The 113,284-nt window shown below is 71.2% G+C and carries 105 protein-coding genes and 6 pseudogenes (1 of these 111 cut by a window edge); 56 read left to right on the top strand and 55 right to left on the bottom strand.

Annotated features, from left to right (window positions below; translation table 11 throughout):
* Positions 1-1,914: the 3' portion of a multifunctional oxoglutarate decarboxylase/oxoglutarate dehydrogenase thiamine pyrophosphate-binding subunit/dihydrolipoyllysine-residue succinyltransferase subunit gene (locus GJQ66_RS03865; RefSeq protein ID WP_368732683.1), read on the top strand. 1,752 nt of this gene lie to the left of the window's left edge; 1,914 of the gene's 3,666 nt are visible here — the last part of the coding sequence; its start codon lies beyond the left edge, outside the window; its stop codon occupies positions 1,912-1,914.
* 23 nt (positions 1,915-1,937) lie between these two features.
* On the opposite strand, the gene GJQ66_RS03860 is transcribed toward GJQ66_RS03865, so the two are convergent.
* A complete protein-coding gene (locus tag GJQ66_RS03860) occupies positions 1,938-3,029 on the bottom strand; it encodes an NADH:flavin oxidoreductase/NADH oxidase (protein WP_155048017.1) in 1,092 nt (363 codons plus the stop codon).
* Positions 3,030-3,083: 54 nt separating this feature from the next.
* Between GJQ66_RS03860 and GJQ66_RS03855 the strand changes: the two genes are divergently transcribed.
* Genes GJQ66_RS03855 through GJQ66_RS03845 form a run of 3 tightly spaced genes read left to right on the top strand, consistent with a single transcriptional unit; the run spans position 3,084 to position 5,472 of the window.
* Positions 3,084-3,974 (top strand): ADP/ATP-dependent (S)-NAD(P)H-hydrate dehydratase, encoded by an 891-nt coding sequence (locus GJQ66_RS03855; RefSeq protein WP_155048016.1) that lies wholly within the window; start codon positions 3,084-3,086, stop codon positions 3,972-3,974.
* A complete protein-coding gene (locus GJQ66_RS03850; RefSeq protein ID WP_368732642.1) occupies positions 3,971-5,245 on the top strand; it encodes a glycosyltransferase 87 family protein in 1,275 nt (424 codons plus the stop codon). Before GJQ66_RS03855 ends, GJQ66_RS03850 begins: the two co-directional genes overlap by 4 nt.
* A complete protein-coding gene (locus tag GJQ66_RS03845; protein WP_155048015.1) occupies positions 5,164-5,472 on the top strand; it encodes a thiamine-binding protein in 309 nt (102 codons plus the stop codon). Before GJQ66_RS03850 ends, GJQ66_RS03845 begins: the two co-directional genes overlap by 82 nt.
* A 13-nt stretch (positions 5,473-5,485) precedes the next feature.
* Here GJQ66_RS03845 and GJQ66_RS03840 read toward each other — a convergent pair whose 3' ends face one another.
* The 3 genes from GJQ66_RS03840 to GJQ66_RS03830 form a co-directional block, all read right to left on the bottom strand.
* Complete coding sequence (locus GJQ66_RS03840) at positions 5,486-6,709, bottom strand: MFS transporter (protein WP_368732641.1); 1,224 nt, start codon at positions 6,707-6,709, stop codon at positions 5,486-5,488.
* A gap of 53 nt (positions 6,710-6,762) precedes the next feature.
* Positions 6,763-7,965: a homoserine O-acetyltransferase gene (locus GJQ66_RS03835; RefSeq protein ID WP_155048014.1), complete on the bottom strand. Its 1,203-nt coding sequence runs from the start codon at positions 7,963-7,965 to the stop codon at positions 6,763-6,765.
* Positions 7,966-8,043: 78 nt separating this feature from the next.
* Entirely contained in the window at positions 8,044-9,360 is a 1,317-nt protein-coding gene (locus GJQ66_RS03830; RefSeq protein WP_155048013.1) for a bifunctional o-acetylhomoserine/o-acetylserine sulfhydrylase, read from the bottom strand.
* 125 nt (positions 9,361-9,485) lie between these two features.
* Between GJQ66_RS03830 and GJQ66_RS03825 the strand changes: the two genes are divergently transcribed.
* From GJQ66_RS03825 to GJQ66_RS03810, 4 genes are read left to right on the top strand one after another with little or no spacing between them, the layout of a single operon-like run.
* Positions 9,486-10,256, top strand: coding sequence for an SDR family oxidoreductase (locus GJQ66_RS03825; RefSeq protein WP_155048012.1), 771 nt, complete (start codon positions 9,486-9,488; stop codon positions 10,254-10,256).
* Between the two features lie 34 nt (positions 10,257-10,290).
* On the top strand, positions 10,291-10,806 hold the full coding sequence (locus GJQ66_RS03820) for a phosphoribosyltransferase (protein ID WP_155048011.1): 516 nt from the start codon (positions 10,291-10,293) through the stop codon (positions 10,804-10,806).
* A 4-nt stretch (positions 10,807-10,810) separates the two neighbouring features.
* Complete coding sequence (locus GJQ66_RS03815) at positions 10,811-11,494, top strand: uracil-DNA glycosylase (RefSeq protein WP_155048010.1); 684 nt, start codon at positions 10,811-10,813, stop codon at positions 11,492-11,494.
* 5 nt (positions 11,495-11,499) lie between these two features.
* Positions 11,500-12,111, top strand: coding sequence for a GNAT family N-acetyltransferase (locus GJQ66_RS03810; protein WP_155048009.1), 612 nt, complete (start codon positions 11,500-11,502; stop codon positions 12,109-12,111).
* A 170-nt stretch (positions 12,112-12,281) separates the two neighbouring features.
* Here the strand turns inward: GJQ66_RS03810 and aspS are convergent, their stop codons facing one another.
* Positions 12,282-14,048, bottom strand: coding sequence for an aspartate--tRNA ligase (aspS, locus tag GJQ66_RS03805; RefSeq protein ID WP_368732640.1), 1,767 nt, complete (start codon positions 14,046-14,048; stop codon positions 12,282-12,284).
* 98 nt (positions 14,049-14,146) lie between these two features.
* Positions 14,147-15,799 (bottom strand): FUSC family protein, encoded by a 1,653-nt coding sequence (locus GJQ66_RS15350; RefSeq protein WP_155048007.1) that lies wholly within the window; start codon positions 15,797-15,799, stop codon positions 14,147-14,149.
* 125 nt (positions 15,800-15,924) lie between these two features.
* Between GJQ66_RS15350 and GJQ66_RS03795 the strand changes: the two genes are divergently transcribed.
* The gene (locus tag GJQ66_RS03795) at positions 15,925-16,872 is read left to right on the top strand and encodes a DUF368 domain-containing protein (protein WP_155048006.1); all 948 of its coding nucleotides are present in this window, start codon (positions 15,925-15,927) and stop codon (positions 16,870-16,872) included.
* Between the two features lie 21 nt (positions 16,873-16,893).
* Here the strand turns inward: GJQ66_RS03795 and GJQ66_RS03790 are convergent, their stop codons facing one another.
* The gene (locus GJQ66_RS03790; protein WP_155048005.1) at positions 16,894-17,526 is read right to left on the bottom strand and encodes a histidine phosphatase family protein; all 633 of its coding nucleotides are present in this window, start codon (positions 17,524-17,526) and stop codon (positions 16,894-16,896) included.
* A gap of 18 nt (positions 17,527-17,544) precedes the next feature.
* On the opposite strand from GJQ66_RS03790, the gene GJQ66_RS03785 reads away from it, so the two are divergent.
* From GJQ66_RS03785 to GJQ66_RS03750, 8 genes are all read left to right on the top strand, one after another.
* On the top strand, positions 17,545-17,919 hold the full coding sequence (locus GJQ66_RS03785; RefSeq protein WP_368732639.1) for a DUF3054 domain-containing protein: 375 nt from the start codon (positions 17,545-17,547) through the stop codon (positions 17,917-17,919).
* Positions 17,920-17,963: 44 nt separating this feature from the next.
* Positions 17,964-18,572 carry a TlpA family protein disulfide reductase gene (locus GJQ66_RS03780; protein WP_368732638.1) on the top strand — a complete coding sequence of 203 codons (609 nt, stop codon included), beginning with the start codon at positions 17,964-17,966 and terminating at the stop codon, positions 18,570-18,572.
* A complete protein-coding gene (locus tag GJQ66_RS03775; protein WP_368732637.1) occupies positions 18,569-19,315 on the top strand; it encodes a cytochrome c biogenesis CcdA family protein in 747 nt (248 codons plus the stop codon). Before GJQ66_RS03780 ends, GJQ66_RS03775 begins: the two co-directional genes overlap by 4 nt.
* Positions 19,296-20,975 carry a cytochrome c biogenesis protein ResB gene (locus GJQ66_RS03770; protein ID WP_368732636.1) on the top strand — a complete coding sequence of 560 codons (1,680 nt, stop codon included), beginning with the start codon at positions 19,296-19,298 and terminating at the stop codon, positions 20,973-20,975. Before GJQ66_RS03775 ends, GJQ66_RS03770 begins: the two co-directional genes overlap by 20 nt.
* A gap of 48 nt (positions 20,976-21,023) precedes the next feature.
* Positions 21,024-22,010, top strand: coding sequence for a c-type cytochrome biogenesis protein CcsB (ccsB, locus tag GJQ66_RS03765; protein ID WP_155048004.1), 987 nt, complete (start codon positions 21,024-21,026; stop codon positions 22,008-22,010).
* Positions 22,011-22,140: 130 nt separating this feature from the next.
* Positions 22,141-22,947, top strand: coding sequence for a DeoR/GlpR family DNA-binding transcription regulator (locus GJQ66_RS03760; RefSeq protein WP_155048003.1), 807 nt, complete (start codon positions 22,141-22,143; stop codon positions 22,945-22,947).
* On the top strand, positions 22,944-23,891 hold the full coding sequence (locus tag GJQ66_RS03755; RefSeq protein WP_155048002.1) for a 1-phosphofructokinase family hexose kinase: 948 nt from the start codon (positions 22,944-22,946) through the stop codon (positions 23,889-23,891). The genes GJQ66_RS03760 and GJQ66_RS03755 overlap by 4 nt, the downstream gene beginning before the upstream one ends.
* A gap of 20 nt (positions 23,892-23,911) precedes the next feature.
* Positions 23,912-25,936 carry a fructose-specific PTS transporter subunit EIIC gene (locus tag GJQ66_RS03750; protein ID WP_155048001.1) on the top strand — a complete coding sequence of 675 codons (2,025 nt, stop codon included), beginning with the start codon at positions 23,912-23,914 and terminating at the stop codon, positions 25,934-25,936.
* Positions 25,937-26,079: 143 nt separating this feature from the next.
* On the opposite strand, the gene GJQ66_RS03745 is transcribed toward GJQ66_RS03750, so the two are convergent.
* A complete protein-coding gene (locus GJQ66_RS03745; protein WP_155048000.1) occupies positions 26,080-28,623 on the bottom strand; it encodes a YhgE/Pip domain-containing protein in 2,544 nt (847 codons plus the stop codon).
* Positions 28,623-31,370, bottom strand: coding sequence for an MMPL family transporter (locus tag GJQ66_RS03740; RefSeq protein WP_368732635.1), 2,748 nt, complete (start codon positions 31,368-31,370; stop codon positions 28,623-28,625). The genes GJQ66_RS03745 and GJQ66_RS03740 overlap by 1 nt, the downstream gene beginning before the upstream one ends.
* Positions 31,371-31,453: 83 nt before the next feature.
* Here GJQ66_RS03740 and GJQ66_RS14595 point away from each other — a divergent pair, with 83 nt between their 5' ends.
* On the top strand, positions 31,454-32,092 hold the full coding sequence (locus GJQ66_RS14595) for a TetR/AcrR family transcriptional regulator (RefSeq protein ID WP_368732634.1): 639 nt from the start codon (positions 31,454-31,456) through the stop codon (positions 32,090-32,092).
* 43 nt (positions 32,093-32,135) lie between these two features.
* On the top strand, positions 32,136-32,942 hold the full coding sequence (locus GJQ66_RS03730) for an LLM class F420-dependent oxidoreductase (protein ID WP_155047999.1): 807 nt from the start codon (positions 32,136-32,138) through the stop codon (positions 32,940-32,942).
* Here GJQ66_RS03730 and GJQ66_RS03725 read toward each other — a convergent pair.
* From GJQ66_RS03725 to GJQ66_RS03690, 8 genes are read right to left on the bottom strand one after another with little or no spacing between them, the layout of a single operon-like run.
* On the bottom strand, positions 32,939-33,925 hold the full coding sequence (locus GJQ66_RS03725) for an o-succinylbenzoate synthase (protein WP_155047998.1): 987 nt from the start codon (positions 33,923-33,925) through the stop codon (positions 32,939-32,941). The two genes, GJQ66_RS03730 and GJQ66_RS03725, sit on opposite strands and share 4 nt — an antisense overlap.
* 49 nt (positions 33,926-33,974) lie before the next feature.
* Complete coding sequence (locus GJQ66_RS03720) at positions 33,975-35,024, bottom strand: D-2-hydroxyacid dehydrogenase (protein WP_155047997.1); 1,050 nt, start codon at positions 35,022-35,024, stop codon at positions 33,975-33,977.
* Positions 35,021-36,244, bottom strand: a complete 1,224-nt coding sequence (locus tag GJQ66_RS03715) for an aspartate transaminase (protein ID WP_155047996.1) — start codon at positions 36,242-36,244, stop codon at positions 35,021-35,023. Before GJQ66_RS03715 ends, GJQ66_RS03720 begins: the two co-directional genes overlap by 4 nt.
* The gene (locus GJQ66_RS03710) at positions 36,241-36,927 is read right to left on the bottom strand and encodes a 4-carboxy-4-hydroxy-2-oxoadipate aldolase/oxaloacetate decarboxylase (RefSeq protein ID WP_155047995.1); all 687 of its coding nucleotides are present in this window, start codon (positions 36,925-36,927) and stop codon (positions 36,241-36,243) included. Before GJQ66_RS03710 ends, GJQ66_RS03715 begins: the two co-directional genes overlap by 4 nt.
* Positions 36,928-36,938: 11 nt before the next feature.
* Positions 36,939-37,700, bottom strand: a complete 762-nt coding sequence (locus GJQ66_RS03705; RefSeq protein WP_155047994.1) for an SDR family oxidoreductase — start codon at positions 37,698-37,700, stop codon at positions 36,939-36,941.
* Positions 37,697-38,695, bottom strand: a complete 999-nt coding sequence (locus GJQ66_RS03700; RefSeq protein WP_155047993.1) for a biotin-dependent carboxyltransferase family protein — start codon at positions 38,693-38,695, stop codon at positions 37,697-37,699. The genes GJQ66_RS03705 and GJQ66_RS03700 overlap by 4 nt, the downstream gene beginning before the upstream one ends.
* Positions 38,692-39,405: a carboxyltransferase domain-containing protein gene (locus GJQ66_RS03695; RefSeq protein WP_196215803.1), complete on the bottom strand. Its 714-nt coding sequence runs from the start codon at positions 39,403-39,405 to the stop codon at positions 38,692-38,694. Before GJQ66_RS03695 ends, GJQ66_RS03700 begins: the two co-directional genes overlap by 4 nt.
* Positions 39,406-39,413: 8 nt before the next feature.
* Positions 39,414-40,184 carry a LamB/YcsF family protein gene (locus tag GJQ66_RS03690; RefSeq protein WP_155047991.1) on the bottom strand — a complete coding sequence of 257 codons (771 nt, stop codon included), beginning with the start codon at positions 40,182-40,184 and terminating at the stop codon, positions 39,414-39,416.
* A 192-nt stretch (positions 40,185-40,376) separates the two neighbouring features.
* Between GJQ66_RS03690 and GJQ66_RS03685 the strand changes: the two genes are divergently transcribed.
* Positions 40,377-41,387: a LacI family DNA-binding transcriptional regulator gene (locus GJQ66_RS03685; RefSeq protein WP_155047990.1), complete on the top strand. Its 1,011-nt coding sequence runs from the start codon at positions 40,377-40,379 to the stop codon at positions 41,385-41,387.
* 42 nt (positions 41,388-41,429) lie between these two features.
* Here GJQ66_RS03685 and GJQ66_RS03680 read toward each other — a convergent pair whose 3' ends face one another.
* Positions 41,430-42,794 carry an MFS transporter gene (locus tag GJQ66_RS03680; RefSeq protein WP_155047989.1) on the bottom strand — a complete coding sequence of 455 codons (1,365 nt, stop codon included), beginning with the start codon at positions 42,792-42,794 and terminating at the stop codon, positions 41,430-41,432.
* 297 nt (positions 42,795-43,091) lie between these two features.
* Here GJQ66_RS03680 and GJQ66_RS03675 point away from each other — a divergent pair, with 297 nt between their 5' ends.
* From GJQ66_RS03675 to GJQ66_RS03660, 4 genes are all read left to right on the top strand, one after another.
* Positions 43,092-43,604 (top strand): hypothetical protein, encoded by a 513-nt coding sequence (locus tag GJQ66_RS03675; RefSeq protein ID WP_155047988.1) that lies wholly within the window; start codon positions 43,092-43,094, stop codon positions 43,602-43,604.
* Entirely contained in the window at positions 43,601-44,512 is a 912-nt protein-coding gene (locus tag GJQ66_RS03670; RefSeq protein ID WP_368732633.1) for a 1,4-dihydroxy-2-naphthoyl-CoA synthase, read from the top strand. The genes GJQ66_RS03675 and GJQ66_RS03670 overlap by 4 nt, the downstream gene beginning before the upstream one ends.
* Positions 44,512-45,645 (top strand): AMP-binding protein, encoded by a 1,134-nt coding sequence (locus GJQ66_RS03665; RefSeq protein ID WP_155047987.1) that lies wholly within the window; start codon positions 44,512-44,514, stop codon positions 45,643-45,645. Before GJQ66_RS03670 ends, GJQ66_RS03665 begins: the two co-directional genes overlap by 1 nt.
* 92 nt (positions 45,646-45,737) lie before the next feature.
* Complete coding sequence (locus GJQ66_RS03660) at positions 45,738-46,613, top strand: 1,4-dihydroxy-2-naphthoate polyprenyltransferase (protein ID WP_368732682.1); 876 nt, start codon at positions 45,738-45,740, stop codon at positions 46,611-46,613.
* Positions 46,614-46,619: 6 nt separating this feature from the next.
* Here the strand turns inward: GJQ66_RS03660 and GJQ66_RS03655 are convergent, their stop codons facing one another.
* Genes GJQ66_RS03655 through GJQ66_RS03635 form a run of 5 tightly spaced genes read right to left on the bottom strand, consistent with a single transcriptional unit; the run spans position 46,620 to position 50,044 of the window.
* A complete protein-coding gene (locus tag GJQ66_RS03655) occupies positions 46,620-46,928 on the bottom strand; it encodes a DUF4229 domain-containing protein (RefSeq protein ID WP_368732632.1) in 309 nt (102 codons plus the stop codon).
* A 22-nt stretch (positions 46,929-46,950) separates the two neighbouring features.
* Positions 46,951-47,733 (bottom strand): ectoine/hydroxyectoine ABC transporter ATP-binding protein EhuA, encoded by a 783-nt coding sequence (gene ehuA, locus GJQ66_RS03650; RefSeq protein WP_368732681.1) that lies wholly within the window; start codon positions 47,731-47,733, stop codon positions 46,951-46,953.
* A gap of 22 nt (positions 47,734-47,755) precedes the next feature.
* On the bottom strand, positions 47,756-48,412 hold the full coding sequence (gene ehuD / locus GJQ66_RS03645) for an ectoine/hydroxyectoine ABC transporter permease subunit EhuD (RefSeq protein ID WP_155047985.1): 657 nt from the start codon (positions 48,410-48,412) through the stop codon (positions 47,756-47,758).
* Positions 48,412-49,134 carry an ectoine/hydroxyectoine ABC transporter permease subunit EhuC gene (gene ehuC, locus GJQ66_RS03640; RefSeq protein ID WP_368732631.1) on the bottom strand — a complete coding sequence of 241 codons (723 nt, stop codon included), beginning with the start codon at positions 49,132-49,134 and terminating at the stop codon, positions 48,412-48,414. The genes ehuD and ehuC overlap by 1 nt, the downstream gene beginning before the upstream one ends.
* 19 nt (positions 49,135-49,153) lie before the next feature.
* Positions 49,154-50,044 carry a transporter substrate-binding domain-containing protein gene (locus GJQ66_RS03635; RefSeq protein ID WP_155047984.1) on the bottom strand — a complete coding sequence of 297 codons (891 nt, stop codon included), beginning with the start codon at positions 50,042-50,044 and terminating at the stop codon, positions 49,154-49,156.
* Between the two features lie 178 nt (positions 50,045-50,222).
* Between GJQ66_RS03635 and GJQ66_RS03630 the strand changes: the two genes are divergently transcribed.
* Genes GJQ66_RS03630 through GJQ66_RS03610 form a run of 5 tightly spaced genes read left to right on the top strand, consistent with a single transcriptional unit; the run spans position 50,223 to position 55,246 of the window.
* Positions 50,223-50,984: a GntR family transcriptional regulator gene (locus tag GJQ66_RS03630; RefSeq protein ID WP_155047983.1), complete on the top strand. Its 762-nt coding sequence runs from the start codon at positions 50,223-50,225 to the stop codon at positions 50,982-50,984.
* Positions 50,985-51,026: 42 nt separating this feature from the next.
* Positions 51,027-51,518, top strand: a complete 492-nt coding sequence (locus GJQ66_RS03625) for a PLDc N-terminal domain-containing protein (protein WP_368732630.1) — start codon at positions 51,027-51,029, stop codon at positions 51,516-51,518.
* The gene (gene menD / locus GJQ66_RS03620) at positions 51,505-53,202 is read left to right on the top strand and encodes a 2-succinyl-5-enolpyruvyl-6-hydroxy-3-cyclohexene-1-carboxylic-acid synthase (protein WP_155047982.1); all 1,698 of its coding nucleotides are present in this window, start codon (positions 51,505-51,507) and stop codon (positions 53,200-53,202) included. The genes GJQ66_RS03625 and menD overlap by 14 nt, the downstream gene beginning before the upstream one ends.
* A gap of 55 nt (positions 53,203-53,257) precedes the next feature.
* Positions 53,258-54,124, top strand: a complete 867-nt coding sequence (locus tag GJQ66_RS03615) for a PPK2 family polyphosphate kinase (RefSeq protein WP_155047981.1) — start codon at positions 53,258-53,260, stop codon at positions 54,122-54,124.
* A gap of 9 nt (positions 54,125-54,133) precedes the next feature.
* Complete coding sequence (locus GJQ66_RS03610) at positions 54,134-55,246, top strand: glycerate kinase (protein WP_155047980.1); 1,113 nt, start codon at positions 54,134-54,136, stop codon at positions 55,244-55,246.
* Positions 55,247-55,403: 157 nt separating this feature from the next.
* Here the strand turns inward: GJQ66_RS03610 and GJQ66_RS03605 are convergent, their stop codons facing one another.
* Positions 55,404-56,666: an isochorismate synthase MenF gene (locus GJQ66_RS03605; RefSeq protein ID WP_368732629.1), complete on the bottom strand. Its 1,263-nt coding sequence runs from the start codon at positions 56,664-56,666 to the stop codon at positions 55,404-55,406.
* Between the two features lie 68 nt (positions 56,667-56,734).
* Here GJQ66_RS03605 and GJQ66_RS03600 point away from each other — a divergent pair, with 68 nt between their 5' ends.
* Genes GJQ66_RS03600 through GJQ66_RS03585 form a run of 4 tightly spaced genes read left to right on the top strand, consistent with a single transcriptional unit; the run spans position 56,735 to position 60,558 of the window.
* On the top strand, positions 56,735-57,289 hold the full coding sequence (locus GJQ66_RS03600; protein WP_155047978.1) for a DUF402 domain-containing protein: 555 nt from the start codon (positions 56,735-56,737) through the stop codon (positions 57,287-57,289).
* A 28-nt stretch (positions 57,290-57,317) separates the two neighbouring features.
* Complete coding sequence (locus GJQ66_RS03595) at positions 57,318-58,040, top strand: demethylmenaquinone methyltransferase (RefSeq protein ID WP_368732628.1); 723 nt, start codon at positions 57,318-57,320, stop codon at positions 58,038-58,040.
* Between the two features lie 43 nt (positions 58,041-58,083).
* Positions 58,084-59,145, top strand: a complete 1,062-nt coding sequence (locus tag GJQ66_RS03590) for a polyprenyl synthetase family protein (RefSeq protein ID WP_368732627.1) — start codon at positions 58,084-58,086, stop codon at positions 59,143-59,145.
* A 39-nt stretch (positions 59,146-59,184) separates the two neighbouring features.
* Positions 59,185-60,558: a pyridine nucleotide-disulfide oxidoreductase gene (locus GJQ66_RS03585; protein WP_155047977.1), complete on the top strand. Its 1,374-nt coding sequence runs from the start codon at positions 59,185-59,187 to the stop codon at positions 60,556-60,558.
* Between the two features lie 114 nt (positions 60,559-60,672).
* Here the strand turns inward: GJQ66_RS03585 and GJQ66_RS03580 are convergent, their stop codons facing one another.
* From GJQ66_RS03580 to GJQ66_RS03550, 7 genes are all read right to left on the bottom strand, one after another.
* Entirely contained in the window at positions 60,673-62,223 is a 1,551-nt protein-coding gene (locus tag GJQ66_RS03580) for a DEAD/DEAH box helicase (protein WP_155047976.1), read from the bottom strand.
* Between the two features lie 210 nt (positions 62,224-62,433).
* Positions 62,434-63,252 (bottom strand): MurR/RpiR family transcriptional regulator, encoded by an 819-nt coding sequence (locus tag GJQ66_RS03575; protein ID WP_155047975.1) that lies wholly within the window; start codon positions 63,250-63,252, stop codon positions 62,434-62,436.
* 19 nt (positions 63,253-63,271) lie between these two features.
* Entirely contained in the window at positions 63,272-64,096 is an 825-nt protein-coding gene (phnE, locus tag GJQ66_RS03570; protein WP_155047974.1) for a phosphonate ABC transporter, permease protein PhnE, read from the bottom strand.
* Positions 64,093-64,890: a phosphonate ABC transporter, permease protein PhnE gene (gene phnE / locus GJQ66_RS03565; protein ID WP_368732626.1), complete on the bottom strand. Its 798-nt coding sequence runs from the start codon at positions 64,888-64,890 to the stop codon at positions 64,093-64,095. Before phnE (GJQ66_RS03565) ends, phnE (GJQ66_RS03570) begins: the two co-directional genes overlap by 4 nt.
* On the bottom strand, positions 64,887-65,717 hold the full coding sequence (phnC, locus tag GJQ66_RS03560) for a phosphonate ABC transporter ATP-binding protein (protein WP_368732625.1): 831 nt from the start codon (positions 65,715-65,717) through the stop codon (positions 64,887-64,889). The genes phnE (GJQ66_RS03565) and phnC overlap by 4 nt, the downstream gene beginning before the upstream one ends.
* Before the next feature lie 17 nt (positions 65,718-65,734).
* Positions 65,735-66,739 (bottom strand): phosphate/phosphite/phosphonate ABC transporter substrate-binding protein, encoded by a 1,005-nt coding sequence (gene phnD / locus GJQ66_RS03555; RefSeq protein ID WP_155047973.1) that lies wholly within the window; start codon positions 66,737-66,739, stop codon positions 65,735-65,737.
* A 5-nt stretch (positions 66,740-66,744) separates the two neighbouring features.
* Positions 66,745-67,443, bottom strand: coding sequence for an HAD family hydrolase (locus tag GJQ66_RS03550; protein WP_368732624.1), 699 nt, complete (start codon positions 67,441-67,443; stop codon positions 66,745-66,747).
* Between the two features lie 455 nt (positions 67,444-67,898).
* On the opposite strand from GJQ66_RS03550, the gene GJQ66_RS14055 reads away from it, so the two are divergent.
* Entirely contained in the window at positions 67,899-68,060 is a 162-nt protein-coding gene (locus GJQ66_RS14055; protein ID WP_196215802.1) for a hypothetical protein, read from the top strand.
* Positions 68,061-68,082: 22 nt separating this feature from the next.
* Here GJQ66_RS14055 and GJQ66_RS03545 read toward each other — a convergent pair whose 3' ends face one another.
* Positions 68,083-68,745, bottom strand: coding sequence for a GntR family transcriptional regulator (locus GJQ66_RS03545; RefSeq protein WP_155047972.1), 663 nt, complete (start codon positions 68,743-68,745; stop codon positions 68,083-68,085).
* A gap of 120 nt (positions 68,746-68,865) precedes the next feature.
* Positions 68,866-69,354, bottom strand: a complete 489-nt coding sequence (locus GJQ66_RS03540) for a YajQ family cyclic di-GMP-binding protein (protein ID WP_155047971.1) — start codon at positions 69,352-69,354, stop codon at positions 68,866-68,868.
* Positions 69,355-69,385: 31 nt separating this feature from the next.
* On the opposite strand from GJQ66_RS03540, the gene GJQ66_RS03535 reads away from it, so the two are divergent.
* Genes GJQ66_RS03535 through GJQ66_RS03515 form a run of 5 tightly spaced genes read left to right on the top strand, consistent with a single transcriptional unit; the run spans position 69,386 to position 72,690 of the window.
* Positions 69,386-69,874 (top strand): FBP domain-containing protein, encoded by a 489-nt coding sequence (locus tag GJQ66_RS03535; protein WP_155047970.1) that lies wholly within the window; start codon positions 69,386-69,388, stop codon positions 69,872-69,874.
* A gap of 23 nt (positions 69,875-69,897) precedes the next feature.
* Complete coding sequence (locus tag GJQ66_RS03530; protein WP_368732623.1) at positions 69,898-70,383, top strand: S-ribosylhomocysteine lyase; 486 nt, start codon at positions 69,898-69,900, stop codon at positions 70,381-70,383.
* Complete coding sequence (mtnN, locus tag GJQ66_RS03525) at positions 70,380-71,078, top strand: 5'-methylthioadenosine/S-adenosylhomocysteine nucleosidase (RefSeq protein ID WP_368732622.1); 699 nt, start codon at positions 70,380-70,382, stop codon at positions 71,076-71,078. Before GJQ66_RS03530 ends, mtnN begins: the two co-directional genes overlap by 4 nt.
* Positions 71,075-71,962, top strand: a complete 888-nt coding sequence (gene truA / locus GJQ66_RS03520; protein WP_368732621.1) for a tRNA pseudouridine(38-40) synthase TruA — start codon at positions 71,075-71,077, stop codon at positions 71,960-71,962. The genes mtnN and truA overlap by 4 nt, the downstream gene beginning before the upstream one ends.
* Positions 71,963-72,009: 47 nt before the next feature.
* The gene (locus GJQ66_RS03515) at positions 72,010-72,690 is read left to right on the top strand and encodes an endonuclease/exonuclease/phosphatase family protein (protein ID WP_155047969.1); all 681 of its coding nucleotides are present in this window, start codon (positions 72,010-72,012) and stop codon (positions 72,688-72,690) included.
* Between the two features lie 39 nt (positions 72,691-72,729).
* Here the strand turns inward: GJQ66_RS03515 and GJQ66_RS03510 are convergent, their stop codons facing one another.
* The 4 genes from GJQ66_RS03510 to GJQ66_RS15340 all read right to left on the bottom strand — a co-directional run bounded on the left by GJQ66_RS03510 (position 72,730) and on the right by GJQ66_RS15340 (position 76,870).
* The gene (locus GJQ66_RS03510) at positions 72,730-73,497 is read right to left on the bottom strand and encodes an HAD-IIB family hydrolase (RefSeq protein WP_155047968.1); all 768 of its coding nucleotides are present in this window, start codon (positions 73,495-73,497) and stop codon (positions 72,730-72,732) included.
* 79 nt (positions 73,498-73,576) lie between these two features.
* Positions 73,577-74,128, bottom strand: coding sequence for a hypothetical protein (locus tag GJQ66_RS03505; protein ID WP_155047967.1), 552 nt, complete (start codon positions 74,126-74,128; stop codon positions 73,577-73,579).
* 76 nt (positions 74,129-74,204) lie between these two features.
* A complete protein-coding gene (locus GJQ66_RS15345; RefSeq protein ID WP_155047966.1) occupies positions 74,205-75,998 on the bottom strand; it encodes a DUF4012 domain-containing protein in 1,794 nt (597 codons plus the stop codon).
* Positions 75,999-76,027: 29 nt separating this feature from the next.
* On the bottom strand, positions 76,028-76,870 hold the full coding sequence (locus GJQ66_RS15340; RefSeq protein WP_196215801.1) for a CPBP family intramembrane glutamic endopeptidase: 843 nt from the start codon (positions 76,868-76,870) through the stop codon (positions 76,028-76,030).
* 64 nt (positions 76,871-76,934) lie between these two features.
* Between GJQ66_RS15340 and GJQ66_RS03490 the strand changes: the two genes are divergently transcribed.
* The 4 genes from GJQ66_RS03490 (at position 76,935) to GJQ66_RS03475 (ending at position 81,646) form a co-directional block, all read left to right on the top strand.
* Positions 76,935-77,525 (top strand): low molecular weight phosphatase family protein, encoded by a 591-nt coding sequence (locus GJQ66_RS03490; protein ID WP_155047964.1) that lies wholly within the window; start codon positions 76,935-76,937, stop codon positions 77,523-77,525.
* Between the two features lie 129 nt (positions 77,526-77,654).
* The gene (locus tag GJQ66_RS03485) at positions 77,655-79,145 is read left to right on the top strand and encodes a sugar transferase (protein WP_368732620.1); all 1,491 of its coding nucleotides are present in this window, start codon (positions 77,655-77,657) and stop codon (positions 79,143-79,145) included.
* A 91-nt stretch (positions 79,146-79,236) separates the two neighbouring features.
* On the top strand, positions 79,237-80,655 hold the full coding sequence (locus GJQ66_RS03480) for a polysaccharide biosynthesis tyrosine autokinase (protein ID WP_368732619.1): 1,419 nt from the start codon (positions 79,237-79,239) through the stop codon (positions 80,653-80,655).
* 25 nt (positions 80,656-80,680) lie between these two features.
* Positions 80,681-81,646: a hypothetical protein gene (locus GJQ66_RS03475; RefSeq protein WP_155047962.1), complete on the top strand. Its 966-nt coding sequence runs from the start codon at positions 80,681-80,683 to the stop codon at positions 81,644-81,646.
* Positions 81,647-81,669: 23 nt separating this feature from the next.
* Here the strand turns inward: GJQ66_RS03475 and GJQ66_RS03470 are convergent, their stop codons facing one another.
* From GJQ66_RS03470 to GJQ66_RS03450, 5 genes are all read right to left on the bottom strand, one after another.
* Positions 81,670-82,296 carry a DUF305 domain-containing protein gene (locus GJQ66_RS03470; RefSeq protein ID WP_155047961.1) on the bottom strand — a complete coding sequence of 209 codons (627 nt, stop codon included), beginning with the start codon at positions 82,294-82,296 and terminating at the stop codon, positions 81,670-81,672.
* Positions 82,297-82,421: 125 nt separating this feature from the next.
* A complete protein-coding gene (locus GJQ66_RS03465) occupies positions 82,422-83,057 on the bottom strand; it encodes a hypothetical protein (RefSeq protein WP_155047960.1) in 636 nt (211 codons plus the stop codon).
* Between the two features lie 516 nt (positions 83,058-83,573).
* Positions 83,574-85,037, bottom strand: coding sequence for an HNH endonuclease signature motif containing protein (locus tag GJQ66_RS03460; protein ID WP_196215800.1), 1,464 nt, complete (start codon positions 85,035-85,037; stop codon positions 83,574-83,576).
* Positions 85,038-85,419: 382 nt separating this feature from the next.
* Positions 85,420-85,929 (bottom strand): hypothetical protein, encoded by a 510-nt coding sequence (locus GJQ66_RS03455; protein WP_155047958.1) that lies wholly within the window; start codon positions 85,927-85,929, stop codon positions 85,420-85,422.
* A gap of 236 nt (positions 85,930-86,165) precedes the next feature.
* Positions 86,166-87,026 (bottom strand): DUF308 domain-containing protein, encoded by an 861-nt coding sequence (locus tag GJQ66_RS03450; protein WP_368732618.1) that lies wholly within the window; start codon positions 87,024-87,026, stop codon positions 86,166-86,168.
* Between the two features lie 271 nt (positions 87,027-87,297).
* Here GJQ66_RS03450 and GJQ66_RS03445 point away from each other — a divergent pair, with 271 nt between their 5' ends.
* Both GJQ66_RS03445 and GJQ66_RS03440 read left to right on the top strand, forming a co-directional pair.
* Positions 87,298-90,156, top strand: coding sequence for a putative Ig domain-containing protein (locus tag GJQ66_RS03445; RefSeq protein ID WP_155047957.1), 2,859 nt, complete (start codon positions 87,298-87,300; stop codon positions 90,154-90,156).
* Between the two features lie 107 nt (positions 90,157-90,263).
* Complete coding sequence (locus tag GJQ66_RS03440) at positions 90,264-90,503, top strand: hypothetical protein (protein ID WP_196215799.1); 240 nt, start codon at positions 90,264-90,266, stop codon at positions 90,501-90,503.
* Between the two features lie 20 nt (positions 90,504-90,523).
* Here the strand turns inward: GJQ66_RS03440 and GJQ66_RS03435 are convergent.
* The 3 genes and pseudogenes from GJQ66_RS03435 to GJQ66_RS03425 form a co-directional block, all read right to left on the bottom strand.
* Positions 90,524-90,625 (bottom strand): annotated as a pseudogene (locus tag GJQ66_RS03435) (excalibur calcium-binding domain-containing protein); the annotation flags it as partial.
* Positions 90,626-90,823: 198 nt separating this feature from the next.
* Positions 90,824-93,031, bottom strand: a complete 2,208-nt coding sequence (locus tag GJQ66_RS03430; RefSeq protein ID WP_155047956.1) for an acyltransferase family protein — start codon at positions 93,029-93,031, stop codon at positions 90,824-90,826.
* A 300-nt stretch (positions 93,032-93,331) separates the two neighbouring features.
* Complete coding sequence (locus tag GJQ66_RS03425; protein ID WP_155047955.1) at positions 93,332-94,600, bottom strand: DUF1524 domain-containing protein; 1,269 nt, start codon at positions 94,598-94,600, stop codon at positions 93,332-93,334.
* Positions 94,601-94,691: 91 nt separating this feature from the next.
* Here GJQ66_RS03425 and GJQ66_RS03420 point away from each other — a divergent pair, with 91 nt between their 5' ends.
* Positions 94,692-95,186, top strand: a complete 495-nt coding sequence (locus tag GJQ66_RS03420) for a DUF4916 domain-containing protein (RefSeq protein WP_196215798.1) — start codon at positions 94,692-94,694, stop codon at positions 95,184-95,186.
* Here GJQ66_RS03420 and GJQ66_RS03415 read toward each other — a convergent pair.
* Genes GJQ66_RS03415 through GJQ66_RS03400 form a run of 4 tightly spaced genes read right to left on the bottom strand, consistent with a single transcriptional unit; the run spans position 95,174 to position 98,791 of the window.
* Entirely contained in the window at positions 95,174-95,455 is a 282-nt protein-coding gene (locus GJQ66_RS03415; protein WP_368732617.1) for a Dabb family protein, read from the bottom strand. The two genes, GJQ66_RS03420 and GJQ66_RS03415, sit on opposite strands and share 13 nt — an antisense overlap.
* A gap of 4 nt (positions 95,456-95,459) precedes the next feature.
* Positions 95,460-96,443, bottom strand: a complete 984-nt coding sequence (locus GJQ66_RS03410; RefSeq protein WP_155047953.1) for a GDP-L-fucose synthase — start codon at positions 96,441-96,443, stop codon at positions 95,460-95,462.
* Positions 96,440-97,489, bottom strand: coding sequence for a GDP-mannose 4,6-dehydratase (gene gmd, locus GJQ66_RS03405; protein ID WP_155047952.1), 1,050 nt, complete (start codon positions 97,487-97,489; stop codon positions 96,440-96,442). Before gmd ends, GJQ66_RS03410 begins: the two co-directional genes overlap by 4 nt.
* A gap of 45 nt (positions 97,490-97,534) precedes the next feature.
* Positions 97,535-98,791 (bottom strand): glycosyltransferase, encoded by a 1,257-nt coding sequence (locus tag GJQ66_RS03400; RefSeq protein ID WP_230379258.1) that lies wholly within the window; start codon positions 98,789-98,791, stop codon positions 97,535-97,537.
* Between the two features lie 57 nt (positions 98,792-98,848).
* On the opposite strand from GJQ66_RS03400, the gene GJQ66_RS03395 reads away from it, so the two are divergent.
* The 4 genes from GJQ66_RS03395 (at position 98,849) to GJQ66_RS03380 (ending at position 103,241) form a co-directional block, all read left to right on the top strand.
* Entirely contained in the window at positions 98,849-99,382 is a 534-nt protein-coding gene (locus GJQ66_RS03395) for an acetyltransferase (RefSeq protein ID WP_368732616.1), read from the top strand.
* Positions 99,379-100,500: a glycosyltransferase gene (locus tag GJQ66_RS03390; protein WP_155047950.1), complete on the top strand. Its 1,122-nt coding sequence runs from the start codon at positions 99,379-99,381 to the stop codon at positions 100,498-100,500. The genes GJQ66_RS03395 and GJQ66_RS03390 overlap by 4 nt, the downstream gene beginning before the upstream one ends.
* 441 nt (positions 100,501-100,941) lie before the next feature.
* Positions 100,942-102,183 carry a lipopolysaccharide biosynthesis protein gene (locus GJQ66_RS03385; RefSeq protein ID WP_155047949.1) on the top strand — a complete coding sequence of 414 codons (1,242 nt, stop codon included), beginning with the start codon at positions 100,942-100,944 and terminating at the stop codon, positions 102,181-102,183.
* Complete coding sequence (locus GJQ66_RS03380) at positions 102,180-103,241, top strand: polysaccharide pyruvyl transferase family protein (RefSeq protein WP_155047948.1); 1,062 nt, start codon at positions 102,180-102,182, stop codon at positions 103,239-103,241. Before GJQ66_RS03385 ends, GJQ66_RS03380 begins: the two co-directional genes overlap by 4 nt.
* A gap of 43 nt (positions 103,242-103,284) precedes the next feature.
* On the opposite strand, the pseudogene GJQ66_RS03375 reads toward GJQ66_RS03380, so the two are convergent.
* From GJQ66_RS03375 to GJQ66_RS03365, 3 genes and pseudogenes are all read right to left on the bottom strand, one after another.
* Positions 103,285-103,446: pseudogene (locus tag GJQ66_RS03375) on the bottom strand (ISL3 family transposase); the annotation flags it as partial.
* 15 nt (positions 103,447-103,461) lie between these two features.
* A pseudogene (locus tag GJQ66_RS03370) lies at positions 103,462-103,602 on the bottom strand (IS481 family transposase); the annotation flags it as partial.
* A gap of 42 nt (positions 103,603-103,644) precedes the next feature.
* On the bottom strand, positions 103,645-104,421 hold the full coding sequence (locus tag GJQ66_RS03365) for an IS3 family transposase (protein ID WP_196215797.1): 777 nt from the start codon (positions 104,419-104,421) through the stop codon (positions 103,645-103,647).
* Between the two features lie 173 nt (positions 104,422-104,594).
* On the opposite strand from GJQ66_RS03365, the gene GJQ66_RS03360 reads away from it, so the two are divergent.
* Positions 104,595-105,743 (top strand): acyltransferase, encoded by a 1,149-nt coding sequence (locus GJQ66_RS03360; RefSeq protein ID WP_155047946.1) that lies wholly within the window; start codon positions 104,595-104,597, stop codon positions 105,741-105,743.
* 284 nt (positions 105,744-106,027) lie between these two features.
* Here the strand turns inward: GJQ66_RS03360 and GJQ66_RS03355 are convergent, their stop codons facing one another.
* Positions 106,028-106,924 carry a S9 family peptidase gene (locus tag GJQ66_RS03355; protein ID WP_155047945.1) on the bottom strand — a complete coding sequence of 299 codons (897 nt, stop codon included), beginning with the start codon at positions 106,922-106,924 and terminating at the stop codon, positions 106,028-106,030.
* A 9-nt stretch (positions 106,925-106,933) separates the two neighbouring features.
* Entirely contained in the window at positions 106,934-107,167 is a 234-nt protein-coding gene (locus tag GJQ66_RS03350; RefSeq protein WP_155047944.1) for a hypothetical protein, read from the bottom strand.
* 1,247 nt (positions 107,168-108,414) lie between these two features.
* Between GJQ66_RS03350 and GJQ66_RS03345 the strand changes: the two genes are divergently transcribed.
* The 4 genes and pseudogenes from GJQ66_RS03345 to GJQ66_RS03335 all read left to right on the top strand — a co-directional run bounded on the left by GJQ66_RS03345 (position 108,415) and on the right by GJQ66_RS03335 (position 112,528).
* Complete coding sequence (locus tag GJQ66_RS03345) at positions 108,415-109,452, top strand: acyltransferase family protein (RefSeq protein WP_196215795.1); 1,038 nt, start codon at positions 108,415-108,417, stop codon at positions 109,450-109,452.
* On the top strand, positions 109,416-110,870 hold the full coding sequence (locus GJQ66_RS03340) for an oligosaccharide repeat unit polymerase (RefSeq protein ID WP_196215794.1): 1,455 nt from the start codon (positions 109,416-109,418) through the stop codon (positions 110,868-110,870). The genes GJQ66_RS03345 and GJQ66_RS03340 overlap by 37 nt, the downstream gene beginning before the upstream one ends.
* A 165-nt stretch (positions 110,871-111,035) precedes the next feature.
* Positions 111,036-111,302: pseudogene (locus GJQ66_RS14580) on the top strand (transposase); the annotation flags it as partial.
* 68 nt (positions 111,303-111,370) lie between these two features.
* A complete protein-coding gene (locus tag GJQ66_RS03335; RefSeq protein ID WP_155047941.1) occupies positions 111,371-112,528 on the top strand; it encodes an IS30 family transposase in 1,158 nt (385 codons plus the stop codon).
* Positions 112,529-112,535: 7 nt separating this feature from the next.
* On the opposite strand, the pseudogene GJQ66_RS03330 reads toward GJQ66_RS03335, so the two are convergent.
* Positions 112,536-112,900: pseudogene (locus GJQ66_RS03330) on the bottom strand (transposase); the annotation flags it as partial.
* Between the two features lie 61 nt (positions 112,901-112,961).
* On the opposite strand from GJQ66_RS03330, the pseudogene GJQ66_RS03325 reads away from it, so the two are divergent.
* Positions 112,962-113,189 (top strand): annotated as a pseudogene (locus tag GJQ66_RS03325) (transposase); the annotation flags it as partial.
* Positions 113,190-113,284: the final 95 nt, after the last annotated feature.

The raw sequence follows: 113,284 nt of genomic DNA, 5'->3' as shown, positions 1-113,284 counted from the left end.
GGATCCGGCGACGTGAAGTACCACATCGGCACGGAGGGCACCTTCACGGGCACCGACGGCAACGAGATCGACGTGTATCTCGCGGCCAACCCGTCGCACCTCGAGACGGTCGACGGCGTGCTCGAGGGCATCGTCCGCGCCAAGCAGGACCGGTACGAGAAGGGCACCTTCCCGTGGCTGCCGATCCTCGTGCACGGCGACGCGGCGTTCGCGGGCCAGGGCGTCGTCGTCGAGACGCTGCAGATGTCGAACCTCCGTGCCTACCGCACGGGCGGCACGGTCCACATCGTGGTGAACAACCAGGTGGGCTTCACGACGCTCCCGCAGGACGCCCGCACCTCGCGCTACGCGACCGACGTCGCCAAGACGATCGCGGCCCCCGTGCTGCACGTCAACGGCGACGACCCCGAGGCCGTCGTGCGCGCGGCGGAGCTCGCGTTCGAGTATCGCCAGACCTTCCAGCGCGACATCGTCATCGACCTCGTCTGCTACCGCCGCCGCGGTCACAACGAGGGCGACGACCCGTCGATGACGCAGCCGCTGATGTACGGCCTGATCGAGGCCAAGCGCTCCGTGCGCCGGCTCTACACCGAGGCGCTCGTCGGGCGCGGCGACATCACCGAGGAGGAGTACGAGGCGGCCAAGGCCGACTTCCAGAACCGCCTCGAGGTCGCCTTCGCCGAGACGCACGCGGCCGAGACCGGCGCGATCCCCGTGGTCACGCCCGAGCAGCTGCCCCCCGAGGTCGAGACCGAGCCCGAGGAGACGGGCGTCGGCGCCGGCGTCGTCGCGCAGATCGGCGACGCGCACAGCAACAAGCCCGAGGGCTTCACGGTGCACGCGAAGCTCCAGCAGCTGCTGGACAAGCGCACGCAGATGAGCCGCGAGGGCAAGATCGACTGGGGCTTCGGCGAGCTGCTGGCCTTCGGATCCCTCCTCCTCGAGGGGACGCCCGTGCGCCTCGTCGGGCAGGACTCGCGCCGCGGCACGTTCGTGCAGCGCCACGCCGTCTTCCACGACCGCGTCAACGGCCAGGAGTGGCTGCCGCTCGCGAACCTCGCGGAGGGCCAGGCCCGCTTCAGCGTGTACGACTCGCTCCTCAGCGAATACGCCGCGCTCGGCTTCGAGTACGGCTACTCGGTCGAGGACACCGAGGCGCTCGTCCTGTGGGAGGCGCAGTTCGGCGACTTCGTCAACGGCGCGCAGTCGATCATCGACGAGTTCATCTCCTCGGCCGACCAGAAGTGGGGTCAGGAATCGGGCGTCGTCCTCCTCCTGCCGCACGGCTACGAGGGCCAGGGCCCCGACCACTCGTCCGCGCGCATCGAGCGCTTCCTGCAGCTGTGCGGGCAGAACAACATGACGGTGGCCCGCCCCTCGACGCCCGCGTCGTACTTCCACCTGCTGCGCCGTCACGCGTACTCACGCCCGCGCCGCCCGCTCGTGGTCTTCACGCCCAAGGCGATGCTGCGCCTGCGCGGAGCGACGAGCGAGGTGGCCGACTTCGCCGAGGGCGCGTTCCGCCCCGTGATCGGCGACGACCGGCCGATCGACAAGGCCGCCGTGACCCGCGTCCTCGTGCACGCGGGCAAGATCCACTGGGACCTCGCGGCCGAGGTGCAGAAGAAGGACGACCCGCAGGTCGCCCTCGTGCGCCTCGAGCAGTTCTACCCGGCGCCCATCGAGGAGCTCACGCGCGTGCTCGGGGAGTACCCGAACGCCGAGGTCGTGTGGGTCCAGGACGAGCCGGAGAACCAGGGCGCCTGGCCGTTCATCCAGCAGTGGGTGCAGCAGGCGGTCGGCCGGAGCTTCTCGGTCGTCTCGCGCCCGGCGGCGGCGGCCCCCTCGACCGGATCCTCCAAGGTCCACGCCGTCGAGCACACGGAGCTCATGCGCCGGGCCTTCGCCCGCTAACCCGGTCAGGCCCTTACCGGGGCCTACGCGCGGGCGAGCGCGGGCGCGCGGTGCGCGCGGAGGTACTGCGCGGGCCACAGCGCAGCGGGGTCCTCGCCGAGCTCCGCCGCCGCGCGGAGACCGAAGTGCGGATCGCGCAGCCATTCGCGGCCCGCGAGGATGACGTCGGCGGATCCCTCCGCGAGGATCCGCTCGGCCTGCTCGCCCGAGGTGATGATGCCGACCGCGCCGACGGGAGCGCCCGCGACCTCGCGGATCCGGGCCGCGTGCGGGACCTGGTAACCGGGGAACACGTCGATCTGCTGGTGCGCGACGAGGCCGCTCGTGGAGACGTCGATGAAGTCGGCGCCGGCCTCACGCGCCCACGCGGACACCTGCGCGACGTCGTCGGTCACGAGCCCGCCGTCGGCGGCGTCCGTCGCCGAGAAGCGTACGAGGAGCGGCACGCCCTCGCCGACCTCCTCGCGCACCGCGCGCACGACGTCGAGCGTCAGGCGCGCGCGGTTCTCCAGCGTCCCGCCGTAGATGTCGGTGCGGTCGTTCGTGAGCGGCGAGAGGAACTCGTGGAGGAGGTAGCCGTGCGCGGCGTGGATCTCGATCGCCCGGAACCCCGCCTCGATCGCGCGCCCCGCGGCCTGGCGGAACGCCTCGATGACCTCGCCCACGCGGCCCGCGGACATCGCCTCGGGCGCCGCGAACCCGTCGTACGCGACGGCCGACGGGGCTTCCGTCGTCCACCCGCCCTCGGCCGCGGGCACGGATCCGGATCCCTCCGCGAACGGCGAGAACGTCGAGGCCTTGCGCCCCGCGTGCGCGAGCTGGACGCCCGCGACGGATCCGCGCTCCGCGATCGCGCGCGTGACGGGGCGCCACGCGTCGATCTGCGCGGCGTTCCAGAGCCCCGCGTCCTCGGGGGAGATGCGCCCCTCGGGCACGACCGCCGTGGCCTCGGCGATCACGAGCCCGGCGCCGCCGGAGGCGAACTGCGCGAGGTGCACGTGGTGCCAGTCGTTCACGATCCCGTCGACCGCGCTGTACTGGCACATCGGCGCGACCCAGAGCCGGTTGCGGAAGGTGACGTCGCGGATCTCGAGGGGCGTGAAGAGCTGGCTCATGGGGGCCTTTCGACGTGGAGGATCCGCCCCGCGAGACGCCGATAGTCTGGCGGCATGCCGGGCGGATTCGAGTGGGGCGACAACGAGTGGGTGGCATCCGATGCCGCGAGCGTTCTCCGCGTGCCAACGCACGGCGACCACAAGTATTCCCGCGGCGTCGTCTCGCTGCTGACCGGATCCGAGGAATTCCCGGGCGCCGCGGTCCTCTCGGTCGAGGGCGCTACCCGGGCGGGCGTCGGAATGGTGCGCTGGTTCGGGCCGGACCCTGTCGGCCAGCTCGTGCTCCAGCGCCGCCCCGAGACCGTCACAGAGGCGGGGCGCACGGACGCGATCGTCGTCGGATCCGGGATCGACGGCCGCACGCGCGACGAGGCCTCGACCCGCACGATCCTGGGCATGTTCGCGCTGGGCGCGCCCGTCGTCATCGACGCCGGCGCGCTCGACCTCGCCCCGCGCGCCGTGGGCCCGTTCGTCGTGACCCCGCACGACCGGGAGCTGCGCGAGGTGCGGATCCCGCTCGGCCTCGGCGTCGACGACATCGACGTGGATCCTCTGCAGGACCGGCTCGACGGCGGCTTCCGCGAACGCGTGCTCGTGGCGCGCGAGACGGCCGTCGGCGTCGGAGGGGTCGTGCTGCTCAAGGGCGCCGAGACGATCGTCGCGACGCCGGGCGGCTGGTGGACCGTCGTGCGCAGCGGCACGCCGTGGCTGGCGACGGCGGGCACGGGCGACGTGCTCGCGGGCGCGATTGGCGCGATCCTCGCGGGCGCCGCCGCGCGCGACCGCGCCCGCGAGGTGGACGTGGAGGAGCTTGGCCCGATCGCCGCGACGGCCGCCTGGCTGCACGGCACGGCGGGCCGCATCGCGGCGGGACCCGGCCGGCCGATCGCGGCGCTTGACGTGGCCGAGGCGCTCCCGGCCGCCTTCGCGGAGGCGTTCGCGTGACCCACGGGCGCCGGGTGCGCCTTCTCGCTTGCTGGGCCGCGTTCGTCGCGGCGCACGCCCTCGCGATCGCGGCCGGCTGGCTGTGGCCGAACCAGCCCATGGGCGACACCTACCTCGTCTACGAGCCGTGGAGCCGGGCCGCTCTCGAGGGCGCGTACGTCCCCGGCCTCACCGAGGACTGGGTCTACCCGCCGCTGGCGCTGGCCCCCATGCTCCTCGCCCATACGCTCGTGTGGTTCTCGTCATACGCGGCCGCGTGGGCCGCGCTCGTGACGGCGCTCGATGTCGTCGCGTTCGCGCTGCTCGTCGGCCGCGGGCGCTCGCGGGCCCGCCTCTCCGCGGGCGCGTTCTGGGCCGGGTTCGTCGTGCTCCTGGGCCCCGTCGGCCTCTTCCGCATCGACGCGGTGACGGTGCCGCTCGCGGTCCTCGCGGTGGTGTGGCTCGGATCCCGCCCCGCCGTCGCCGGCGCGCTCGTCGCCGCGGGCGCCTGGATCAAGGTGTGGCCCGCGGCCCTCGGCCTGGCCGCCGTCGTCGCCCTGCGCACGCGGGGCCCGGTCGCGCTCGGCGCCGTCGCGGTCTCGGCCGCGGTGGCCGGGGTCGTGCTGCTGGCGGGCGGCGGGACGCACCTCGCGGGCTTCGTCACGACTCAGGGGGAGCGCGGCCTGCAGGTCGAGGCGATCGCGGCGACGCCCTTCGCGCTGGGGGTGGGGGGAGCCGTTGTCGCGTACGACACGGAGATCCTGACCTACCAGGTCTATGGACCCGGCGTCGCCGCGGTCGCCGCCGCCCTCACGCCGCTCATGGTGATCGCGGTCGCCGCGATCGCGGCGCTCGGGGCGTGGCGGGTCCGCGCGGGCGCGGATGCGCGCGCCGTGCTCCCGCCGCTCGCGCTCGCGCTCGTCGTCGCGCTCATCGCGACGAACAAGGTCGGATCCCCGCAGTTCCAGACCTGGCTCGTCGCGCCGGTCGTGCTCTGGATCCTGTGGGACCGGCGCGCCGCCCGCGGTCCCGCGGCGCTGGCGCTCGCGATCGCCGGCCTCACGCAACTCGTCTACCCGATCGCGTATCACCTCGTGCTCGGGGGCGATAGCGTGGGGCTCGCGGTCCTCGTCCTGCGCAACGCCCTCGTCGTCGCGCTTGGGGTGTGGGCCGTGGTCCGCCTCGTCCGCACCCCAGCCCCGGGAGTCCCATGCTCGTCGCCTTCTCCGTCGCCCCGTCCGGAACCGGCCGCGCCGACGCCTCCGTCCACGACGCCGTCGCCGCGGCCGTGAAGGTCGTGCGCGAGTCGGGCCTGCCGAACCGCACCTCGAGCATGTTCACGGAGATCGAGGGGCCCGACTGGGACACGGTGATGGGCGTCGTAGGGCGGGCGACGGAGGCCGTGGCGCCCTTCGGATCCCGCGTCTCGCTCGTGCTGAAGGCCGACATCCGGCCCGGCTATGCGGGCGAGATCGACGGCAAGCTCGAGCGCCTCGAGCAGGCGATCGACGAGGCGTAGCGCCCGCCTTCGGTCAGGCCGCGGCGGGGATCCGCACGCGCCGCTCGGCCGCGAACGCGACGGCGGCGATGACGAGGCCCGCGAGCGCGAGGCCGATGCCGAGCCACGCCGGCGCAACGTAGCCGAAGCCCGCCGCGATGACGGCGCCGCCGAGCGCCGCGCCGAGGCTGTTGCCGATGTTGAGCGCGGAGTGGTTCAGCGCCGCCCCGATCGCCTGGTGCTCCGCAGCGACGTCGAGCAGCCGCAGCTGGATCGCGGGGGTGACGACCTGCCCCGCCACGCCGAACACGAACAGCGCCGCGACGAGCGCGATCGTGAAGGGCGCGAGCACGGCGACGAGGGCGGAGGTCGCGGCGAGGGATCCGAGGCTCACGAGAAGCGTGCGGCGCACGCTGATGTCCGCGAGCCGGCCGCCGAGAAAGTTGCCGACGAACATGCCGCTGCCGAGCGCGACGAGCGCGATCGGTACGACCCACTCGGGGGCGCTCGCCGCCTCGGTCACGAGCGTCGAGACGTAGCTGTAGACGGCGAAGAACGCGCCGAAGCCGATGGCGCCGATCGCGATCGTGAGCCACACCTGGGGGATCCGGAACACCCCGAGCTCCTGGCGGAACGTGCGCCCCACGTCGCCGGGGTGCGGCGGGACGAAGCGCCAGCACATGACGAGCGCGACGGCGAACACCACCGCGACGACGACGTACGCGGCGCGCCACCCGAAGACCTGGCCGAGGAAGGTGCCGGCGGGAACACCCACGACGTTCGCGACCGTGAGGCCGGACATGACCATCGCCACGCCCCACCCGCGCTTGGTCGGGCCGAGCAGTTCGCTCGCCACGACCGCGGCCATGCCGAAGTACGCCCCGTGCGGCAGGCCCGCGAGGAAGCGGCACAGCGCGACCAGCCCGAACGTCGGCGCGAGCACCGTGAGGGCGTTGAAGACGAGGAGCGCGGCGGCGAGCGCGATCATGACCCGGTTGCGGGGGAACCGCGAGACCACAGCCGCGATCGTCGGCGCGCCGAGGACGACGCCCAGCGCGTACAGGCTAATGAGGATCCCCGCCTGGCCGATGGCCTCTTCCGGGCTCGCCTGATAGGCGGCGGGGAGGAGGTCGCTCGCGATGTCGGGCAGGAGCCCCATCGAGACGAACTCCGTCATGCCGATGCCGAATGCGCCGATGGCCATGGAGAGGAGCGCCATCGTCGCCGCACCCCTCGACGCGAGGGTCGAGGAAGTCACGGGACAAAACTACCGGGCTCCCGCGGCTCCGCCGGCCAGCGGGTGTCCAGTTCTCAGGCGAGCAGGGCGCGGAGGTGGTGGCCGAGGACGTCGGTCTCGATGAGGAACCCGTCGTGCCCGAAGTCGCTCGCGATCACGATCGCGTCGTCGCCGTGGATCGTGGATCCGATCCCGCGCGCGATCCGGTGCTGACCCTCGAGGGGGAAGAGGCGGTCGGTGTCGATGCCGACCACGAGGGTGCGGGCGGTGACGCGGCCCAGCGCGTCCTCGATGCCGCCGCGGTCCCGGCCGACGTCGTGCGAGTCCATCGCCTCGACGAGCCGGATGTAGGTGTTCGCGTCGAACCGGCGCGTGAACTTGTTGCCGTGGAAGTCGAGGTAGGACTCGACGGCGAACCGGCCGCCGTGCCCCAGGGGGCTCACGTCGGACTGCCACGAGCGCTGGAAGCGCTGGTTGAGCTCGACGATGCCGCGGTAGTTCAGCATCGCCATGCGCCGCGCGAGCGCGAGCCCGCGGTGCGGGCCGTCGCCCGCGGCCGCCTCGTAGTACTCGCCGCCCGCGAAGCCGGGGTCGATTTCGATGGCCTCGAGCTGCGTGGAGTTCAGCGCGATCTGGTCGGCCGTGTTCGCCGGCGGCGCGGCGATGACGGCGAGCCGCTCGACGCGGTCCGGGTGCGTCGCGGCCCACTCGAGGGCGTGCATGCCGCCCATGGATCCGCCGACGACCGCGGCCCAGGACCCGATGCCCAGCCGGTCGGCGAGCGCCGCCTGCGCCGCCACCTGATCGCGGATCGTGACGTAGGGGAAGCGGGACGCCCAGTGGTCGCCGTCCGGGTGGATGCTTGCGGGGCCCGTGGATCCCTGGCAGCCCCCGAGCATGTTGGGGGCGACGACGAAGTAGCGGTCGGTGTCGAGCGGCGCGCCCGGCCCGACGATGTCCTCCCACCAGCCGGCGGTCGGGTGGCCGGGGCCGGCGGATCCGCGCACGTGGCTGTCGCCCGTGAACGCGTGTAGCACGAGGATCGCGTTCGACGCGTCGGTGTTCAACTCGCCCCACGTCTCGTAGGCGAGGCGCATGTGGGGGAGCACGCCGCCCGTCTCCGTCGTGAAGGACCCGAGCCAGGCGAACTGGCGGGCCCCGGCGGGGTCGCCGTCCTGCCAGGCGCCGGTCGCGGGCGGCCGCCCGGCCATGAGTCGGGTGTCGGCCTCCGTCACGGGGGCCGACGGCACCGTGTCCTCGGAGATCTGCCAGTCCATCGGATCCATTCTGCCGTGTCCGCCGTGGTGGCCGGACACGCCCGCCCGCACGCGCCCGCCCGCCGCGGCGGGCGAGCGTCAGCGCGCGTCGGAGATGGCGCGCGCGGCGGCGAAGGCCTGCTCGAGGTCGGCCGTGAGGTCGGCGACGTTCTCGAGGCCGATCGAGAGCCGAACGAGCCCCGGCGTGACGCCGGCCGTGAGCTGCTGCTCGGGCGTGAGCTGCGAGTGCGTGGTCGAGGCGGGGTGGATGACGAGCGAGCGGACGTCGCCGATGTTCGCGAGGTGGCTGAACAGCTCAAGGGCGTTGACGAACGCGCGGCCCGCGTCGACGCCGCCCTTGAGCTCGAAGGACAGCACGGCGCCGACGCCCGCGGGCGCGTAGCGCTGGGCGGCGCCGAACCAGGGCGACGAGGCGAGCCCCGAGTAGTTCACGGTCGCCACGTCGGGGTGCGCCTCGAGCCACTCCGCGATCTTCTGCGCGTTCTCGACGTGCCGCTCGATGCGCAGCGACAGCGTCTCGATGCCCTGGATCAGCTGCCAGGCGTTGTTTGGGGCGATCGCGGCGCCGAGGTCGCGCAGCAGCTGCACGCGCGCCTTCGTGATGTATGCGACGCCGTTGCCGAGCGCGCCGGTGTAGCTGACGCCGTGGTACGAGGGATCCGGATCCGTGAGCTCGGGGAAGCGCTCCGCGTGCTCCGACCACGCGAACCTCCCACCGTCGACGACGACGCCCGCGACGACCGTGCCGTGACCCGCGAGGAACTTCGTCGCGGAGTGCACGACGATGTCGGCGCCGTGCTCGAACGGGCGGATGAGGTAGGGCGTCGCGATCGTGTTGTCGACGATGAGGGGGAGCCCGCTCTCGTGCGCGACGTCCGAGACAAGGCGGATGTCGAGGACGTTGACCTGCGGGTTTCCGACCGTCTCGGCGAAGAACAGCTTCGTGTTCGGGCGGACGGCGCGCCGCCATTCCTTGGCGTCGTCCTGGTTCTCGACGAACGTGACCTCGATGCCGAGCTTCGCGAGCGTGTACTTGAAGAGGTTGTAGGTGCCGCCGTAGATCGAGCTCGACGAGACGATGTGGTCGCCCGCGCTCGCGATGTTCAGCACAGCGAACGTCTCGGCCGCCTGGCCGCTCGCGACGAGCAGGGCGCCCGTGCCACCCTCGAGCGCCGCGATGCGCTGCTCCGCGACCTCCTGCGTGGGGTTCATGATGCGGGTGTAGATGTTGCCCGGCTCGGTCAGCGCGAACAGGTTCGCGGCGTGGTCGGAGTCGCGGAACACGTACGCCGTCGTCTGGTACAGGGGCGTCGCGCGGGCGCCCGTGGTCGGATCCGGGCGCGCGCCCGCGTGGATCTGCTGGGTCTCGAAGTGCCACGAGGCGGCGTCGGTCATGGGATCCCTCTCGCTACGGGTCGGTCAGGCGGCGGCGATGCCGGCGGGTTCGAGCGTACGTCTCCGGCCGAGGGCCGCCAAGGTTCCGGAAACCCGGCGTCACACGCCCCCATTACGCTGGATCCATGACGCGACGCGCAGTGGTGACGGGAGCAAGCTCGGGGATCGGCAGGGCGACGGTCCTCGCCCTGCGGGAGCGCGGCTGGGAGGTCACGGGCGTCGCGCGCCGCGCGGACCGCCTCGCCGCGTTGGCCGAGGAGACGGGCGCCGACGTGTTTGCCGCCGACCTCACCCAGCAGGCCGACATCGACGCGCTCGCCGCGTACCTCGGCGGCCGGCCGCTCCACAGCCTCGTGCACATCGCGGGCGGCGCGCTCGGCGCCGACCGGGTCGAGGACGGCGACCCCGACGGCTGGTTGCGGATGTACGAGATGAACGCGCTGTCGGCCCAGCGCCTCGTGCGCGCCCTCCTGCCGCAGCTGCGCGCGACGGCCGCGGCGGGCCCCACGCACGCCGACACCCTGTTCCTCACCTCGACCGCGGCGCAGACCGCCTACCCCGGCGGCGCGGGCTACAACGCCGCGAAGGCGGCCGAGTCGATGCTCGTGGCGGCGCTGCGCCAGGAGCTCGCGGGCGAGCCGATCCGCGTCATCGAGATCGCGCCCGGCATGGTCCACACGGAGGAGTTCTCGCTCGTGCGCCTCGGGTCGGCCGACGCGGCCGACCGCGTCTACGAGGGCGTCGAGAACCCCCTCACGGCGGACGACGTCGCCGACGTCGTCGCGTACGCGCTGACCGCGCCCGGGCACGTCAACCTCGACCTCGTGACGCTGCGCCCCGTCGCGCAGGCCGCCCAGCACCTCGTGCACCGCGGCCCGCTCGCTCCGCGCGCGTAGCGGATCCGCCCCCTTTCTCCGACACACAAAGGACATGACCGTGGCAGACGACTTCCTCGAGCGCGAGATCCTCACGTGGGACGGCTTCGGCCGCGCCACGCGCGACCTCGCCCGGACGATCCTCGCGGCCGGGTTCGAGCCCGAGGTCGTCGTCGCGATCGCGCGCGGCGGCCTCGTGCCGGCCGGCGCCATCGCGTACGGCCTCGGCGCAAAGAACTGCGGCGCGATCAACATGGAGTTCTACACGGGCATCGGCACCGTGCTCGATGCGCCCGAGGTGCTCCCGCCCGAGCTCGACATGAACTATCTCGACGGGCGGCGCGTGCTGCTCGTCGATGACGTCGCCGACTCGGGGCGCACGCTGAAGATGGCCGTCGACCTCCTGCGCGAGAAGGGCGCCGACGTGCGCTCCGTGACGATCTACACGAAGCCCGCGACGATCATCCAGCCGGACTTCGCGTGGAAGGACACGGACCTGTGGATCAACTTCCCGTGGTCCGCCGACGGCACGGTCGCCGAGGAGGACGCGGGCCTGCCCGCGAGCGCCTGAGCCGATGACCGAGGAGACCCTCGCCGGGCTCGCGGACGGCGGGCGCATGGACCCGGGGTGGGCGCGCGCGCTGGCCCCGGCCGCGCCGCGGATCGCGGCGCTCGGGGAGCGGCTCGCCGCCGGCGCGGAGCCCGCCCTCCCCGAGCCCAAGCTGGTGCTGCGCGCGTTTCGTGAGCCGTTCGACGACGTACGGGTGCTGATCGTGGGGCAGGATCCGTACCCCACCCCGGGCCACGCGATCGGGCTCGCCTTCGCGACCGCGCGCGACGTGCGGCCCGTGCCGCGGAGCCTCGCGAACATCTATCGCGAGCTGGAGGACGACCTGGGGATCCCCCGGCCCGCCCACGGCGACCTCTCGAGCTGGGCGACCCAGGGCGTCCTGCTCCTCAACCGTGTGCTCACGGTCGCGCCCGGGGTGCCCGGATCCCACCGCGGCCAGGGCTGGGAACACGTCACCGAGCGCGCGATCGAGGCGCTCGTGGCGCGCGATCGCCCCCTCGTCGCGATCCTCTGGGGCGCGGACGCGCGCCGGCTCGCGCCGCGTCTCGGATGCACGCCGCGCATCGAGTCGGCGCACCCCTCGCCGCTGTCGGCCCGGCGCGGCTTCTTCGGATCCCGACCCTTCTCCCGGGCCAACGCGCACCTCGTCGAGCAGGGCGCGGATCCGGTCGACTGGCGGGTAATCTGACACCCATGCTCCCGGAGGAATACCAGAAGCGCCGCCGCCTGCCGCGGCACCTGCGGAAGCGCCCCGAGGTGGAGCGCCCCTTCGCCTACGCCATCCGCCCCGCGGAGAAGCGGGACATCCCCGACATCCGGGAGATCTACAACTACTACGTGACGAACTCGGTCGTCACGTTCGACGAGAAGCGCTGGACGCACCGGCAGTGGGTGGAGAAGTTCGACCACATCCGCAAGCTCGGCCTCCCGTTCCTCGTCGCCGAGTCGCCCTCGGGCCAGATCCTCGGCTACGCGCTCGTGTCGCCGTGGTCGGGAAAGTCGTCGTACCGCTACACCGCCGAGAACTCGATCTACCTCGGCCCGACCGCCGTGGGCAAGGGCCTCGGCGGGGCGCTGTTGGAGGCGCTCATCGCGGCCAGCGAGGACTTCGGCCTGCGCCAGATCGTCGCGGTCATCAGCGACAAGGGCGCGGAGGGATCCATCGCGCTGCACCGCAAGTACGGCTTCGAGGAGGTCGGGCGGATGGGGCGCGTCGGGTTCAAGTTCGGCCGCTGGCTCGGCGTCGTGCACATGCAGAAGCAGCTCCCGAAGAAGAAAAAGAAGCGCCGCGGCCTGTTCGGCTGACGGTCGAGGGGTCACCCCCGTCCCGCGGATCCGGGTGCATTTGTGCGATTCGCAGCGGGGGCGGGGGATTCGCGTCGCGCAAGAGCGCCTGCGCGCGCGACCCGGGGCCGGCGCCCCATACACACATCGCCCCTCTCGCGGCGCGCGGGAGGGGCGATTCGTGTTGCGGCTCAGTCCTCGTCGGGCTCGTAGTCGACGCCGGCCTCGGCGCGCTGCTCGGGCGTGATCGGGGCCGGGGCGGCCGTCAGCGGGTCGAAGCCGTTGCCGGTCTTGGGGAACGCGATGACCTCGCGGATCGAGTCGGCGCCCGCGAGGAGCGACACGACGCGGTCCCACCCGAAGGCGATGCCGCCGTGGGGCGGGGCGCCGAAGGCGAACGCGTCGAGGAGGAAGCCGAACTTCTCCTGCGCCTCCGCCTCGCCGATTCCCATGACGTCGAACACGCGCTCCTGCACGTCGCGGCGGTGAATACGGATGGATCCGCCGCCGATCTCGTTGCCGTTGCAGACGATGTCGTAGGCGTACGCGAGCGCGTCGCCCGGGTGCTCCTCGAAGGAGTCGAGCCACTCGGGCTTCGGCGACGTGAACGCGTGGTGCACGGCGGTCCAGGCAGAGTTGCCGAGGTCGACGTCGTCGTCCTCGCCCGTCGGCTTGAACAGCGGCGCGTCCACGACCCACACGAAGGCCCAGTCGCCCTCGCGGATCTGGCCGGTGCGCTTGGCGACCTCCACGCGGGCCGCGCCGAGCAGAGCGCGCGCGTCGTTCGTCAATCCCGCCGCGAAGAACACGGCGTCGCCCGGCTGGGCGCCCGTGATCTCGGCGAGGCCCGCGCGCTCGGCGTCGGAGAGGTTCTTCGCGACGGGGCCGCCGAGGGTGCCGTCCTCCGCGAACGTGACGTACGCGAGGCCCTTCGCGCCGCGGGACTTGGCCCAGTCCTGCCACGCGTCGAACTGGCGGCGGGGGAGCGAGGCGCCGCCGGGCATGACGACGGATCCGACGTACTCCTGCTGGAAGACGCGGAACGAGGTCTCGGAGAAGTACTCGGCGAGCTCGACGATCGCGTTGCCGAAGCGCAGGTCGGGCTTGTCGGATCCGTACAGGCGCATCGCGTCGGCGAACGTCATGCGGCGAATCGGGGTCTCGATCTCGACGTCGATCAGCTTCCACAGCGCGCGGACGATCTCCTCGCCGAGCGCGATGACGTCCTCCTGGTCCACGAAGCTCATCTCGATGTCGAGCTGGGTGAACTCGGGCTGGCGGTCGGCGCGGAAGTCCTCGTCGCGATAGCTGCGGGCGAGCTGGTAGTAGCGCTCCATGCCGCCGACCATGAGGAGCTGCTTGAACAGCTGCGGCGACTGGGGGAGGGCGTACCAGGAGCCCGGGTTGAGGCGCGCCGGCACGAGGAAGTCGCGGGCGCCCTCGGGGGTCGAGCGCGTGAGCGTCGGCGTCTCGATCTCGACGAACTCGTGCCCGTCGAGCACGGCGCGGGCGGCCTGGTTGGCCTTCGAGCGCAGGCGCATCGCGGCGGCGGGCGCCGGGCGGCGCAGGTCGAGGTAGCGGTGCTTGAGGCGCGCCTCCTCGCCGACCGTCTCCTGCCCGTCGAGCGCGGTGGAGACCTGGAAGGGCAGCGGTGCGGACTCGTTCAGCACCTCGACCGTGGTCGCGATGACCTCGATCTCGCCCGTGGGGAGGTTGTCGTTGGCGTTGCCGTCCGGCCGCGCCGAGACCTCGCCGGTCACGAGCAGCACGAACTCGCTGCGCAGCGGGTGCGCGATCTCCTCGTCGCGGATGACGACCTGCGCGATGCCCGAGGCGTCGCGGAGGTCGATGAACGCGACGCCCCCGTGATCGCGGCGCCGATCGACCCATCCCGCGAGGGTGACGGTCTGGCCGATGTGCGCGGCTCGCAGGGAGCCGGCCGGGTGAGTGCGCAGCACGGAGGATCCTCCTCGAAAAAACGGTGTTTCGCCCATCCTAGGCGGCCGGGCCCGCGCCGCCTGCGCGGAGACTGAAGCCGCGGATCCGGCGCCGCCTCCTACCGCGGACCGCCGGGGGCCTCGAGCGCCGCGAGCGCGCGATGGGCCTGGCGCTCGACGTCGATCACGCGCGCCTCGTCGACCGCGTGGGCCCACCACTCGCCGTCGGACTGCTGGAACGAGCGCCGGAGGCGGGCGAGGCCCGAGATCAGCCCGCGGCGCGCCGCCTCGCGCGCGGCGGGGTCCGCGCCGTCGGCGGCGGAGCGCGCCCCCGCGGACGCGCGCTCGAGGTCGTCGGCGAGCTCCTTCGTGCGGCGGCGCACGTGGCCGTTGCGGATCGCGAGCGCGGCGGCGAGGCCGAGCGCGGATCCGATCACGGTGTCCAGCAGCCGGTCGACGACGAGCTCCGGGACGGGGGCCGCGCGCCCGAACTCGCTGATGATGAGCGCCATGGGCGTGACGACGATCTGGCCGACGAGGTAGCTGCGCGGGATGAGGAACTCCGCGGTCGCGTTGAAGACGAGCACGAGGACGGCGGCGACGAGCGGATCGGTCAGCGCGACGGGGGCGACGAGCGCGAACAGGCCCACGCCGAGCACCGCGCCGATCGTCCGCTGCGGCGCGCGGCGCCACGTCAGCAGCAGGTTGGGCTGGATGAGCGAGGCCGCCGTGACGACCGCCCAGAACGGGCGGCCGACGCCCACGAGGTGGGCCACGATGGCCGCGGCGGCGCATCCGAGGAGCACCCGCCAGAAGAACGGCGCGTGCGGCGATCCCGGGCGGAACGCGGCGAGGATCGGGTGCCGGTCCGCGAACGCGCGGGGCGCGGCCCGCTCGGCGTGGGCGCCGGCGATCTCGGCGCTCTCGTCGGCCGTCAGCGGCGCGGGCGGGAAGGGGCCGCGCCCGCGGCGAATCGCGCGCGCGTCGGCGCGGGCGCTCCCGGCGGACCCGCGGACGGTGGGGTCGGTCAGGACGCGCTCGGCGGCGACGATGTGCGCCTCGAGGGTCCGCCGCTCGGCGCCCGTCGCGCCCGACATCGTCGCGGCGCCCCACGCGTCGTGGATTGCGGCGGCGAGGGTCCGCCGCGCCTGCGCGTCGTGCGGGGCCTCGTGCAGCGCGCCCGCCGCGAGGAGCATGCGCGCGAGGGTGCGCCGCTCGGGGCCGCGCCGGTTCCACAGCGCGGGCGCCATGACGACGAGCCAGGCCACGGCCCCCGCGCCCGCGATGAGCGCGACGTGCACGGGGATCTCGGCCCAGGATTCGCCCACGAAGAGGAAACCGGAGAAGAGGAAGGTCGGGATGATCGCGCCGGGCGGGCCGACCCGCGAGGCCTCGACCGCGACCTTCGTCGCGGCGGCGAACACGCTCGCGGCGGCGATGAGCGCGAGCGTCGAGGTGAGCGCCGCCGACAGCGCGAGCGCGCAGGCGCTGGCGAGGACGATCGCCGCCACGAGACCCGCGTGTGTGCGGGCGCGCTGGGCGTAGGGCAGGCCGTGCCCGAACAGCGCCGTCATCGACCCTACGAGGGCGTAGACGACGAGCTCGATGTGGCTCGTCGCGCCGAGCGCCGCGACCGGGATGAGCCCCGCGACGAGGATGCTCGCCGATCGCAGGATCCACGCGTCGTGCGGCAGGCGCTGCATGCGGAGCGTCACGGCGCCCCGCAGATCGGGGCGGATCCGGATGGCATCGGTGAGGGGCTGGCGCGGCACGCTGCCAGCGTATTCTCGCCACATGGGCGGGGGCTGGCCCCCGCATTCGCGCGGCGAGGGGGATCCTCCCACGCGCGCGCACTAGGGTGCAGGGGCACACGTTCCCCGCGAGAGGCCCCGTTTCGATGACTGCTGTCGTGTCCCGCTCCCGCCGCCTGGCCCGAAGCCCGCTCGACGCCCTGCGGGGCTTTCTCATCGGGCTCGCGGAGCTCGTCCCCGGCGTCTCCGGCGGCACGGTCGCGCTCGTCACGGGCGTCTACGAGCGCGCCCTGGCTTCCGCGCACGCGATCGGCCGGGCCGGGAAGGCCCTCGTGTTCGGCCCCGACCGGATCCGCTCCGCGAAGCGCGCCGCGGCCGGGATCGACGGGTGGCTCCTCGTGCCCCTCCTGGTCGGCATGGCGATCGCCGTCCTGTTCGCGGCGGGCGTCGTCGAGGAGCTCGTCTCCGCGCACCCCGAGAACGCCCGCGGGCTGTTCTTCGGGCTCGTCGCCGCGAGCCTTGTCGTGCCCTTCCAGCTCCTGCCGCGCGCCCGCGGCGGCGCCGCCCGGCGCGCGGGCGACGTCGCGCTCGTGGCCGTCCCCGCCGTCGTCGCGTTCTTCCTCGTCGGCTTCGCCTCGAACGGCGCGATCGACGACCCGCCAATGTGGTTCGTGTTTGTCGCGGCCGCGATCGCCGTGTGCGCGCTCGTCGTGCCCGGCGTCTCGGGCTCCTTCTTCCTCCTCGCCGTCGGGCTGTACTCGCCCACGCTGCAGGCCGTCGACGAGCGCGCGCTGGGCTACATCGCGGTGTTCGCCGCGGGCGCCCTCGTCGGGCTCGCGACGGTCGTGCAGGTGATCACCGTGCTCCTGAACCGCTTCCGCCGCGGCACGCTGCTCGTGATGGCGGGCCTCATGCTCGGATCCCTCCGAGCGCTCTGGCCGTGGCAGGGCGGCGCGGGCGGCTCCGACGGGCACGGCACGCTCCTGGCCCCGACGGATCCGCTCGGCCCCGTCCTGTTCGCGATTCTCGGCGCCGCGGTCGTCCTCGCGCTCATCGCCGTCGAGCACGTCGCGCTGCGCCGCGCCGCGCGGTAGCGCCCGCCCCGCGCGGGAGTCTCAGACCGCGCCGAGGTCCACGCCCGCGCTCGCGGGCTCGGCGTAGGCGACCTCCGCGAAGCCCGTGGGGCCGGATCCGTCCCGCACGAAGCTCGTCACGCTCGAGAGCGCGCAGCGGCGGGTCGTGGGGGAGTGCGCGAGCTTTTCGCCCGCGACCGCGAGGTGCGCGACCCAGATCGGCGCCTGGTGGGAGACGATCACGACGTCGCCGCCGTCCGCCGCGTCCCACGCCGCGTGCATCCCCGCCACCATGCGCTCGGCGATGTCGGCGAACGGCTCGCCCCAGCTCGGCCGGGAGGGGCGGAGGAGGTAGCGCCAGTACCGCGGCCGGAGCACGGCGCGCTTCATGCGCGTGCCCGCGAACGCGTTCCAGGGCTCGATGACGCGCTCGTCGAGGGTGGGGGTGAGGTCGAAGCGCTCGGCGAACGGCCGGCCCGATTCCCGCGCGCGCTGCAGCGGCGACGTGACGAGGGCCGACACCTCGCGCCCGAGCCCCGCGACGTAGTCGGCGGCGGCCTGCGCCATGGCCGCGCCCGCCTCGCTCAGGCCGTACCCGGGGATCCGCTCGTACAGGATCCGGTCGGGGTTGTGGACCTCGCCGTGTCGGACGAGGTGCAGGCGGGGCGCGGGCATGGGGCCTACGCTACCCGGGTGACCTCCCCCCGCCCGGCCCTGTGGCCCGCCTCCCTCGCGGCCGACCTCGTCCTCGTCGTGATCTTCGCCGCCGTCGGCATGCGTAGTCACCACGGATCCTTCTCGCTCGCCGCGCTCGCCGAGACGGCGTGGCCGTTCCTCGCGGGGGCGGTCCTCGGCTGGCTCGTCGCGCGGGGCTGGCGCCGGCCGGCGGCGCTCGCGACGGGGGTCGTGGTGTGGATCCTCGCGGCGGGCGGCGGGATGATCCTCCGCGTCGCCACGGGCGGCGGATTCGCGTGGTCCTTCCTCGTCGTCACGCTCGTCGTGCTGGGCGCTTTCCTCGTCGGGTGGCGGGCGGTGTGGGCGCTCGTCCGGCGCGCGCGCCGGGCGTAAGCGGGCACACAGCCAACTCTTACTACGGCACGTAGAATTGCCGCGTGCCCCCCGCAGCCCCCCTTCGCCGTGTCGCCGCGGCGGTCGTCGCCGTCGTGCTCGGCGCCTCCCTCGCGGCCTGCAGCAACGATCCCGTCGCTGAGCAGTACCTCTCGGGCGACAACAAGGGCTACATCGCGGGCGACTTCCGCGTCGACGAGATCGCGCCCGACGAGCGCGGCGAGCCCGTCGAGTGGGCGGGCGAGACCGAGCACGGCGAGGAGCTCACGAGCGCGGACACCGCGGGCGGGGTCACGGTCGTGAACTTCTGGTACGCCGCGTGCGGGCCCTGCATCGTCGAGGCGCCCGACCTCGAGGCCGTGTGGCAGGAGTACCAGGGTGACGAGGTCTCCTTCGTGGGCGTCAACACCTACGACCAGGCCGACACGGCCCGCGCCTTCGCGGCCGACAACGGCGTGACCTACCCGAGCATCATCGACGTGAACACGGGATCCGTGAAGCTCGCCTTCGCCGCCGCGACGCCGATCCAGGCGACGCCGACGACGCTCGTGCTCGACCGCGAGGGCCGCGTCGCGGCGCGCATCATCGGCAAGCTCGAGGGGGCGTCGATCCTCTCGACGCTCGTGCGCGAGACGCTTGAAGAGACCGCGTGAGCGTCGAGCAGATCATCGGGGCGGGGACCCTCTGGGCGGCCCTCCCGATCGCCCTCGCCGCGGGCCTGCTGTCGTTCCTCTCGCCGTGCGTGCTGCCGCTCGTCCCCGGCTACCTCGGCTTCATCTCGGGGGCCGTGGCGCCGAACAGGCAGCCCGGATCCGCCTCGCGGGGACGCCTCGTCGGCGGCGTGCTGCTGTTCATCGCGGGCTTCACGGTCGTGTTCATGGCCGTCAACATCTTCAGCGGCGGCGCGGCGGCCTTCTTCCTGCGCTATCAGGACCTCATCACGCGGATCCTCGGGGCGGTCGTCATCGTCATGGGCCTCGTCTTCCTCGGGCTCTTCCGCGTCATGCAGCGACAGGTGAAGCCGAACCTCTCGGGCGACCTCGGCCTCGTCGGGGCGCCGCTGCTCGGCCTCGCGCTCGGCATCGGCTGGGCGCCCTGCATCGGTCCGACCCTCGCGGTGATCATGAGCCTGTCCTGGAACACGGGCGACCCGTGGCGCGCCGGCATCCTCGGGCTCGTGTACTCGCTGGGCCTCGGGATTCCCTTCCTCCTCGTGGCGCTCGGCTTCGGCTGGGCGACCCGCACCGTTACGTTCTTCCGCCGCCACGTGCGCGCCATCAACGTCATCGGCGGATCCCTCCTGATCCTCCTCGGCGTGCTGATGGTGTCCGGCGTGTGGACCATGCTCATGTCTCGACTCCAGGTGGTGATCGGCGGTGTCGAACTCCCGCTCTGACCTCACGCAGAATTCGAGCGCGGATCCGCGCCGCCCCGACGACCACGTCGACGCGTCCCCGCAGCCTGTCACGCAGCCGAAGCTGTCGTTCGTCGGTTGGCTGCGCTGGGCGTGGCGCCAGCTGACGAGCATGCGCACGGCCCTCGTCCTGCTCCTGCTGCTCGCGGTCGCCGCCATCCCGGGGTCGATCTTTCCCCAGCGCATGGCGAACCCCAACGGCGTCACGCAGTGGGAGTCGGACAACCCCGACCTGTTCCCCGTGCTCGACGCGCTGCAGCTGTTCGACGTCTATTCCTCGGCGTGGTTCTCTGCGATCTACCTGCTGCTGTTCGTGTCGCTGATCGGCTGCATCCTGCCCCGCACGAAGCACCACCTCGGCGCCCTCCGCTCCCGCCCGCCGCGCACCCCCGCGCGCCTGGGCCGCCTCGCGGACCACCGCGTCGAGGAGGCGGAGCACGCGGATCCGGCCCGCGCGATCGCGCTCGCCGAGAAGCGGCTGAAGCGCCAGGGGTACCGCACCGAGCGCTACGACCAGGGCGGATCCCTCTCCGTCTCCGCCGAGCGCGGCTACCTGCGCGAGACGGGAAACCTCGTCTTCCACGCCTCGCTCGTGGGGATCCTCGTCGCGGTCGGCGTGGGCGGCCAGTTCGCCTACACGGGTCAGAGCGTGATCACGGAGGGCACGACCTTCGTGAACTCGCTGCTGAACTACTCGTCCATGAACAAGGGCCGCCTGGTCGCCGACGACGCCCTCGCGCCCTACGCGATGACGCTCGACTCGTTCGACGTGACCTACGTGCCCGCGGGGGAAAACGGCGCCGGCCAGGCCGGGGACTTCTCCGCCAACGTCACGGTGCGCGACGCCTCGGGCGAGGAGAGCGAGGACGCCGTGCGGGTAAACCACCCGCTGCACGTCTACGGCGACGCGATCTACCTGCTCGGCAACGGCTACGCCCCGACCATCGTCGTGCGCGACGCCGACGGCGAGATCATCTACAACGAGTCGGTGCCCTTCCTGCCCCAGGACAGCAACATGACCTCGCTCGGCGTCGTGAAGATCCCCGACGGGCTCGACGAGCAGATGGGCCTCGTCGGCTTCTTCTATCCGACGCAGTACGAGCTCGCCTCGGGCGCGTTCTCCTCGGCCTACGGCGACCTCGTCAACCCCGTCCTCACCCTCAACGTCTACGTCGGGGACCTCGGCATCGACGACGGCACGCCGCGCTCCGTGTACACCCTCGACCCGACGGGCATGGAGCAACTCACGGGCGGCGAGACGGGAACCGACTCCATCGAACTGTCGCCCGGCGAGACGATGGACCTGCCGAACGGGCAGGGAACGGTCGAGTTCGTCGACGAGACGCCGGACGGCGCCGACCCCGCCGAGGTCGGCTACACCGAGTCGGTCAAGCGCTACGTCTCGCTCCAGGTGCATCACGACGCCTCGACGATCTGGGTGCTCACCTTCGCGATCCTCGCGGTGCTGGGGCTCCTCACCGCCCTGTTCGTCCCGCGCCGCCGCATCTGGGTCAAGGTCACGCCCCACGGATCCGGCGCGACGATCGAGTACGCCGGCCTCGCGCGCGGCGAGGACCCCGCCATCGCCCGCGCCGTCGACGCCCTCGCCGACCAGCACGGCCGGGACCTCCGCGCCGGATAGCCCACGGATCCCGCCCCCACGCCCGCCCTCGTTTCCTAGGATCGTTGCATGCTCCCCGATCACGCCGTCGCCCTCGACACCTGGTCCGTCATCTCGCTCTGGACCGCGATCGCCGTCTACGCGCTCGCGTTCATCGCGTACGCCGTCGACCTCGCCCGGCGTTCCGAGGCGTCGGTGCGCATGAAGGACCGCCGCGCGGAACTCGTCGCGGCTGGGGGCGGATCCGCGCTCGCGGAGGAGCCCACGGGCGGCGATCCGGCCGCGCCGCACAACCCCGTGATGGCGCGCATCGGCACGACCCTCACCTGGATCGCCTTCCTCCTGCACCTCGCGGCCGCGGTCATGCGCGGCATCGGCGCGGGCCGGGTGCCGTGGTCGAACATGTACGAGTTCGCGATGATGGGCACCCTCCTCGTGACGGGCGTCTACCTCGGGGTGCTGTTCTGGAAGGACCTGCGCTACCTCGGGGCGTTCATGACGGGCCTCGTGACGGTGCTGCTCGGCGCCAGCTCGATGTTCTACGTCGAGATCACGCCGCTGATGGATCCGCTGAAGTCGGTGTGGCTCATCATCCACGTTTTCGTCGCCTCGCTCGCGACCGCCTTCCTCGCGCTCGGCTTCGCGCTGAGCGTCCTCCAGCTCCTCCAGGCCCGGCGCGAGCGCCGGGCGGTCGAGGACGAGAGCCTCGCGACGAAGAAGAGCCTCTTGCGCACCCTGCCCTCGGGCGAGGCGCTTGAGGGCCTGGCGTACCGGTTCGCGATCATCGGGTTCATCTTCTGGACGTTCACGCTGATCGCCGGATCCATCTGGGCGCAGGACGCGTGGGGCCGCTACTGGGGCTTCGACACGAAGGAAGTGTGGACCTTCATCATCTGGGTCCTGTACGCCGGGTACATCCACGCCCGCGCGACCCGCGGGTGGCAGGGCACGCGGTCGGCATGGCTGTCAATCGTCGGCTTCGTCGCCGTGCTGTTCAACTTCACGATCGTGAACATGTTCTTCGAGGGCCTGCACGCCTACAGCGGCCTCGAATAGGACGCCCTCTCGCCCGCGGCGGGGACCCAAGCGGTCCGCCCGCCGCGGGCTTTTTCCTGCCCGCGTTTCTGTGAGTGTGTTGTTTTGCGTGGGAGTGCGTTGTAATCTGGGGGTGTCCAAAGGAGGACGCATGTACCCAGAGGAGCGACAGGGCCTCATCGCGCGCGCCGTGACCGACGCCGGCCGCATCTCCGTGCGGGAGATCGCCGCGCGATTCGACATCACGACCGAGACGGTGCGCCGCGACCTGCAGGCGCTCGAGGAGGCCGGCGCGCTGCGGCGCGTGCACGGCGGCGCGATCGCGCCCGAGCGCGCAAGCCTCGTCGAGCCGGCCGTGGGGGAGCGCCGCCAGGTCGCGGGCGACGCCAAGCGCCGCCTCGCGGAGGTCGTGGCGAGCCGGATCCCCGAGGGGTTCGGCGGATCCGTGTTCCTCGACGCCGGCACGACGACCGGCGCGCTCCTGGATCCGCTCGCCCGCCGGCTGTCCGGCGGCCGCGCCGAGATCGTCACGCACGCCGTGCAGCACGCGGCCGCGCTCGCGGAGACCGGCGCGGTCGCGCTGACGCTCCTCGGCGGCCGGATCCGCGCGCTGACGGGCGCCGCCGTGGGGGCGCAGACCGTCCGCGAGATCGCGGGGATCCGGCCCGACGTCGCGCTCGTGGGCGTGAACGGGATCTCGGCCGACTTCGGGCTGTCGACCCCCGACGGCGACGAGGCCGCGGTGAAGCGGGCGATCGTGCGCGCCGCGCGCCGCGTCATCGTCGTGGCCGACCGGTCGAAGTTCGGCGCCGAGTCGCTGCACCGCTTCGCGGGCCTCGACGAGGTCGACGCGATCGCGACCGACGAGGCGCCCGAGGGCGCGCTCGCCGCGGCGCTCGCGGAGCACGACGTCGAGGTGTGGGCCGCCCAGGCCCGCGAGAAGGAGGCGACGACATGATCGTCACGCTGACCGCCAACCCCTCGCTCGACCGCACGGTCGAGCTGCCCGGCCCGCTCGCGGTCGGGGAGGTGCAGCCCGCCTCCGGCGCGCGGGAGGACGCCGCCGGCAAGGGCATCAACGTCGCGCGCGTGCTCCACGCCGCCGGCGACGCCGTGCGCGGCGTGCTCCCGCTCTCGCCCGCGGATCCGTACGCGACGGCCCTCGGCCAAGGCCTGCCGACCGTGGCCGTCCCCGTCTCGGGGAACGCCCGCGCGAACATCACGCTGACGGATCCCGCGGGCACCACGACGAAGATCAACCTGCCGGGCGCGGCCCTCGACGAGCCGACCCGCCGGGCGCTCATCGACGCCGTCGTCGCCGTGTGCGCGCGGGACGACGCCGGCTGGCTCGCGCTGTGCGGATCCCTCCCGCCCGGCGCCGGGGACGACTTCTACGTCGACGTGATCCGCGCCGTGCGCGAGCGCGTCGCGCGTCCGCCGCTGATCGCGGTCGACACCTCCGGTGCCGCGCTCGCGCGGGTCGTCGCAGGCGGGCGCCCCGACCTCATCAAGCCCAACGAGGACGAGCTCGCCGAGCTCGCCGGGCGGGCGCTGCCGGACGCGGCGCTCCCCGAGGCGGTCGCCCTCCTCGCGCGCGAGATCGTGCCGGGCCGCGTGGGCGCGGCCCTCGTGACGCTCGGCGGCGCGGGCGCCGTGCTCGTGACGGCCGACGAGGCGCTCCACGCCCCGATCCCGCGCGGCGTCGCGGTGCGCTCGACCGTGGGCGCGGGCGACAGCGCGCTCGCGGGCTACCTGCACGCGGACGCGGCCGGCCTCCCCGCCGCCGCACGCCTCGTCTCGGCGGTGCGGTACGGATCCGCCACCGCCTCCCTCCCGGGCACGCAGCTCGCGACGCCCGCCGACCTCCCGAGCGGCGACGTCGCCGTCGCCGCCGTTCCCTAGCCCCCGAAAGGACACCCGAGATGTCAACCATCACCCCGGCGCTCGTCAGCCTCGATGACGAGATCGGCGCCGACAAGGAGCAGGTGCTGCGCGCACTGGCCGCCCGATTCGTCCGAGAGGGCCGCGCGGGCGACGCCGACGCGCTGTTCGCCGCGGCCTGGGCGCGCGAGGAGAAGGACGCCACGGGCCTGCCCGGTGGCATCGCCATCCCGCACGCCAAGGCCGCGACCGTCACCGCGGCGTCCCTCGCCTTCGCGCGGCTGGACCCGCCCGTCGACTTCGGCTCGTTCGACGGGCCGAGCGACATCGTCTTCATGATCGCCGCGCCGGACACCGCGGCGGAGGAACACCTCGCCGTGCTGTCGCAGCTCGCGCGCCACCTCATGGACGACGACTTCACGGCGGCCCTCCGCGCCGCCACCACGCCGGAGGAGGCCGTGCGCATCGTGCGCGCCGCGATCGGCGAGGGTGAGGCCGCCGACGCGTCCGCTGAGACCCCCGCCGCGGCCCCCGCGGCGGAGCCTGCGTCCCCCGTCGAGCCGGCGTCCGACCCGGGCGCGGCGGGCACCTCGGCCCCGCGGATCCTCGCCGTCACGGCCTGCACGACCGGCATCGCGCACACGTACATGGCCGCCGACGCGCTGGCGAAGGCCGCGGCCGACCAGGGCGTGGACTTCGCCGTCGAGCCGCAGGGGTCCAGCGGGTTCACGCGCTTCACCCCCGAGCAGATCGCGGAGGCGGACGCCGTGATCTTCGCGGTCGACGTCGACGTGCGCGAGCCCGAGCGCTTCGCCGGGAAGCCCGTCGTGCGCCGGCCCGTCAAGGCGGGTATCGAGCACGCCGCTGACCTCATTCGTCTCGCGGCCGAGGCGGCCGCGGATCCGTCCGCCGAGCGCGTCTCGGGCGAGGCCGCCGCCTCCGCCGCGGCGCCCGGCGAGCCGGAGAGCTGGGGCAAGCGGATCCAGCGGATCCTCATGACCGGCGTGAGCTACATGATCCCCTTCGTCGCGGGCGGCGGGCTCCTCATGGCGCTCGGATTCCTGCTCGGCGGCTTCCAGATCAACGAGTCGGCGAACGAGATCGCCGTGGGCAACGCCCTGTGGAACCTGCCGGACGGCGGGCTGGCGGAGTACCTCGGCGCGCTCGCGTTCGCGATCGGCAACGCGTCGATGGCGTTCCTCGTGCCGGCGCTGGCCGGCTACATCGCGTTCGCGATCGCCGACCGCCCCGGCATCGCCCCCGGGTTCGTCGCGGGATCCGTCGCCGTCCTCATGGGCGCGGGCTTCCTCGGCGGCATCGCGGGCGGCCTCCTCGCGGGGCTCGCGGCCTGGTGGCTCGGCACCCTCACGGTGCCCCGGTGGCTGCGCGGGCTGATGCCCGTCGCGATCATCCCGCTCCTCGGATCCGCCTTCGCCTCCGGCCTGCTGCTGCTCGTGCTCGGCATGCCCATCGCCGCGCTCATGGACCTCCTGACCGAGGGCCTGAACACGCTCGCCGCGTCGGGTCTGTTGCCGCTCGTCGGCGTCATCCTCGGCCTCATGATGTGCTTCGACCTCGGCGGCCCCGTGAACAAGGTCGCGTACGCGTTCGCGGTCGCCTCCCTGGGCGAGGCGTCGGCCGACAATCCCGTGCCGTACTACATCATGGCGGCCGTCATGACCGCGGGCATGGTGCCGCCGCTCGCGATGGCGCTCGCCTCGACCGTGCTCGCTCGCGGCCGGTTCTCGCCCGCCGAGCGCGAGAACGGCGTCGCCGCGTGGCTCATGGGCCTGTCGTTTATCTCGGAGGGCGCGATCCCCTTCGCCGCCGCCGACCCGCTGCGCGTGATCCCCGCGTCGATGCTCGGCGGGGCCGTGACCGGCTTCCTGTCGATGCTGTTCCTCGTCCAGTCGCAGGCGCCGCACGGCGGCGTGTTCGTGTTCTTCGCGATTACGCCGATCTGGGGCTTCCTCATCGCGCTCGCCGCGGGCACGATCGTGGGCGGCGTGGCCGTCTCGGCGTTCAAGGCCATCGGATCCCGCCGCACCGCCCCCGTCGCGGCGTAGCCGGCAGGCGCGACGCCCCCCTCCCGCTGGCCGCGGGAGGGGGCGTTCCCGCTTCGGGTCGCGCGTATGCACGGGGATCCGCCCGGCGACAACGCCCCACCCAGCCCGGCCACGTCCCGACCCCGGCCCCGGGGCTCGGGGCGTTACGCGCCCGCGAGCACCGCCCGGGCCGAGGTGGTGCGGCGCACCTGCACGGCCACGATCGTGGCCACGAGGGCGAGCACCGCCCAGGTCACGAGCGCGGCGACGGATCCGCCGACGGATCCGGACGTGACGGCGCCGAGGAGGGCGTCGATCGCGGGGGCCGTGGGGAGAGCGCCGGCGAGGCTCGCGAGGGCCCCCGGCACGGTCGACACGATCGCGACGGCGACCGCGACGGCGCCCACGAGCGCGCCGACCCAGCGCCCGGCGCCGCCGAGGACGGCCACGAGCGCCTGGTGGATCGCCGCGAAGCAGACGCCGATGAGCGCGGACAGGCCGGTCACGGCCCAGGCGACGCCGGGGCTGTAGTCGCTCACGAGCACGATGATGCCCGCGACGAGGACGCCCTGCACGGCGCCGATTGCGGCGCCCGGGAGGAGCGCCCGCGCGGCGAGCGCGAACGAGCTGCGGCGCGACGCGAGGGCCCCCGCCGTCACGGGACGCAGCGCGACGAAGGTGGCGAGGGATCCGAACCACAGCACGACCGCGGCGAGCAGCGGGATGGCGGAGGCGCCGAACAGCGCCAGCCCGGAGCTGCCCGCGCTCACGGGGCTCGCGACGACGCCGGCGAGGTCGGCGGCCTCGTCGTCCGTGAAGCTCGGCAGCTGCTCGGTCGCCTGCGTCAGGCCGTCGCCGAGCTCGGACGCGCCGTCGCCCAGCTGGCCGACGCCGTCGCCCAGCTCGCTCGTGCCGTCGGCGAGCTCGTCCGCGCCGCTCTGGAGCTCGCCGGTGCCGCTCGCGGCCTCGCCGGTCGCGGTGCCGAGCTGCGCGATCCCGTCGGCGAGCGAGTACGTGCCGGCCGCGGCCTGCGCCGCGCCCGTCGCGAGGCCCGAGGCGCCCTCCGACAGCGCGCTCGTCCCGGTCGCGATCCCCGAGGCGCCCTCGACGAGCGCTGGCATGTTCGCGGCGAGCTGCGCGAGCCCGCCCGACACCTGCGCCGCCCCGGGGGCGAGCTCAGCGGCGCCGTCCGCGAGCGCGCTCACGCCGTCGGCGAGCTCGGAGGCGCCGGGCTCGGCTTCGGCGACGCCCGCGCGCAGCTGGGCCGTGCCGTCCGCGACGCCCGTCGCGCCCGTGCGGAGCTGGCCGGTCAGATCCGCGATCCCGGCCACGCCGGTCGCGACCTCCTGCGCGCCTGCGTCGGTGTCGCTCGCGGTGCCCGCGAGCGCGGTGGTGGATGCGGCGACGGATCCGGCCGCGGCCTGCGCATCGGCGAGCTGCGCGCAGAAGTCGGCGCTGCCGCCCTCGGCCGCGCAGGACGCGGCGAGGTCCGCGAGGGATCCCGACAGCGCCGCGGCCTCCTCGTCGAGCCCCGACAGCCCGTCGGCGAGGCCGGCGGTGCCCGCTGCGACGCCGGCCGCGCCGTCGGAGAGCCCGCCCGCGTTCAGCGCGTCGTCGATCCCTGCGACGCCCGCGGAGACCCCCTCCGACGCGGCGACGAGGCCGGGGTTCGCGGCCGTGCCGTCGCCGTCGAGGCCGGCCAGGAGCGCGGCCAGCGCGTCCGCGATCCCCGCCACGCCGTCGGCGACGCCGGGGGTCTCGCCTGTGCCGTTCAGGCCCGCGGAGAGGGCGGCGACGCCGTCCGAGACCTGCTCGGCGCCCGAGACGAGCCCGGGCTGGTCCGCGGTGCCGCTCAGGCCGTCGTCCACCTGCTGCAGCCCGCCCGCGAGCGCCCCGGCGCCGTCGGTGAGCTGATCGGCGCCGGAGGCGAGCTGCGCGGCGCCGTCGGAGATCTCGACGGTGCCGTCGCCGAGCGTCGTCGCGCCGGATGCCGCCTCGGCGGCGGCGTCGGCGAGCTGGGTCATCCCGGCCGCGAGCTCGCCGATCCCGCCGGAGAGCTGGGTCATGCCGTCGGCCAGCTGATCGGCGCCGTCCTCGGCCTCGCCCGCGCCGTCGGCGAGCTGCGTCGCGCCGTCGGCGGCGTCGCCGAGCTGGTCGCCGAGCGTCGTGAAGCTCACGAACACGTTCTCGAGCGTGGCGGAGGACAGCTGGGATCCCATCGCGTCGGCGGCGATCGTCGACACCTGCTGCATGATCGCGCCGTCGACGATCCGCGCGTCGTCGGCGGTGGTGACCTCGATGGTCGCCTCCGTGGGATCCGCGGATCCGGACAGCGCGTTCGCCGACGACATCGCCGCCTCGCTGAAGTCCTCGGGGATCGTGACAACGGCCTGATAGGTGCCGTCCGCGATGCCGTCCGCGGCGTCCTCCTCGTTGGAGATGACCCAGTCGATGTTGCTGTCGATCTCGTCGGAGCCCTCGACGAGGCCGCCCGCGAGCTGACGCCCGAGCGGGACCTGCTGCCCGTCGATCTCGGTGCCCTCGTCGAGGTTGACGATCGCGGCGGACATGTTGTCCAGCCGGTCGGTCGGGTTGTAGAGCGCCGCGATCAGGATCCCGCCGATGAGAGCGGGGAGGAGGAGGACGCCGAGGAGCGTCGCCCACGTGACGGGGCGCTTCGTGCCGGCGCGTTCGATGTGCGTGGTCATCAGATCACCTCGGAGGCCGCGGTGCGCGGCGTAACGTCGAGAACGGGGGCGCCGCGCCAGCCGGCGTCGGCGAGGAGGGCGAGGCCGCGGGCGGGATCGGCGGCGGAGGCGACGACCGTGAGCGGAGCCGCGGATCCGGTGCGCGCGCCGGATAGGGCCGCCGCCACGCCTCGGGCGTCGTCGGCGGAGAGGCGGTCGAGGCCCTCGAGCACGACGAGGCGAGCGTCGCCCGCGAGGGCGCCGCGGACGGCGTCGCGCGCGTCGCCCGAGCCGAAGCGGGCGACGCCGACGTGGGCGCGGACCCAGGCGCCGCGGCCGGGGAGCAGGTGCCCGGCGACGCGCAGGCGCGTGCCCTCGTCGGGCGCGAGCCGGCCCGCGATCGCGAGGAGCACCGCGCGGCCCGCGCGCGGATCCTCGGAGCGGACCAGGAGCGCCTCGCCGGGCGCCACGCGCATGGATACGCCCTCGACGAGGGGGCCGTCGTCGCCCGAGACGGCGAGGTCGTCGGCCGCCACCTCGACGCCGGCGCGGTTCTCGGGCCACTCGGCGAGCTGTTCCTCGCGCTCGACCGCCTCGCCCTCGATGTCGAGCGCCGGCAGCCGCGTGCCGAGCCAGCGAGGCATCCACCAGGCCTTCGTCCCGAGCAGCGCCATGACGGCGGGAACGAGGGTCATGCGCACGACGAAGGCGTCGACGGCGATGCCGACGGCGAGCGCCAGCGCGATCGGCTTGAGGTTGCTGTCGCCCTCGGGCACGAACGCGGCGAACACCGCGAACATGATGACGGCGGCCGCGGTGACCACGCGCGCCGAGGCGGTGTACCCCGAGCGCACGGCCTCGACCGCGACCTCGCGCGTGGCGCCGAGGCGGCGGGATGCGTGCACGTAGTCCTCGCGCATGCGGGAGACGAGGAAGACCTCGTAGTCCATGGCGAGGCCGAACAACACACCCATGACGACGATCGGCATGAAGGCGATGACGGGGCCGGTCTTCGCGACGTGGAGGAGATCCGCGCCCCAGCCCCACTCGAAGACCGCGGCGACGACGCCGAACGCGGCGAGGACGGACAGGAGGTAGCCGAGGGTCGCCTTCAGCGGGACCCAGATCGAGCGGAAGACGATCGTGAGGAGGATGAAGGAGAGCCCCACGACGAAGACGCCGAACGGCACGAGCGCGCCCGCGAGCTGGTCGGAGATGTCGATCGCCACCGCCGTGAAGCCCGTGACGGCGAGGTCGATGCCGTACTCGTCCAGCCACTCGTCGTGGTGGGAGCGCAGCTCGCGCACGAGGTCGCTCGTGGCGGGATCCGAGGGCCCCGTCTCGGGGATGATCTGCACGATCCCCGTGTCGGCGGTCTCGTTGGGGGTCGCGAGCGCGACCTCCGCGACGCCGTCGATCTCCTCGACCTCGGCGCCCAGGTCCTCCATGAGGGTGAGCGGGTCGTCGGAGGTGATGATCGTGCCCGTGAGGATGAGCGGGCCGTTGACGCCGTCGCCGAAGTACTCGCCCGTGAGGTCGAAGGCCTGGCGTGCCTCGCTGTCCTCGGCGAGCACGCCCGCGTTCGGGAGCGCCAGCTGGAGCTGCGCCGCGGGGATCGCCACGACGCCGAGGCCGAGGACGATCGCGATCGTCGTCACGACGGGGTGCTTCGTGACCGCCTCGACCCAGCGGCGGGCGAAGCCTGGGGCGACGGATCCGTCGGCGAGGAGCCGCTTCTTCCGCGGCCGCCCGACGGCGCGGCCCTTCGCGAACCCGAGGAGGGCGGGGGTGAGCGTGAGGGCGATGGCGACCGCGACGGCGACCGAGACGGCGGCCGCGATGCCCATGGTCGTGAGGAAGGGGATCCCGGCGAACCCGAGGCCGATGAGCGCGATGAGCACAGTGACGCCCGCGAACACGACGGCGGATCCGGCGGTGCCGGTCGCGCGGGCGGCCGCGTCCTCGGGCGGCACGCCGTCGCGCACCTGGTCCTGGTGGCGCGCCGCGATGAACAGCGCGTAGTCGATGCCGACCGCGAGCCCCAGCATGAGCGCGAGCATGGGGGTCGTGGAGCTGACCGTCGCGAACTGCGTCGACAGCACGATCGCGAGCAGCGACACGCCCACGCCGATGAGGGCGACGGCGAGCGGGACGCCCGCGAGCGCGATCGCGCGGAAGGTGACGATGAGCACGATGAGGGCGACGACGACGCCGATCGCCTCGATGATCGACAGCGCGGGCAGCTCGGTCGCGAACAGCTCGCCGCCCAGCTTGACGACGGATCCGTCCGGCAGCTCGTCGGCGAGCGCGTGCACGTCCTCGGTGATGGCGTCCTTCTGCGCGTCGGTGATCGCGGTCGCCTGGCCCTCGAGCTGGATCTGGGCGATGCCCGCCGCGCCGTCGTCGGAGATGAGGCCGTCGACGAGGTCGCTGTAGGGGGAGGTCGCCGAGGACATCCCGTCGACGTCGCCGAGCGCGTCGATCGTGTCCTCGATCGGGCCGCGGTAGGCGTCGTCCGTGATCTCGTCGCCGTCGGCCGCGACGACGATGAACTGCGCGGAGGTGCCGGCCATCTGCGGGAAGGTGCGCGTGAGCTGCTCGAGCCCCTCCTGCGATTCGGTGCCGGGAATCTCGAACGAGTTGTCGAACCCCTTGTTGAGGCCCGCGGCGCCCGCGCCGACGACGAGGAGCAGGAGGAGCCAGGTGGTGAGGACGCGCCAGGGGTGGCGGTACGACCAGCGTCCGAGCGACGACAGCAGGGTGGACACGGAAGAGGCCTTTCGGTCCTGGGGAAACGAGGGGCAGGTCCGATACACCGTTGTATCCGATACAAGTGTGTATCGTAATCGGCGTGAGTGACGAACGCATCCCGTCGGCTATGAATCCGCCGAAAATGCGCGGCCGCGAGGCGACGAAGGCGCGGCTCCTCGACGCGGCCGCCGCCGTGTTCGCGGAGGTGGGGCTCGGATCCGCGTCCGTCGAGGCCGTCTGCGAGCGCGCCGGCTTCACGCGCGGGGCGTTCTACTCGAACTTCGCCAGCAAGGAGGAGCTGTTCCTCGAGCTGGCGCGCCGCGGCGCCCACGACGCGCTGGCCGCCGTGCGCGCTCGCGCCGCGACCGTGCAGGGCCCCTTCGACCTCGACGACATGGACACCCTCGTCCGGATCCTCGGGGCCGCGGGCGAGGACGCGTTCGGCGTGCAGCTGACGGCGGAGATCACCGCCCAGGCGATGCGGGACGAGCGCCTCGGCGCGATGCTCGCCGAGTGGAACGCGGGCATGACGCGCGAGATCGCGCAGATCGTCGAGCAGATCCTCTCCAGCGGCGGCCTGCGCCTGCGCGTGCCCGCGCTCGAGGCGACGCGCATCATCCTCGCCGTGTGGAGCGACGTGAGCGAGCGCGTGGTCGTGGAGCGCCTGGGCGAGGCGGAGAGCACGCGCGTGCGCGCGGACGCGGTCGCGGGGGTCGTGCGCCTCCTCGTCGAGGCGTAGCCGGATCCGCCCCGCCCCGCCCGCGGGGCCATACCCTGTCGGCATGGCCCTCACCGACACCCCCGTCCGGCTCGGCGTGCAGATCGCGCCGCAGCACTCCTCCTACGCCACGATTCGCGACGCCGTCGCCCGCCTCGAGGACATGGGCGTCGACGTCCTGTTCAACTGGGACCACTTCTATCCGCTGAGCGGCGAGCCCGACGGCCTGCACTTCGAGGCGTGGACGATGCTCTCCGCCTGGGCCGAGCAGACCGAGCGCGTCGAGTTCGGCTGCCTCGTCAACTGCAATTCCTATCGGAACGCGGACCTGCAGGCGGACATGGCTCGCACCGTCGACCACATCTCGGCGCGCGGCGGCGCGGGCCGCTTCATCTTCGGCACGGGATCCGGGTGGTTCGAGCGCGACTACGACGAGTACGGCTACGAGTTCGGCACGGCGGGCGCGCGCCTGGACGCGCTCTCGGACGCCCTGCCGCGCATCGAGCGGCGGTGGGAGAAGCTCAACCCCGCGCCCACCCGCGACATCCCCGTCCTCATCGGCGGCGCCGGCGAGAGGAAGACGCTGCGCATCGTCGCCCGCCACGCTGACATCTGGCACAGCTTCGTCTCGCCCGAGGAGCTCGCGCACAAGCTCGCGGTCATCGACCGATGGGCGGAGACCGACGGCGGCGACGCCTCGGGCCTCGTGATCTCGAATGAGCTCAAGGGCCGCGACGAGGGCGACGCCCAGGCGCTGTTCGACGCGGGCGTGCGGCTGTTCACGCTCGGCATCACGGGCCCCGACCTCGACTTCGACGCGGTCGCGCGGTGGATCGCCTGGCGCGACGCTCGCAACGGGCGGGCCAGCTAACCCGCGAGCACCGCGTAGGCCTGCGCGATCCGCGCGCGCCACCACTGCTCGCGGTCCGCGCTCGCCGCGTGACGGTGAAGGAGCGCCGGATCCGGCTCCACGCGCCGCACCGGAACGGATCCGGCCTCGGCGCTCAGCGGATCCGCCGTCACGTCGGCGGCGAGGAGGCTGGCCGTGCCGAGCCCGCAGTCGTGGGGGAGCGCGGGCAGCGCGGCCGCGAGGTGGGCGCCCTGCGCGAGGCCGACGCTCGTGTCGAGCGCGGAGGAGACGACGGCGGTCAGCCCCGCGCGCTCGACGATGTCGAGCGCGCGCCGCGCCCCGCCGAGCGGCTGCGCCTTGACGACGACGATGTCGGCCGCCCCCGCGCGGGCGACCGCGACCGGGTCTTCCGCCTTGCGGACCGACTCGTCGGCGGCGACCGGGATCGCCCAGTCCGCGAGGCGCTCGCGGATCTCGGCGAGCTCGGCGACGGATCCGCAGGGCTGCTCCACGTATTCGAGGTCGTAGGGCGCGAGGGCGTGCAGGGCTCGCTCGGCCTCGTCGACGTTCCACCCGCCGTTGGCGTCGATGCGCACGCGGCCCTCGGGGCCGACGGCCTCGCGAACCGCGGCGACGCGGTCGACGTCGTCCGCGAGCGCCTGCCCGCGCTCGGCGACCTTCACCTTGACCGTGCGGCAGCCGTCGTAGCGGGCGAGGACGGCGGGCACGTCCGCGGCGTCGACCGCGGGCATCGTCGCGTTCACGGGGATCCGGTCGCGGTGCGCGGCCGGCTGCGGCGCGGCGGCGAAGTCGATCGCGGCGGCGAGCCACGACGAGGCTTCGGCCGGGCCGTACTCGAGGAAGGGCGAGAACTCGCCCCAGCCCTCCGGCCCCTCGAACAGCGCCGCCTCGCGCACCGTGACGCCGCGGAACCGGCGCGCCAGCGGGAGCGACACGACCCGGACGGTCTCGAGAATCTCGGCGAGCGACAGCAGCGGGGTCATGGATCCATGATGGCGTCGCCGAACCGGCGGGCACAACGAGCCGGGATGGTCAGTAGAACTCGACGCGGTTCACGACGTTCTCGAGCGGCCGGCCGTCGAGGAGCCGGCCCGCGTTGCGCGCGAACAGCTCCGCGATTCGGGCGTCCTCGCCCGCCGTGAGCGCGGCGGTGTGGGGGCTCACGAGCACCCGGGGGTGCGACCACAGCGGGCTGGACGCGGGAAGCGGCTCGACCTCGAACACGTCGAGCGCGGCGAATCCGACCTGACCCGCGTCGAGCGCCCGAAGGAGCGCGTCCTCGTCGACGACCGTGCCTCGGCCGACGTTCACGAGTGTGGCGCCGGGCCGGAGAGCGCCGAGCACTTCGTCGTTCACGAGGTGGCGGGTCTGGTCGGTGCCCGGCAGCGTGCTCACGATGGCGTCGACGCGCGGGAGGACCTCTGCGAGGGCGTCGGGGTGCACCGTCTGCGCAACGCCGGGCACCGTGGCACCGGAGCGCGAGGTGCCGATCACCGTCGCGCCGAGGGCGGATACCTGGCGCGCGACGGCGGCCCCGATGCCGCCGAGCCCCAACACGAGCACTGTCTGATCCGCGATCTGCGGCATCATCCACCGGCCGGACCAGTCCCGCTCGCGCTGCTGGGCGATGAGGCGCGGAAGGTGCTTGGCGCCGGCCAGGAGGCCGAAGACCGCGAACTCCGCCAGCGGCTGGCCGTGCACGCCCGCCGAGGTCGTGAAGGTGACCCGCTGAAGCTCCGCCTCCGTGAGCTCCGCCGCGCGCACCTGGCCGCCCCCGCCCGCGGCCATCGTGTGCACCCACCGCAGCCGTTCGTTCCCGCGCACGGCGCGCTGGAGGGCGCGCGGATCCACGTCCGGGATCCCGTAGAGCGCGTCCGCCGAGTCGATCATCGCCTCGAACGCCGCCTGCTGCGCGGGCGTGCGCCGGAAGGCGGGGTCTCCCGAGAAGTCGGCGGGATGTCGCATGGGCGGGAGGAGCTCCTGATCTACGACGAGGTCGATGCGGGGCTCGCGCTCCACGAGCCGCGCGCATAGCTCAGGCGCCAGCGGGGCCGCCACGGCGACGCGCAGACGCACGCTCATGCGAGCGCCTCCACGGCCGCGCCGATGGCGGCGACGGAGGCCGTGATGGTGTCGACGTCGGTCGCGAACGAGATGCGGAAGAACGGGGAGCGACCGTAGGCGGATCCCTGGATGACCGCGACCCCGGCGTGGTCGAGCAGGTAGAGCGTCACGTCCTGATCATCGGCGAGAACCCGCCCGTCGGGGGTCGTGCGCCCGATGAGGCCCGCGCAGTCCACGAAGAGGTAGAACGCGCCGTCGGGTGCGAGCGGGACGAGGCCCGGGATCCGGCGAAGCCCCACGAGGGCCGCGTCGCGTCGCTCCCGATAACGCTCGACAGCCTCGGTAATGACTTCCTGCGGGCCCTCGAGGGCGGCCGCGGCCGCGGCCTGGCTGATCGAGGAGGGGCACGACGAGGTCTGCGACTGCAGCGTGTTGATGGCGCGGATGAGCCGCGGGTGTCCCGCCGCGTACCCCAGCCGCCATCCGGTCATCGCGTAGGACTTGGACACCCCCGAGACGACGAGGACGCGGTCGCGGAGGTCCGGGGCGACCGCGACGAGGCTCGGAGCCGGGGAGCCGGTGAAGGAGATCTCCGAATAGATCTCATCGGAGAGCACGAGGACCCGCGGGTGCCGCCGAAGCACCTCGGCGATCGCGCCGAGCTCCGGCTCCGTGTAGATGGCGCCGGTCGGGTTGCCGGGGCTGTTGAGGATGAGCCAGCGCGTGCGCTCGGTGAGGAGGTCCTCGAGAGCCTCGGCCGTCAGACGGTACCCCGTCGCGGACGTCGTGGCGGCAAAGACAGGAGTTCCCTCGTTCGCGCGCACCATGTCCGGGTAGGACACCCAGTACGGCGCGGGCACGATGACCTCGTCGCCCGGGTCGAGCGACGCCATGAGCGCGAGGAACAGGACCTGCTTCCCACCCCCGCCCACCGTGATCTCCGCGTCGGAGTACTCGACGCCGTGGGTGCGCACGAGCGACGCGCGGATCGCGGCGCGGAGCCGCGGGGTGCCGTTAACGGGGGTGTACTTCGTTTCGCCAGCCTCGATCGCGGCGATGGCGGCGCGCTTGATGTGCTCCGGGGTGTCAGCGTCGGGCTCGCCGACCGTCAGGTCGAGGACCCGCCGACCTGCGTCCTTGAGCTCGCGCACGCGCGCGGCCGCCGCCGTGCTGGGCGACGGCTGGATCCGCGACAGGCGCGCGGCGGGAACGAACGCCTCGGACGTCTGCGCGATCATGCCGACTCCTCGATGTCGGTCGTGAGCCCCTTCGCCTTCAGTACGTCGGTCAGACTGCACAGGTCGATCGTCGTGCCCCCTGCCCAGTACTTCTGGATGAGCTCGGCCTCGTGCGCGTCGCGCGCCGCCGAGAGGTCGGCGACCTCGGCCGCCTCCTCCCGCCGGACGACGACGATACCGTCGGCATCGCCCTTGACGATGTCGCCGGGGCGCACAATCTCCCCGCCGAACACGATGGGCTGGTTGAGCGCGCCGAGCGTCTCCTTGACCGTGCCCCGAATCGAGATGCTGCCCGAGAACACCGGGAGCCCGAGCGCGCGCAGCTCCTGCGTGTCGCGCACGCCCGCGTCGGTGACGAGCGCCGCGATGCCCTTGGCCTTGCAGGCGTTGCCGAGCACGTCGCCGAACATGCCCGCCTCCGCCAGAGCGCCGGCCTGCACGACGAGCACGTCGCCGGGCTGGGCGTAATGGATCGCCACCTGCAGCATGAGGTTGTCGCGCGGCGCGCAGGCGACCGTGAAGGCGGATCCGACGAACGACATGTTGCGGTCAATCGGGGTGATCGCCGGCGAGACGGACCCTCGGCGCCCCTGTGCCTCGTGGATCGTGGCGGCCGTGTATTGGCCGACGCGCGCGACGTCCGCGGGATCCGCGCGGTCAATCTTGGTCGTGACGTGCACCATGGGAAGGGTCCTTACTCCGCGTTCTCGTCGCGGCGGTTGAAGGTCAGCCCGCCCGGCACCTGGAAGGTGGGGAGGAGCTCGAACAGTCCCACGTTCACGTGGGACGGGGCGGCGACGGCGAAGTCGATGGCGGCGACCACGTCGGCGACCGTCAGGGACTCGTAGCCCTCGTAGTAGGTGGCCCACGCCGCCGCGTCGGTCTCGGGCGTGCCGCCCATGTTGCGGGAGAAGATCTCCGTCTCGATGCGCCCAGGGCTCACCTCGGTCACCCGCACGCGGCGGCCGAGGGCGTCGTTGCGCAGCTGGCGGGAGAGCTGATGCACGGCGGCCTTCGTCGCGTGGTAGGCCGTGTGGCCGAAGAAGTTGTACAGCCCCGCCATCGACGAGATGTTGATGACGTGCCCGCGGTCCCGCGCCACCATGCCGGGGAACAGCACACGGAGGATCTGCATGACCGCCCCGAGGTTGACCTCGAGGATGTCGTCGAGGTCCTCGGCGGAGGAGTCGAGGATGTTCCCCGGGCGGCTCACGCCGGCGCTGTTGAGGACGATGTCGGCCTCGATCCCGGCGAGCTCGCGTTCGATGGCCGCGGTGTCGCGGACGTCGATCGCGTGCACGACGACGCCGCGTGCGGCGAGTTCAGCCAGCCGCGACTCGTCCCGCGCGACGGCGTGCACCGTGAGCCCGCGTTCGAGAAACAGATCGATCGCGCCGCGGCCGATGCCGCTCGTGGCACCGGTGACGACGGCCACGCGGTAATCGGAGTAGGTCATTGCGGGATCCCTTCGAAAGGTGTCGTCGGAACGGCGCCGAGCGCGGACAAGGCCGCGTGCGTCCGTTCCCGGAGAAGGTCGAGCGCGGCGCGCTCGGCCCGGATCTGTGCGGCTGCGGCGGAGTCCGAGACGCGTCGGAACCGCAGGGTCTCGCCCGGCCGGGCCTGGGCGAGGACGTCGAGCGCGGCGGGGGTCGCGACCGCGAGCACGGGATAACCGGCCGTGACGCCGCGCCCACGATGCAGCACGAGGATCTCGTCGCCCGGGGGAACCTCGACGGCGCCGACGGGCACGCCCCGGGAGAGCACCTCGCCGGACGCGCGCCGCTCGGGCAGCGACCCCGTCATCCGCAGCCCGATGTGGTTGCTCGTCGGGCTCACGACATACGGGGACTCGACGAGGCGGTGCGCGGTCCCGGCGAACTCGGCCGCGTCCGGTCCGTCCGTCACCTCGACCAGGTCTCGTCGGCGTGCGCGCGGAACGGGGAGGCGGAACAGCTCGGCGCCGAAGTGCCCGTTCACCAGGGGCGGGGTGCGCTCCCGCAGCGGGAGGGCGGATCCGGGCGCCAGCGCGCCGCCGAACCCGAGCACGTTGTCAGGAGCGCAGCTCCCGAGCAGGCGCGGCACGTCGAACGAACCGCGGACGGCGAGATAGGCGCGCAGGCCGCCGGAGATCCCGAGCACGGCGATGCGCGCGCCCCGAGGGACGGAGATCGGCGCCCCCTGAGGACGCCGGACGCCATCGATCTCGACGAGGGCGTTGGCTCCTGTGACGGCGATCAGCGCGTCGACATCGGCGACCGCCTCGACGTCGAACGCGAGCGTCTCGATCAGGGGCGCGCCGTCGGGATTGCCCACGAGGATGTTCGCGACCCGCGCCGCGCGCTGATCGGAGGCGCCGCCCGAGGGCACGCCGAAGCGCGGGCCCGTCGGGCGCCCGAGGTCGGTGACGTGTGCGGCGCCGGCGGAGAGGATCCTGAGCGTGCCGGCGGTCATCGCGCCGCCAGCCGGGAGCCACGGAGGGCGTCGAACTCCGCGCGGTCGATCGGCCGGAACCGCAGCACGTCTCCCGGCGCGTAGGGGACGAGCGGGCCGTCGGACGAGAGGTCCAGGACGGCGAGCGGGGTGCGCCCGATGAGGGGCCATCCGCCGGGCGCCGCGGCGGGGGTGATCGTCGCCTGCCGGCCGGCGACGGAGACCATGCCCTGCGGAACGTGCGCGCGCGGGCTGCGCAGGCGCGGCACCGGATCCGGCAGAGGCGGGCCGTCGAGCATGGGGGAGCCGCCCGGCGCCCCGAGGCACCGCACGACGTAGTCGGGCTCGGCGTGGAGCCGGGCGACCTCTTCGCGGGACAGGCCCTGCGCGTCGGCGACGCCGCGGAGGTCCAGCTCGTCGTCGAAGTCGTAGAGCACGGGGACCTCGAAGTGGCGGGGGTGACGCGTGAGCGGCTCGCCGAAGTCGATGCCGTCGATCATGATCTCGAGCGCGCGGGTGAGCGCCGCCAGGTCCGCGGTGTCCGGGCGGAGCTCGACCAGCGCGGCGTCGTAGGTGGGGATGACGCACGTCACCCCCGGGATCGCGGCCTCATCGAGCCGGCGCGCGAGCTGGTGCACGAGGCGCCACGAGGTCTCGGGGTCCTCGAACGCCGCGGCGACGCGCACGGCCGTCGCGCCGCTGGCGACGATGGTGACGGGGAGCGAGGGCACGACGGGTCCTACTCGAGCCAGCCCGCGAGCGGGGCGATCTCGACGCCGGCCTCGGCGAGGCCGGCGCGGATGCTCCGCGCGAGGCGGATGGCATCGTCCGTGTCGCCGTGCACGAGCACGGTGTCGCACGCGATCGGGATGGCGACCCCGTTTCGGCTGTCGATGACGCCGTCTGTCACCATCCGCACGGTGCGTTCCCGGATCTCCTCGGCGTCGTGGATCACCGCGCCGGGCTCGGAACGTGGCACGAGCGTGCCGTCGTCCTCGTAGGCGCGGTCAGCGATGCCGACGATGCCGACGCGCAGGCCGGCCGCGCGCGCGGCCTCGGCGAGCTTGCCGTCCTGCGCGAGGACGATGAGGCTCGGATCCACCCGCGCGGCCGCCGAGGCGACGGCGTCTGCGTAGTCCTCGCGCACCGCGACGAGGTTGCCGAGCCGACCATGCGGCGCGAGGTGGGTGACGCGCTGGCCGCGCGCGGCCGCGATCGCCGCGAGCGCGCCGAACTGGTAGAGCACGTCGCTGCGCACCTCGCTCGCCGTGAGCCCCATGTCGCGCCGGCCGAACCCGCGCAGGTCCGGAAACGACGGGTGTGCGCCGATGCCGACGCCGCGCTCGGCGCACGCGCGCACGGTCGCATCCATAATCTGCGGGTCGCCAGCGTGGAACCCGCAGGCGACGTTCGCGGAGGTGAGGACGTCGAGGAGGGCGGCGTCGTCGCCCATCCTCCAGGCGCCGTAGCCCTCACCGAGGTCGGCGACGAGGTCGACTCTTCGCGTCATGGGAATCCTCCGATCGTGGTGGGGTGACGACCACGCTAGGTCGGCGGCACCGACGCGCGAAGAGATGTGCCATAGTGATGCCACATCGACGCGACGATCCTTCGTTTAATTGGGTTTCGTCACTGCAATCTGGCAAGGTATGTGCCAAGGCTCGTGCGCAACGCGTACGGACAATCCGCGGGAGGGACAGAGATGGTGATTCCGGATCGCCGCGTCCAGCGGCGCGTGACCTTGACGGAGATCGCGCGGGCGCTCGAGATCGCCCCGTCGACGGTGTCGCGCGCGATGTCGAACCCGAACCGCGTAAGCACCGAGATGTATGAGCGGATCACGCGCAAGGCGAGCGAGATGGGCTACGCCTCCGCGCTGCTCCCCGAGCGGGATCAGCGGCTCGCGCGCGGCACAATCGCGCTCGTGGTTCCGAATCTCACGAATCCCTTCAACCTCGACCTCATGCGCGGCGCGCAGGCGCAGATCCGCGCGGCGAGCTACCTGCACCTCGTCGTCAGCACGGAGGAATCGCTCCCCATCGAGGAGCAGTGGCTGCGCGAGATGTCACGCACCGTGGACGGCATCGTCGTCTCCTCTCCCCGTGTGGACGACGAGGTGTTGCGTTCCGTCGCGCAGAGCGTGGCGACCGTGGCGATCAACCGCGAGGCGCCGGGCCTGTCCGGCGTCGTCATCGACACACCCAATGGGCTGGCGCAGGCCCTGCACTACCTGCATTCTCTCGGGCACACGCGCGTCGCGTATGTGCGCGGCCCGCACAGCTCGTGGACCGACGAGGCGCGGTTTGCCGCCGTCTCCCGCGCGGCCGAGGAACACGACGTCACCCTGATCGCGGTCGGCCGATACCAGCCGACCCTCGCCAACGGCGCGGCGGCGGCGGACGCCGTCGTGTTGACCGCGGCGACGGCGTGCATCTTCTTCAACGACGTGCTCGCGATCGGCGCGCTCGACCGGTTCCGCTCGGCCGGCGTCTCGGTGCCGGGGGACCTCAGCGTGGTGGGATGCGACGACATCTTCGGGTCCTCGTTCTCGAATCCGCCGCTCACGACGGTCGCGTCGCCGGGGGAGGCCGCGGGGCGCGCGGCGGTCGACCTGCTGATCTCGCGCTTCACGACGCGGGAGCGCACCGAGCGGGTGGACCGCATCTCCGCGCACCTCACCGTGCGTGCTTCGACGGCACCCCGCGCGGCGTGACGGATCCCCGGGGCGCGCGTGCCCCGGGGATCCTGAAGAGACTCAGACCGTCTGACGGGGAAGGACGATCGCGGCCGTCACGACCTCTTTCTCGTGCTCGCTCTGCTGGAGGTCGTCGATCTCATCGATCGTGTATCCGCGGGTCTCGCGGGCGGTGAGGGCGGCGGTTGCGGCGACCGCCATGAGCGCGAGGGCCAGGACCGACGGACCGAACCAATTCTGCAGGTATTCGCCGGCCAGCGCAGTCGAGGCGACGGGGCCGATGGCGCCGGCGGTGGCGAATCCCACCTGCGTCCCGATCGCGAGCCCCGACACGCGCACGCGGTTCGGGAGCATCTCGGCGAAGAACGCGGGCCACGCGGCGTTCGCGGTCGAGTAGAACAGGCCGTTGCACAGGACGCCGAGCGCGAAGATCAACCCCCAGTTGCCGGTCGTAATCGACCACAGGTAGGGCATCGTCGTCACGCCCGCGCCAACGGCGCCGATGACGAAGACCGTGCGTCGCCCGATTCGGTCGGCCCAGGCCCCCGCGAGCGGCGTGTAGAGCAGGGCGACGAAGCTCGCCAGGACCGGCACCCACAGCATCGTGGGCCGGTCGAGCCCGTAGCCCGTCGTGGCGAACGCGACCGAGAAGGTGGCGAACACGTAGCTGATTCCCGCGACGAGCGCGCAGCACGCGATGCGGATGATCGCCCCCCAGTGGAAGCGGACCGCCTGTGTGATCGGGGCCAGGTCGATGCGGACGGCCTGCGTGTCGAGGAACGCTGGCGGCTCCTCGAGCGTGCGCCGAATGATGTAGGCGACGACGACCACGACCGCGGAGAGCCAGAAGGGGACGCGCCATCCCCAGCTGAGGAGCTGCTCCTCGGGGAGTGCCGCGAAGGGGATGAACACGGCGGTCGCGAGGAGGCCGCCCGCGGCGGATCCGCTCGTCGTGAAGCTGGTCGTGAAGGCACGGCGCCGCTCGGGCGCGTGCTCCAGGCTCATCGTGATGGCGCTCGCCTGCTCGCCGGACACGGACAGGCCCTGAATGATGCGGATCACCACGAGGAGCACGGGCGCAAGCACGCCAATCTGCTCGTATGTCGGGAGGCACCCGATGACGAAGGTGCAGATTCCGATGCCGAACAGCGTGAGCATCATGACGAACTTGCGGCCGAACCGATCACCGAGCGGGCCGAGGACGAACGCGCCGAGCGGGCGCACGACGTACCCGACGGCGAGGGTGGCCATGCTGAGCAGGACGGCGATGCCCTGCGGCATGTCCTCCGGGAAGAACAGGCGGTTGAGAACGAGCGCCGACGCCGTGCCGTAGACGGCGAAGTCGTAGTACTCGAGGGTCGTGCCCGCCCACGAGGCGAGCGCCGCCTTCGCGGGGGTCTTCTTGCGTGTGTCGAGAGTGGACATGAAGTCTCCATCGGCGTGCGGGGGTGCGGTGCCAGTGAGGCGCCCGCGTGATTGAACGCACGGTATGGATCCACAAGTTACAGCGGCAAGCATCATGCCACGTTTGTGCCATGAATATCCGCGCGCGCCGCGTCATTCCGGTTTGACACGGATCTAACGCGGTCGCATTGTGCCAATCGCGTTGCCATGCCGACGGGTCGCGCGGGCGGCCCCGCGGGGGCTCGCCGGGTGAGACGAGGGTGAAATTCCGGTGTTCCGGCGGGTGGCGGCGCGCGGGGCGGGTGAGAATACTTCCCGATGACTCGGGGGAGTTCGGGGCGCACGGCGCCCGCACAGGCGACCGCGCGCCCGCGCGACGTCGCGGTCGTGGCGGCCGCGACGGCCCTCGTCGCGGTCTTCACCCTCGTCGATCTCGCCGCGGGCGTCGCCGTCGATCCTGCTACGGGGGAGCGCATCGGCGTGCTGAACCCGGCGCTCTGGCCGTTCGGCCTCGGCGCGGGTCTCGTCGGCATGGCCCTCGCCGTATGGCTGTGGGCGCGCGCGTCGCGCCGCGGCGGCTGGACGCGCCGCGCCGCGCTCGCGCACGCGGGCGTCGTGCTCGCGACGAGCCTCGCGGCGTCGATGGCGCTGTCCGCGGGCCGCGTCATCGACCCGCGGTTCACGCAGCTCGTGTTCGGATCCGCCGACGGCCTGGCCGTGCGCGTCGCGGGGGTGGCGGTGGGGGCGCTCGTGATCGGCGGCGGCGTGTGGGTGGCCGCGATCCCCTTCACGCGCCTGCAGCGGGCCGCGGGAATAGGCTGGAGGGCGTGACTTCCCGCACCGTCTCCGACATCTTCGACCCCGACGCGTGGCAGGCCGCGCCCGGATCCGAGAACTTCCGCGACATCACGGCGCACGTCTCGCCCGACGGCCGCATCGCCCGCATCGCGTTCGACCGGCCCGAGGTGCGCAACGCCTTCCGCCCCGGCACGGTCGACGAGCTGTTCCGCGCCCTCGAGGCGGCGCGCACGGATCCGCGCATCGGCTGCGTGCTCCTGACGGGCAACGGCCCGAGCCCGAAGGACGGCGGCTGGGCGTTCTGCTCGGGCGGCGACCAGCGGATCCGCGGGCGCGACGGCTACAAGTATTCCGACGACGAGCGGGCCGTCACGGACCCGGCCCGGGCCGGGCGCCTCCACATCCTCGAGGTCCAGCGCCTCATCCGCTTCATGCCAAAGGTCGTCATCGCCGTCGTCCCGGGCTGGGCGGCGGGCGGCGGGCACTCGCTGCACGCGGTGTGCGACCTGACGATCGCCTCGCGCGAGCACGGCCGCTTCAAGCAGACCGACGCCGACGTGGGATCCTTCGACGCGGGCTACGGATCCGCGTACTACGCCAAGCAGATCGGGCAGAAGTTCGCGCGCGAGGTGTTCTTCCTCGCGGAGGAATACTCGGCCCAGCGCGCCTACGAGATGGGCGCGGTCAACCGGGTCGTGCCCCACGCGGACCTCGAGCGGGAGGCGATCGCGATGGCGCGCACCGTGTTGACGAAGTCGCCGACCGCGATCCGCATGCTCAAGTACGCCTTCAACGCCGCGGACGACGGCCTCGCGGGCCTGCAGCTGTTCGCCGGCGAGACCACGCGGCTCGCCTACGGCACGGACGAGGCCGTCGAGGGGCGCGACGCCTTCCTCGAGAAGCGCGACCCCGACTGGTCGGCCTTCCCGTACCACTTCTGATGCGGCTCGAACCGGTCTCGTCCGACGAGCCGCGGGTTGTGCTACGGGCGCTGCGCGGCGCCGTGCTGGGGGCGGGTCCCGCGGTCGCGCTCGGCGCCCCGGCCGGCCTTCCCCGCGACGTCCCTCCGGGAACGGCCGTCGTTCTCACGACGTCCGGCTCGACGGGGGTGCCGAAGTCGGTCGCGCTCTCGCGCGCGGCCCTGACCTCCTCCGCCCTCGCGACCGCCCGGCGCATCGGGGAGGGGCAGTGGCTGCTTCCACTCGCGGGCGGGTACATCGCCGGCGTTCAGGTGATGGTCCGCGCGCTCGTCGCGGGCCGGGATCCCGCGATCCTCGCGGGCCGGTTCACGGCCGACGCGTTCGTCCATGCCGCGAGCGGCATGCGTTCCTTTGAGGGCGGCGCGCGCGTTCCGACCTTCACCTCGCTCGTGCCCGCGCAGCTGCTCACGCTCGTCGACGCGGCCGAGCGGGATCCGCGCGCGGCGGCCGCGCTGGCGGGCTTCGAGGCGATCCTCGTCGGCGGGCAGCGCCTGCCCGACGCGCTGCGCGACCGCGCGCTCGCGCTCGGCGCGCGGGTCGTGCGCACCTACGGCTCGACCGAGACGAGCGGCGGGTGCGTCTACGACGGGGTCCCCCTGGACGGGGTGCGTGCCGCGGACGTGGGCGGCGAGCTGCGCATCGCCGGCCCGACCCTCGCCGACGGCTACCTCGGCGACCCGGAGCGCACCGCCGCGGCGTTCGTGACGGATCCGTCCGGCGTCCGCTGGTACCGCACGGGCGACGCCGGCGTGTTCTCGGGCGGCGTCGTGACGGTGACGGGGCGGATCGACAACGTCATCGTCTCGGGCGGCGTGAACGTCTCACTCGATCGCGTCGAGCACGCCGTGCGCGAGGTGCCGGGGCTGTCGGCCGCGGTGGTCGTGGGCGCGCTGCACCCCCGCTGGGGCGCGACCCCCGTCGTGGTCGTCGAGGGCGCGGCTCCGGACGGCGCCCTGGCCGCCGCGCGCGACGCCGCCGAGCGCGCGATCGGTAAGCCCGCCCGGCCCGACCGCGTCGTGACGGTCGCCGCGATGCCGCGGCTCGCGAGCGGCAAGCCGGACCGCCGCGCGCTGACCGACATGCTGGCCGCGTAGCATGGCTCCTCGTGGCACACGCGAAGAACACCCGGCACGTCAGCGGTAACCCGGCCAAGCGCGCCCGCGCCGAGGGCGGCCCCGCCGGACCCGTGACGCTCGGGGACTGGATCGGCGCCGCGCGCCTGCGCACCCTCCCTCTCGCCGTGACGCCCGTCGTGATCGGATCCGGCGCCGCCGTGCTCGCGGATCCGCAGCATCTGTTCCACGGGATGATCGCGCTCGCGTGCCTCGCGGTGGCCGTCTTCCTGCAGATCGGCGTGAACTTCGCGAACGACTACTCGGACGGCGTCAAGGGCACGGACAGCTTCCGCGTCGGCCCCGCGCGCCTGACGGCCTCGGGCCGGATCCCCGCGCGCCGGGTCCTCGCCGTCGCGCTCGCCTTCTTCGGCCTCGCCGCGATCGCGGGGCTCGCGATCGTGATCCGCACGGGCCAGTGGTGGCTGCTCGCGGTCGGGGCCGCCTCGATCGTCGCCGCCTGGTTCTACACGGGCGGCCGCCGCCCCTACGGCTACAACGCGCTCGGCGAGGTCTTCGTCTTCGTCTTCTTCGGCCTCGTCGCGACGCTGGGAACGACGTGGGTCCAGGCCCAGGACCTGCCGCAGGAGGCGTGGTTCGGCGCCGTCGTCGCCGGGCTCCTCGCCTGCGCGGTGCTGCTCGCGAACAACCTCCGCGACATCGAGCAGGACCGCACGGCCGGCAAGCGCACGCTGTCGGTTGTCATCGGCCGCCGCGGCACCCAGATCCTCTACACCGTGCTCCTCGCGGCCGCCTTCGGCGTCGTGGCGTGGCTGGCGGTGTTCTATCCCATCGCCTGGCTGGCCTTTTTCGGCCTGCTGACCGCCGGCCCCGCCATCGCGATCGTGTGGAGCTACAAGACCCCGCGCGAGCTGGTCACGGCGCTCGCCCTCACCTCGATATCCTCGCCGATCGTGGGCGCCTTCCTCGCCTGGGGGTTCGTCGGCTGAGCCGGGCTACGCCCGCGGATCCTCGGATCCGGACTCCCGCATCGCCTCGGCGTTCGCCGCGTCCTCGAGCTCGTCGTCGGCCTCGCGCGCGGTCGGGGTCTGCCGGCGCGCCTGCCGGTCGGCGAGGCCCGCGGACACCTCCGCGCGCTTCCCGCCGAGGAAGATGATCGACAGGCTCAGCCCGATGAGCGTCGCGAAGATCACGGCGAGCCACCACAGGTCCCAGAACACGGGGAACAGCAGCATGACCCCGAGCGGCACGGCGAAGAACGCCAGGCGCAGGAGCGAGTACGAGAGCACGGACCGGATCTTCACGCGCCCATTGTCCCAGCCGCGGCTACAGCACGGCTGAGAGGAAGTCGCGGGTGCGCTCCTCCTGGGGGTTCTGGAAGATCTCGGCGGGCTCGCCCTCCTCGACGATCCGGCCGCCGTCGAACATCATCACCCGGTTCGACACGTCGCGCGCGAACTGCATCTCGTGGGTGACGATGAGCATCGTGACGTCGGTCGTCTCGGCGATGTCGCGCAAAATCTGCAGGACCTCGCCGACGACCTCCGGATCGAGCGCGCTCGTCACCTCGTCGAGCAGCAGGATCTCCGGATCCATTGCGAGCGCGCGGGCGATCGCGACGCGCTGCTGCTGACCGCCGGAGAGCGACGTGGGGTGCGCGTTCGCCTTGTCGGGGAGCCCGACCTGCTCGAGCAGCTCGTGCGCGCGCGCCGTCGCCTCGGCCTTCGAGCGGCCGAGGACGTGCACGGGCGCCTCGATGATGTTCTCGAGCACCGTCATGTTCGGGAACAGGTTGAACTGCTGGAAGACCATCCCGATGCGCGTGCGCATGCGGGTGCGGTGCTTGTCCTTGAGCGCGACGCGGCGGCCGCCGCGCAGGACGTGCGTGAGCGGCTGATCGTCGATGAGGATGTAGCCGTCGGTCGCCTCCTCGAGGGTCATCACGAGCCGCAGGATCGTTGTCTTGCCGGATCCGGACGGGCCGATCAGCGTCACGCGGTCGCCCTTGCGGACCGTGAAGTCGAGCCCGTCGAGCACGGTGTTGTTGCCGAAGCGCTTCACGACGTTCTGGAAGCGGATGGCCGGGACGTCTCCGTCCGCGAGCGTTATCGCCCCCGTGTGGGTGGGGAGGTCAGTAGGCAAGGCGCTTCTCCAATCGCGCGATGAGCAACGAGGTGGGATAGCTCGCGACGAGGAACAGCACGCCCGCGAGCGTGATGGCCTCGACGTAGCGGAAGTTCTCGCCGCCGTAGAGCTGCGCGGCGCGAACCATGTCGGTGACGGCGATCGCCGCGAGGAACGGCGTCTCCTTGAACATCGAGATGACGTAGTTCCCGAGCGCGGGGACGGTGGCCCGCACCGCCTGCGGGATGACGACCGCCGTCCACGTGCGCCGGCGGGGGAGGGACAGCGCGGTCGCCGCCTCCCACTGCCCGGAGGGCACCGACTCGATGCCCGCGCGGTAGACCTCGGCCATGAAGGTCGCGTAGTGGATCCCGAACACCGCGATCCCGATGACGAGCGGATCCAGGCTCGTGAAGGCGAAATACACGAACAGCAGTTGCACGACGAGCGGCGTCATGCGGATGAAGTCCATAACGAAGGTGACCACGCCCGCGACGGGGCGGGGAGCGGAGCGCCGCACGAGCGCGATCACGAGCCCGAGCACCGCCGCGATCGCGCTGCCCGCGATCGTCACGACGAGCGTGACGGTGAGGAAGGCCCACAGCATGTCGGGCAGAGCGGCCCACGCGTGCTCCCAGTTCCAGAGCTGGGTGTCGCCGGCCATCAGGCGCTCGCCCCCTTCGCGGAGCGGGCGGATCCGAAGATCCCGCGGGGTGCGTCCCCGCGACCGAGCCGATGCTTCGCGCGGCGCTCGAGGAGCGACATGCCGAAGGACAGGACGGACGCGAGCAGGAAGTACACGATGAGGCCGAACGAGTAGGCGAAGAAGACGTCGGTGTCCACGCGCAGCCGGTTCAGCTCGGCGGTGAGGTCGACGATCGTGATGAGGTAGACGACGGCCGTCCCCTTCAGCAGCTGGATCAGGAGGTTGTTGAGCGAGGGCAGCATGAGTGCCCACGCCTGGGGGAAGATCACGCGGCGCATGCGCTGGCTGCGCGACATGCTGAGCGCCGTCGTGGCCTCCCACTGGCCCGCGGGGACCGAGTTAATGGACCCGCGCACGACCTCGGCGCCGTACGCGCCGTAGTTCAGCCCGAGGCCGACGATGCCGACCGCGACGGGCTCGAGCTCGAGGTAGAACGGCGGCAGCGGCAGCACGAAGAAGAGGAAGAACAGCTGCACGAGCAGCGACGTGCCGCGGAAGAACTCGATGACGGTGCGGGCGGATCCGCGCAGCACCACGTTGCGCGCCCGGGCGGCGAGCCCGAGCGCGATGGCGATGACGAGTGCGAGGGCCGCGCCGCCCAGGGTCAGCTCGACGGTGATGAGAAGGCCGTCGAGGATCCGGGGCAGCGCGGCGCCCAGCGCAGCGAAGTCGTCGGTCACGAGGGGGTGGTCCCGCGCGTCAGGACAGGTCGCCCGAGCACAGCTGCTCGGTCGTCAGATCGGCGGGCGGCAGGTTCTCCGCCGTGAAGCCGAACGGCTCGACGAGGTCGAGGTAGGCCGCCTCGTCGCCCGTGATGTTCGCGAGCTCCTCGTTGTAGGCCTCGAGCAGCTCGGTGTCGCCCGGCCGGAAGACCGTGGCGCCCGCGCCGACCTGCTCCACGCCGTCGAGGCTCTGCACGAAGGCGGTCGTCGTCTCGAGGTCGTCCATGTCCTCGGTCATCCAGTTGAGCGAGACGGCCGTCAGCGCGAACGCGTCGGCGCGCCCGGACTGCACGGTCTCGAGGCCGTTCGTCGCCGAGTCGACCTCGACGACGTCCGTGATGCCGAGCTCCTCGGCGTAGCCGTCCTCGATCGCGCCAGACTGCACGGCGAGCGTGACGCCGTCGGCCGCGGCGACCGAATCGAGGTCGCTGAGGCCCTGCGGGTTGCCCGTGGGCACGGCGAGCGCCGTCGTGTACATGATCTCAGGGTCGCTGAAGGCCGCCTGCTCGCAGCGCTCGGGGAGGATCGACATCCCGGCGCTGACGGCGTCCCACCGGCCCGCGTTCAGGCCCGGGATGAGGTTGTCCCACGCCACCTCCTCGACCTCGATGTTCTCGATCCCGAGGGCGGAGAAGATCTCCTCGTGCATGGCGATCGTGGCGCCCGTGGGCTCGCCCGAGGAGTCGACCCACGAGTAGGGGCGCTCGGACGCGATCGCGAGGGTGATGGTGCCGTCTTCCTGCAGCCGCTCGAGCGTGCTGCCGGCGGTGTCGCCGTCGGGGGCGGTCGAGGTGCAACCGGCGAGGCCGAGGGCAAGGACGCCGAGCCCGGCGAGGCCGGTCGTCGTAAGCGTGCGCTTGGGGGTCATGAGATTCCTCTCGCTGTGAAGCCGCGCGCCGGTGCGGGGCGCCGCGGCAGGAACGTCGCCACACTGCCACAGTGTTGACGTGAGGGCAATCCAATTGTCGGAATGTCGACAATCATGCAGACTTTCGGACGTGGGAGAATGTCACGACGGTTCCAGTCCGCATAAGAAAGGCCCTGTCATGAGGGGTTCCCTGTCGCACGCGCACGCCGCGCGCTCGGTCGTCCCGGTGGCGCGCATGTCCACGGTCGACCTCATCGTCATCGAGCTGCGCAAGGCGATTCTGCAGGGGCACCTCGCGGTCGGCGGGCCCATCGGCGAGATCGAGATCGCGTCCCAGCTCGGCGTCAGCCGCGGGCCGCTCCGGGAGGCCGCGCAGCGCCTCGTGCAGGAGGGGCTGCTCGTGTCGATCCCGGGCCGCGGCCTGCGCGTGCGCCGCATCCCGGTCGCCGAGGTGCCCGACCTCTACGAGGCGCGCTACGCGGTCGAGGCGCACGCGGTCGCGCGGCTCGCCGCGGAGCCCGCGGTCGTCGCGGTCGCCGAGCTCGAGGCCGCGCTCGCGCGCCTCGTCGCCGTGTCGACGGGGGACGAGGCGATCGTGATCGGCGACGCCGACATCGCCTTCCACCGCACGCTCGTCGAGCTCATTGACTCGCCGCGGTTGCTCCGGACGATGGAGACGCTCCTCGCCGAGACCCGCATCGCGAGCCTCAGCGCCCCCGACGGGTACCACGTGCGCCGCACGGTCTCGACGACCTACCGGGCGCTCATCGACGCCATCCGCGCGGGGGACGGCGAGGCGGGGTGCGCCGCCCTGCGCCGCCAGTTCGACGACGCCGTCGCGCGCATCACGGGCGAGGACGACGCCACCGAGACGGTGGACGCCGCCCCGAGCGACGCGCCCGCGACCTTCTCGCCGATCGAGCACGACGCGGAGCTGTAGGGCCCGGGTCCGCCCGCCCGCGGCGCCTCGTAGGATGAAGGGGTGGCCCGTCTTCTCATCGTCCTCGCGGTGGCCGCGGTCGTTTTCACGGTGTTCAGCATCGTCGACTGCGCCGTCCAGCCCGACACCCGCCATCGCGGCGTCTCCAAGGGCGTCTGGGTCGTCATCACCCTCGTCCCCGTGATCGGCGGGATCCTGTGGTGGACGATCGGGCGCGCGCGCCCGGGCCAGGAGCGGCCCGCCCCCACGGGTCCCGTCGGACCGGACGACGACCAGGGCTTCCTGTCGGCGGCGGACGAGCGGATCCGCCGGCTCGAGGAAGAGCTCGCGATGCTCGACGCGGAGGAGCAGTTCGAGCGCCCCGCGCGCGGGGAGGACGCCGAAGACATCGCGGACCTCGAGGCCCAGTTCGACGGGCCCGCGCGCGGCGAGAAGGACGCGGGCGACGCGGCGGCCTCGGAGGGCGATGCCCCGGCTCCCGGCGACGAGCGGGGCGACGACGACGCGGACGATCGGCGCGATGACCGCGCCTGAGGGCGCCCCCGCGTCTCCGGCCTCGGCCGCGGCGGCCGCGCTGCTCGACGCCCTCGTCACGCTCGGCGTGCGACACCTCGTCGTCAGCCCCGGATCCCGCTCGCAGGCGCTCGCGCTCGCCGCCGCCGAGCTCGAGCGGCAGGGGCGGGTGAGCCTGCACGTGCGCATCGACGAGCGCTCGGCGGGGTTCACGGCGCTCGGCATCGGGCGCGAGACCCGCGTGCCCGCCGCCGTCATCTGCACCTCCGGCACGGCGGTCGCGAACCTCCTGCCCGCTGCGCTCGAGGCGCACCACTCGGGTATCCCGCTGCTGCTGCTCACGGCCGACCGCCCGCCGGGGCTCCGAGGTGTGGGGGCGAACCAGACCACCGCCCAGCCCGGGATCTTCGGCGAGGCGGCGCGGTTCGCGGTCGACGCCCCGGTGCCCGCAGGCGGCGACGAGGGCGCGTTCGTCGAGCTGGCCGCGCGCGCGTTCGTCGCGGCGGCGGGGGAGTCCGTGCAGGGCGTCGCCCACCTCAACCTGCCCTTCGTGGAGCCGCTCGCGGGGCCGCTCCCCGAGTGGTTCGCGGACGGCGGGGGCAACCCGGAAGCGCTCCGGATCGCGCGGGCGCTCATCCCGGATCCGCCCGCCCCCGTGACGCTCGAGCAGGGCCCGCGCACGATCGTCGTGGCAGGCGAGGGTGCGGGCGAGGACGCCGAGCTCATCGCCCGTCAGGGCGGCTGGCCGCTCGTGGCCGAGATTGTCAGCGGCGCGCGGTTCGGGCGGCGCGTCGTGCAGGGCGCGCGGGCCGCGCTGGCGGATCCGTCCCTCGGGGGGCGCGTCGAGCGCGCGGTCGTCGTCGGGCACCCGACGCTCACCCGCGAGGCGACCGGCCTGCTCTCGCGCCCGGACCTCGAGGTCGTCGCGCTGCGGGGCACGGGGGTGGCGTTCGACCTCAACGGCGCGACACGCCAGGCCGACGCCGTCGCGGTGGCCCCCGGGGAGCCTGACCGCGCCTGGCTTCAGGCATGGGCCGCGTTCTCGCGCGCGCATACGACCGACCTGGACACCCCGGCGCCCGACATCGCGGGGCTCGCGTCGTACGAACCGCGCGAGCGCCTCGGGGCCGTGCGGGCCGAGCTCGCGGCCGTGCGCACGCCGCTCGACCGCGCGCAGCTCGTCGCGGGGCTCTGGCGCGCCACCTGGCCGCACGACCGACTCGTGTTCGGCTCGAGCCGCCTCGTGCGGGTCGCCGACGACGTCCTGTCCGGCAAGCGCGTGCGCGTGCACGCGAACCGCGGGCTCGCGGGCATCGACGGGACGATCGCGACGGGGCTCGGCGTGGCGCTGGCCCTCGCCGCGGGCGGCGGCCCCGGCGTGACGCGCGTGCTGCTCGGCGACCTCGCGTTCCTCCACGACGTCGGATCCCTGCTCCTCCCGGACGCGGAGGCGCGCCCGCGGATCCAGGTCGTCGTCGGCAACGACGGCGGTGGGACGATCTTCGACGGACTCGAGGTCGCGCAGGCGGCGGGCGCCGACGCCATGACGCGGGTGCAGTACACGCCGCAGTCGGCCGACATCGCCCAGCTCGCGGGGGCCTACGGGTGGGGGCACGTCGTCGCCACGACGCGCTCCGCGCTCGACCAGGCGCTCACCGCCCCCGTCGACGGGCCGCAGATCGTGGAGGTCCCGCTCGCGCGGTGAGCCGGGCCCCGGCGGCCGCGTTGTGTCCGGGGCGGGCGCCCGCTTGAATGGGCCCATGCCCGCGAAGAGCCAGGTGAAGTGGACGGCCGACGCCCGAACGAGCCTGCGGGCCGGCGCCGACGTGGTCCTCGCGAACGGGGACCCGCGATCCACCCCCGGGTACGCCGGCGACAAGCGCGACGGCCAGGCCGACCTGCGCGCGGGCCTGAACCACCTCGCCGACCTGCAGGAGCGGCTCTACGCGGCGCGCACGGAGGGATCCGGCGACGGCGTGCTCCTCGTCCTCCAGGGCATGGACTCGGCCGGCAAGGGCGGGATCGTCCGCCACGTCGTGGGCGGGGTGGACCCGCAGGGCGTCGAGCTCGCGTCGTTCCAGGCCCCGACGGCCGAGGAGCGCGCCCACGACTTCCTCTGGCGGGTGGAGAAGCGCGTGCCGCGGCCCGGCTATATCGGGGTCTTCGATCGCTCGCACTACGAGGACGTGCTGGTCGGGCTCGTGCGCCAGCTCGCCCCGCCGGAGGAGATCGAGCGTCGCTACGGTGCGATCGTCGACTTCGAGCGGCGGCTCGCCGACCGCGGCACGCGGATCGTCAAGGTCTTCCTCCACCTCTCCTACGACGAGCAGGGGGAACGGCTCTCGGAGCGACTCGAGCGGCCCGAGAAGCACTGGAAGTACGCGCCGAGCGACGTCGACGCACGGCGCCGGTGGGCCCCCTACCAGGACGCGTACCAGGTGGCGATCCGCCGCACCTCGACCGACGTCGCCCCCTGGTACGTCGTGCCCGCCGACCGCAAGTGGTTCGCGCGGCTCGCGGTGCAGGAGCTGCTGCTCGAGACGCTGGAGGACATCGCGCCGACCTGGCCGCCGGCGCGCTTCGACGTCGCACACGAGAAGGCGCGGCTCGCCGAGACTATGGGATAGCGTTTTCCCATGCACCCGTCACGCCGCATCGTCGTCGCCCCCGACAGCTTCAAGGGATCCGTCACGGCCGCCGACGCCGCCGCGGCGATCGCCGCGGGGTGGACCTCGGCCGCGCCGGACGACGTCGTCACCCTCCGCCCCATGGCCGACGGCGGGGAGGGCACGCTCGACGCATTCGCCCAGGCGGTTCCGGGGGCGGAGCGGATCCCCGTGCGCGTGACGGGGCCGGCCGGATCCGCCGTGTCCGCCTCCTGGCTCCGGCTCCCCGCGACCGACGAGTATCCCGGCGGCACGGGCGTCGTGGAGCTCGCGGGCACGTCGGGCATCGAGCTGCTCGGGGACGAGCGCCGGCCGCTCGAGGCGTCGACGCTCGGATTCGGACAAGCGATCGTGGCCGCCCTCGACGCCGGGGTGTCGCGGCTCGTCGTGGGTATCGGCTCGAGCGCCTCGACCGACGGCGGCGTGGGGCTCCTCACCGCGCTCGGCGCGGGCTTCTTCGCGGCCTCCGGTGCGCCGGTCGCGCCCGGCGCGGCGGGCCTGGCGGACATTGACCGGGCGGAGCTCGACGGCCTCCGGGCCCTCCCGGCCGGCGGGGTCACGGTCCTCAGCGACGTCACGAACCCGCTCACGGGGCCCGCCGGCGCGGCCGCGATCTTCGGGCCGCAGAAGGGCCTCGCGGGCGAAGAGATCGTCGCGGCGGACGAGGGGCTCGGGCGTCTCGCGCGGATCCTCGGGGCCGAGGCCGTCGCGGCCGAGCCCGGCGCCGGCGCCGCGGGCGGGGCGGGCTTCGCGCTCCGGGTGTGGGGCGCGCGCCTCGTGCCGGGATCCGCGTGGATCGCCGATCTCACGGGCCTCGCCGACGCCATCGGATCCGCCGACCTCGTCATCACGGGGGAGGGGCGCTTCGACGGGCAGTCGGCCGCGGGCAAGGCGCCCGCCCACGTCGCCGAGCTCGCGCGTGCGGCGGGCGTGCCGACCCTCCTCATCGCGGGGGCGATCGACGGAGATACGGCGGGCTTCGCCGGATCCGCCTCCCTCACCGAGATCGCGGGCGGCGCCGCGGCCGCGATGGGCGACCCCGCCCGCTGGCTCCGGGCTGCCGCCGCCCGCCTCGCCGGCTGACGCGCGCGTTCGCCCACCCGGGACCGCCGCACCAACACAACGCCGTCGAAACGCGCATCGGCCAACGAACTTCCGCGGATCCGGGGCCGCCGCGTCGAACATTGACTGTGTTGTGTTGCTCGGGGGGGCGTGCCCGGCGGAGGCCGCCCCGCCGCCGCTACGCCAGCGCGTCGACGATGGGGCGGAACTTCACGCGCGTCTCGAGCAGCTCCGCCTCGGGGACGGATCCGGCAACGATGCCGCCGCCCGCGTGCGCCGTCACGGAGCGGGTCGGCCCGTCTTCGGGCACGGGCCCGAACTGCGCCCCGCGCAGCGCGATGGCCCACTCGCCGTCGCCGTTGCCGTCGATCCACCCGACGGGCGCCGCGTAGCGCCCGCGGTCGAACGGCTCGATGCGGCGGATCGCGGCGCGCGCGCCCGCCGTCGGCGTCCCCGCCACCGCCGCGGTCGGGTGCAGCGCCCGCACCATGTCGAGGGCGGAGGCGCCGCCCGACAGCTCGCCGCGCACATCGGTCGCGAGGTGCCAGAGGTTCGGCAGCTCCAGGGTGAACGGATCCCGCGGTGCCTCCAGCGCCGAGGTGTGCGGCCCGAGCGCGGCCAGGACGCTCTCGACCGCGAACGCGTGCTCCGCGCGGTCCTTGGGGCTCGTGGACAGCTCGAACGGCACGGAGTCGTCCTCGGCCGGGTTGGCCCCGCGCGGCCGCGTGCCGGCGAGCACGCGCGCCGTGACGGATCCGTCCCGCACCGTCACGAGCGTCTCGGGGCTCGCCCCGACGACCCCGTCGACCGCGTAGGTCCACGTGTCGGGGTAGTCCGCCGCGAGCGCGCGCACGAGGCGGCGCAGGTCGGCGTGCGCGGGGATCGTCCCGACGAGGTCGCGCGCGATGACGACCTTTGACACCTCGCCGTCCTCGATCGCCGCGAGGGCGGCGCGGACGGCGCGCTCGTGGGCCTCGGGATCCATCCGGCCGGGCCCGAGGGTCGCGGACCAGGAGGGGCCGAGCGGCTGGGGGAGCGGATCCGCCATCTCGCCCGCGCGCCCGTCGACGCGGATCCGCGTGATCCAGGCCCGCCCCGCCCGTCGCCCGATGATCGTCGACGGCACGATGAGGGTGGACGGCGCGGCCGAGTCGTCGTCGAACGCGAGCGCCGCGAAGCCGACGAGGCCCGTGCCCGCGAGGCGGACCTCGTCGTCGACGTCCGTGGCCTGGGAGATCGCGCGCCACAGGTCGGCGAGCGCCGCGATGCGGCCGTCCTCGGCGACGTCGATATGCAGCAGGTCCGGCCCCGCGGCGACCATGCCCTCGCCCCGGCGGGCCCACACGAGCGGATCCGTCCGGTCGGCGTACAGCAGCGTGTCCTCGGGGGCGATCTCGCGCGTCGTGGCGACGAGGCGGGGGAGCGAGAGCGGTTCGGTCACATCCCCGATCCTAGGGAGGAGCGGGTTCATTCCGCCTGGGAGCGGGCGCGGCGGCATATGGTCGAGGGATGACCACGCAGGCCCCTCCCGGAACCCGGCTCCACATCAACTGGCGCAAGTGGGATGGCGGGCCGCACTGGGTGCACGACGTGGTCTACCTCGGGCGCGACGAGTGGGGCGCGTGGTTTGGACAGCGCCCGGGCTGGCGCAGCCACCGCCCCGGCCGCGACACGCTGCTGAAGGCGTCGTGCGTCATGCTGCTGCCGGATCCGGAGCCGGGCAGCGATCACGGCGCGGAGTGGCTGCTTACGGTCAATGCGCCGCCGCAGCGCACGCGCATCTATATCGACATCGCGTGGGACGTGCGGTGGGACGGGGCGGAGCCGACCGCGATCGACATGGACCTCGACGTCGTGCGGCGCACGGACGCGCGCGGCGTCTACATCGACGACGAGGACGAGTGGGAGGAGCACCGGGTCGAGTACGGCTACCCGCTCCACGTCGTCAACCGCCTGGAAAAGATCACCCCCGAGATCCGGGACCGCGTGATCGCCCGCGAGGCGCCCTTCAACGAGGAGACGACGCACCCGTGGTTCGAGGTCCTCGCGCAGCTGGATCTCTGAGCCGGCCGGCCGCCGTAGACTCCCAGACGTGACTTCCTCGCGCGCAGACCTCAGCAAGGATCCGCGGACCGTCAGCGGCATGTTCGACCAGGTCGCGAAGCGGTACGACCTGACGAACGTGGCGATGACCTTCGGGCTCGACGCCCTCTGGCGCCGCGCCACGACCGCCGCGGTCGCCCCGGAGCCGGGGGAGCGGATCCTGGACCTCGCCGCGGGGACGTGCCGCTCGTCGCTGTCCCTTGCCCGCTCGGGCGCGCAGGTCGTCGCGGCCGACTTCTCGCCCGGCATGCTCGCCGAGGGGCGCCGCCGCTACGGCGACGTGCGCGGCCTGAGCTTCGTCGAGGCCGACGCGACCGATCTGCCGTTCGGCGACGCGGAGTTCGACGCCGTGGCGATGTCGTACGGGCTCCGCAACGTGAACGACCCGAAGCGCGCGCTCCGGGAGCTCCTCCGCGTGACGAAGCCGGGCGGGCGCGTCGTGATCAACGAGTTCTCGACCCCGCCGAACGCGGCCTTCCGCGCGCTGTACCGCTTCTACAACGACCGCGTGCTGCCGCGGGTCGCGCGCCTCGTGGGATCGAACGGCGACGCGTACGACTACCTCAACGAGTCGATCCAGGCGTGGCCCGACCAGGCGACGCTCGCCGCGTGGATGCGCGAGGCGGGGTGGACGGGCGTCGAGCACCGCAACCTCACGGGCGGGATCGTCGCGCTGCACCGCGCGCGGAAGGCCCAGGCCGCCGCCGCGTGACACGGGGCGTCACAGGACCCCGGGCCGCGGGTAGGCTGGTCGGGTGACTTCGAGCCCCGCAGCGACGGGCTCGCAACTGGCGAGCCGATTCGGTCTGAGCGACCGCGTATTCGTCGGGCCCCGCGCCCGGCGCCTCGCGGAGACCCTCGAGACCGGCCTCGAGGCGGTGGAGGCGGCGATCGCCGCCGAGCTCGGATCCGCGGATCCGCTCGTCGACGCCATGAGCCGCTACCTGTACGAGGCGGGCGGCAAGCGCGTGCGCCCCATGCTCGTGCTCCTCACGGCCGAGCTCGGGGACGGCATGACCGACGCCGTGCGCGACGCGGCCGTGGCCCTCGAGCTCATGCACATCGGCTCGCTCTACCACGACGACGTCATGGACGGCGCCGACCGCCGCCGCGGCGTCCCCGCCGCGCACAAGGTGTGGGACAACTCCACGGCGATCCTCGCGGGCGACCTCCTGCTCGCGCGCGCCAGCCGGGTCATGGGGCGCCACGGCGCCGACGCCGTCGACCTGCAGAGCGAGACGTTCGAGCGCCTCGTGATGGGCCAGCTTCACGAGACGGTCGGGCCCGCCGAGGGCGACGACCCCATCGATTTCTACATCCAGGTCCTCGCCGACAAGACCGGATCCCTCATCGCCGCGGCCGCGCAGGCCGGCGCCCACTTCTCGGGAGCCACGCGCGACCACCGCGAGGCGCTCAAGGCCTACGGCGAGAAGGTCGGCGTGGCGTTCCAGCTCGCCGACGACGTGATCGACCTCTCGGCGAGCCCCGGGGACACGGGCAAGGTGCCGGGCACCGACCTGCGCGCCGGCGTCGTGACGATGCCCTACCTCCTGCTCCAGGCGAGCACGGATCCGCGAGACCGCGACCTGACGCGCCGCATCGACGAGGGCGTCGAGCGGATCCGCGAAGGCGCGGATCCGGCGATCCTCGACGCCGAGCTCGCCGAGCTGCGGGACCACGCCGTGACGGCCCGGACGCACGAGCTCGCGATGAGCTGGACGAACGAGGCGGTCGACGCCCTGTCCGACCTGCCACGCGGCACGGTGCGCGAGGCGCTGACCCGATTCGCGCGGCAGCTGGCCGATCGCTCGAGCTGACGCTCGAACCCGCCCCCTGAAGAGAAAGTTCCGCACCACATGACCAAGCTTCGTCTTGCCATCGTCGGCGCCGGCCCCGCCGGAATCTACGCGGCCGACATCCTCCTCAAGACCGAGCGCAGCTTCGACGTGTCGATCGACCTGTTCGAGCACCTCCCCGCTCCCTACGGCCTCGTGCGCTACGGCGTCGCCCCCGACCACCCGCGCATCAAGGGCGTGGTGAACGCGCTGCGCGACGTGCTGGACCGCGGGGACATCCGGATCTTCGGCAACGTCCGCTTCGGCGAGGACATCACGCTGGACGACCTGAAGAAGCACTACCACGCGGTGATTTTCTCGACGGGCGCGGTGCGCGACGCGGAGCTGGACATCCCCGGCATCGATGCGGGCGAGTCCTACGGCGCGGCCGACTTCGTCAGCTGGTACGACGGGCACCCGGACGTGCCCCGCACGTGGCCGCTCACGGCCGCGCACGTCGGCATGATCGGCAACGGCAACGTCGCGCTCGACGCGGCGCGCGTGCTCGCCAAGCACGCCGACGACCTGCTGCCGACGGAGATCCCCGACAACGTCTACGAGATCCTCAAGGCCTCGCCCGTCACCGACGTGCACGTGTTCGGCCGCCGCGGGCCCGCGCAGGTGAAGTTCACGCCGCTCGAGCTGCGCGAGCTCGGCGAGCTGAACGATGTCGACATGGTCGTCTACGACGAGGACTTCGACTACGACGAGGCGTCGAAGGACGCGATCGCGACGAACAAGCAGGTCAAGGTCATCGACCGCGTGCTGCAAAAGTGGCGCGAGCTGCCGAGCGCGAACGGCGCGGGCGGCGAGGCGTCGCGCCGCCTCCACCTGCACTTCTGGGCCAAGCCCGTCGAGGTGAAAAAGGACGCCGACGGCAACGTCGCGTCGCTCGTCTACGAGCGCACGAAGGCCGACGGCGCCGGCGGCGTCGTCGGCACGGGCGAGATGCGCGAGATCCCGCTCGGCCAGCTGTACCGGGCGATCGGATACTTCGGATCCCCGCTGCCCGGCGTGCCATTCGACGACCGCCACGGCGTGATCCCGAACCACGAGGGCCAGGTGCTCGCCGAGGACTCGAACGACATTCTCCCGGGCGTCTACGCGACGGGCTGGATCAAGCGCGGCCCCGTGGGCCTTATCGGGCACACGAAGAGCGACGCCATGGAGACGGTCACGCACCTCGTGAACGATCAGGGCTCGTGGTGGCGCCCGGAGGATCCGTCGGAGGAGGCGATCGACCGGCTCCTCACCGAGCGGGGCGTGGCGTGGACCGACCTCGAGGGCTGGCACCGCCTCGACGCGCACGAGATGTCCCTCGGCGAGGCCGAGGGCCGCGAGCGCATCAAGGTCGTCCCCCGCGACGAGATGATCGCGGTCTCCCGGGGCGAGTAACCCCCCCCTAAGTCCACAATTCTCCGGCAATTCTCCACGGTATACCGTGGAGAATTGCCGGAGAATTGTGGACTTGCGGCTTGAGTGGTGCGCCGGGGGCCGGAGCGGCGGGGGTTAGCGGGCGCTCGCGCGGCGGTGGCGGCGCTGGCCGCCCGTCTGGGCCTGGCCACCCGTCGAGGCCACGCCCTGGCGCTGACCGCCGCCCTGGCGCTGGCCGGACTGGCCCGCGCCCGCGTGACCGCCGCGGCCTCCGGCCTGGCCGGACTGACCTCCGCCCTGTCCGCGGCGGCCGCCCTGTCCGCCGCGTCCGCCGCCCTGGCCGCGTCCGCCGCCCTGACCGCCGCGGCCGCCCTGGCCGGTCTCGGCGCCGCGGGCCTCGCGCGCGGCGCGCTTGCGCTGAGCGTTGGCGCCCTGCGAGCGGCCGCCGCCGGTCTGCCCCGCGGCGGGGGCGTTGCCGGATCCGGGCCCGCCCGCGACGGGCGGGACGTGCGCGGCGCGCTCGCCGACGAGCTCGACGACCTCGGGGCTCTCCGCCGTCACCACGCGGGGCTTCGCCTGGATGCCCGCGCGGCGCAGGAGCTGCTTTGCGTCGGCGCGCTGCGACGGCAGGAGGATCGTGACGACGTCGCCCGACGCCCCGGCGCGGGCCGTGCGGCCCGAGCGGTGCAGGTATGCCTTGTGGTCGGCGGGCGGATCCATGTGCACGACGAGGTCAATGCCGTCCACGTGCACGCCGCGCGCCGCGACGTCGGTCGCGACGAGCACCTTGACGCTGCCGTCGGCGAGCGCGGCGAGGTTCCGGTCGCGCGCGTTCTGCGAGAGGTTGCCCTGCAGGTCGACGGCCGGGATTCCCGACGCCGTCAGCTGCTTCGCGAGCCGCTTGGCCTGGTGCTTCGTGCGGGAGAAGAGGATCCGCTTCGACGTGCCCGAGGCGAGCGTGCGGATGAGCGCGGTGCGCTCCTCCGCCGTCTCGACCTCGTAGACGTGGTGCGTCATGTCGGGCACGGGCGAGGAGGCCGAGTCGATCGAGTGGCTCACGGGATCCGACAGGAAGCGCTTCGCGAGCTTGTCGACGCCGTTGTCCAGCGTCGCGGAGAACAGCAGGCGCTGCCCGCCCGCGGGCGTCTGGGACAGCAGGCGCGTCACGCCCGGCAGGAAGCCGAGGTCGGCCATGTGGTCGGCCTCGTCGAGCACCGTGATCGCGACGCGGGAGAGCGAGACGACCTTCTGGCCGATGAGGTCCTCGAGGCGGCCGGGGCAGGCCACGACGATGTCGACGCCGCGGCGGAACGCGGCCTCCTGCGGCTTCTGCGAGACGCCACCGAACACGGTCGTGACGGTGAGGTTCGCGGCGGCCGCGAGCGGCGTGACGACGTTCGCGATCTGGGTCGCGAGCTCGCGCGTCGGGGCGAGCACGAGGGCGACGGGGGAGCCGGGGCGGCCCGTCAGCGACCCCGCCGCGAGGCGCGCCACGAGCGGGATCGCGAAGGCGAGCGTCTTGCCGGATCCGGTCTTGCCGCGGCCGAGGACGTCGCGGCCCGCAAGCGTCGAGGGCAGCGTCTCCTGCTGGATCGGGAAGGGGGTCGGGCGGCCCTCGGCGACGAGCGCGTCGCAGAGGAAGCCGGGAACGCCGAGGTCGGCGAAGGACGGGGAGGCAGATGTCATGAGTGTCTCTCGATGGGCACCGCGGATCCGCGTCCTGCGCGGGCGCGCGAAGGGGACGAGGGCGACGATGCGGAGGGGCGAAAGCGGCGGATGCCGAATCGTGTTCGCCACGGAAGATTGCGGGCCGAGCGGGGTGCTCAGGTCAGCCGCGACGACGGGCGCGGACGCGTCTCGCGCCCAGGGCCCGCGTTCATCCTACCGGACGGGCCGCTACTCCCGGATCGCGGTGCCGAGCTCGGCGAGCACGGCGGCGCGCGCGGCCCGGCCCCGGTCGCCGCGGCGGGCCGTGACGGCGTCGACGAGCGCCTCGGTCACGAGCATGAGCGCGGCGCGCGAGGTGTGCACGAGCTCGTCGCGGAACGAGTCGTTCACGGGCGGCACGATGAGCGCGGTGTCCGAGGCCTCGGCGACGGCGGATCGCGCGAACGAGGTGATGGCGAGAACCCGGGCGCCCGCCTCCCGCGCGCCCGCGAGCGCCAGGAGGGTCTGGTCGTTGGCGCCGGATCCGGAGATCACGAGGCAGACGTCCGTCCGCCCGAGCTGGCGCGCGGCGATGCGCTGCGCGAGGGCGTCGGGGAGGAGCTCGGCGGGCCGCCCCGCGGCCGTGAGGCGCAGGACGACGTCGAGGCCGAGGGGCGAGGAGAGCCCGTTCGCGACGACGAGCACCCGGCCGGCCTCGTCGAGCGCCGAGACGACGACCTCGAGAGACTTTTCCGTGACGCCGGAGACGGTGTGCACGACGCGGGCGGCGAAGCGGTCGACGCTCGCGCGGAGGCCGCCGAGGAGCGTGCCGTCGGCGGGGTCCGCATCCGGGGATCCGAGGGCCAGCTCGCGCGCGGCCGCGACCCGCAGCTGCGGGTAGCCGTCGTAGCCGAGCGCCTGCGCGAGCCGCACGACGGTGGAGCGCCCGACGCCGACGTGGTCGGCGATCTCCTGCGCCGTGCGCTCGACGGTCCAGGCGAGGTCGCCCGCGATCGCCTCGGCGACGCGCAGCTCGCCCGCGTGCAGGGACGGGGCGAGCGCAGTCATGCGCGCGGTGGGCGGTGCGTCAGCGGATCCTTGCCAGGCCACGGGAGCGGGTCCCCTCCATGATGCGGCGGCGCAGGGCGCCGGAGACGGCGTCGACGAGCATGGTCGCGACGATGACGACGATGAGGAGCATCCCCACCGTGTCCCACTCACGATAGTTCGTGTAGTTCGCCAGCATGCTCCCGATGCCGCCCGCGCCGACGAGGCCGAGCACGGCCGACATGCGGATGTTGATCTCGAACCGGTACAGCGCGAAGGAGGCGATCGCCGGCAGCGCGGCGGGCCACAGCGCCCAGCGGATGATGGCGACACGCCCGCCGCCGGCCGCGGCGACGGCCTCGGCGGCGTCGGCGCGCAGCGACTCGACGGTCTCGTAGACCCACTTGCCCTGCGTGCCGATGCCCGCGATCCCCAGGGCGAGCGCGCCCGTGAAGGGCGTGAGGCCCGTGACCGTGAGGAGGATCAGCGCGATGATGACCTCCGGGAACGCGCGGATCACGGCGAACAGGCCGCGCAGGCCCGCGCGGAGCCACGCTGGACCGGTGCCGTGGGCGGCGAGCATGCCGAGGGGGACGGAGACGACGACGCAGAGCAGCGCGCCGAGCCACGCCATCGAGATCGAGCGCCACGTCTCGAAGAGCGCGCGGGGCAGCTTCTCGAGGTTCGGCGGCGCGAACATCAGCTGCGCGTACTCCCACGCCGCGCCGGGCAGCGCGGCGAGCTCGGCCCAGTCGGCGCCGAGGCCCGCGGTGGCGGCGAGGATGAGGATCCCGGCGGCGCCGGCGGTGATCAGCTGAGGCGCGCGGGAGGGCCGCGGCGGGAGCGCGAATCCGGGGGCGTTCATGTGAGCCTCCGGCGCAGGGCGTTCGAGCAGAACTCGATGGCGATGACGACGACGAGGATCTCGAGGATGATGATCGACACGTCGTCGTAGGCGTAGAAGCCGAAGCGCTCGTCGAGGAGGCGGCCGATGCCGCCCGCGCCCACGATGCCGAGGATGGCGGAGATGCGCACGTTCAGCTCGAGGGCGTAGAGCCACTGGTTGGCGAACAGGGGCAGCGTCTCGGGCAGCGCGAGGCGCCGGTTCGCCTGGCCCTGCGTGGCGCCCGCGGCGCGCGCGGCCTCGAGGTAGGGGTGCTCGGCCGAGTCGATCGCCTCGGAGACGAGCTTGACGACGATGCCGAGGTCGAAGAGGAACAGGGTCAGCAGGCCGGGGAGGGCGCCGACGCCCACGAGCGCGACGAGGATCGTGGCATAGACGAGGTCCGGGACGGCGCGGACGACGTTGATCACTCCGCGGACGACGGCGCGAGAGGGCGCCGAGGGGTTCGTGGGCCGCGCGGCCCACAGGGTCAGCGGGACGGAGCAGATCGCGGCGGCGGCCGCGCCCACCAGCGCCATCTGCAGCGTCTCGAGCATGGGGCCGATCGTCCGCGGCAGGAACGCCCAGTCGGGCTGGAGGAAGCGCGCGAGGTTCTCCGCGCCGTTGCGCCAGTTGCGCGCGATCGAGGCGAGATCGAGCTCGACGCCGCCGATCGCGGGCAGGCAGGTGAGCACCGTGAACGTCGCGAGCGCCGCCGCGACGAGGGCGCGGCGCGGCCAGGTGCGCGGGCGGGGAGGGAGCGCGGGCGCCGTCACGCGGATCTCCCGAGGCGGTCCTGCGGCTGGATCCGCCGCCCGTAGATCTCCTCGAAGTCGGCGTCCGTGGCGTCCGCGGCCGGGCCGTCGTAGACGATCTCGCCGGCGCGCAGGCCGATCATGCGGGTCGTGTAGTCCCGCGCGAGGTCCATGAGGTGCAGGTTCGTGAGCACCGTGAGCCCGCGCTCGACGTTGATGCGCTCGAGCTCGGCCATGACGGCGTGCGCCGTGGGCGGATCCAGGCTCGCCACCGGCTCGTCCGCGAGCATGACGCTCGGCTGCTGCGAGAGGGCGCGCGCGATCGCGACGCGCTGCTTCTGGCCGCCCGACAGGGATCCGGCGCGCGTCCAGACCTTCTCGAGCATGCCGACGGCCTCCAGCGCCTCGAGCGCGATCCGGCGGTCCTCGGCCGAAGCGATCCCGAACAGCGCGCGCACGGCGCCCTGGCGCGCGAAGCGGCCGACGAGCGTGTTGCGGTACACGTCGACGCGCTCGGCCAGGTTGAAGCCCTGGAAGATCATCCCGACGTGGCCGCGCAGCTCGCGCAGGCGGCGGCCGCTGAGGCCCGTGACGGTGTGCGGGCCGACGCGGACGGATCCGCTCGTCGCGGGCACGAGGCCGTTGATCGTCCGGATCAGGGTGGATTTGCCGGATCCGGACAGCCCGACGACCGAGACCATCTCGCCCGCGGGGATCTCGAGCGAGACCCCGCGCAGGGCGGCCGTGCCGCCCGGGTAGGTGACCGAGACGCGGTCGAGGGTGACGGGCCACGACGCGGAGGCCGGGGTGGTCCCGGCCTCCGCTCGCGCGGAATCGTTCGCGTGCACGCAGCGCTCTTTCGTGATCAGTTGGCGAACTGCTCGAGGATCTCGCCGTAGCGGGTGATCTCCTCGTCGGCGGTCTCGCTCGTCCAATCCGAGAGTCCCACAAGGTCGAACATGACCGTGGCGGCCTCCTCGGAGGAGTCGGCGTAGTCGTCCATCAGGGTCGTCAGCTCGGCGACGAGGTCGCCCGGGAGCGTGGAGGAGGCGGCGACGCCGCCGTTCGGGATCATCTCGGTGTACGCGAAGGCCACGGCCTTGTCCGCGATGTCCGGGACCTCCTCGGTCACGGTGGTGCGGGCGTCCCAGTAGGCGAAGCCGACCTCGGCGTCGCCGTTCGCGACCGCGAGCACGGCGTTGTTGTTGCCCTCGACGGGGACCTGCTCGATGTCGGCGTCCGTGTCGATGCCCTGCTCGCGCATCGCGACGACGGGGTACTGGTACCCGGCCGGCGACGTGGCGGCCTGCAGGGCGACGGCGGCGCCGTCGACGTTCGCGAGCGCCTCGAGGCCCGCGGGGCCCTGGCCGGTTGCCGAGGAGGCAGCCTCCTCGGTGCCGTTGCAGTACGACAGCTCGATGCCGCTGGCGTCGTAGGTCGCCATGACCGGCTCGTCCTCGCAGTACGTGTCGGGGTCGTTCGTGTAGGCCACGGCGGCGTAGCTCGTGGCCCCGAAGCGCACGTCGCGGAGGATTAGTTCGGCGTCGTAGCGCTCGACGGCGTTGTAGAGCGAGCCGGCGTCGGTGATGACGACCTGCGCCTGGTCGGCGCCGAGCGCCTCGACCGTCGCGGTGTAGTCGTTCGCGACGACGCCCGTGACCTCGATGCCGAGGCCCTCGGAGAGGTAGGAGGTGAGCGGGTCGAGGGCCTCGGCGAGGTCCTCGCCCTCGACGGACGGGACGAGCGAGATCGTGATCTCCTCGGGCCACGCGCCGTCGGCGGCCTCGTCGCCGGAGCTGGCGGATCCGCAGCCCGCGAGGCCGAGGACAAGCGCCCCGGCGGCGACGGGTGCGAGCAGGGTCTTGCGCATGGGGGTCACCTTTCGGCAGGGGTCGCCGCGCCGGACGGCGCGGGGGTCTCGGGGGAGAGCGCCCAGGCGGCGATCTCGTCGGCGATGTCGCCGATGCTCGGCCCGCGCATCGTCGCGGGGGCGGGGGAGGTGCGCCACGTGGCGCCGACGAGCGCCGTCGCGGCGCCCTCGGCGGCGGCGGGCGCGAGGTCGTTCTCGACGATATCGCCGACGGCGAGGACGGGCCCGTCCGCGAGCGCGCGCCGGATGATCGGCGTGAGGCCGGCGGGCTTGCCGACCTCGGCGAGGACCTCGTCGAATCGGCCCGCGAGCCCCCAGGCGGCAAGCACGCGGTCCAGGCCGTCGGCGGGGGCGTTCGTCGCGAGCACGACGCGCGTGCCGCTCGGAAGGCGCCCCAGCAGGCGGGTGAGCCCGGGCGCCGCCTCGACGGGGCACGCGTCCGTGCCGAGCGCGGCGCGGCTGCGGCGATAGGCGGCCTGCACCTCGGGCGCGGGGATCCCACGGCGGTGCGCGAGCGTGCCGACGACGTCGTAGCCGTCGCGGAACCCGCCGGATCCGTCCTCCTCGAACGCGTCCAGCGCCTCGACGATCTCGGACAGCAGCTCGGGGTCGGCGCCCTCCGCGACCGCCCGGGCGTATGCCAGGACGGGGCCGGGGCCGACGGCGAGGGTGCCGTCGAAGTCGAAGACGATGGTCGATGTCACGCGTTCTCCTCGCGGTCGTGGACGATGCGTCCAAACTAGGGCGAGATTGTGAACGCAATGGTCACGCGCAGGTGAACTTCTGGTGGCGCGATCGGGGTGCGCGGGGGCGCGGGGTGCGGGCCCGCGGGCACGAAAATGGCCCGCCTCCGGCCGGCAAAGGGAGTGGCTGGTGGCGGGCCCACCGCGCCAGAGAGCGCGGCGCGTGGGCGCAACCTGGGATGAAACGTCCACGGCTGGTGTCGCGCGCGGCGCGCGCGAAGTCTTCCCTGGAAGGTATCGAACGCTCCGAGAGCGGCTCACACCTTTGTTATCGGTATGGCGAGCGATCGGGATTCCGGTTGGCGCGGGCGGTGTTCACCCTCCGGATCCCCTCGATTCGTCCGGTGCGGAGCGGATATCGGGGGCAGATCGCACACCCCCTGGCGGCGACGAAACCGGGCCCCTATGGTGAGGCCATGAACATTCTCCTGTGGATCATCATCATCGCGGCGGTCGTGCTGCTCGTCGTGGGTGGTGCCGTCGAGGCGCTGCGGTTCCTGCTGTGGGTCGGCCTCATCATCGCGGTCATTGCGGTCATCGCGTGGCTGCTGCGGAGGGTGAGCGGCAGCAGGCGGTAGGCAGCGCCCGGCCGGGAGGGGGTCAGGCCCCGAAGTGCCGTCGCACGAGCGCCTCGCTCGTGTCGACGTCCCCCTCGGCCACCGCGTCCGGCAAGACGGCGAGGAGTTCGGTGAGCTCCTCGCCGTCTCGCGTTTCCAGGCCGCGGCCGTGCAGGTTGCGCGTCGTCACGAGGTCGATGTCGCCCGCGAAGCGGCGCGCGACCTCGTTGCTCGAGAGCTGCAGGAGAAGGTGGAGGAGGGTGAGCCGCGCCGCGGGTGCGTCCCCGTCGGCGGCGTAGTGATCTCGAATCTCCGCAACGGACGCGGCGAGGACGCTCCGCTCCCGGGCGTCCATGTGGCCGAGAGACATGCGCAGGGTCATCGCGGCGTAGTGGCCGGCGTACTCGAGGGTGTCGGCGACCTGCGCGTCCGTGACCCGCGAGACCTGGGTGTAGCGGCTCGCGCGCACGTCGAGGAGCCCGAGCCGCTCGAGGTGCTGCATCGCCTCGCGGACGGGCATGCGCGAGACGCCGAGCTCGGAGGAGATCTGCTCGTCGCGCACGCGCTCGCCCTGGGGGAGGCGGCCGTCCACGATGGACAGTGCGATGTGCCGGAAGGCCGCGTCGCTGAGGCGGGGGCTCTCGATCTCGATGGGGTCGAACATGCCCTGGGCTCTCTCCTGGGGGTGGTCACCGGTGTGTGCCATCGAGCGATTCTCACCCGGACGCGTCCCAAAAAGCAAACAGAGTTCAAGCCCCTTGCACTCCGTGCAACTCGCGAGGCGCGAAGGAGGGGCGGCCGGGGCCGCCCCTCCTCCTCGCGCGACCTACCGGTAGTTCTGGAACTGCAGCGCCACGTCGAGGTCCTTGCCCTTGAGGAGCGCGATGACCTCCTGCAGGTCGTCGCGGCTCTTGGAGCTCACGCGGATCTCCTCGCCCTGGATCTGGCTCTTGACCGACTTCGGGCCCTCGTCCCGGATGATCTTGCCGATCTTCTTCGCCATGTCCTGCGCGATGCCCTCCTTGAGGGTCGTGACGATCTTGACCTGCTTGCCGCTCTCGAACGGATCCGCGCTATCGAGGCTCTTGAGGGAGATCCCGCGCTTGATCATCTTGGACTGGAGGACGTCGAGCGCCGCCGTCGCGCGGTCCTCGCTGTTCGCGGTGATGAGGATCTGCTCGCCCGACCACTCGATGTCGGTGTCGGTGCCGCGGAAGTCGTAGCGCTGGCTGACCTCCTTGCGCGCCTGGTTGAGGGCGTTGTCCGCCTCCTGGCGGTCGATCTCACTGACGATGTCGAAACTGCTGTCGGCCATGCCGCGATCCTACTTCTAGACTGGCCGGATCATGCAGGAGCTGACGGCCGACGACATCCGCGGCGCCTTCGTCAACGCGACGGAGCGCGACCTCGAGATCATGGAACTCCCCCTCGACCTGCCGCTCGTGGACTGGTTCCACGTCGACTTCCTGGGCTGGCGGGATCCGTCGACCCGCGCGCGCTGCTACGTCGTCACCGAGGTGGACGGCGTGCCGACGGCGATCATCCTCCGCGCCGCGCAGCAGCCGTCGCGCGCCTACAACGGCATCTGCAACATCTGCCGCACGATGCAGCCGGGCAACCAGGTGACGATGATGGCCGCGCGCAAGGGCGGCGAGGCGGGCGCGCGGGAGGAGACCATCGGCACCTACATGTGCGCCGACATCTCATGCCATACGAACGTGCGGCTCGCGCTGCCGCTGGCGCCCGGCGAGTTCCGCGCGAACGTCGACTTCCGGATCGACAACACGGCCCGGCGCATGCGCGACTTCGTGCGCCGCGTGCGCGACGGCGGCTGAGCGCACCCCGGTAGCCTGGTGGGGTGACCGACAACGCCCGCATGAACGTCGAATCCTTCAACCTCGACCACACCCTCGTCGCGGCGCCCTACCTGCGTCTCGCCGACCGCAAGATGCTGCCCGCGGGCGACGTCATCGTGAAGTACGACGTGCGCTTCGCGCAGCCGAACGTCGCCCACCTCGAGATGCCCGTTGTGCACTCGCTCGAGCATCTGTTCGCCGAGAAGAGCCGCGACCACTCCGACCGCGTCATCGACTTCTCGCCCATGGGCTGCCAGACCGGCTTCTACCTCATCCTCTCCGGCGAGCACACGCCGGCCGAGGTGGCCGAGCTCGTCGCCGCGACGCTCGCCGACGTCGCGGCCGCCGACCGCGTGCCCGCCGCGAATCAGACGCAGTGCGGCTGGGGCGCGAACCACACGCTCGCCGGCGCGCAGGAGGCCGCCCGCGCCTTCCTCGACCGCCGCGACGAGTGGCTGACGGTCTTCGCGGACGGATCCGGCGCGTGACCGCGATCGTCATCCAGGTCGCGATGGACGAGGAGGCCCAGCCCTTCCTCGATGCGGCCCGCGAGGTGAGCGACCCCATCGCGGTCGGCCGCGCCGTGCACCGAGGCATCGTCCTCGGCGACGCGACCGTCGTGCTCGTGCGCTCGGGCATCGGCATGGTCAACGCCGCCGACGCCGCCGCCGGCGCGATCCACCGCTACGGCCCCGACGACATCGTCCTCATCAGCGCCGGATCCGCGGGCGGGCTCGCCCGCGGCGTCCGGGTGGGCGAGGTCGTCGTGGGCGCCTCGGCCGTCAACGTCGAGGCCGACGCGCGGGCGTTCGGCTACGCGCTCGGGCAGGTGCCCGGCATGCCGGAGGTCTACGGCACGGATCCGGCTCTCCGCCGGGCGCTCGCGGACACGCGCGTCGGCGACATCGCCGTGCGCGAGGGCGACATGGGCGCCGGGGAGAAGTTCGTCACGACGGGCATCGCCGACCGCCTCCGCGCCGACTTCCCTGGCCTCGTCTCGGTCGACATGGAGACGACGGCCGTCGCGCAGGTCGCCCACAACCACGGCGCCCGGTTTGCGGCGTGCCGCGCGATCAGCGACCTCTGCGCGCCGGACGGCGACGAGTTCGCCACCCACATCGACGACGCGGCCGAGCGCTCGGCCCGGGTCGTCATCGACGCGCTCGCGCGGCTCACGGCGTGACGGACGACGCGGGCGGGCGCCGGATCCGCCTCGACATCGCGTACGACGGATCCGGCTTCCACGGCTGGGCCCGCCAGCCCGGCCTGCGCACGGTGCAGGGCACGCTCGAGGACGCGCTGGGCCGCGTGCTCGGCGGCGAGCCGCGGCTCGTGGTCGCGGGCCGCACGGACGCGGGCGTGCACGCGAGCGGGCAGGTCGCGCACCTCGACCTCGACGCCGCGCAGGCCGCGCGCGCGGCGGCCCCGCGGCGGGGAGGAGCGGCACCGGCGGATCCGGTGGCCCCGCTCGCCCGGAGAGTCCAGGGCGTCCTGCGCCCGTACGCGGACGTCGCCGTGGCGCGCACGAGCTCGGCCCCCGCGGGCTTCGACGCCCGGTTCTCGGCCGTGTGGCGCCGGTACGCGTACCGGATCGCGGACGAGACGGCGGGCTACGACCCGCTGCGCCGCCGCGACACGACGCTCGTGCGCGCGCGGCTCGACGTGGCGGCCATGGACGCCGCGGCGCGCTCGCTCGTCGGGCTCCACGACTTCGCGGCCTACTGCAAGCCGCGCGAGGAGGCCACGACGATCCGGACCCTCCTCGAGTTCGACTGGCGGCGCGGCGAGGACGGCGCGCTTGTCGCGAACGTGCGCGCCGACGCCTTCTGCCACTCGATGGTGCGGGCCCTCGTGGGCGCGTGCGTCGCGGTCGGGCAGGGCCGCCTCAAGGTCGCCGACGTCGCGCGCCTGCGCGACGAGCTGACCCGGACGAGCGCGTTCGCGGTGCTCGACGCGCGGGGCCTGACGCTCGCCGAGGTGGGGTATCCGGCGGACGATCAGCTCGCCGCGCGGGCCGATCAGACGCGCGCGCGGCGCGGCGCCGACGAGGTCATGGGAAGCTCATAGCGAAGGGCTATCCGGCCCGCACCCGCGGGGCTTAGGGTGAGGGCACGATGCGAGTCATTTCCTACAACCTGCGCAAGCACGCGGCGGCCGACGAGCTCGGCGCGCTCGTGGATCGCTGGGAGCCCGACGTCCTGTGCCTGCAGGAGGCGAACGTCGAGGACCTGCCGACGCGGATCGACGGTCTCCGTCTCGCGGCGGCGACCGACCGCAACCGCCTCGGGCTCGCCCTGTACTTTCGCGAGAACGCGTTCCGCTTCGTCGACTCCGTCTCGCTCGGGCTGAAGAAGTCGCTGCACGACATGGTGCTCAAGCCCGCGCACGAGCGGCTGCTCGGCGTGCAGCTGTTCGACATCGACGCGGCCCGCGAGATCACGATGGCCTCGTTTCACGCGGCGCCGCTCACGGCCCCGAACTCGCTGCGGCGCACCCAGATCCGCTCGGCCCTGCAGGCGCTCGAGCAGCTCGGCCCCGGGACGCCAACCTTCATGGTCGGCGACTACAACTACCCCGTGTTCAAGGAGCGCCTCGGCGACCAGGTGCGCGAGCACGGCTACGACCTCAGCCTGAGCAACCTGCGCACCTACACGCGGTACCGCTTCTTCAAGGGCCACTACGACTTCGTCACCTCGCGCGGCCTGTCGATCGGCGACGTCACGACCCTCCCGCAGGGATCCAGCGACCACCTGCCGATCCTCGTGGAGGCCGAATACCGGCGCCACGGCCGCTGAGCCCCCGCGCCGCCCGAGGGGCGCGGGGGCCCGCGGCGCTCAGTCCCGCTCGGGGAGGGTGGGGATCAGTGCGTCGAGCAGCTCGGCCGTGTGCTCCCAGCCCGTGACGGCGACGCACGCGACGCCCATCGCCTTCACGGGGTAGTCGTTGCCGTCGGGGTCGAGCCGGTCGCCGTAGAACAGCATGTCGCCCAGCGCGATGCCCGTCTCGGCCGCGAGCTGCTCCATGCCGTAGGCCTTGTCGATGCCCTTGCGCGTGACGTCGATGGACGTGGATCCGCCCGAGCGCACCTCGAGGTCGGGGATCCGCGCGGCGACCGCGTCGCGGAGCGCGGACTTCTTCGCGCTCGTCGGGTCCCACGCCTTCTTTTCCTCGACGGGCGCGGACTGCCCGAGCGCGGAGAAGGTGATCTGGGATCCGCGGTCCTCGAGGATCGGGCCCCAGGTTTCGGACTCCCAGTAGCCGAGCCGCACGGCCTCCTCCTCGATGGCCGCGAGGGCGCGGGCCTTCTCGTCGGCGGTGAGGTCGCGCGCGTAGAGCGCGCGGAACGCCGTGCCATCGTGACGGAAGTACTGCGTGCCGCAGGCGGGGAGGAGGTGGATGTGCGCGAGCGCGTCGGGCGCGTCTGGCAGGCGGTCGACGACCTGCGCGCGGAACTGCGCGATCTGCCCGCCCGAGATGATGGCGACCTCCACGCGCCGCGCGAGGGCGACGAGCTGCTCGGCGACGCGGCCTGCGACGGGGGACTTCGAGGGGGCGAGCGTGTCGTCGAGATCGAAGGCGACGACGAGCGGCGACGGGGTCATGCGGGGCCATTCGTTCGGGGAGCGGACAGAGAAAGGGCCCGGCGGCCAGACGCCGACGGGCCCTTCCAGGGTACCGAGATTAGTTCGTCTCGCGCTGCTTGCGCACCGCGGAAGCAACGACGATCGCGCCGCCCGCGAGGACGAGCGCGCCGCCGCCGACCCACAGGCCGAGGCCCGAGGTGACGTCGTTGCCCGTGGCGAGGAGCGAGTCGTCGCCGGCCGTGCTGGTGCCGCCCGCGGTCGCCGTGTCGACCGTGAAGGTCTGCGACTGCGTGACGCCGCTCTCGAGGCCGACGGCCGTGACGGTGAAGTCGCCCGACGCGCCCTCGGGCAGCGCGAGCGTGACCGTGGCGACGCCGTCGGCGTCGGCCTCGGTGGTCGTGGTGATGGAGTCGCCCGCGGCCGAGGCGAAGCTCGCGCCGGCAAGGCCGGTGATCGTGATGCTGACGGACTCGAACGGCGTGAAACCGGAGAACGAGAAGGTCACGGTGCCGCCCGGCGTAATGGCGCCGCTGACGACGATGCCATCGGTGGACGGAGTGTAGGCGTTGGCGGCGACCGGCGAGCCGATCGCGAGGGCGCCCGCGACGACGAGCGCCGCGGTGGCCTTCTTGATGGAGAAAGTTTTCATGCGGTGTGGATCCTCACGTTGTGGTGTCCGCGTGCCCCCGGGGAACCAGAAACGACGCACATCTCGGTCCGGTCAATTATTCAGGAGACCCACAAGGAGAGTCAAGTCGCGATATTTCACCGGGGTGAACGGTGGGTGTCGAAACGATGTCGATCGCGCCCGTGCGACGCGCGGTCGTCGCGACGTCGAGCCGCGCGGTCTCGCCGGGGGCGAGCACCGTCGTCCAGGCGACGACGCTGCGGCCCTCGTGCGTGCCGAGGATCGCGGCGTCTCCCGCGCTCGCTGCGATGTCCCCGGGGGAGGATCCCTCGGGCAGGTACACGTAGGCAACCGTGCGCGTCATCCCGGCCTCGACCCCGCCGATCGTCTCGGTGCCCGCGGCGGATCCGAGGACGTAGTCGGGCAGCACGGTCGCGGCGTCGGCGGGCGCGGCGCTCGTGAGCTCGACGCCGACCGACAACCGCGCCTGGTCGGTGGCGCTGCACCAGGCGGCGCCCGCGGCCGCCTCCATGAAGTAGTCCATCTTCGAGCCGGTGCCGTCGTTGAGGTACACGCCGACCGCCGTCGTGTCCGTGTCGGTCTCGGGCAGCCCGCCCGCGAGCGTCGTCTCCGCGAGAACGGCCTGCTCGTCGGCGTCCGCGCTCCAGACGAGGACGCGGCGCTCGGATCCGGCGCGCGCGAGCGCCTCGATCATGGCGGCGGGGGAGCCGGATCCGCTCATCACGGCGTCGAAGACGGCGGCGGTGACGGCGCCGAAGGCCGCATCCTGCTCCGCGGGGACCGTGATCTGGGCGTAGAGGTCGCTGAGGAGCATGGGCACCAGCGTCTCCTCGGTCGCCGTGCCGCCCGTGGGGAGCTCCACGCCGCCGACCGCGCCGACGAGGTAGGACAGCGCCACAGGATCGAGCGCGATGACGCCGTCGACCTCGCCGCCGTACTCGGCCTGCCACATCGCGGTCGCGAGCTGGGCCGAGACGGCGAAGTCGGGGACCTGAGTGACGTTCTGCATGTACGACTCGGGGTCGTCGCCGAAGATCTGGCGCAGCTCGTCGGTGGCGACGTCCGCCGCGCTTGTGACCTTCCCGAACGATCCGCCCGCGACCTGGTCGGCGATCTCGATGCGCCCGGCGTCCGCCGTGAGGTGGATGACGTTGCCGGCGATTCCGCCGAGCGAGCGCCACTCGGCGTTGTTCTGGGCGAGCAGGAGGTAGTCGCGCGGCCCGTCGGATCCGAGCATCGAGGGCAAGAGATTCGTCGCGTTCTCGAGCGCCTCGGTGACGTCGGCGACGCGGTCCAGCTGCTCGCCCGCCTCGGCCGTGGCCTCGCGCAGCGGCTTCACGAGCGGCGCCGTGTCGACCGCGGCGACCGCCGCCGCAGCGCGCTGGGCCTCGGCGTTCGCGGCGCGGGCCGTCTCGGCGGAACTCGCGAGGGGCGCGAGGTCGATCGCGTCGCCGTCGGGGGAGAACAGCCCGCCCGTGACGTCGGCGAACGTCGTCGCGAGCGGCGCGACGGCGCCGGAGACCGCGGTGTCGAGGGCGTCCGTCAGGGTTGTGACGGCGCCGAGCTGCGGGCCGATCCACGGCAGCGCGCTGTACGCGCGCCAGACGGGGTCCGCCGTCAGCTCGCGGGCCCGGGACGTCTCCGCGGCGATGTCGTCGACCGTGTCGGCGAGCGCGGCGGGGTCGGCGGCGAGGGAGGCGCCCATGTCGCCCGCGATCTCCTGCGCGCGCTCGACGTGGTCGATTGCCTCGGTGGCGCGGATCCCGACCCACACGGCGCCCGCGACGAAGATCAGCAGGAGGGCGGCGAGGACCCCGGCGACCCAGCGTCCGGCGACGCGGCGGGTGGACGGGCGGGAGGGCGAAGGCACCGGCACAGGATACGCCAGGGGCTGGCCCGCTACCCGAGCGCGGTGCCCGCGAGCGCGAGGGCGACGCCCGCGGCGTTGTACACGGCGTGCACGCCGACGGCGGTCCAGACGCGGCCCGTGAGGACGACGAGGCCCGCGCACGTGGCGCCCACGAGGGCGAGGGCCGCGGTCTGGCCCCAGTCGGCGATGCCGACCGTGATGGCGTGGACCGCGACGAACGCGGCCGTCGAGCACACGATCGCCAGCAGGGCGCCCTCGAGCCCGCGCCGCGCGATCCGGTACACGGCCACGACGATGACGCCGTGGAACAGCAGCGACTCGATGACGGGCGCCACGACGATGGGGGAGATCACGGAGAGGAACAGCCACCCGTCGGGCAGCGCGCCGTTGATCATCGGGAAGGTCGGCAGCGCGCCGGAATCGCCCGCGGCAACAGCGAGCCCGCCCTGCACCGCCCGCAGGGCGAGCCCGAATCCGGCGGCCCAGAGCAGGTCAAGGGCGCGGATCCGCAGGAGACCCCGCGGGACGCCGCGCGTGAAGGCGACGACGACGGGAGCGAGCATGCCGGCCCACAGGACGACGTCGGCGAGGACGACGCCCGCGAGCCCCACGACGGCGCGGCCGACGAGGATCGAGCCGATCGTGCCCACGCCGAGGCCGATCGCGACCCAGCCGAGCAGTTCGACGTTCCACCGGCGCGCCGTGCGGCTGCCCTCGAGCCAGGTGCGGCTGCCCAGGGTCGGGCGCTCCTCGGCGCGCGGGCGGCTGCGCGCCCCGCGGCGGCCGGACGCGCCCGGGCCGCTGCCGGTGCCGTCGCGGCTGCCCGCACTCGGGCGGCGTGTCGGGGTGGGGGCGGCGGGCTCGTCGGTCACGCGCACCACGGTACCGGCACGCGCGTGTCGGTCGCGGCCCCTACGCTGGGGCGCGGAGGTAGTGATGGTGGAGATCCTGACGGTGTGCACGGGCAACATCTGCCGCTCGCCCATGGCCGAGCTGATCCTCGGCGCGCGCCTTTCCGGCACCGACGTCCGGGTGTCGAGCGCGGGCGTGCGCGCTCCCGTTGGCCGCGAGATGACCCCCGACGCCGCGCGGCTCGCGGAAGAGTCCGGGGCCGACCCGTCGGCGGCGTCCGCGCACCGTGCGCGCTACCTTGACGAGAGCGTGCTCGCGGGCGCTGACCTCGTGCTGGCGATGACGCGCGAGCACCGGCGCGCGGCCGTCGAGCTCGCGCCGGCCAAGCTCAAGGTTGCCTTCACGGCGCGCGAGTTCGCGCGCCTCGCCGAGACCCTGACCGACGCCGAGGTCCGGCAGGAGGTGGCGGGGGAGGCCGACCCGGCGCGCCGCCTGCGCCGGGCGCTTGATCTCGTCTCCTCGGCGCGGTTCGACGTGGATCCGCCGGCGGATCCGTCGGACGACGACGTCGTCGACCCCTACCAGCGCTCCCGCGACGTCTACGACGAGGCGCTCGCGCAGCTCCTCCCGGGCGTCGAGCAGGTGGCGCGCGTCGCGCGGCTGGCGCTCGCCTGAGGTGACCGTGGGTGATTCGTTACGCGCAGACCATCACCCCGAAACAGGGATGCGATATGTTGCACGGGTACTTCATGGGAACCCCGGGTAGCGGGAGGCCCCGTTTCCCCTCCGCCGGAAGGTGACTTGGTGACCGTCGTGTCGACCGACCGTGTAGCGATCACGCCCGAACGCCGTTCCGGGGGCGCCCGCGCCTGGCAGCGCCGCTACGCGCTCGGCCTGTTCGTCACCGACGCGCTCGCGCTCGTCTGGGTCGTCATCGGCACCCAGATCGGCTGGCTCGGCGCGCACTCGGGCGCCGACGTTTCGGTCGCGGGCGGCAACGTGATGCTGTCGTACACGACCTTCTCGGTGTTTCTCGTGCTCGGCTGGCTCGCGGCGCTCGCGCTGCGCGACACGCGGGATCCGCGGATCATCACGGTCGGGTGGGAGGAATACCGCCGGGTCGTCGAGGCGAGCGTGCGCTTCTTCGGCATCGTGGCGATCGTCGCGGTGATCTTCCAGATCAACCTCTCGCGCGGGTACCTGCTCATCTCCCTGCCAGCGGGCGTCCTCGTGCTCCTCGCGACTCGGTGGCTGTGGCGCCAGTGGGTTAACGTGCAGCGCGCGCAGGGGCTCTACCTCTCGCGGGTGCTGCTCGTCGGGACCCCGGAGGCGTCGGCGCACTTCGCGCGGGAGCTCGAGCGGGTCCGCTGGGCCGGATACCTCCCCGTCGGCGCGTGCGTGCCGGTTGGCACGGACCCCGCTGCGCTCGCCGACGAGGGCATCGAGGTCTTCGGCAGCTTCGACGACATCGAGCGCGTCGTGCAGGCGCGCGACGTCGACACGGTGCTCGTGACGGGATCCGACCTCATGCCCCCGGGCAAGGTGCGCGAGATCTCCTGGATGCTCGAGCAGGGCCGACGCCACCTCGCCGTCGCGCCGACGATCGCCGACGTGGCGGGCCCGCGGATCCGCATGCGCCCCGCGGCGGGCGCGCCGCTCATCCACGTCGAGACGCCGCGCTTCTCGTACGGGCAGCGCTTCGTCAAGCGCGCGGCCGACATCGTCGTCTCGGCGCTCGCGATCGTGGGCCTCAGCCCGCTGCTCATCGCGCTTGCGGTGATCGTGAAGGCGACCTCGAAGGGCCCGATCCTCTTCCGCCAGACTCGCGTGGGGCGCAAGGGCCGCGAGTTCAAGATGCTGAAGTTCCGGTCGATGGTCGTTGACGCGGAGGCGCAGCTCGCGGCGCTGAAGGCCATGGCCGACGCGGGCAACGACGTCATGTTCAAGATGCGCGAGGACCCCCGCGTGACGCGCGTGGGCCGCGTGATGCGGCGCTACAGCCTGGACGAGCTGCCCCAGCTGTTCAACGTGCTTTGCGGGCAGATGTCGCTCGTGGGGCCGCGCCCGCCGCTGCCGAGCGAGGTCGTCGAATACGCCGACCACGTGCACCGCCGCTTCCTTGTCCAGCCCGGCATCACGGGGCTGTGGCAGGTCTCGGGCCGGTCGACCCTGTCGTGGGAGGAGACGGTGCGCCTCGACCTGTCGTACGTCGACAACTGGAGCCTCGTGGGCGACCTCATCATCGTGCTGAAGACGGGCCGGGCCGTGCTCGCGCCCGGGGACACGGCGGCGTGAGGGTTCGCGGGCGACGGGCGGCCGACCGGTACGCTCGTGCGAAGGTGCTCCGGCGCCACGACAGCGATACGCCGCGTACCGAGGGAATTCTGTGGAACTGAGCGACTACATCCGGATCCTGCGCAAGAACTGGGTCGTCATCGTCGTGATCGCGCTCGTCGGGGTCGGCGCGGCCGCCGTTTTCTCGCTGACGCGCACGCCGATGTACGAGGCGACGAGCGAGGTGTTCGTCTCGAGCCAGGCCGGCGACACGATCGGCGAGCAGGCGCAGGGCAACACCTACACGCAGCAGCGCGTCGCCTCGTACGTGCAGCTCGCGACGAGCCCTCGGGTGCTCGATCCGGTCATCGCTGACCTCGGCCTGACGGAGTCGGCGACCGAGCTCGCCGCGCGCACGGAGGTCTCGAGCGCGCTCGAGACGACGATCATCCGGGTGACGGTGTCGGACGCGGATCCGCAGGCGGCGGCCGATGCGTCGAACTCGGTGACGGAGAACCTCACGGAGGCGATCACCGACGTCGAGACGCTGCCGGATAGGTCCTCCGTCCCGGTGAAGGTGACGCAGATCCAGGCCGCGACGGCGCCCGAGGCGCCGGTGAGCCCGGACGTGCCGCTGAACCTCGCGCTCGGCCTGCTCGTGGGCCTCGCGCTCGGCGTGGGCCTCGCGGTCATGCGCACGGTGCTCGACACCCGGGTGCGCTCGACGCGCGACATCGCGAGTATCACGGACCGGCCGCTCATCGGCGCGATCCCGTTCGACCCGAAGTCGGCGGAGCGGCCGCTGATCCTGCAAGCGGATCCGCAGCACCCGCGCAGCGAGGCGTTCCGCGCGCTGCGCACGAACCTGCAGTTCCTCGACCTCGAGTCGGAGTCGACGGGCCACAGCTTCGTCGTCACCTCGAGCGTGCCGGGCGAGGGCAAGTCGACGAGCGCCGTGAACCTCGCGATCGCGCTGGCCGACGCGGGCAAGCGCGTCATGATCGTTGACGCCGACCTGCGCAAGCCGAGGGTCGCGGAATACTTCGGCATCGAGGGCGGCGTGGGCCTCACGGACGTCCTCATCGGGCGCGCGGAGCTGCAGGACGTGCTGCAGAAGTGGGGCAAGCGGTCGCTGTACGTGCTGCCGTCGGGCAAGGTGCCGCCGAACCCGAGCGAGCTGCTCGGCTCTTCGCGCATGCGGGCGCTCGTCGAGATGCTCATGAACGACCTCGACGTCATCATCCTGGACGCCCCGCCGCTTTTGCCCGTCACGGACGCGGCCGTGCTGGCGAAGTTTACGAGCGGCGCGATGGTCGTCGTGGCGGCGGGATCCACGAAGCGCGACCAGGTGCAGGGCGCGCTGGACGTGCTCGAGACGGTGCACGCGCAGGTCGCGGGCATCGTCGTGACGAAGGTGCCGCTGACGGGCCCCGACGCGGGCGACTACGGCTACGGGTACGGCTACGGGTATGGGCCTGAGCTGGAAGCGGCCCCGAAGGGTCGCGGGAGGAGAGCGCGCGGCAATGGCTAGGGCGGCGAGGGGCGGCGCCGGTCGCGTGTTCGCGATCACCGGCGTGGTGGCGCTGGCGGTCGCCGTCGGCGCACTCTCGCTGTACGCCATGGACCGCGTGGGTCAGGCGCCCGCGGCGTCCGCGTCGTCCATCGCGAGCTCCCCGGCGTCCTCCCCGACGCCGACGGCGAGCGCTTCGCCTTCTGACGACGGGTCCTCGGACGACGACGCGGCCTCGGACGGCGCTGCCGCGGACGAGCCCGCGGTCACCGTCGTGGCCGAGACGCCGGCGGTGGCGGAGGAGCGCTTCCTCGCCCTGGGAAGCGGGGACATCGTCTGGCGCGGCACCGCCGGATCCTGCCAGGAGGGCGTGGCCCCGCTGCTCGAGCGCTCGACGGACGGCGGCGGCACCTGGACCGACGTCACGCCCACCTACCGCGGGGTGACGCAGCTCATGGGACTGGATCCGTTCGCGGAGGAGCAGGCGGACATCGTCGCGTCGCTGCTCGACGAGGAGTCGGAGGCGGATCCGTGCGAGACGCGCGCGATCCGCACCTTCAGCCAGGGCCAGTTCTGGGGCGACGAGGCCGAGCTGTTCGAGTCCGCGTCCTTCGTGGCGCCGGGCCGCACCGGCGTCGTCGCGGCGGGCGTGGACGTCGAGGCGCCGTGCGCGGAGCCGTTCGGGCTGCGCGCGGACGACGGGGTCGTGGCGGTCGTGTGCGACGGATCCGCCCAGGTCTTCCGAGACGGCGCGTGGGCCCCGCTCGACGGCCTCGCGGACGTCGTGGCGGTCGACGTCGTCGACGGCACGGTCTACGCCGCGCACGGCGACGCATCGTGCGCGGGCCTCGCCGTCTCGGCGGCCGGCCCGGACGGCCTCGCCGCGTCGGTGGGGTGCGCGGCCCTGTCCGCGACGGGTGACGTCGCGGGCCCGGTGGCGCTCGACGTCGTGGGCGCGCCCGGCAGCGAGACCGTGGCCGTGTGGGCCGGGGACGAGCTCGCGCGCGTCTAAGTCCCAGCCCACACGGCGCGGGGTCAGGACGCGTTCGCGTCGGCGAGCATCTCGCGCATGAGCGCGATCTCCTCGGTCTGGGCGTCGATGATGTCGTGCGCGAGGGCGATGGCGCCCTCGTGCGAACCGTCGGCGATCTCGGCCTCGGCCATGTCGATCGCGCCTTCGTGGTGTTCGATCATCTGCTCAAGGAACAGGGGCGTCGCTTCGGCGCCGGTCGCGGCCTCGAGCTCGGCCATGTCGTCCTCGGACATCATGCCGTCCATGGATCCCATGTCGCCCATGCCCTCCATATCGCCCATGCCGCCCATGGAGCCCACGCCCCACTCGTCGAGCCAGGCCTCGAGCTGATCGATCTCGGGGCCCTGGGCGGCGGTAATGTCCTCGGCCAGGGCGGCGACGTCGGACGGGACGTCCTCCTTCGCGAGGAGCATGTCGCTCATCTCGATGGCCTGCTCGTGGTGGGGAATCATCATGGCGACGAACATGACGTCGGCGTTGGAGACGTCGTCGGGGAGGGCGGATCCGCCGTGGCCGCCGCCGTGCGCGTCGGGGGACCCGGAGGATCCGCCCGCCGAGCAGCCGGCGAGGGCGAGGGCGGTCGTGATGGCGAGGGCGGTGGCGGCGGTGGCCGCGCGGAAAGTAGTCATGTCGATCCTCTGCGTGTGCGTGTGTGCCGGGGCGCGCGAGAGGGCGTCGCCCCGGGAAATCGGGTCGGGCGGCGGCGCCACGCCGCGGGGATCCGCGGTACGGGTGTGGCGGGGCCGGCGCCGACTCAGGTCCGCCGGATGCAGAGGTCGATGAGGGTGAGCGCCACGCGCCGGCGCGTGCGCACGCGCCGCGCGCCGCGGGCGAGGAGGGCCAGGCCGGGAGCGGCGCGGGCGGCCAGCTGCCGGGGCCCCGGCACCAGGAACAGGACCGCCGTAAGCCCGAGCACGCAGGCCGTTGCGGCCCGCGCGTGGTGCTCCGGCGCGCACTCCGCGCACGTGGCCGTGCCTTCCGCGCCCGCCGCGTCGGCCGTGTGGCTGTGTGCGGTGAGGGTGGCCGTGCCTTCGGCACCCGCCGCGCCCCCCGCGTCGTCCGCGTGGCTGTGTGCGGTGAGGGTGGCCGTGCCCTCTGTTTCCTCCGCCTGGCTGTGCGCCGTGAGGGCGGCCGCGCCCGCGGTGTCTTCCACGCCTGCCGCGAGAATGTACGCCGCGAGGGCGGTCCTGCCACTGGCGTGTGCCGCGCCCGCCGCGCCTGTCGCGTGGCCCTGTGCGGCGAAGGTGGTCGTGCCCGCCGCATCGAGCGCGTGGCCGGGGGCGTCGAGGGCGTGCATGGCGACGAGCCCGAACGCCACGGCGAACACGAGGCCCGCGCACGCCACGAGGCGGCGCAGCGTGCGCGCCCCCGCGGCTGGCATCGAGTTCACGCGATCAGTGTACGGAACGGGCCGCACCGCTCTCTCAGTGGCCGGTGGATCCGCCTCGTGCAAGAGCGTCAGAGGCGTGATCCGCGCCGCGGACATAGCGCGGGGTACGTGAGGTTCACGGTGGGGCGAGGCGCCGGCGGGGCGTGACGGCGCTGCGCCGCTCCCTCGCTTCTCACCACTCGCGCGTCGCCCGGTGGATGGGTGTGCGGCCGGAACCCCGACAGGGCCTCGCCGCTATCAGGAAATTCGCTGCTGCTGCCTTTGTCGCGGTGGAGATCCCCATCGTGGTCGTCATTACCGCGCGGCGTACAGGCCCCGTGCCCATCGACCCCGCGCGGTTCGCGGGCGACACCCGCGCCGCCGTGGCGTCCAGCGGCGCCGTCTCAGTCGCCATTGCTCCGCACGTCGTCGTCGACGCCGTGCGGATGGCGGCGGCCGGCGGGGCGACCGTCGTCGTCGGGGCGGGGCTACCGTGCCGCGTCACTGCTTCCGGCGTCGTTCGACGGATCGCCTCGCCTAGCCGGATGGTGGCGGCTCGCCGTCGCCGTCGCCGTCGCGATTGGGGTGGCGGTGGCCGGTCGCGCTATCGCTATCGCCATCGCCGCCGTCGGGGACGAAGGCGACGCGGCGGGGTGGGGGATCCGCGATGGAGGCGCCCGTCGGCGAGGTCCAGGTGAGGTGGCCGCCCGGGCCCTGGGACACGTGCCATTCGGTGGCGTGCTTGAGCGTGTGATGCCGCTTACAGAGGCAGGCGAGGTTCGTCAGGCTCGTGGGGCCGCCGCGGGCGTGGTCGATCGTATGGTCGATGTCGCAGCGCCTCGCGGGCTGGCGGCACCCGGGAAACCGGCAGTGCTGATCTCGGGCCCGCAGGTAGCGCTGCTGCGCCGCCGTCGGCGTGTAGCGGTCGGTGGCGACCACGGTGCCGGTGACGGGATCCGTCAGGAGCCGGTCCCACCCCGTCGCGCCGCCGGCGAGGCGGCGGGCCGAATCCGGATCCACGAGGCAGGCCCCATCGAGGTCAGCGCTTGTGGAGGTCGCGCCCGTGATCGTCGTGACGGGGATCGTGACCTGCACGTGCGCGCGGATCGCGCCGAGACCGCCCGGGGCCGTGTCGGTCGCGTGGTCGAGGCCGGGCGTGCCGCTGAGCAGCATGTCGAGCGCGAGGTCGGCGCGGGTCTGGGCGAGCGTGCGCTCGTCGGAGATCGGGGCGGGAGGCGGCCCGCCAGGAGAAGCCGTCGGGGCATCGCTGTCCGCGGTGCCCGACGTCGCCTGTGCGGCCCGGCGCTCCCGCGCGCCCTTGGCCTCGCGCGCGGCGCGGGCGGCATCGTCGCGGAGGACCCGGGCCTGGCGGGTGATGCGGTCGAACACCCCGTGGATCTCCGCCGACGGCCCGATGATGCCGAGCATCGATGCGCCCTGGTCGTAGTCGTCCACGAACACGCGCCGGCCCTCGGACGCGTGGGCCCGTTGCTGCGGCGGGGTCAGCGGCGCGAGGCGCTCGGCGGCCTGGCGGGCGTAGGTGCGCGTGGCGTGCGCGGTGGTCTGGCGGGCAACGCCGAGGGTGTCGCCCTCGAACGCGGCGCGCTCCTCCGGATCGGTGAGGCGCACCCCGGCCGACGCGATCGTCTCCGCGTGCTCCGCGTGAATCTCGCCGGCCGCCAGCGCCTTGTGCGTCTCGGGAAAGGACGTGACGAGGAAGTGCGCGGCCCCGAGCTCGTTCTGCACCGCGCGGTCGGTCGCGCGCGTGTGAGCCGCGATGTCGGCCGCCATCGACCGGAGCGGCATCTGCCGCTCCTTCATCGTCGCGCCCGCGAGGCGCTCGGTCTGCGAGCGCGTGATGGCGAACGCCTCAGCCATGAGGGCCGCCCGGGCCCCGCGGATCCGCGCCTCCCGCTCTGAAAGGACAGCGAGGCGCGAGACGATGCGCTCCGCTTGCTCGATCTCGTCGCGCGTTGCGACCGATGCCAGAAGTTCGCTCATTTCTTCCCCACCTCCTCTCGATTCGTGCCTCCAGATTAGAACAGAGGTACGACATTCGGAGAGGGAGAACGCCCGATGGGGAGAACTTTTTGGATTGCGGGCTGTGGACGAGGTTGCGCCGCCGCGGGGTGTCGCGCGTCGGATTGGGATCGCCCGCATCGGTGTCGCGGAGCCGCGCGGCGTCGCCGGAGGAGCCGCGCGAGCGAGGTGCGCAAACGAGGCGGACGAAGGAAGTGCGCGAATCAGGAGCGCGCGAAGGAGGCGCGCGGAAGCGTCGCGGGTAAGTGGCGCAGGGACGAGGCGCCCGAAGGATGTGGGGCTGGCAGCGCGCACGGTTCGTGCAGGCACCGCGCACCCGCCCCGCCCGCGCACCGACCCCCGCCTACTCCCCGCCGTCCGACCCCTCGGGGAGGAACGCCACGTACTCGGGGCACGCCGTCGCGATCGCGTAGGTCATCACGGGTTCCGCAGCGGCGAACGCGAGGTCATTCGACGTGAGATAGCCGTATACGTATCCGATGGCGGTCGACGGATCCGACTCGCCCGCAGCAGCCTGGCGCATTTGGTCGCAGCCCATCGCGACGAGATCGGCGACGAGCACGGAGCTCTCAGGCTCGCACAGCCTCGCGTCGATCGCGCACATGGAGGCGGCCGCGCCATCCGCGAGCGCCGCGGACGCGGACCCCGAGCCCGACGGATCCGCAGGGGCTGCTTCCGACGGATCCGCGCTGCCGGGGTCGGCTGGTTCTGCAGAGGCCGTCCCCGCGGCACCCGACGCGGCCGAACTCGGCCCCGCCGTCGACTCGGGGTTCGTCGTCGCGCCGGCCTCCGAGGCAGCATCGCCCCCGCCCGTGCACCCCGCCAGCGCGAATACCCCGACGGCGAGGAACACGGCCAGCGCCCCATGTGTCCACCCGCCGGCGGCACTCCCGCCGCCGGGGCCCATCGACCTACGGGGCTCGGAGCGCGGTGCGCCGCCGAAGACACTCGACGGTGCGAGCGCGGAGCCCGACGAGCCACCCGAACCCAACGAGCCACCGGTGTGCTGCCTGCCGCCAGAGCCCGACACCCCAACGCCGCCGGGCCCCCTCCGCAGAGCGGGCCCGGCGGCACGGCGTGGGGTGCGCGTCACGGCAGCTCGAAGAACACGGCGTCCGCGAACATGCCGGCCTCGACGCGGAGGAGACCGTCGACCGAATCCGGGACGAGGAAGACGAGCTTGCCCTCGTCGCTGGCCCCGTTGTACATCGACTCCGAGCCGAACTCCGGCTCGACGCCGGCGACGATGTTGTCCCACGTCGAGACGACGTTGCCATCGGCCGTGACGTAGTCGATGTTGACTTCGAACGTCGACCCCTCGTCGTCGCCGAGGTAGGTCGCCTTCGCCTCGGCCATGACGTAGATCTCGCCCTCGCCTGGCGCGTCGTTGTACGGGTTGCCGTCGACAACAATCTGGTTCGCGTCTGGCGTGAAGCTTGTGAACTCGAACGCCCAGCTGTCGTTCTCGAACGTCGCGTCGAACGGGAGCGGGTTCTCGCGTGAGCCCTCGGCCGGCGTCGACTCCGCGTCCTCAGACTCCGAAGACTCCGACTCGGATCCGTCCGTCGACGGATCCGTCACCACGGTGTCGCCCTCGCTGAACGACTCGTCGAACGAGTCGCTGACGATGTTCGCCATCGCGACAACGAAGACGATGACGCCGACGATCGTGCCCACGATCGACAGGCAGATGGCGGTGATCGCCTCCCACTTCGACTTGCCGCGCAGGAACACGGCGACGATCCCGAGGATGAAGCTGATGGGGAGCAGGATCCATCCGACGATGACCGCGCCCGGGATGCACGCGAAGATGAATCCGAGCGCCGCGGCAATGAGCGCGATCAGGCCGAGCACGTTTCGCGCGCGCTTCGGGGCCTGCGGCGCGGGCGCCGGGGCGGCCGGGTGCGTCGGCATGGCCGGCTGCTGGGGTTCGGGCGGGGTGGTGGTCACGATGTGCTCCCTGTGTAAAACGTATGTACGGCCCAATATTTTGCCGTACCCGAGTACTTAAACCCTCACCGGGTACCCGCGCGGCGCGGCGATCGATGTCATTCCGTTATCCATGCGCCGGCATGCACCGCGAGCGGACCCCGGAATGCGCCGCGTTGCCATCCACGACCCACCCCACCCCTATGCCCCCTCCCCATTATCTGATAGAACTTATCCGGATAACTCGAGCGGGCACGCGGCCCCTCGACCGCCGAACGGAGGAACGGATCCGATGACAGCTCGCCGACCCGCGGCCCGCGCGCCGCTCCCACACGCGCTGCGGCTCGCCGCGGCCGCGTGCCTGACCCTCGCCGTCGCGCTCGGCGCCCTCGCGGCCGCCCCACCCGCCGCCGCAACAACAGCAGCAACAACAGCGGAAGCCGACGCTGCCGCCGCCGCGACAGTCGTCCCCGCCCAGCAGATGGAGATCAAGTCGAAGGAGATGACGGACGACCCGACGCAGGCCGACCGCCACCCGACGGCCTCGATGCGCGTGATGAACCCGGGGGACGCGAGCCGGTACGTGCAGATCGTGCTCGGCAACGGCCAGTGCCTCACGGAGCAGTGGACGTATAACAACGCCGGGTCGTGGGGCGACCGGATCCGCGACCAGATCGGCCAGACCTGCTCGGCGGTTAACACGCGCCAGCAGTTCATGATCGCGCCGCTCGCCGACGAGCCGGTGGGCACGAGTGACCCGGCCGCACACCAGTTCCGGATCATCAGCGTGACGAGCGGGAAGTGCTTCTTTAGCCGCGTGAACGGGCTCGAGGGCTACGGGAACATGGAGGCGTGGGATCCGCGGGCCGCGAACAAGCCCGCGCGCGGCTTCATCGAGTGCGGCAAGGACCACTACCTGCGCCCCAACACGACGGGCGTGCCCGACGCGGTGACCGAGTGGATCCACCCCGAGGCGCAGTCGTTCGGCGTGTACAACGACGCGCGCGACTCCACCGGCGTGTGGCAGCACTGGTCGTGGCTCGTCGACCGCTCCTTCGAGCAGGGCGCGTACGACTGCGCGAACGGCAACGGGGCCACGTGCCTCGTGCGCCTGCCCGGAAGCACCGCGTGGCTCTCGCCGAGCGATTCCGCCGTGATGGCGAGCGGCGTGCAGTCGGAGCGCCTGCTGGGGTGCGGATCCTCGACGACGAGCGGATCCCCCACCTGGCACAACGAGGGCGCCGCGGAGACGACGCACACGGTGAGCAGCTCCAGCACGACCAGCCACTCGCGGACGATCACGGACACGCACAAGACCTCGGTCTCCGCCAGCGCCAAGGGTGGCGTGAAGGACGTGTGGGAGGTGGGCGGATCCGTGAGCTACGAGTGGGGCGGATCCACCGCGACCACCGAGAGCGGCTCGGTGACGCAGGAGGTCGAGGACGAGATCTCCGTACCCGGCTACGGCTACTTCATGTACGCGTGGACGGGCACGGTCTACACGCTCGAGGGCGACTGGCGGTTCGGGATCCGCGGCACGGACGACGGATTCATCTCGCACGTCTCCTCGACGTACCCCGCGAGTCTCGGCGGCGAGGCGACGCAGGTGGTCGCGCCGACCGTGACGAAGACGAAGAAGTCGTGCTTCGCGGGCGCGAAGGCGACGAACGACGTGCAGCCGCAGCTCGCGGCCTCCGCCGAGCAGTGCACCGCCGGGACCCCGGAGGCGCCGGCCGCGGCCGTCGGCACGGTCGTCGTCGCCTGCCCGGGGGAGTGGGACATTCCCCCGGTCGTCGACCCGGACGGATCCCGCGAGCCCGTCTGGGGGTACCAGTGGTACTACGTGGACGAGGCCGGGGAGCACATCGACATCCCGGGCGCGACGCGGGCGTCGTTCGTGCTGCAGGAGGAGTCCTTCCTTCCCGCGCACCGTTTCCTCGGCGTGCGGGTGACGGAGCTCGGCGACGCGTACCGGCTCGAGTCGCTGCCGGAGGAGGCCGCCGCGAGCCTCAACCTGCACCCGGCCGCCGCGGCCCTGGCGCCCGCCGCGGCGCCGCGCTACGTGTCCGCCTCGTACGTGAGCGAGCTGCTCAGCACGGAGGTGGGGGCGAGCGTCGACCGCACGCTCGTCGCGGACACCGACGCGGCGGGCACCCCCGCGAGCGGCACGGGCGTCGACCTCGAGATCGTCGCGGGCGCCCTGCCCACGGGGATGCTCCTCGGGCCCGACGGGCGGATCCGCGGCGCCGCGCTCGAGGCGGGCGAGTGCGCCTTCACGGTGCGGAACCTCGCGGGGGCGCGCGAGGAGGTCGACTTCACGCTCGTCGTGCACGGCGACCGGGCCGAGATCGCCGGCGGTTCGCAGGTCGACGGGGTGGTGGGCGAGGCGCTCGCCGCGGACCTCGCGACCACCGTGGTGGACGGCATGGATCTCGTCGTCGTGGACGGCGTCCTGCCCGACGGGCTCGCGCTGGATCCGGCCACCGGCCGTCTCGAGGGCACGCCCACCCACGTCGGAACGAGCGTCGTGACGGTGACGGATCAGGCGGGTCCGTTCGCCGCCACCCACGAGGTGACGATCGTCGTGCGCTCGGCCCCGTCGCAGCTGGCGGCCCTGCCGCCCGCTGCGGCGACGGTCGGCGAGCCGCTCCTCGCCGAGGTCGCGGGATCCGCCGGGGCGGGCGCCGTGTTCGGCACCCTCGCGGAGGAGGCGGACCTCGGCGGCCTCTGGGTCGACGCGGCCACGGGCGCGCTCGCGGGCACGCCGACGCGCGCGGGGGAGTACGCGGTCACCGTGACCGACATCACCCGCCAGGACGCGCCGAGCGAGGTCTACGCCGTGCGCGTGGCGCCCGCGCCCGACGACGACGGATCCGGCGATGCCGACGGCGGAACGGGTGACGCCGACGGCGGGACGGGCGACGCCGACTCCGGCGACGCGGTCGCGGACGGTGGATCCGGGTCCGCCGGCACCGGCGGCGACGCCGCAACGGGCGGATCCGACGGCCCGGGTGAGCCGGCCGCGGTCGACCTCCGCGCGACGGGCGCGGAGCCGTCCGTGACGACGGTGCCGCTCGCGGTGGCGGCCGGCGCGCTGCTCATCGCGGGGCTCGTGGCGCTCCTGATGGCCCGCGCCCGCCGCCGGGCGTAGCGGAACGAGCGGGGCGCGGGCGCACGCCGCCCGCGCCCCGCGGCGTCGTCCCGTCGATCGCGGAGCTCGTCCGCCGCGGCGGCACCCTCGCCCTGCTCGGCTACCCGATGAGCGGATCCGAGGTGTCCTACGGCGACTGGCAGTCGCGCGAGCTCACGGTGATCGGATCCCTCGCCTACACCCAGAGCGACTTCCTCGGCGCGATGCGCGCGATCGCGGACGGCGCGGTCGACGTCGCCCCGCTCATCACGGGCATCATCGGCCTGGACGAGCTCCCCGCCCTCCTCGCCGAGCTGGACGGCGGCGAGACCCGCCCCGCGAAGGTCCTCGTCGCGCCGAACGGGTGATGGCTATACTCGCACCCCACCCCGTCCCCGTCGCGGTCGAGGTGCGAGGCGTAGCCCGGGTCGCCCGTGCGCACCGGGGCCGCGCCCGCCTCGCGCGCGGCCGTGCAGTTCTCGTAGTACACATCCTGCGGGGCGGGTGCCGGATCCTCGACCGCCGGCGCCTCCTCGACGCGCGCGAGTGCCGGGGCCGGTGCACGCGCCGCGATGATCGGCGCAGCGTCGTCCCATGCCGGACGGTCGCGGCGTAGCTAACAACGCTGCTCGCGCATCGTGTTCTGGGGGGCGCCTCCGGGCTCTCACGGCGACAACATCAGCGGGAATTAAGACTCACCTTGCTTCGCCTCAAGATATAGTTCCACCGCCCCCGAAGAGGACTCGTCTGTGAGGTGTTCCCCGCCAGCATAGGTACGCACGTGGTCGATGAAGGCGGGGCATTCGCCGCCGGAGCAATACCAGTCCTCGGTCGCGATGATTGTGACGTTGTCGAGATTGAGATCGGCTACTACATCCTCGGATGCCTTGGCCCACGCCTCGTAATAGGAAGGGGTTTCACTCTCGCAGTCAGACGGAGAGGAACTCGGAGTCTTGCACTCCGAGAGGCTTTTGCTCGATGGTGGCGAGAGTAATACCGTAAGTTGGTCCGTCACTGGCGCGAGGTTCGTGATCGTTTGTTTCAAGCCATCAGCGTAAACCGCAACGCTTTCGCTTTCGCTCGCGTCTTCATTTGCGCGGAGACGTTGTGTGGTGGATGCGACGTCAGTAACAATGATTTCGGACGTGCGGTTCGCAACAAGCCATTCCACGGTCCAAGCACGGTGCTCCGTACACGCAGGATATGAGTCGCCTGACCATAGATTCACCTCTACAGCGGCAGCGGGGCATTGCTCTTTGGTAAGAGCTTGGATCGCGTTTGATGGATATGCCGCCTGTAACATAGGCATCCAGCTGATAGCGGCCGAGTCTCCGATAACTGCGATTAGGTCGCCGCTCGGATCTCCATAAATGCATCGCCCAATATTCTCGACAGAGACGTTGAGGCAGTCGTCGGTTCTCCATGCGGAGACGTAGATCTCCGTGGCCGGAAGATCCAGTGACGGGGTCGTCTCGGGCCAGCTAGATTCCGCAAGTGCATCCAAGATCGCGGCCTTGCGTGCGCCGCGCGCGGTCGAAGTATCGATCGAAGGTTCGGTCGGTTGCGCAGTCGAATTCAGATGTTGAAATGGGACGTACGCCGTGTTTGAGGTGTCGGGGCCGCCGGGTTTCGCGAGCGACCACGAGACCAGACCGGTCGTGATCAGGGCGATTGCGCCGAGGGTCGCCATCCTGGCCAGATTGGACTGTGGGAATGACTGGCTCGACTTATTCTGGTGCGACTTTCCCTTGGAGCGGCCCTCCCAAAGCGAGGATGTGCGTACAGGGTCCTCCACAAGGTGATAAGAGAGGACGGACATGCCGAAGATCATCAAAATCGTCACGACGTAGTACAGCAGCGAATCGCTAGGCAATAGCGTGCCCAGCAAAATGATGATCGGGAAGTGCCACAGGTACAAGGAGAAAGATATATCCCCGATATAGCTCGTAACCGGATTTGCGAGAGGTGACATGAACCGTGCCTCACCACCTGTACCAGAGGCGATGACGAGTGCTGTCGACAGCACGGGCAGTAGTGCCCAGGGAGTGGGGAAGCCGCCAGAGTTTTCATCGACAATGAAGATGCTTAGGGCGATGCCGACGAGCCCGGCCCACGCGAGTGCAGTACGTGCAGGCGTGTGCAGCCGGGCGAATACGCCCGCGATGACGGCAAGAATCGCGCCAACTCCCAATTCCCATGTCCGAGAAAGCGTTGAGAAGTAGGCCCAGGTCGGGGCCTCCACGGTCTCAAGCATCGACCATGCGAATGACGCTGCCGAGATTATGATGATTGTGGCGAGCACAATGAATCGCGCAAGTCTTCCTGTGCCTTTCAGGCGTCGCACGATGATGAACACGAGAAGCATCATCCAGGGCCATGCGAAGTAGAACTGCTCTTCCACGGACAGTGACCAGTAGTGCTGGAGCGGTGATATGGCTCCATCGACGTTAAAGTAGTCGGTCCCTTGAGACACAAAGTGCCAATTGGCGACGAATAGGGAAGCCCATATTCCATCCCACACGGTCTGATCGAACCTTGAGACAGAGAACGTGAAATACGCGCCTATGATGGTCGCGAGGATCACCAGCATTGCCGCGGGAATGATTCTTTTGATGCGGCGCTTGTAGAATTGTCGGAACGAAATCGTTCCACTCCTCTGATATTCGCGGAGGAGCAGGCTCGTGATGAGAAAACCCGAGATTACGAAGAAGATATCAACGCCGACGAATCCGCCACTCGGCCAGTGAAACAGATGATCCGCTATGACTGCAAGGACCGCAATCATTCGCAGCCCTTGGATGTCGGCGCGGAAGGTCTCCTTCTTCTGACCCTGTGGTGCGATGCGCCCAGCTGCGGCCCGTGATGCCATGCTTTCCTCCGGTTCTACCTTGCGCATCGTAGAGCATTCACGTCACGTGCTCGTAACGCGGTGCGCTAGAGACCAAAAACCTTTTCGGCCTTCGCGTCGGGACTGGAGGTGGTCACACGCCGCACTGTTGAAGCCCGTCGCATTACTCGGCTAGCGCTGCAACTGTCGGCGCGTAATGCCAGGTCACATTGCAGCAAGGTGCGAAAGGAACCTGGGACGGGGGATGGCGACGCTGTGCTGCGGCGCAGGATGCCCGATGGTGTGCCCATTTGGCGATGCATGAATCGCCCGGCCGGGCTCGGGCTGGACGGTCTCGCGAGCTGACCCCTACTCGCCTCCCACCCCGTCCCCGTCGCGGTCGAGGTGGGAGGCGTAGCCCGGGTCGCCCGTGCGCACCGGCGCCGCGCCCGCCTCACACGCGGCCGTGCAGTTCTCGTAGTACACATCCTGCGGGGCGGGTGCCGGATCCTCGACCGCCGGCGCCTCCTCGACGGGCGCGGGCGCCGGGGCGGGGTCCGGCGCGGGCGCCGCGATGACCGGCGCCGCGTCGTACCCCGAGGCGTAGGCGGGCTGGTCGGGGCAGGAGGAGAGGATCCGCGCCATCGCGTCGCGCTCGGCGGGCGCCACCCAGAGGGCGTAGGCGGCCTTGACGGAGATCTGTCGGGCGACGTATTCGCACCGGAAGCCGGTGTTCGCGGGCAGCCAGGTGGCGGCGTTGCCGGCGCCCTTGGATCCGTTCGTGGGCCCGTCGACCGCGAGGAGGTTCAGCGGGTCGTTCCCGAGCGCGACGCGGTTCTCCTGCGAGATCTGCTGCGCCCCCGTGACCCACGCGTTGTTCAGGGCCACGACGTGGTCGATCTGCACGAGGTACGAGGTGTCGACCCCGCGCGTGAAGGCGATCGTCTCGCCGGTGTAGGGCCCGGCGAGGGTGCCGGTGAGGACGATGCAGGATCCGTCGAACGTGAGGTCGGTGAGGTCGCGGCGGAGGATGTCGTTGCGCGTGTCGCACCCGTTGCCGTCGACGTCGAGCCACGACTCGCCGAACCCTCCTACGCGGTCGTACCCGGTGGCGGCGGCCTTGCCCTTCACCGGCAGCGTCTCGAGCAGCGCGAGCGCGGTGCCGCCCGTGACCTCGGACGGCGGGGTGACGGGGGAGTCCTCCGGGGTCGGCGTGGGGGAGGGCGTGGCCGTCCGCGTCGGCGTTGGCGTGGGGGTCGCGGTGCGCGTGGGCGTCGGAATGGGCGATGCCGTCTCCCGCGCGGTGGCCGTCGGCGAGGGCGTCGCGGCGGCGACGGGGGAGGGATCCGGATCCGCCGCCCCCGCGAGCGCGCCGGCGGGCACGGCGAGGACGAGGCTCGCGGCGACCGACGCCCACCCCCACCCGCGGCCGGGCAGGTTCAGCGCACCGCCGCGCCCGGTCGCTGCGGTGAAGACGCCGGCGGCGAGCAGGAACAGCACGACGCCGGCGAGGAGGCCGGAGAACCCCCGCGAGATCGTGAGCGCCAGGAGCACGATGCCGAGCCCGATGAGCCAGGCCGCGGACGGCACGAACGGCCGGCGGGCCGCGCCCTTCGGGGCGCGCGAGGGGAGGGGCATGAGGGCTCCAGGGGGATCGGGCAAACGGGCTCAGCCGATCGGCGCCGGCTCGCGCGGGCGGGGAGGGGCGCGCGCCGGCCAGAATGGGGGCGTGACCTATCTCCCCCGCGAGCAGTACGAGTTGATCGAGCAGACGATGCCGATCGCGTGCGTCGACTTCGTTCCCGTCCGCACCGCCGCTGCCGGCCACCGCGAGGTCGGCCTGATCCTCCGAAAGTCACCGTTTGGCGAGGTGTGGTGTCACCTCGGCGGGCGGATCCAGCGGGGCGAGACGATCCGCGACGCGCTCCAGCGGCACGCTGTCGACACGCTGGGCGTGAGGCTCGTCCTCGAGGAGGACCCGCAGCCCGCCCGCGTGCACCAGTGGTTCCCCCGCGACCTTCAGCCCGATCTCACGATCGACCACGGCGACGACCCTCGCAAGCACGCGATTGGCCTCAGCTTTGTCGTCGAGCTCGACGGCGACCCGGCACCGCAGAACGAAGCGCTCGATTTCACGTTCGTTCCCGCGAACGCGCTTCCCCGCCCGATGTGGCCGGGGTCAGCACGGCTCATCGCCCTGCTCCTCGGCGACTACGCCTCGTAATCGCCGATCCACCAGTCCGCAATCTCCGCCATCGTCTTCGCGGCCCTCACGTGAGCGGGATCGCCACGGAACCGCTCGAATGCGCCTCGAGACTCGAACGTCGCCTCCTCGATGACGACGCGACCCTTGCGCTCGTCGAGCGAGCGGGTGGTTATCCACGACACGACACCGGGGAAGGCCGCGAAGCCCTGCAGCATGTCGATCGCGGCGTCGACACGCGCATCGCCGACGTCGTCGTGGATGCGAAACAGCACGATGTGCCGGAACACGCCCTTACTCGCGGAGAGCGTCGACGTTGTCGCGATACCAGGCGACGGTGCGCTCCAGTCCCTCCTGCAGCGAGATCCTTGACGTCCACCCGGCGTCGGCGAGCTTCGACACGTCGAGGAGCTTCTGCGGGGTGCCGTCGGGCTTCGTGGTGTCCCATTCGGTCTCGCCAGTGAACCCGGTCACCTCGCCGATGGTCTCCGCGATCTCCTTGATCGTCACGTCGGATCCCGTGCCGACGTTGACCTGGTCGGGCCCGTCGTAGTGCTCCATGAGGTGCAGGCAGGCGTCGGCCATGTCATCGGCGTGGAGGAACTCGCGGCGCGGGGTGCCCGTGCCCCAGTTCGTCACCGACGACGCCCCCGACTTGGCGGCATCGTCGTAGCGACGGATGAGCGCGGGCAGCACGTGCGACCCCTTGGGTGAGAAGTTGTCGTTGGGCCCGTAGAGGTTCGTCGGCATCGCCGAGATCCAGGGCAGGCCGTACTGGCGGCGCACGGCCTGGGTCTGGAGGATGCCCGCGATCTTCGCGATGGCGTAGGCGTCGTTCGTCGGCTCGAGGTGTCCGGTGAGGAGGGAGTCTTCCCGGATCGGCTGCTCGGCGAACTTCGGGTAGATGCAGGAGGACCCGAGGAACAGCACCCGCTCGACGTCGTTCGCGAGTGCCGCGTCGAGCACGTTTACCTGAATGCGCATGTTGTCGCTCAGGAAGTCCACCGGGTAGGTGCTGTTGGCCATGATGCCGCCGACCTTGGCCGCGGCGAGGACGACGTACTTGGGCTTCGCCTCGGCCATGTACTCGAACACCGCATCGCGATTTTTCAGGTCGAGCTCGGACGACGTCTTTCCGACGAGCTGGCCGAACCCGGATGCCTCGAGCTTGCGCCAGATCGCGGATCCGACGAGGCCGCGGTGCCCGGCGACGTAGAAGGTCGCGTCGCGATCGAGCTCGCTGGGCGTGAAGTCCACGCCGTCACTCGCCGCGGTCATCGAGCCGCGACCTCGGCGTCTGCCGTGGCCCAGGAGGCGAGGTTGACCTTGTCGATCCACTCGGGGCCCTTTTCGAGCGCCTCGATGTCGGCATCGACCATGAGCTTCGCCAGCTCCTTGCCGTCGATCGTGGGCACCCAGCCGAGCTTCTCTCCGGCCTTCGCCGGGTCGCCGATGAGGGCGTCGACTTCGGTGGGGCGCAGGTAGCGCTCATCGAACTTCGCGAACTCCTGCCAGTCGAGCCCGACGTGGCCGAACGAGGTCTCGAGGAAGTCCTTGATCGTGTACCCGACGCCGGTCGCGAGCACGAAGTCCTCCGGCTCGTCGACCTGCAGCATGCGCCACATGCCCTCGACGTACTCCGCGGCGTAGCCCCAGTCGCGGATGGAGTCGAGGTTGCCGAGGTAGATGTCCTTCTGCAGGCCGGCCTTGATGCGGGCCACCGCGCGCGTGATCTTGCGCGTGACGAACGTCTCGCCGCGGCGCGGGGACTCGTGGTTGAAGAGGATCCCGTTGACGGCGAACATGTCGTACGCCTCGCGGTAATTCTTCGTGATCCAGTAGCTGTAGAGCTTCGCTGCCGCGTAGGGGGAGCGCGGGTAGAACGGCGTCGTTTCGCTCTGCGGGGGCGGCGTGGCGCCGTACAGCTCCGACGTGGAGGCCTGGTAGAAGCGCGTGTCGACGCCGGAGAGACGAACGGCCTCGAGCAGGCGAATCGTGCCGGTGCCCGTGGTGTCGGCGGTGTGCTCCGGCTCGTCGAACGACACCCGCACGTGCGACTGCGCGGCGAGGTTGTAAACCTCGTCGGGGTTGATCTCCGCCATGAGCGTGACGAGGCGCGCCCCGTCGCTCAGATCGCCGTAGTGGAGGAAGAGCTTCGCGTCGGGGTTGTGCGGGTCGGTGTAGAGGTGGTCGATCCGGGAGGTGTTGAAGGTCGACGCGCGCCGGATGATCCCGTGTACCTCGTACCCCTTCGACAGGAGCAACTCCGCGAGGTAAGAACCGTCCTGGCCCGTGATGCCGGTGATGAGTGCGCGCTTCGTCAAGCGAATTCCCCTTGCGATTGGTTGGTGAGTCGATTATTGACGCGGCTACTTCGATTCATCCCCGTCGATTAGCCGCGAGAGAAGCGTAGCGAATCGATCGATCGCGAATGTTTCGTCCAACACCGTTTCCCGGTACCGGCGCCCATTCGCGCCGAGGCGCGCGCTTTCCTCGGCATCGGCGGCAAGGGCCTCCGCAGCGTCCAGCAGCGCGGCGGGGTCGCCCGCGTCCACGACGACGCCGCCGTCTGCGGCGCGAACTTCGTCGGCCGTGATCCCTCGTAGGTCCGTCGCTGCGAGCACAGGGTTGCCTGTCGAGAAGTAGGACGTGAGCTTGCTCGGGACCGCCATCTCGGAGACGCCGACCTTCTCATTCACGAGAAGCACGTCGGCCGCGCCCAACGCTTCCGCGAATTCTGCGTCGGGAAGCGGATCGATGAATTGCAAGGTGGGAATGTGGGCGCCTTCGGCCACGAGGCGTGCATGCTCGCCGCCGTTGCCCAGAAGTACGAATCGCACGTTCGCGCCGCGATCATGAGCGAGCTGCGCGGCATCAAGAACGTTGTCGAGGCCCTGCTTGATCCCCATATTTCCGGCGTGCAGGACGATCGTCACGTCGCCCCACCCGAGCTTGGCGCGAGCGGCCGCGCGATCGATGTCGGGAGCGGGCGGGAGGTGCGTCCAGTTGCGGACAACGACGATCCGCTCGGGCGAGACGCCGAAGTCGTCGATGACGCGCTGGGCGAAGCGCTCATGGATGACGACGACGCGATCACCACGCCGCAGTAGCCACCCTTCGGTCTTCTTGATGACCTGTCCGGCGCTTCCCGCGCCCTGTCCAGTCTCGGAGAGCCCGAGCCAGTAGAGATCCTGCACCCAGACGATGAGCGGGGTCTTGCGATGAAAAAGCCGCATGCGAAGAGCGGCAAGAGCAGAGGAGAACAGTGCCGGAGAAACCGCCACGACGGCCTGCGGGCGCCGCCAGGGCGCAAACAGAAGCCGCGCACCAAAGCTCAGCTCGGAGAGCAACCGGCGGATTCCCGTCGGCCGACCCGGAACGTAGTGACGAAGGCGCCGAACGTCGACGCCGTCCAGATGTTCCCGGCGCGACCACTGTCCGTAACCTGACCTGACGCGCCACTCCGGATAATGAGGGTGCGTCGTGACCACGTGGGTCTCGTAACCTCGCTGTGCGAGACCGCGAGCCATCGCACCGGTGTAGGGCGAGATGCCGGTCGGTTCGGGAGGGTAGTTGACTCCCAGTACAGTGACTGCAGGGGCGAGGCGCGACATGGTGACGACCATAGCGTCATCGCGACAGTACTTTTAGCCCGAAGGTGGACCATATTGTCCGAAATACCGGTGATTGACCTTTCGCAGGCGCCGGGAGAGCGCGCGGCGTGGGATCGCCCTTCATGGGTGGTCTATCTCTGGGCGATCTGTGAGCTCCTGTTTGTGACGAACCCTTGGCAGATCAGCTCGAGCCTTCGTATCCGGGTGCTGCGCGCATTCGGGGCCCGGATCGGCGTTGGCGTGGTATTTCGTCCTCGGACCCGGGTCAAGTTCCCGTGGAAGCTCTCGGTGGGGGACCGCTCGTGGATTGGTGAAGGCGTCTGGTTTCACAATCAGGAGCGCATCGATATTGGCCATGACGTGGTAATTTCGCAGGAAACTTTCTTGACGACCGGTAGTCACCGACATCGAAAAGACATGGCACTGGTCACCCGCTCAATTACTATCGAGCCGGGGGCTTGGGTCACAAGCCGTTGTGTTGTGCTCGGTGGGGTCACCATTGGACGATCGGCTCTGGTAAAGCCGCTCACTCGGATCGACCGGGACGTCGAGCCGAACACGGTCTGGGACCAGAGCGGCCGGCTGGCGGTGCGCTTCGCATGAAAATTGCACACGTTGTCACCTACATCTCGCCGGATGGAGCCTTCGGTGGCCCAGTGCGCGTAGCGCTCGGGCAGGCCGCTGAGCTAGCCAAGCGTGGGCATGAAGTGACGGTTTTTGCGGCGTCACCCGACGATGCCCCGAAAACTTTCGATCAGGACGGTTACTCGGTCCGAACTTTCCCGGCCAAACGCGTTCATCGTCGCTTGGGTTTCGCCGGTATGTACGCCCCCGGATTGACGAAAGCCCTCCGGTCGCAACTTCACGATCTTGACGTCGTCCACGTGCATCTGGCTCGGGATCTTGTGACGTTGCCTGCCGCTCGAGCGGCGCGCAAGAGTGAGGTTCGTCTGATCGCTCAGCCCCACGGCATGATTGACAAGTCGTCCAATCCGCTTGCCGGCCCGGTCGACGCATGGGAGGTGCGCGCGGCATTGACTTCAGCGTCGGCCGTCTTGACGCTAACCGACCAAGAAAGTAAGGATATTGCCGATATAGCTCCCGATGCCACTGTGCGACAGATTCGAAACGGCATTCGGGGTGGTGACCTTCCTCCCTACGCAAACCGCAACGGCGGAGTCCTTTTCCTCGCGCGTCTACATCCGCGCAAGCGGCCGCTCGCTTTTGTAGAGATGGCCACGGTGCTTCTTGAACGCGGCATCACCGCTGACTTTGTGCTCGCAGGTCCAGACGAGGGCGAATCAGAACGAGTGCAGGAGGCAATCTCCAGCTCAGGTCATAAGGCCCATATCTCCTGGGCGGGGGCCGTCGATCCGGCCTTGACCGATACCCTGCTGCGGGATGCCAAGGTACTCGTGTTGCCGTCAGTCGGTGAAGTTTTCCCTATGACCGTCCTTGAAGCATTCGCCGCGGGCACCCCGGTCGTCACGACGTCTTCGCTCGGAATAGCTTCGAAGTGCGAGGAGTACGGTGCTGCGCTTGTAACGGACGGATCTCCCAGTGACCTTGCCGACGCTGTCGAGAAGGTGCTCACTGGGCGGCATGTAGCAAACGCGCTACGCGAGAGCGCGCGTCGGTTTATCGATGCCGAGCTCAGCATCGAAGCCGTGACTGAGACGCTTCTCGCGTCCTATGCACCTGCAGGGGCGAGACGTGCGTAAAAAGAAATCCAAAGCTGACAGTCGTGATTGGGTGTATGTCTGCTCTCTGGATATGAGCAAGGAATTGCGTGACCGCGAACAGCGTCATGATCGCCTCGGCCCGTCCGGGGACGATAATCCGTGATTCGTTCTTGCCTTCTTTTGGGGGATCGAGCGGCACAATCCGACCATGTCGGAGCTGCGTCTGTGCTCGATGGGCCATGAAGACCCATGTGTAAATGTCTGTGACATCTCGTTGGTATGTGGTCAATTAGAGCGACTTTCCTACCTGAAAATACTCATCTTTGGTGTACGATTAGGTCGTGCTTCCGGCAGCGCATATAGTCGATATGCTGGCCGCCCGGCGAAAGGTCAACTCAAAATGTATTGGTCTCCCGTGGATGACGGCGAGGACAGTGCTACCGCGTGTAAATTGCGGCAAAAACTGAGGAATTATGCAACATGATGGCCGTTTCTGATCGACGATTCCTTGGCCAGTTCGCCTGGGTGAGCGGCGGTCGCATCTTCGCAGCTGGGTTGCAGGCGATTTCGCTCATTTTAATTGCGCGTCTTGTCGCACCCGCCGAGTTCGGCATGCTATCTAGCATCATTGGTTTAGCAACTGTTCTGCAGACCACAATGGACTTTGGGGTGAGCACTTACATCACGCGAGAGCGGGCGGCCAATCCAAATAGCGGGGGCATAGCGACTGCACTTAGGTTCAACGGAATTACTTCCTTAGCCATGGCAGCTTTCGTCTTAGTGGGGCTTTGTGGCATGGGGGTTCTTGTCTCGCCGACATATTATTTGATGCTCCCCTTGGCGTTATGGATCAGTGGTGAGCGGAACGCCGACGCGCGGCTGGCTGTAGTTTTTGCCGACGGAGACGCGTGGATCAATGTAGTGAACCTGGTCTCTCGGCGTGTCGTTGCGATCGTGATATTCGTTGTACTTGTGCTCGCGGGAGTTGATCCCATTCTTTCCTATGGCATCGGCGTCTCGATCGCAGCTGCGGCCTCCTCGATCTTTGCGAACACGTACGTGAGTCGGCGTGTGAGTGCTGAGTCGGACATCACCTATCGAAAGCTCATCGCTGATAGTCACCATTACTGGGCCAACTCTGTCGCGACACAGTTGCGAAACCTCGACGTAGTAATCGTGGCGATATTCGCAGGGTCAGTTGCGTCGGGCTTCTATGCCAGTGCAAGTCGACTTACCTCTCCGCTCCGGATTTTGCCTACATCGCTTGCAAGCGTGTTAATTCCGGCCGCGACACGAGCGGTTGCGTCGCGACGATCGCTCTGGCCGTTGCTCAAGCCGGCCGGGGTTATGCTCTTGGCAGTCACCGTAATCTATATGTTGCTCGGGATGGCCACTCCGTGGCTCGTCCCGTTGGCGCTCGGGGACGCATATATACCGGCCATTCCTGTCGTCCAAGTGGTTCTCGTGGGGCTACCGTTTGCAGCATCAGTGTCGATAAGCAATGCGTTGCTTCAAGCTATCGGGGCGAAACAGTTTGTTGCGATAGCTGCGGGGATCAGCACGATATTGTGCTTGATCGCGGTGGCCTTTGCCAGCATTTTCTACGGGGCACTCGGGGCAGGTTGGGCTTTGACGGCCACTTTTGCTTTTCAGGCGTTCGTGGTGATCGCTAAATTGGCGCCTTATGTCCGGTGGCGTCAGCAAGGAGGAGAGGCATCATGATTGTCGAGCAGCATGGCGGGCGATCCCGCCGGGTTTACATGAGCATCGCTGCGCAGGCTGACAACCTCGGTGATATTGCGATTCGTCAGGCGGCTATCGATCTGCTGAGCTCGGGTGGCCAGGGCTTCATTATTTACACCGGCTCCATGCCCAGCGACTATGTCGATGCGTTCAAGTTTCCGGCCGATGTTGAGCTTGTGGCGGATGCGCCTTCGTTCATCGTTCGGTATTTAGGCGACATAATGCGCCGCCGAGCGCACCTCGTTTTCGCCCCGGGGCCTCTTGAGCTTCGTGCGGGTGCGAGAGCCGCGATAAAGGCGACTGTCAACTTGTTGAATATTCTTGCTGCGCGTTTTTCGGGTGGGCATGTGATTGCGATTGGAAGAGCTTTGCGGGGTCACGGATCGCCCGCGTTGCAGATTGAGCGCGCCGCGATTGGTTGGTATTCCCTGTTTGTGTCGCGTGATTCGGTTTCGGAAATAGTGATTGGGCGGACGCTGGAACAAGCCCCGGATTTAGCATTCCTGCGCGCTCCCGAGTTCCGGGCTGAATCTCGGGACAAGGTCGCTATTTCTCTTCGAGGGGACCACAGCGTGAATCCATCGCTGATCACGGACGTCGTGAATCGCGCACGCGCAGCGGATCTCACCCCGGTTTTTGTCACGCAGGTTGCGCGTGACGATGCGAATCACCAGAAGCTCGCTAAGCATTTCGGAGCCGATATTGTCAGTTGGGACGGAACGGGGCACGGTGCCCAAATCGCGCGTGTCCAAGACGCATATCGCACTTGCCGATTCGTGGTTTCCGACCGACTGCACGCGCTTATACTTGGCTCGATCGGCGGGGCGAAGCCCATCGCACTGCGACACCCTGATTCGGATAAGCTGTCTTCCACGCTCGCAGATGTGCTCACCGCTCCTTTTGTTGATACGACGGCGGACAGAATGGAAGATGTTTCGTTCGATTCAGCCGAAGACGACCGCCTCGCGTCTGAGCTGTCGCAGGCGCGATCGCGGCTAATAGAAATTGCCGAGCGTCTCGCCAGTCTCTTGCGGTGAGGCTGCTATCGCGCATCTTGCAGGGGTGTTCGCGCATTCGGTTTCATAGTGTTCGAGGGCGTGTGGGGGGTCTGAATCCACCGGCCTCGAGCAATCTCTTCGTGATGTATCTCGTCAGGTTACGGGAACGAAGTGCAGTGTCGCGGCGATGCTGGAGTTGTCGGTTGAACGCCTCGGTCGGGCCGTTCTATGTGTGAGAGCCGGGGAGGGCATATTGGCTTCTGCTGATGGGCGGGGCTCCGATTGTGGGGTGGTGCCTGTGGTGATTGTAGAAGTGCAGCCAGCTGAGGAGTGCTGCGCGTCGTGTGGCTTCTGAGGGATAGAGGTTCACGTATGCCCAGCCGTCGGCGAGGGTGCGGTGGAGGAGCCTGACCCGGTTTCCCGGACGGTTCTTATTTGTTGATCATGCCGCGATTTCGGTCGCGGTGTGAAGGGGTTCGTAGTCGGCGGGGCTGAGATCACCGAGCGATGTGCGCCGTCGGCGGGGATTGTCGAACCCCTCGATCCACTCGAACATCGCCGACGCGAGCTGCGCGCGGGAGTCCCAGAAGGTGCGGTCCAGGAGCTCGCGCTGCATCGTCGACCAGAACGACTCGATGAGCGCGTTGTTGACCGATGATGCGACTCGTCCCATGGATCCGAGGAGCCCGGCTTGGCGGAGTCGGTGGCCGTAGAGCCATGAGGTGTATTGAGCGCCTCGGTCCGCGTGGACCACGGTTCCGGGTTCGGGTCGGCGTCGCCAGCGGGCCATCTCGAGCACGTCGACGACGATCTCCGCGGTGATCCGATCCGAAATCGACCAGCCCACGATCCCCCGCGAGTACGCGTCGATGACGGCGGCGCAGTATGCCCACCCGTCCCTCGCGCGGTGCTGCGTGATGTCGCAGCACCAGAGCCGGTTCGGGGCATCTGCGCGGAACTGCCGCTTCACGAGGTCCTCGTGCGTCGCCGTGTCAGGCTTCCAGCCGCGCCGTTTCCGGCGGTGCAGCTCGACGAGTTCCCTGTGCTCATCGGACGTGACACCGGCCTTGCGGCCGGCGTCGACCGCGTCACGGTTCATCCAGTTCCGCGGGCACGACTCACTGATCCCGAGATCACGCGCGGTCTGGGCAACGGGATTGTCCTGCGTGACGAGGTCGAGGGCTCGACGCCGCAACTCCGGCGGGTGGGCAGAAGGCATCTCACGGACTCCTTCCGAGACGATCATCGCCTCAAAGCTGGTGTCCGGAAAAGCGGGTCAGGTTCCCTTCGCCGAAACAACGCCCTTGCGCATCTCACCGAAGCCTTGGTCTCTGAAGCCAACGATCTGGGGCGGATCGGTCGCGTTACCTGCGCGTGACTATCGCGCCCCCTATGCTGAGCGGAGTCTCATCTGCATCGGGGGGGGTACGGATGCCGGCAGGTCCGGTCAAGAGCGTCCGCGGCGCGTTCTCGGTTCCGTCACTTGACGGCATCCGGTGTGTCGCGGTCCTAATCGTGTTCGTCGGTCACGGCCTCACCGTCCCAGGGTTGTGGCCCGGACACCTCGGCGTGACGATCTTTTTCTTCCTCAGCGGCTACCTCATCACGACGTTGCTGCGACGCGAAGTGGATCGCTCCGGCCGGATCGCGCTCGGGAAGTTCTACCTGCGCCGCGCGCTCCGCATCCTGCCGCCCGCGTACATCACGATCGCTCTGGCCGTGATCATCGGTGCGATCGGGATTCTCCCGTCTACCCAGAACGGCTGGGGAATCGCCGCGGAGTTCCTCAACGTCACGAACTACTACATGATCTGGGTCAACAGCACCGAAGGGCTCCCGCCCGAGACCAGCATGCTATGGTCCCTCGCAGTCGAGGAACACTTCTACCTGATCTTCCCGGCCGTCCTGATCTTGCTGCTGCGCCGTCGGCTAAACTATCGGCAGATCGGCTACATCCTCGTCGGAGCGTGTGTGCTCGCGGTCGGATGGCGCGTGTTCCTCGCGGCCGGCGACCCTACCTTCTACCGCATGTACATAGCGAGCGATACCCGATTCGACGGGCTTCTCGCAGGCGCTGCGATGGCGTTGCTCTGGAATCCGGCGCTAGGGGACCGGGCTCCGTTCAACGTCCCCGACCGGGTGATCCGTTTCTGGCTGTCACCCGTCGCGGTTGTAACGATCATCGCCGCGTCTCTCCTGCCGAACGTGATCCGACTGACGATCGCTGACTCGATCATCTACGTCGCGCTCGTGCCACTGTTCTGGCTCGTGATCGTCCACCCCGAGGGAGCGGTCGGGCGAGTCCTAAACCATCGCGTGGTCGCGCACATCGGCGTCCTGTCCTTCTCGATCTACCTGCTACACCGACTCGTGATCGCGCTCGTCGAGCTATTCCTCGACGTCGCACCGGTGGTGGATGGCATCTCGCTCCTGGTCACGCTTGCGACGGCACAGTTGATGTACGTCGCGATCGAGAAGCCGCTCGGTCGAGTACGGAGGAACCTCGAGGCAAGATTCCCCCGCACGCCAGCCCGCGCCTAGCGAATGCGAGCGTTAGCGGCGCGGGGTAGCTGGCGGGCGCTAACATCGGGGCTCATGACAACGACGCCCATCGAGCGCCTCTCGTCCTGGTTAGCCCGCCGTCGCGAGGCTCGACGGGGCATCCCCGACTCGATGCCGCACCAGTGCATGTACGGCCAGCACGGGTATCTTCCAGGTGGCGAACGGTGCGGCGTTATCGTCCCGGCATTCTCGGGAGCTCGATACTTCGGTGAGGTCTATTGCACAATCGAGCACGCCGAGAGCGCCCAGGGCGACCGAGCAATCTAGACCGGGATCGGCAGCGCGAAGAGTTCCTTTCCCGGTCCCACCCAGTAGAGCGCCGTGAGTTCCCCGCCCACGATTCCGGGCAAAGGGCCAGGCGGGTCCGGTGGCCCTTTGACCTCGTTGACGTAGCTAAGAAACGCGGTCATGGCGTCGACCTGAAGGTATGAGCCGTTCGTGGTTGAGTGTGAGCCTCCTGCGCGCACGTCCACGCCTAGGTACTCGACCGACGCCCCGTATTCATCGACCCACGCCTGGGCGTGATTCGCGGGGGCGGGGACAGTGGTGTCCGCGGTGCCATACATCTGAAGCACGTTCTTGCCGGCCCACACCCCGGACGCAAACGGCATCGGGTCGAATCCGACACTGTTCACTGCGAACGATGCGTCGTCGGATGCGGCGTACGCGGCCTGCATCTGCGCTTTGTCGGTCGCATCTCCGGTCGCGTACCGGTATGCGAGGTCGGTGGTCCTAGAGTTGATGATGAGCCCGACCACATCGCTGGCGAACTCGCTTTGCGTCGCGAGCCAGTACGCGACAAGCCCGCCCATCGAGCGCCCCAAGACAACGATGTCACCTATGTCGATGATGCGGCGCGCCGATGCCACCGCATCCTCGTAGGATGCCCTTGCTGCGGGGCCACCCCATGATGTGGTGCCGCCGCCGTCTGCTTCGATGTACGCCCACCCGTTGTCGATGAGCCAGCCCCGCAGGCCCGACCATGCGCCGAGCGTGGAGAACTGTGTGCGGGTCCCTCCCGCCCCGTGCGTGTACAGAACGGTCGGGATGTTCGCATCGCCGGCGTGCGCGTTCGCGACTCCGACGACATACCGGTCCGTGGCCGATTCGTAGCCGTTGTACGTATAGGCCGTTCCTGATCCCGTGGTTGCGTTGACCACTGCGCCCCCTTAGAGGGTGAGGCCGGAGCGCGCGAGAAAGAACGCCGCCAGCTCGTCGATTGTTTCGCTTTCGGGTACGCCGGTCATGACGATCAGATCGCCGTAAACCGAACGGGATGGGCCTGCACCGCCCGTCGATGCGGACAGGAACAGTTGAGTGATGTCACCGCTGCCGCCGTCGTCGGCAATGACCGTCGAGCCGCCCATTCGCAGGTAGGACGAGGCGCCATCGAGGACGAGCATGAACGCGTGGGCGTCCTCGTCCGTCGTGCCGCCCGTGACCGCGGTCGCCCCCCACGCCGGAACCCGTACGCGTTCACGCTGGACTTGTAGAACGCGAGAGGTGACGGCGAACCTGACTGTCCATCGACGATGTGTCGGGTGGCAGCGGTGGAGGAGAGCGACGCGAACGTGCCGACAGTCGTCACAGGGCCGGTGAGCGCGGCAAATGCATCGGTCGAGCCGTAGGCTGCGCCGCTGAAGCAGACGCCGGGAGTGCCGTTGAGGCCGTCCGCATCGAGCGTGACCGTGCCCGTGAGGTTCCCCGCATGCAGCGCGTTAGTCGACTGGTCGAGGAACGAAGTCACAGTCGCGCCGTCAGCAAGGCCAAGGTCCGAAGCGGAATACCAGGCGACGAGGTTCGGCAAATCGAGCGGGGTCCAAGGCTCCTCCGGTGTCTCGGTCCCGCCCTCAACAAAGTCGAAGTCCTGACCGGAGGGTCGATTCACCGGGGCAACCGTGCCGATCCAGATGACCGTCGAGAACTCCTCAGGGCGTGCGACGCTCGCGTCCGATCCGTGCTACACGATCTTGGTCGAGGTGCCGTCAAACCCCTCAAGTGCCGAGTCGATCTCCGCACCAATCGTGCGGATTACGTCAGCCTGATTGACCCAGATGCGCTCGACCCAAGTATGGATTCGGGAGACGGGGGCACGTTACCGACGCGGGCCACCAGGCGGTCGCTGATCGCGTCATTCAGCAAATCGGATAGCTGAGCGCAAGTTTCGACCCGTCGGCCAACGCGCCTGGTCGCACCGCGCGCTCTGCCTGCGGAGGCGCGCCATCTGTCCGATTATCCGGTTCGCGATCGCGCGGTGCGCCGAGAAGGTCGGGTGCGGGCCGTCCGAAATGGTGAAAATGGCGCCGCTGCCATCACCCGTGGATGCCGTGGTCGTTCCCGTCCCAGTCAGAAATTACCGCATTGGAGCGAATGGCACCCTCGCGCCGTCCGCCGCCGAGCCACGGCATCATGGTTCGCCTCGCAACCCGATGCATATCGCCCCCGCGACGGCTGAAGGAGCGCTGAGGAACGAAGCGACTTCTGCCCGATGCCTGCCGCGGAGGCTCCGTCGTTGATCGGCCCGTTGACAGCTAGCACGTCGGGGGACATCGGGAGCACGGTGGACAGGCGATCGCCAATCGGAGCGGTTTCGTTCGTCTGTTCCGTCCACGCAACCAGGGGGAATCGAGGACTGATACGGTCAGTGGCTGTGTCGTCAACTAATCAGCGAATCGCCTGGCCGGATGCTGCGCGCGGTCTCGCGATCATCCTCGTTGTGCTACACCACGGCATCATTTACGCGGCAGTCGAAGGTCTGGTTGCTCCGTTCTGGGTCGCCATGACCGAGTTCCTTCGCACTATGCTGATGCCGCTGTTCTTCATGGCAGCAGGGCTTTTTGCCGTTAAGTGGGTGACTGGACCATGGCGATCGCTGTTTCGCTCAAAGGTCTTGCTCTTCGCGTGGGTCTTCGTGCTGTGGGTTGTGATGCGTTGGATCGTCCTCAACCTCATCGCTGGTGCGGACAGCGAGACTGGAATTCTGCAGCTCCCCCTGCACATGGTGTGGCCGATCGGCGGCTGGTTTATCTTTGTGCTGGCCATCTTCTTTGTCGTCGCGCGGCTTATGAAAAATGTTCCGCTGATCGCGCAACTTCTCGGCGCTGGGGCAGTTTCGGCGGTGTGGTTCAGCATCGACGCAGGCAACATCGTCGGCAATAACGCATGGGATGGAATCCCGCTGTTCTACTTCTTCTTCGTAGTTGGCTGCTACGGACGCAGCTCGATCCTCCACCTCGTTGACACGCTCAGGGTGTGCCAGGGCGCCGCAGTCCTCGCATTGTGGGCAACCGCGTACTTCTTGCTCAAGAGCTTTGGCCTAGTCGGCGCACCGGGACTCTCTTTCGTACTGCGTTGCCTTGGGTTGATGGCAGGTGTCGTCATCGCGAAGGCGCTGGCGGACGTCGTGGTGCTACGCCATCTCGGCCAGAGGACGCTGCCGATCTACATGTCTCACTCGCTATGGTTCGCCCTGGTGGTGTGGATCTCGACACTCCTAGTACACCCCTCGCCTACCGCCGGGTGGCTAGTGCCGCTCGCAGTCGGCATTCTCGGACTCGCTGCTGGCTACGCCAGCGGGTGGCTCGCGCCCCGACTCCGTCTGCAGTGGCTGTTCGCGACACCCTCGTGGGTGCGCAGGGTCTTCGATCGGGCATGGCCGCAGCGGACCCGATCGGGGGGCATTTCATGAACGAAACGGTCAAGAGCGTTCCGGCGCCGATGCTAACCACGTTCGCTGCGCTTGCTCTCTGCGGCGTCGCTCCGCTCCTGCTGTGGAGCATGGGTCCGTCAAACCAGCAAAGCAACCCGCTCGTGGCGATCACCGCGATCATCATCGTTTCAGGCGCGAAGTTCTCGCTTGTGCTCGGATACCGCGACCGCCGTCTCAACGAAATGGTCGTCTGGCTGTTCGTGTATCTCTTTCTCGGAGTTGCGCCCTTTGTGCAGGTCATGACTGGCTACCCAGCAACGACCCCGGGCATGGACTCCGGGTTCGCGTTGCGAGCAGCGACCATCATCCTGATCGGGTGCCTCGCACTGATCATCGGGCTTGGCCTGGGCGACCCCCGAGTTGAGGCTACGAGTCACGCGCCCCACTCACGCCCGGTGCATCGGCGGAACACCTATGTGCTCACGGTTATCACGCTGCTCCTTGCGGCCTACTACGCTTCGCAGGTCGGATTCTCGACGCTATTCGCGGCACGGTCGGATCTGAGCTCGGCGCAGTCTGATTCGCTTGGTGGTCCCTTCGGAGCGCTCATCGTGGCTGGAGCGAAGATGGGCCTCCTAGTCGCCTTCGTTGCCCTCGCAATCCTCTGGCGTCAGTGCGCGCGTGCGGGACAGCCTCGCCCAATCCTCATGACCAGCATCGTGCTGTTGGTGCTGATTGCGTTAGTGAACCCGGTCGGAAACGCACGGTACATCTTCGGCACCGTGGCGCTCGCAGTACTCGGCGTCCTCGGCTTGTATGCCACGGTGAGGCGATTCCGGGCGGTGGCCATCGGCGCATTGGCGGGGATGGTAGTCGTCTTCCCAATTCTCGATACGTTCCGACGAACGTTGGACGCGACCGTCGAGCTGCAGTCGCCATTGGAGTCGTTGACAACTGCTGACTTCGATGCGTTCGCGCAGCTGATGAACACGATCAAGTACGTTGAATCGCAGGGAATCACCTGGGGGAATCAGCTTCTCGGTGTTGTATTGTTCTGGGTTCCACGTGACATGTGGTCGGCCAAGCCCCTCGACACTGGCACGCTCCTGGCTGAGTACCAGGGTTATCAGTTCCGCAATCTCTCCGCACCGCTGTGGGCAGAGTTCTACATAAATCTAGGGTGGGTGGGGCTCATCCTGGGGATGGTTGCGTTTGGCTACGTGATTCGCGTTCTTGATCGCCGATCGGAAGCCATGCTGTCGCTGTACGGGACACCGGGCGTGGCTGCGGCGATCATCCCCTTTTATCTACTGATCGTGCTGCGCGGGTCGCTTCTCCAGGCAATGACGAACCTGCTAATCATTCTGGTTGCGTCTTGGTTTGTCACTCGACCGGCAATGGTGCGGGCGTCGACATCAATACGACGCCCGCGCGGCGCGTACGACCTGACCCGGTAGATGTAGGGGGCGCTGTGGCTCCGGCTGTGTGAATCGCCCTGGGTTTCGTTCCGTTCTTCAAGCAAGGAACCGATGAATCAGAAGTACTCGCCCGAGATGCGGGAGAAGGCGTTGTGAATCGCCCCGGCGTGTCCGGAGACTGGATTCCTTGGAAGGATCAGCCTCGTGGCACGACCTAGCAAATACCCCGCCGAGCTGCGTGAACGCGCGGTCAGGATGGTCGCGGAGGTTCGCGAGGATCATTCGAGCGAGCTCGCCGCGATCCGGCATGTCGCCGGCCTGCTCGGTATCGGCTCCCCGGAAACGCTGCGCACCTGGATCGGGCGGCGCGAGATCGACGCGGGCGAGCGCCCCGGTGTGACGACCGAGCAGGCAGAGGAGAACAAGCTCCTCAAGCGCGAGAACGCCGAACTGCGGCGGGCGAACGAGATGGCGGATTCAACCGGTCAGCGCAATGAGTGCTGTGAGATGAAGCACACGCTGATCTCGGGAGGCATTCGTTGCAGGGCAAGCATGGTCATCTCAGTCGTGAGCAGAAGCAGCTCGCGCTCCGTCTCCACTCGAAGGGGTGGCGGCTCATCGATATCGCCCGCGAGATCGGGTGCACGGCCCCGATGGTCGGCCGCATGGCGCGGGAAGGGCGTCACCTCGACGGGAAGCCGTTCGGCTGGGAGCCGCGCGAGGGGCATCTGACGATCCGCGACCGTGAGGAGATCCTGGTTGGTCTCGCGCGCGGTGACACGTTGACCGCGCTCGCGCTCGCCCTGGGACGGGCGGTGTCGACGGTCAGCCGCGAGGTCAAGCGCGGCGGCGGGCGGGAGGGGTACTCGGAGTGGCGGGCGCATGAGGACGCGCGAGAGCAGGCCCGCCGCCCGAAGCCGTTCAAGCTTGACGGTGGACGGCTGCTCGAGGTTGTCGCGACGCAGCTGGAACAACTGTGGTCTCCGCAGGAGATCGCCGCCCGCCTACGGTTGGAGCATCCCGACGACCCGGAGATGCACGTGAGCCACGAGACGATCTACCAGGCCCTGTTCGTGCAGGGACGCGGGCAGTTGCGCCGCGAGCTCGCGCGCTGCCTGCGGTCGGGACGTGCGGCACGGAAGTCGCGGACCGCGACGGACCGGCGAGGCCGGCTGCCAGGAATGGTGATGATCAGCGAGCGCCCCGCGGAGGTCGAAGACCGCGCCGTGCCGGGGCATTGGGAAGGCGACTTGATCCTCGGTGAGAACAGTCGCCGCGCCGTGGGAACCCTCGTTGAACGCAGCACCCGCCTCACACTTCTGCTGCACCTGCCCGACGGGAAGAGCGCCGACAAAGTGGAGGCCGCAATGCGCGAGGCGATCACCGCGTTGCCGGCGTCGCTGGCGCGGACGATCACCTGGGATCAGGGCGCCGAGATGGCCAAGCATTCCGAGTTCACGACAGCGACCGGCATCCCGATCTACTTCTGCGACCCGCACTCCCCGTGGCAGCGCGGAAGCAACGAGAACACCAACGGACTGCTACGCCAGTACCTGCCGAAGAGCACCGATCTGAGCATCGTCACCCGCGCTGAGCTGACCGCGATCCAGGACTCGCTCAACGGACGACCACGTAAAACGCTCGGCTATCTGACACCATCGGAGAAGTTCACAGAACTCGTTGCGACCACCGGTTGAATCCGCCGTTCGCGTCGACGAACGCGACTACTTCCGGTAGTGGCGGTCGAGCTCCGCCCCGAAGAAAGACGCGGCCCGCTTGAGCACCTCGTTGGCCCGACGCAGCTCGCGGACCTCCTGCTCAAGCTCTCGCACCCGAGCCGACTCGCCGCTACTCACGCCTGGGGCGACGCCGTCGTCGATGTCCGCCTGCTTCACCCAGGTCCGCACCGACTCGACCCCATAGCCGAGCTGCGTCGCGACCCGCTGCACCGTCCCTTGCGTGACCCCGAGCTCGGCACGCAACGTCCTCACCATCCGCACCGCTGCGGCCTTCTCCTCGCTCGAGTAGCGACGCGTCGTCGGCTTCCCTGATGTCTGCTCTTTCGGCATAACTCCATCCTCGTTTCCAAGGTCAGAAGTCTCCAACAAAACCAGGGCGCTTCAGACCGACGCGATCACCGCAGGGGTTCCCGCCGCGCTCGTCGAGATCCGCAAGCTCGGCCGCACCATGAATCAGCGCGCCGCCAACATCCTCGCGTTCTTCGACCGACCCGGCACCAGCAACGGCCCAACCGAGGCGATCAACGGGCGGCTCGAGCACCTCCGAGGCTCCGCCCTCGGCTTCCGCAACCTCACCAACTATGTCGCGAGGTCGTTATGGGCCGACCCCGTTTCGTAGGTCCGGTGGTTCTGAGACTCGTCCTGTCGCCCGGAGTCGCGGGCAGGGAGACTGGTCAGATCATGACGAACAGCAGGAAGCGTCACACCCCGGAG

This window comes from Microbacterium sp. ZXX196 (genome assembly GCF_009709595.1).
In the GTDB taxonomy this organism is placed as follows: Bacteria; Actinomycetota; Actinomycetes; order Actinomycetales; family Microbacteriaceae; genus Microbacterium; species Microbacterium excoecariae.
This window is presented reverse-complemented; position numbering and strand designations above follow the sequence as displayed.

Bases quoted from the DNA above. Each gene is read 5' to 3' on its own strand.
- ehuD (WP_155047985.1), bottom strand. From the start codon at position 48,412: ATGGCCGGCGACACCCAGCTCTGGAACTGGGAGCACGCGTGGGCCGCT.
- GJQ66_RS03535 (WP_155047970.1), top strand. From the start codon at position 69,386: ATGCAGGAGCTGACGGCCGACGACATCCGCGGCGCCTTCGTCAACGCG.
- ccsB (WP_155048004.1), top strand. From the start codon at position 21,024: ATGCTCCCCGATCACGCCGTCGCCCTCGACACCTGGTCCGTCATCTCG.
- GJQ66_RS03615 (WP_155047981.1), top strand. From the start codon at position 53,258: ATGCCCGCGAAGAGCCAGGTGAAGTGGACGGCCGACGCCCGAACGAGC.
- GJQ66_RS03715 (WP_155047996.1), bottom strand. From the start codon at position 36,244: ATGATCGCGCAGACGTCCGAGGCGTTCGTTCCCGCCGCGCGCCTGTCG.
- GJQ66_RS03810 (WP_155048009.1), top strand. From the start codon at position 11,500: ATGCTCCCGGAGGAATACCAGAAGCGCCGCCGCCTGCCGCGGCACCTG.
- GJQ66_RS03825 (WP_155048012.1), top strand. From the start codon at position 9,486: ATGACGCGACGCGCAGTGGTGACGGGAGCAAGCTCGGGGATCGGCAGG.
- GJQ66_RS03795 (WP_155048006.1), top strand. From the start codon at position 15,925: ATGACTGCTGTCGTGTCCCGCTCCCGCCGCCTGGCCCGAAGCCCGCTC.
- GJQ66_RS03585 (WP_155047977.1), top strand. From the start codon at position 59,185: ATGACCAAGCTTCGTCTTGCCATCGTCGGCGCCGGCCCCGCCGGAATC.
- GJQ66_RS03835 (WP_155048014.1), bottom strand. From the start codon at position 7,965: ATGGACTGGCAGATCTCCGAGGACACGGTGCCGTCGGCCCCCGTGACG.
- GJQ66_RS03610 (WP_155047980.1), top strand. From the start codon at position 54,134: ATGCACCCGTCACGCCGCATCGTCGTCGCCCCCGACAGCTTCAAGGGA.
- GJQ66_RS03460 (WP_196215800.1), bottom strand. From the start codon at position 85,037: ATGAGCGAACTTCTGGCATCGGTCGCAACGCGCGACGAGATCGAGCAA.
- GJQ66_RS03410 (WP_155047953.1), bottom strand. From the start codon at position 96,443: ATGACCGCGGCGAGTGACGGCGTGGACTTCACGCCCAGCGAGCTCGAT.
- GJQ66_RS03630 (WP_155047983.1), top strand. From the start codon at position 50,223: ATGAGGGGTTCCCTGTCGCACGCGCACGCCGCGCGCTCGGTCGTCCCG.
- GJQ66_RS03700 (WP_155047993.1), bottom strand. From the start codon at position 38,695: ATGACCGCCGGCACGCTCAGGATCCTCTCCGCCGGCGCCGCACACGTC.
- GJQ66_RS03350 (WP_155047944.1), bottom strand. From the start codon at position 107,167: ATGCTCGTCCTCGATGGCGCCTCGTCCTACCTGCGAATGGGCGGCTCG.
- GJQ66_RS03340 (WP_196215794.1), top strand. From the start codon at position 109,416: ATGGCCGCAGCGGACCCGATCGGGGGGCATTTCATGAACGAAACGGTC.
- GJQ66_RS03790 (WP_155048005.1), bottom strand. From the start codon at position 17,526: ATGCCCGCGCCCCGCCTGCACCTCGTCCGACACGGCGAGGTCCACAAC.
- GJQ66_RS03720 (WP_155047997.1), bottom strand. From the start codon at position 35,024: ATGAGCGTGCGTCTGCGCGTCGCCGTGGCGGCCCCGCTGGCGCCTGAG.
- menD (WP_155047982.1), top strand. From the start codon at position 51,505: ATGACCGCGCCTGAGGGCGCCCCCGCGTCTCCGGCCTCGGCCGCGGCG.
- GJQ66_RS03430 (WP_155047956.1), bottom strand. From the start codon at position 93,031: ATGCGCAAGGTAGAACCGGAGGAAAGCATGGCATCACGGGCCGCAGCT.
- GJQ66_RS03830 (WP_155048013.1), bottom strand. From the start codon at position 9,360: ATGACCGACGCCGCCTCGTGGCACTTCGAGACCCAGCAGATCCACGCG.
- GJQ66_RS03545 (WP_155047972.1), bottom strand. From the start codon at position 68,745: ATGGCACACACCGGTGACCACCCCCAGGAGAGAGCCCAGGGCATGTTC.
- GJQ66_RS03470 (WP_155047961.1), bottom strand. From the start codon at position 82,296: ATGACTACTTTCCGCGCGGCCACCGCCGCCACCGCCCTCGCCATCACG.
- GJQ66_RS03815 (WP_155048010.1), top strand. From the start codon at position 10,811: ATGACCGAGGAGACCCTCGCCGGGCTCGCGGACGGCGGGCGCATGGAC.
- GJQ66_RS03445 (WP_155047957.1), top strand. From the start codon at position 87,298: ATGACAGCTCGCCGACCCGCGGCCCGCGCGCCGCTCCCACACGCGCTG.
- GJQ66_RS03855 (WP_155048016.1), top strand. From the start codon at position 3,084: ATGCCGGGCGGATTCGAGTGGGGCGACAACGAGTGGGTGGCATCCGAT.
- GJQ66_RS03730 (WP_155047999.1), top strand. From the start codon at position 32,136: ATGGCCCTCACCGACACCCCCGTCCGGCTCGGCGTGCAGATCGCGCCG.
- GJQ66_RS03860 (WP_155048017.1), bottom strand. From the start codon at position 3,029: ATGAGCCAGCTCTTCACGCCCCTCGAGATCCGCGACGTCACCTTCCGC.
- GJQ66_RS03385 (WP_155047949.1), top strand. From the start codon at position 100,942: ATGATGGCCGTTTCTGATCGACGATTCCTTGGCCAGTTCGCCTGGGTG.
- GJQ66_RS03685 (WP_155047990.1), top strand. From the start codon at position 40,377: ATGGTGATTCCGGATCGCCGCGTCCAGCGGCGCGTGACCTTGACGGAG.
- GJQ66_RS03705 (WP_155047994.1), bottom strand. From the start codon at position 37,700: ATGACCTACTCCGATTACCGCGTGGCCGTCGTCACCGGTGCCACGAGC.
- GJQ66_RS03750 (WP_155048001.1), top strand. From the start codon at position 23,912: ATGTCAACCATCACCCCGGCGCTCGTCAGCCTCGATGACGAGATCGGC.
- GJQ66_RS03665 (WP_155047987.1), top strand. From the start codon at position 44,512: ATGCGGCTCGAACCGGTCTCGTCCGACGAGCCGCGGGTTGTGCTACGG.
- GJQ66_RS03540 (WP_155047971.1), bottom strand. From the start codon at position 69,354: ATGGCCGACAGCAGTTTCGACATCGTCAGTGAGATCGACCGCCAGGAG.
- GJQ66_RS03515 (WP_155047969.1), top strand. From the start codon at position 72,010: ATGCGAGTCATTTCCTACAACCTGCGCAAGCACGCGGCGGCCGACGAG.
- GJQ66_RS03635 (WP_155047984.1), bottom strand. From the start codon at position 50,044: ATGACCCCCAAGCGCACGCTTACGACGACCGGCCTCGCCGGGCTCGGC.
- phnD (WP_155047973.1), bottom strand. From the start codon at position 66,739: ATGCGCAAGACCCTGCTCGCACCCGTCGCCGCCGGGGCGCTTGTCCTC.
- phnE (WP_155047974.1), bottom strand. From the start codon at position 64,096: ATGAACGCCCCCGGATTCGCGCTCCCGCCGCGGCCCTCCCGCGCGCCT.
- GJQ66_RS03490 (WP_155047964.1), top strand. From the start codon at position 76,935: ATGGTGGAGATCCTGACGGTGTGCACGGGCAACATCTGCCGCTCGCCC.
- GJQ66_RS03400 (WP_230379258.1), bottom strand. From the start codon at position 98,791: ATGGTCGTCACCATGTCGCGCCTCGCCCCTGCAGTCACTGTACTGGGA.
- GJQ66_RS03600 (WP_155047978.1), top strand. From the start codon at position 56,735: ATGACCACGCAGGCCCCTCCCGGAACCCGGCTCCACATCAACTGGCGC.
- GJQ66_RS03425 (WP_155047955.1), bottom strand. From the start codon at position 94,600: ATGCCCCTCCCCTCGCGCGCCCCGAAGGGCGCGGCCCGCCGGCCGTTC.
- GJQ66_RS03845 (WP_155048015.1), top strand. From the start codon at position 5,164: ATGCTCGTCGCCTTCTCCGTCGCCCCGTCCGGAACCGGCCGCGCCGAC.
- GJQ66_RS03680 (WP_155047989.1), bottom strand. From the start codon at position 42,794: ATGTCCACTCTCGACACACGCAAGAAGACCCCCGCGAAGGCGGCGCTC.
- GJQ66_RS03440 (WP_196215799.1), top strand. From the start codon at position 90,264: ATGAGCGGATCCGAGGTGTCCTACGGCGACTGGCAGTCGCGCGAGCTC.
- GJQ66_RS03745 (WP_155048000.1), bottom strand. From the start codon at position 28,623: ATGACCACGCACATCGAACGCGCCGGCACGAAGCGCCCCGTCACGTGG.
- GJQ66_RS03575 (WP_155047975.1), bottom strand. From the start codon at position 63,252: ATGACTGCGCTCGCCCCGTCCCTGCACGCGGGCGAGCTGCGCGTCGCC.
- GJQ66_RS03505 (WP_155047967.1), bottom strand. From the start codon at position 74,128: ATGAAAACTTTCTCCATCAAGAAGGCCACCGCGGCGCTCGTCGTCGCG.
- GJQ66_RS03755 (WP_155048002.1), top strand. From the start codon at position 22,944: ATGATCGTCACGCTGACCGCCAACCCCTCGCTCGACCGCACGGTCGAG.
- GJQ66_RS03820 (WP_155048011.1), top strand. From the start codon at position 10,291: ATGACCGTGGCAGACGACTTCCTCGAGCGCGAGATCCTCACGTGGGAC.
- GJQ66_RS03365 (WP_196215797.1), bottom strand. From the start codon at position 104,421: ATGCCTTCTGCCCACCCGCCGGAGTTGCGGCGTCGAGCCCTCGACCTC.
- GJQ66_RS03760 (WP_155048003.1), top strand. From the start codon at position 22,141: ATGTACCCAGAGGAGCGACAGGGCCTCATCGCGCGCGCCGTGACCGAC.
- GJQ66_RS14055 (WP_196215802.1), top strand. From the start codon at position 67,899: ATGAACATTCTCCTGTGGATCATCATCATCGCGGCGGTCGTGCTGCTC.
- GJQ66_RS03675 (WP_155047988.1), top strand. From the start codon at position 43,092: ATGACTCGGGGGAGTTCGGGGCGCACGGCGCCCGCACAGGCGACCGCG.
- GJQ66_RS03580 (WP_155047976.1), bottom strand. From the start codon at position 62,223: ATGACATCTGCCTCCCCGTCCTTCGCCGACCTCGGCGTTCCCGGCTTC.
- GJQ66_RS03360 (WP_155047946.1), top strand. From the start codon at position 104,595: ATGCTGAGCGGAGTCTCATCTGCATCGGGGGGGGTACGGATGCCGGCA.
- GJQ66_RS03725 (WP_155047998.1), bottom strand. From the start codon at position 33,925: ATGACCCCGCTGCTGTCGCTCGCCGAGATTCTCGAGACCGTCCGGGTC.
- GJQ66_RS03690 (WP_155047991.1), bottom strand. From the start codon at position 40,184: ATGACGCGAAGAGTCGACCTCGTCGCCGACCTCGGTGAGGGCTACGGC.
- GJQ66_RS03380 (WP_155047948.1), top strand. From the start codon at position 102,180: ATGATTGTCGAGCAGCATGGCGGGCGATCCCGCCGGGTTTACATGAGC.
- GJQ66_RS03710 (WP_155047995.1), bottom strand. From the start codon at position 36,927: ATGGTGCACGTCACGACCAAGATTGACCGCGCGGATCCCGCGGACGTC.
- GJQ66_RS03390 (WP_155047950.1), top strand. From the start codon at position 99,379: ATGAAAATTGCACACGTTGTCACCTACATCTCGCCGGATGGAGCCTTC.
- GJQ66_RS03510 (WP_155047968.1), bottom strand. From the start codon at position 73,497: ATGACCCCGTCGCCGCTCGTCGTCGCCTTCGATCTCGACGACACGCTC.